This is a genomic window from Burkholderia sp. AU31652, from assembly GCF_002223155.1.
GTDB lineage: Bacteria > Pseudomonadota > Gammaproteobacteria > Burkholderiales > Burkholderiaceae > Burkholderia.
Map to the genome: position 1 here is coordinate 962525 of NZ_NKFG01000005.1, position 115343 is coordinate 1077867.

At 66.5% G+C, this 115343-nt stretch carries 100 protein-coding genes (2 of these 100 running past the window's edge); 67 read left to right on the top strand and 33 right to left on the bottom strand.

From position 1 onward, the window contains the following. Window positions 1-127 carry the 5' portion of a MocR-like pyridoxine biosynthesis transcription factor PdxR gene (pdxR, locus tag CFB40_RS21905; protein ID WP_089432366.1) on the bottom strand. 1340 nt of this gene lie to the left of the window's left edge, so the window shows 127 of its 1467 coding nt (coding positions 1-127); it begins with the start codon at window positions 125-127; the stop codon falls past the left edge of the window. A gap of 312 nt (window positions 128-439) precedes the next feature. On the opposite strand from pdxR (CFB40_RS21905), the gene CFB40_RS21910 reads away from it, so the two are divergent. Continuing rightward, window positions 440-1090, top strand: a complete 651-nt coding sequence (locus tag CFB40_RS21910; protein ID WP_089432367.1) for a pyridoxamine 5'-phosphate oxidase family protein — start codon at window positions 440-442, stop codon at window positions 1088-1090. A gap of 137 nt (window positions 1091-1227) precedes the next feature. On the opposite strand, the gene CFB40_RS21915 is transcribed toward CFB40_RS21910, so the two are convergent. From CFB40_RS21915 to CFB40_RS21950, 7 genes are all read right to left on the bottom strand, one after another. Beyond that, window positions 1228-2928: a DUF3300 domain-containing protein gene (locus CFB40_RS21915; RefSeq protein ID WP_089432368.1), complete on the bottom strand. Its 1701-nt coding sequence runs from the start codon at window positions 2926-2928 to the stop codon at window positions 1228-1230. Window positions 2929-3377: 449 nt separating this feature from the next. Beyond that, window positions 3378-5210: a S53 family peptidase gene (locus tag CFB40_RS21920; RefSeq protein ID WP_089432369.1), complete on the bottom strand. Its 1833-nt coding sequence runs from the start codon at window positions 5208-5210 to the stop codon at window positions 3378-3380. Window positions 5211-5927: 717 nt separating this feature from the next. Next, window positions 5928-6539 (bottom strand): ankyrin repeat domain-containing protein, encoded by a 612-nt coding sequence (locus tag CFB40_RS21930; protein WP_089432370.1) that lies wholly within the window; start codon window positions 6537-6539, stop codon window positions 5928-5930. A 77-nt stretch (window positions 6540-6616) separates the two neighbouring features. Next, the gene (locus CFB40_RS21935) at window positions 6617-8152 is read right to left on the bottom strand and encodes a catalase (protein ID WP_089432371.1); all 1536 of its coding nucleotides are present in this window, start codon (window positions 8150-8152) and stop codon (window positions 6617-6619) included. Window positions 8153-8459: 307 nt separating this feature from the next. Then, entirely contained in the window at window positions 8460-9947 is a 1488-nt protein-coding gene (locus CFB40_RS21940; protein WP_089432372.1) for an efflux transporter outer membrane subunit, read from the bottom strand. A 13-nt stretch (window positions 9948-9960) separates the two neighbouring features. Then, the gene (locus CFB40_RS21945; protein WP_089432373.1) at window positions 9961-11547 is read right to left on the bottom strand and encodes an MDR family MFS transporter; all 1587 of its coding nucleotides are present in this window, start codon (window positions 11545-11547) and stop codon (window positions 9961-9963) included. Beyond that, window positions 11540-12661, bottom strand: a complete 1122-nt coding sequence (locus tag CFB40_RS21950) for an HlyD family secretion protein (RefSeq protein WP_089432374.1) — start codon at window positions 12659-12661, stop codon at window positions 11540-11542. The genes CFB40_RS21945 and CFB40_RS21950 overlap by 8 nt, the downstream gene beginning before the upstream one ends. Window positions 12662-12753: 92 nt before the next feature. Here CFB40_RS21950 and CFB40_RS21955 point away from each other — a divergent pair, with 92 nt between their 5' ends. After that, window positions 12754-13587 carry a CerR family C-terminal domain-containing protein gene (locus tag CFB40_RS21955; protein ID WP_089432375.1) on the top strand — a complete coding sequence of 278 codons (834 nt, stop codon included), beginning with the start codon at window positions 12754-12756 and terminating at the stop codon, window positions 13585-13587. A 27-nt stretch (window positions 13588-13614) separates the two neighbouring features. Here CFB40_RS21955 and CFB40_RS21960 read toward each other — a convergent pair whose 3' ends face one another. Both CFB40_RS21960 and CFB40_RS21965 read right to left on the bottom strand, forming a co-directional pair. Beyond that, window positions 13615-16107 (bottom strand): mechanosensitive ion channel family protein, encoded by a 2493-nt coding sequence (locus CFB40_RS21960; RefSeq protein WP_089432376.1) that lies wholly within the window; start codon window positions 16105-16107, stop codon window positions 13615-13617. Between the two features lie 299 nt (window positions 16108-16406). Further along, window positions 16407-17366, bottom strand: a complete 960-nt coding sequence (locus CFB40_RS21965; RefSeq protein WP_089432377.1) for an LLM class oxidoreductase — start codon at window positions 17364-17366, stop codon at window positions 16407-16409. A 185-nt stretch (window positions 17367-17551) separates the two neighbouring features. Between CFB40_RS21965 and CFB40_RS21970 the strand changes: the two genes are divergently transcribed. Beyond that, window positions 17552-17950: a lysozyme inhibitor LprI family protein gene (locus tag CFB40_RS21970; RefSeq protein ID WP_089432378.1), complete on the top strand. Its 399-nt coding sequence runs from the start codon at window positions 17552-17554 to the stop codon at window positions 17948-17950. Window positions 17951-17971: 21 nt separating this feature from the next. Here CFB40_RS21970 and CFB40_RS21975 read toward each other — a convergent pair whose 3' ends face one another. Beyond that, on the bottom strand, window positions 17972-18703 hold the full coding sequence (locus CFB40_RS21975; protein WP_089432379.1) for a GNAT family N-acetyltransferase: 732 nt from the start codon (window positions 18701-18703) through the stop codon (window positions 17972-17974). 1032 nt (window positions 18704-19735) lie between these two features. On the opposite strand from CFB40_RS21975, the gene CFB40_RS21985 reads away from it, so the two are divergent. From CFB40_RS21985 to CFB40_RS22000, 4 genes are all read left to right on the top strand, one after another. Beyond that, window positions 19736-20632, top strand: a complete 897-nt coding sequence (locus tag CFB40_RS21985) for an NAD-dependent protein deacetylase (protein ID WP_089432380.1) — start codon at window positions 19736-19738, stop codon at window positions 20630-20632. Next, window positions 20629-21270: a DUF938 domain-containing protein gene (locus CFB40_RS21990; RefSeq protein ID WP_089432381.1), complete on the top strand. Its 642-nt coding sequence runs from the start codon at window positions 20629-20631 to the stop codon at window positions 21268-21270. The genes CFB40_RS21985 and CFB40_RS21990 overlap by 4 nt, the downstream gene beginning before the upstream one ends. A gap of 97 nt (window positions 21271-21367) precedes the next feature. After that, complete coding sequence (gndA, locus tag CFB40_RS21995) at window positions 21368-22780, top strand: NADP-dependent phosphogluconate dehydrogenase (protein WP_089427979.1); 1413 nt, start codon at window positions 21368-21370, stop codon at window positions 22778-22780. A gap of 200 nt (window positions 22781-22980) precedes the next feature. Beyond that, window positions 22981-23325, top strand: a complete 345-nt coding sequence (locus CFB40_RS22000) for a DUF4148 domain-containing protein (protein WP_043177725.1) — start codon at window positions 22981-22983, stop codon at window positions 23323-23325. A gap of 123 nt (window positions 23326-23448) precedes the next feature. Here CFB40_RS22000 and CFB40_RS22005 read toward each other — a convergent pair whose 3' ends face one another. After that, on the bottom strand, window positions 23449-23769 hold the full coding sequence (locus tag CFB40_RS22005) for a hypothetical protein (protein WP_089432382.1): 321 nt from the start codon (window positions 23767-23769) through the stop codon (window positions 23449-23451). Between the two features lie 424 nt (window positions 23770-24193). On the opposite strand from CFB40_RS22005, the gene CFB40_RS22010 reads away from it, so the two are divergent. Next, window positions 24194-24928 (top strand): peptidoglycan DD-metalloendopeptidase family protein, encoded by a 735-nt coding sequence (locus CFB40_RS22010; protein ID WP_089427977.1) that lies wholly within the window; start codon window positions 24194-24196, stop codon window positions 24926-24928. A 48-nt stretch (window positions 24929-24976) separates the two neighbouring features. Here CFB40_RS22010 and CFB40_RS22015 read toward each other — a convergent pair whose 3' ends face one another. After that, window positions 24977-25615 carry a Pr6Pr family membrane protein gene (locus CFB40_RS22015; protein WP_089433275.1) on the bottom strand — a complete coding sequence of 213 codons (639 nt, stop codon included), beginning with the start codon at window positions 25613-25615 and terminating at the stop codon, window positions 24977-24979. A gap of 230 nt (window positions 25616-25845) precedes the next feature. Between CFB40_RS22015 and CFB40_RS22020 the strand changes: the two genes are divergently transcribed. The 5 genes from CFB40_RS22020 to CFB40_RS22045 all read left to right on the top strand — a co-directional run bounded on the left by CFB40_RS22020 (window position 25846) and on the right by CFB40_RS22045 (window position 31485). Next, window positions 25846-26382, top strand: coding sequence for a cytochrome b (locus CFB40_RS22020; protein ID WP_046549930.1), 537 nt, complete (start codon window positions 25846-25848; stop codon window positions 26380-26382). Between the two features lie 155 nt (window positions 26383-26537). Next, window positions 26538-26906 (top strand): DUF2946 domain-containing protein, encoded by a 369-nt coding sequence (locus CFB40_RS22025; RefSeq protein ID WP_089432383.1) that lies wholly within the window; start codon window positions 26538-26540, stop codon window positions 26904-26906. An 82-nt stretch (window positions 26907-26988) separates the two neighbouring features. After that, complete coding sequence (locus tag CFB40_RS22035; protein ID WP_089432384.1) at window positions 26989-29121, top strand: TonB-dependent copper receptor; 2133 nt, start codon at window positions 26989-26991, stop codon at window positions 29119-29121. A 228-nt stretch (window positions 29122-29349) separates the two neighbouring features. Continuing rightward, a complete protein-coding gene (locus CFB40_RS22040) occupies window positions 29350-30444 on the top strand; it encodes a triacylglycerol lipase (RefSeq protein WP_089432385.1) in 1095 nt (364 codons plus the stop codon). A gap of 3 nt (window positions 30445-30447) precedes the next feature. Further along, a complete protein-coding gene (locus tag CFB40_RS22045; RefSeq protein ID WP_089427973.1) occupies window positions 30448-31485 on the top strand; it encodes a lipase secretion chaperone in 1038 nt (345 codons plus the stop codon). Between the two features lie 36 nt (window positions 31486-31521). On the opposite strand, the gene pdxR (CFB40_RS22050) is transcribed toward CFB40_RS22045, so the two are convergent. Further along, window positions 31522-33045 (bottom strand): MocR-like pyridoxine biosynthesis transcription factor PdxR, encoded by a 1524-nt coding sequence (gene pdxR, locus CFB40_RS22050; RefSeq protein WP_089427972.1) that lies wholly within the window; start codon window positions 33043-33045, stop codon window positions 31522-31524. 108 nt (window positions 33046-33153) lie between these two features. On the opposite strand from pdxR (CFB40_RS22050), the gene CFB40_RS22055 reads away from it, so the two are divergent. The 5 genes from CFB40_RS22055 (at window position 33154) to CFB40_RS22075 (ending at window position 39244) form a co-directional block, all read left to right on the top strand. After that, on the top strand, window positions 33154-34260 hold the full coding sequence (locus CFB40_RS22055) for an ABC transporter ATP-binding protein (protein ID WP_089427971.1): 1107 nt from the start codon (window positions 33154-33156) through the stop codon (window positions 34258-34260). 77 nt (window positions 34261-34337) lie between these two features. Beyond that, window positions 34338-35384: an ABC transporter substrate-binding protein gene (locus CFB40_RS22060; RefSeq protein ID WP_089427970.1), complete on the top strand. Its 1047-nt coding sequence runs from the start codon at window positions 34338-34340 to the stop codon at window positions 35382-35384. Between the two features lie 102 nt (window positions 35385-35486). Beyond that, window positions 35487-36743, top strand: coding sequence for an ABC transporter permease (locus CFB40_RS22065; protein ID WP_179255317.1), 1257 nt, complete (start codon window positions 35487-35489; stop codon window positions 36741-36743). 37 nt (window positions 36744-36780) lie between these two features. Then, window positions 36781-37617, top strand: a complete 837-nt coding sequence (locus CFB40_RS22070) for an ABC transporter permease (protein ID WP_047901362.1) — start codon at window positions 36781-36783, stop codon at window positions 37615-37617. Between the two features lie 208 nt (window positions 37618-37825). Next, complete coding sequence (locus tag CFB40_RS22075; protein ID WP_089432387.1) at window positions 37826-39244, top strand: MFS transporter; 1419 nt, start codon at window positions 37826-37828, stop codon at window positions 39242-39244. A 106-nt stretch (window positions 39245-39350) separates the two neighbouring features. On the opposite strand, the gene CFB40_RS22080 is transcribed toward CFB40_RS22075, so the two are convergent. After that, window positions 39351-41084, bottom strand: a complete 1734-nt coding sequence (locus tag CFB40_RS22080; protein ID WP_089432388.1) for a S53 family peptidase — start codon at window positions 41082-41084, stop codon at window positions 39351-39353. Between the two features lie 645 nt (window positions 41085-41729). Between CFB40_RS22080 and CFB40_RS22090 the strand changes: the two genes are divergently transcribed. Genes CFB40_RS22090 through CFB40_RS22100 form a run of 3 tightly spaced genes read left to right on the top strand, consistent with a single transcriptional unit; the run spans window position 41730 to window position 42918 of the window. Continuing rightward, window positions 41730-42053, top strand: a complete 324-nt coding sequence (locus tag CFB40_RS22090; RefSeq protein WP_089429146.1) for an ArsR/SmtB family transcription factor — start codon at window positions 41730-41732, stop codon at window positions 42051-42053. Beyond that, a complete protein-coding gene (locus CFB40_RS22095) occupies window positions 42053-42484 on the top strand; it encodes an SRPBCC family protein (protein ID WP_089427966.1) in 432 nt (143 codons plus the stop codon). Before CFB40_RS22090 ends, CFB40_RS22095 begins: the two co-directional genes overlap by 1 nt. Beyond that, complete coding sequence (locus CFB40_RS22100) at window positions 42481-42918, top strand: DUF1801 domain-containing protein (RefSeq protein ID WP_089427965.1); 438 nt, start codon at window positions 42481-42483, stop codon at window positions 42916-42918. The genes CFB40_RS22095 and CFB40_RS22100 overlap by 4 nt, the downstream gene beginning before the upstream one ends. 122 nt (window positions 42919-43040) lie before the next feature. On the opposite strand, the gene acnA is transcribed toward CFB40_RS22100, so the two are convergent. The 5 genes from acnA to CFB40_RS22125 form a co-directional block, all read right to left on the bottom strand. After that, window positions 43041-45758: an aconitate hydratase AcnA gene (gene acnA, locus CFB40_RS22105; RefSeq protein WP_089432389.1), complete on the bottom strand. Its 2718-nt coding sequence runs from the start codon at window positions 45756-45758 to the stop codon at window positions 43041-43043. Window positions 45759-45810: 52 nt separating this feature from the next. Further along, complete coding sequence (locus tag CFB40_RS22110; RefSeq protein ID WP_069251127.1) at window positions 45811-47262, bottom strand: bifunctional 2-methylcitrate dehydratase/aconitate hydratase; 1452 nt, start codon at window positions 47260-47262, stop codon at window positions 45811-45813. Between the two features lie 22 nt (window positions 47263-47284). Beyond that, the gene (locus tag CFB40_RS22115) at window positions 47285-47800 is read right to left on the bottom strand and encodes a hypothetical protein (RefSeq protein WP_089432390.1); all 516 of its coding nucleotides are present in this window, start codon (window positions 47798-47800) and stop codon (window positions 47285-47287) included. A 230-nt stretch (window positions 47801-48030) separates the two neighbouring features. Beyond that, entirely contained in the window at window positions 48031-49038 is a 1008-nt protein-coding gene (locus CFB40_RS22120) for an HpcH/HpaI aldolase/citrate lyase family protein (RefSeq protein ID WP_089432391.1), read from the bottom strand. 183 nt (window positions 49039-49221) lie between these two features. After that, window positions 49222-50208: a malate dehydrogenase gene (locus CFB40_RS22125; protein WP_069251130.1), complete on the bottom strand. Its 987-nt coding sequence runs from the start codon at window positions 50206-50208 to the stop codon at window positions 49222-49224. Between the two features lie 288 nt (window positions 50209-50496). On the opposite strand from CFB40_RS22125, the gene CFB40_RS22130 reads away from it, so the two are divergent. The 7 genes from CFB40_RS22130 to gltA all read left to right on the top strand — a co-directional run bounded on the left by CFB40_RS22130 (window position 50497) and on the right by gltA (window position 56428). After that, complete coding sequence (locus CFB40_RS22130) at window positions 50497-51321, top strand: GntR family transcriptional regulator (RefSeq protein ID WP_039358249.1); 825 nt, start codon at window positions 50497-50499, stop codon at window positions 51319-51321. 170 nt (window positions 51322-51491) lie between these two features. Then, window positions 51492-51908, top strand: a complete 417-nt coding sequence (gene sdhC / locus CFB40_RS22135) for a succinate dehydrogenase, cytochrome b556 subunit (RefSeq protein ID WP_034185792.1) — start codon at window positions 51492-51494, stop codon at window positions 51906-51908. A 4-nt stretch (window positions 51909-51912) separates the two neighbouring features. Beyond that, a complete protein-coding gene (sdhD, locus tag CFB40_RS22140; RefSeq protein ID WP_011355745.1) occupies window positions 51913-52281 on the top strand; it encodes a succinate dehydrogenase, hydrophobic membrane anchor protein in 369 nt (122 codons plus the stop codon). Between the two features lie 3 nt (window positions 52282-52284). Continuing rightward, window positions 52285-54060 carry a succinate dehydrogenase flavoprotein subunit gene (sdhA, locus tag CFB40_RS22145; protein ID WP_089427959.1) on the top strand — a complete coding sequence of 592 codons (1776 nt, stop codon included), beginning with the start codon at window positions 52285-52287 and terminating at the stop codon, window positions 54058-54060. A 21-nt stretch (window positions 54061-54081) separates the two neighbouring features. Further along, on the top strand, window positions 54082-54783 hold the full coding sequence (locus CFB40_RS22150; RefSeq protein ID WP_011355743.1) for a succinate dehydrogenase iron-sulfur subunit: 702 nt from the start codon (window positions 54082-54084) through the stop codon (window positions 54781-54783). 7 nt (window positions 54784-54790) lie between these two features. Continuing rightward, window positions 54791-55060: an FAD assembly factor SdhE gene (locus CFB40_RS22155; RefSeq protein ID WP_039358259.1), complete on the top strand. Its 270-nt coding sequence runs from the start codon at window positions 54791-54793 to the stop codon at window positions 55058-55060. A gap of 66 nt (window positions 55061-55126) precedes the next feature. After that, window positions 55127-56428 (top strand): citrate synthase, encoded by a 1302-nt coding sequence (gltA, locus tag CFB40_RS22160; protein WP_011355741.1) that lies wholly within the window; start codon window positions 55127-55129, stop codon window positions 56426-56428. A 90-nt stretch (window positions 56429-56518) separates the two neighbouring features. On the opposite strand, the gene CFB40_RS22165 is transcribed toward gltA, so the two are convergent. Next, the gene (locus tag CFB40_RS22165; RefSeq protein WP_089427958.1) at window positions 56519-57496 is read right to left on the bottom strand and encodes a helix-turn-helix domain-containing protein; all 978 of its coding nucleotides are present in this window, start codon (window positions 57494-57496) and stop codon (window positions 56519-56521) included. Between the two features lie 72 nt (window positions 57497-57568). Here CFB40_RS22165 and CFB40_RS22170 point away from each other — a divergent pair, with 72 nt between their 5' ends. The 5 genes from CFB40_RS22170 to CFB40_RS22190 all read left to right on the top strand — a co-directional run bounded on the left by CFB40_RS22170 (window position 57569) and on the right by CFB40_RS22190 (window position 62485). Then, entirely contained in the window at window positions 57569-57958 is a 390-nt protein-coding gene (locus CFB40_RS22170) for a VOC family protein (protein ID WP_089432392.1), read from the top strand. Window positions 57959-58068: 110 nt separating this feature from the next. Beyond that, complete coding sequence (locus tag CFB40_RS22175; RefSeq protein ID WP_089432393.1) at window positions 58069-59319, top strand: DUF1479 domain-containing protein; 1251 nt, start codon at window positions 58069-58071, stop codon at window positions 59317-59319. Between the two features lie 209 nt (window positions 59320-59528). Next, window positions 59529-60287: a dimethylarginine dimethylaminohydrolase family protein gene (locus CFB40_RS22180; protein ID WP_089433276.1), complete on the top strand. Its 759-nt coding sequence runs from the start codon at window positions 59529-59531 to the stop codon at window positions 60285-60287. A gap of 98 nt (window positions 60288-60385) precedes the next feature. Beyond that, on the top strand, window positions 60386-60850 hold the full coding sequence (locus tag CFB40_RS22185) for an Lrp/AsnC family transcriptional regulator (RefSeq protein ID WP_089427955.1): 465 nt from the start codon (window positions 60386-60388) through the stop codon (window positions 60848-60850). A 102-nt stretch (window positions 60851-60952) separates the two neighbouring features. Then, window positions 60953-62485 carry an amino acid permease gene (locus CFB40_RS22190; protein ID WP_089427954.1) on the top strand — a complete coding sequence of 511 codons (1533 nt, stop codon included), beginning with the start codon at window positions 60953-60955 and terminating at the stop codon, window positions 62483-62485. A gap of 100 nt (window positions 62486-62585) precedes the next feature. On the opposite strand, the gene CFB40_RS22195 is transcribed toward CFB40_RS22190, so the two are convergent. After that, window positions 62586-63500, bottom strand: a complete 915-nt coding sequence (locus CFB40_RS22195) for a LysR family transcriptional regulator (RefSeq protein WP_089432394.1) — start codon at window positions 63498-63500, stop codon at window positions 62586-62588. 215 nt (window positions 63501-63715) lie between these two features. On the opposite strand from CFB40_RS22195, the gene CFB40_RS22200 reads away from it, so the two are divergent. Continuing rightward, a complete protein-coding gene (locus tag CFB40_RS22200; RefSeq protein WP_089432395.1) occupies window positions 63716-65101 on the top strand; it encodes an MFS transporter in 1386 nt (461 codons plus the stop codon). A 15-nt stretch (window positions 65102-65116) separates the two neighbouring features. Continuing rightward, window positions 65117-65515 carry a DUF4440 domain-containing protein gene (locus CFB40_RS22205; RefSeq protein WP_089432396.1) on the top strand — a complete coding sequence of 133 codons (399 nt, stop codon included), beginning with the start codon at window positions 65117-65119 and terminating at the stop codon, window positions 65513-65515. A gap of 64 nt (window positions 65516-65579) precedes the next feature. Here the strand turns inward: CFB40_RS22205 and CFB40_RS22210 are convergent, their stop codons facing one another. Together CFB40_RS22210 and CFB40_RS22215 are read right to left on the bottom strand one after the other, a co-directional pair. Further along, complete coding sequence (locus CFB40_RS22210) at window positions 65580-66305, bottom strand: glutathione S-transferase (protein WP_089433277.1); 726 nt, start codon at window positions 66303-66305, stop codon at window positions 65580-65582. Window positions 66306-66437: 132 nt separating this feature from the next. Beyond that, window positions 66438-66761 carry a cupin domain-containing protein gene (locus tag CFB40_RS22215; RefSeq protein ID WP_089432397.1) on the bottom strand — a complete coding sequence of 108 codons (324 nt, stop codon included), beginning with the start codon at window positions 66759-66761 and terminating at the stop codon, window positions 66438-66440. Between the two features lie 390 nt (window positions 66762-67151). On the opposite strand from CFB40_RS22215, the gene CFB40_RS22220 reads away from it, so the two are divergent. From CFB40_RS22220 to asd, 7 genes are all read left to right on the top strand, one after another. Then, the gene (locus CFB40_RS22220; protein ID WP_089432398.1) at window positions 67152-67973 is read left to right on the top strand and encodes a hypothetical protein; all 822 of its coding nucleotides are present in this window, start codon (window positions 67152-67154) and stop codon (window positions 67971-67973) included. 30 nt (window positions 67974-68003) lie between these two features. Next, on the top strand, window positions 68004-68783 hold the full coding sequence (locus CFB40_RS22225; protein WP_089433278.1) for a Tat pathway signal protein: 780 nt from the start codon (window positions 68004-68006) through the stop codon (window positions 68781-68783). Between the two features lie 283 nt (window positions 68784-69066). Beyond that, complete coding sequence (gene leuC / locus CFB40_RS22230; RefSeq protein WP_089432399.1) at window positions 69067-70476, top strand: 3-isopropylmalate dehydratase large subunit; 1410 nt, start codon at window positions 69067-69069, stop codon at window positions 70474-70476. Between the two features lie 3 nt (window positions 70477-70479). Further along, window positions 70480-70626, top strand: a complete 147-nt coding sequence (locus tag CFB40_RS22235; RefSeq protein ID WP_089432400.1) for an entericidin A/B family lipoprotein — start codon at window positions 70480-70482, stop codon at window positions 70624-70626. A gap of 68 nt (window positions 70627-70694) precedes the next feature. Beyond that, the gene (gene leuD / locus CFB40_RS22240) at window positions 70695-71345 is read left to right on the top strand and encodes a 3-isopropylmalate dehydratase small subunit (protein ID WP_039358292.1); all 651 of its coding nucleotides are present in this window, start codon (window positions 70695-70697) and stop codon (window positions 71343-71345) included. Window positions 71346-71424: 79 nt separating this feature from the next. Further along, a complete protein-coding gene (gene leuB, locus CFB40_RS22245) occupies window positions 71425-72492 on the top strand; it encodes a 3-isopropylmalate dehydrogenase (protein ID WP_089432401.1) in 1068 nt (355 codons plus the stop codon). Between the two features lie 298 nt (window positions 72493-72790). Next, window positions 72791-73912: an aspartate-semialdehyde dehydrogenase gene (gene asd, locus CFB40_RS22255; protein ID WP_069251145.1), complete on the top strand. Its 1122-nt coding sequence runs from the start codon at window positions 72791-72793 to the stop codon at window positions 73910-73912. A 104-nt stretch (window positions 73913-74016) separates the two neighbouring features. On the opposite strand, the gene flgE is transcribed toward asd, so the two are convergent. Beyond that, window positions 74017-75261: a flagellar hook protein FlgE gene (gene flgE / locus CFB40_RS22260; RefSeq protein WP_089432402.1), complete on the bottom strand. Its 1245-nt coding sequence runs from the start codon at window positions 75259-75261 to the stop codon at window positions 74017-74019. Between the two features lie 38 nt (window positions 75262-75299). Between flgE and CFB40_RS38140 the strand changes: the two genes are divergently transcribed. The 13 genes from CFB40_RS38140 (at window position 75300) to CFB40_RS22320 (ending at window position 89596) form a co-directional block, all read left to right on the top strand. Beyond that, a complete protein-coding gene (locus CFB40_RS38140; RefSeq protein ID WP_143329872.1) occupies window positions 75300-75485 on the top strand; it encodes a hypothetical protein in 186 nt (61 codons plus the stop codon). A 625-nt stretch (window positions 75486-76110) separates the two neighbouring features. Next, on the top strand, window positions 76111-78321 hold the full coding sequence (locus CFB40_RS22265) for a FimV/HubP family polar landmark protein (RefSeq protein ID WP_089432403.1): 2211 nt from the start codon (window positions 76111-76113) through the stop codon (window positions 78319-78321). Further along, entirely contained in the window at window positions 78321-79133 is an 813-nt protein-coding gene (truA, locus tag CFB40_RS22270; RefSeq protein WP_039358302.1) for a tRNA pseudouridine(38-40) synthase TruA, read from the top strand. Before CFB40_RS22265 ends, truA begins: the two co-directional genes overlap by 1 nt. Then, window positions 79130-79831, top strand: coding sequence for a phosphoribosylanthranilate isomerase (locus CFB40_RS22275; RefSeq protein WP_089427942.1), 702 nt, complete (start codon window positions 79130-79132; stop codon window positions 79829-79831). The genes truA and CFB40_RS22275 overlap by 4 nt, the downstream gene beginning before the upstream one ends. Before the next feature lie 55 nt (window positions 79832-79886). Further along, window positions 79887-81080: a tryptophan synthase subunit beta gene (gene trpB / locus CFB40_RS22280; protein WP_089432404.1), complete on the top strand. Its 1194-nt coding sequence runs from the start codon at window positions 79887-79889 to the stop codon at window positions 81078-81080. A 9-nt stretch (window positions 81081-81089) separates the two neighbouring features. Further along, the gene (locus CFB40_RS22285) at window positions 81090-81941 is read left to right on the top strand and encodes a DNA-methyltransferase (RefSeq protein WP_089427940.1); all 852 of its coding nucleotides are present in this window, start codon (window positions 81090-81092) and stop codon (window positions 81939-81941) included. A gap of 95 nt (window positions 81942-82036) precedes the next feature. Next, a complete protein-coding gene (gene trpA, locus CFB40_RS22290) occupies window positions 82037-82852 on the top strand; it encodes a tryptophan synthase subunit alpha (RefSeq protein WP_089427939.1) in 816 nt (271 codons plus the stop codon). A 64-nt stretch (window positions 82853-82916) separates the two neighbouring features. Beyond that, window positions 82917-83789 carry an acetyl-CoA carboxylase, carboxyltransferase subunit beta gene (accD, locus tag CFB40_RS22295; protein ID WP_089427938.1) on the top strand — a complete coding sequence of 291 codons (873 nt, stop codon included), beginning with the start codon at window positions 82917-82919 and terminating at the stop codon, window positions 83787-83789. Window positions 83790-83889: 100 nt separating this feature from the next. Beyond that, window positions 83890-85200, top strand: a complete 1311-nt coding sequence (gene folC, locus CFB40_RS22300; protein WP_089432405.1) for a bifunctional tetrahydrofolate synthase/dihydrofolate synthase — start codon at window positions 83890-83892, stop codon at window positions 85198-85200. A 29-nt stretch (window positions 85201-85229) separates the two neighbouring features. Continuing rightward, the gene (locus tag CFB40_RS22305; RefSeq protein ID WP_089427936.1) at window positions 85230-86075 is read left to right on the top strand and encodes an SPOR domain-containing protein; all 846 of its coding nucleotides are present in this window, start codon (window positions 85230-85232) and stop codon (window positions 86073-86075) included. 6 nt (window positions 86076-86081) lie between these two features. Further along, on the top strand, window positions 86082-86576 hold the full coding sequence (locus CFB40_RS22310) for a CvpA family protein (protein WP_069251156.1): 495 nt from the start codon (window positions 86082-86084) through the stop codon (window positions 86574-86576). A gap of 51 nt (window positions 86577-86627) precedes the next feature. Then, complete coding sequence (gene purF / locus CFB40_RS22315; RefSeq protein ID WP_089427935.1) at window positions 86628-88160, top strand: amidophosphoribosyltransferase; 1533 nt, start codon at window positions 86628-86630, stop codon at window positions 88158-88160. Between the two features lie 245 nt (window positions 88161-88405). Then, entirely contained in the window at window positions 88406-89596 is a 1191-nt protein-coding gene (locus CFB40_RS22320) for an O-succinylhomoserine sulfhydrylase (protein WP_089427934.1), read from the top strand. 109 nt (window positions 89597-89705) lie between these two features. Here the strand turns inward: CFB40_RS22320 and CFB40_RS22325 are convergent, their stop codons facing one another. The 3 genes from CFB40_RS22325 to CFB40_RS22335 are packed head-to-tail and all read right to left on the bottom strand — an operon-like array spanning window position 89706 to window position 92810. After that, complete coding sequence (locus CFB40_RS22325; protein WP_089427933.1) at window positions 89706-90677, bottom strand: NAD-dependent epimerase/dehydratase family protein; 972 nt, start codon at window positions 90675-90677, stop codon at window positions 89706-89708. Further along, entirely contained in the window at window positions 90664-91710 is a 1047-nt protein-coding gene (gmd, locus tag CFB40_RS22330; RefSeq protein ID WP_089427932.1) for a GDP-mannose 4,6-dehydratase, read from the bottom strand. The genes CFB40_RS22325 and gmd overlap by 14 nt, the downstream gene beginning before the upstream one ends. A gap of 35 nt (window positions 91711-91745) precedes the next feature. Beyond that, entirely contained in the window at window positions 91746-92810 is a 1065-nt protein-coding gene (locus tag CFB40_RS22335) for an acyltransferase family protein (RefSeq protein ID WP_089427931.1), read from the bottom strand. Between the two features lie 499 nt (window positions 92811-93309). Between CFB40_RS22335 and CFB40_RS22340 the strand changes: the two genes are divergently transcribed. Genes CFB40_RS22340 through CFB40_RS22350 form a run of 3 tightly spaced genes read left to right on the top strand, consistent with a single transcriptional unit; the run spans window position 93310 to window position 99457 of the window. Beyond that, on the top strand, window positions 93310-95502 hold the full coding sequence (locus tag CFB40_RS22340; protein ID WP_174972103.1) for a hypothetical protein: 2193 nt from the start codon (window positions 93310-93312) through the stop codon (window positions 95500-95502). Between the two features lie 26 nt (window positions 95503-95528). Next, complete coding sequence (locus tag CFB40_RS22345) at window positions 95529-96995, top strand: flippase (RefSeq protein WP_089427929.1); 1467 nt, start codon at window positions 95529-95531, stop codon at window positions 96993-96995. Next, on the top strand, window positions 96992-99457 hold the full coding sequence (locus tag CFB40_RS22350; protein ID WP_179255101.1) for a glycosyltransferase family 4 protein: 2466 nt from the start codon (window positions 96992-96994) through the stop codon (window positions 99455-99457). The genes CFB40_RS22345 and CFB40_RS22350 overlap by 4 nt, the downstream gene beginning before the upstream one ends. A gap of 395 nt (window positions 99458-99852) precedes the next feature. Here CFB40_RS22350 and CFB40_RS22355 read toward each other — a convergent pair whose 3' ends face one another. After that, window positions 99853-101028 carry an acyltransferase family protein gene (locus tag CFB40_RS22355; protein ID WP_089427927.1) on the bottom strand — a complete coding sequence of 392 codons (1176 nt, stop codon included), beginning with the start codon at window positions 101026-101028 and terminating at the stop codon, window positions 99853-99855. A 217-nt stretch (window positions 101029-101245) separates the two neighbouring features. Here CFB40_RS22355 and CFB40_RS38760 point away from each other — a divergent pair, with 217 nt between their 5' ends. Beyond that, window positions 101246-101389: a hypothetical protein gene (locus CFB40_RS38760; protein WP_006479318.1), complete on the top strand. Its 144-nt coding sequence runs from the start codon at window positions 101246-101248 to the stop codon at window positions 101387-101389. Window positions 101390-101619: 230 nt separating this feature from the next. Further along, window positions 101620-102507, top strand: coding sequence for a UTP--glucose-1-phosphate uridylyltransferase GalU (gene galU, locus CFB40_RS22360; protein WP_011548079.1), 888 nt, complete (start codon window positions 101620-101622; stop codon window positions 102505-102507). Between the two features lie 394 nt (window positions 102508-102901). Here galU and CFB40_RS22365 read toward each other — a convergent pair whose 3' ends face one another. After that, window positions 102902-104020, bottom strand: coding sequence for an acyltransferase family protein (locus CFB40_RS22365; RefSeq protein ID WP_089427926.1), 1119 nt, complete (start codon window positions 104018-104020; stop codon window positions 102902-102904). Window positions 104021-104277: 257 nt separating this feature from the next. On the opposite strand from CFB40_RS22365, the gene CFB40_RS22375 reads away from it, so the two are divergent. Then, window positions 104278-104727 (top strand): HU family DNA-binding protein, encoded by a 450-nt coding sequence (locus tag CFB40_RS22375; protein ID WP_011355701.1) that lies wholly within the window; start codon window positions 104278-104280, stop codon window positions 104725-104727. 285 nt (window positions 104728-105012) lie between these two features. Beyond that, a complete protein-coding gene (locus CFB40_RS22385) occupies window positions 105013-105804 on the top strand; it encodes an AadA family aminoglycoside 3''-O-nucleotidyltransferase (protein ID WP_089432408.1) in 792 nt (263 codons plus the stop codon). Window positions 105805-105955: 151 nt separating this feature from the next. Here the strand turns inward: CFB40_RS22385 and CFB40_RS22390 are convergent, their stop codons facing one another. The 3 genes from CFB40_RS22390 to CFB40_RS39185 form a co-directional block, all read right to left on the bottom strand. After that, window positions 105956-106429: a VOC family protein gene (locus CFB40_RS22390; protein ID WP_089432409.1), complete on the bottom strand. Its 474-nt coding sequence runs from the start codon at window positions 106427-106429 to the stop codon at window positions 105956-105958. A 387-nt stretch (window positions 106430-106816) separates the two neighbouring features. Further along, the gene (locus CFB40_RS39180) at window positions 106817-107974 is read right to left on the bottom strand and encodes a porin (protein WP_089427923.1); all 1158 of its coding nucleotides are present in this window, start codon (window positions 107972-107974) and stop codon (window positions 106817-106819) included. A 402-nt stretch (window positions 107975-108376) separates the two neighbouring features. After that, window positions 108377-109312 (bottom strand): YihY/virulence factor BrkB family protein, encoded by a 936-nt coding sequence (locus CFB40_RS39185; protein ID WP_089427922.1) that lies wholly within the window; start codon window positions 109310-109312, stop codon window positions 108377-108379. Window positions 109313-109454: 142 nt separating this feature from the next. Here CFB40_RS39185 and fdnG point away from each other — a divergent pair, with 142 nt between their 5' ends. From fdnG to selA, 5 genes are all read left to right on the top strand, one after another. Further along, window positions 109455-112526, top strand: a complete 3072-nt coding sequence (fdnG, locus tag CFB40_RS22410; RefSeq protein WP_143329873.1) for a formate dehydrogenase-N subunit alpha — start codon at window positions 109455-109457, stop codon at window positions 112524-112526. A gap of 10 nt (window positions 112527-112536) precedes the next feature. Beyond that, window positions 112537-113451: a formate dehydrogenase subunit beta gene (gene fdxH / locus CFB40_RS22415; protein WP_089432411.1), complete on the top strand. Its 915-nt coding sequence runs from the start codon at window positions 112537-112539 to the stop codon at window positions 113449-113451. Then, window positions 113448-114074 carry a formate dehydrogenase subunit gamma gene (locus tag CFB40_RS22420; RefSeq protein WP_011355693.1) on the top strand — a complete coding sequence of 209 codons (627 nt, stop codon included), beginning with the start codon at window positions 113448-113450 and terminating at the stop codon, window positions 114072-114074. The genes fdxH and CFB40_RS22420 overlap by 4 nt, the downstream gene beginning before the upstream one ends. 109 nt (window positions 114075-114183) lie before the next feature. Then, complete coding sequence (gene fdhE / locus CFB40_RS22425) at window positions 114184-115119, top strand: formate dehydrogenase accessory protein FdhE (RefSeq protein WP_174971920.1); 936 nt, start codon at window positions 114184-114186, stop codon at window positions 115117-115119. A gap of 77 nt (window positions 115120-115196) precedes the next feature. Beyond that, window positions 115197-115343, top strand: partial view of an L-seryl-tRNA(Sec) selenium transferase gene (selA, locus tag CFB40_RS22430; RefSeq protein ID WP_089432413.1) — the beginning only. It continues 1293 nt past the right edge of the window; 147 of the gene's 1440 nt are visible here — the first part of the coding sequence; it begins with the start codon at window positions 115197-115199; its stop codon lies off the right edge, out of view.

The following is a 115343-nucleotide window of genomic DNA, read 5'->3' on the forward strand; positions in this document are numbered from 1 at the left end:
GCGTGCCGGGCGGGATGTGCCCGTCCAGCAGCATGTTGCGCAGGCTCCGGTAGAGGGCTTCCTGCTGGCTGTGGCGTGTCGTGCCGTCCTGTCTGGAAAGCGATGAGACGAGCAGCGCGAGATCCATGGGCTGGTTCCAGAATTTTTGGGTGAGCTGGTTCTTTTGAAGATGCGACGCGCGTCGTATCGTTCACGTTCCCGTGGCGCCGGCCGGTGCGCGGGCATGTCCAGCGATCGTCACGGATAGCCGCGCGCGTATTTTGATTGATTTGGCCAGAGACTGTCGATGGGCTGATCGACCGGTCATTCGCGCGTGCAAAGCTGTATCGTTCAATTCTATTAACTTCGTAGTGCAAAGATATTTCGAGTGAGTGCCTGCGCCTGGCCGAAACGCGGGCCGCTCGCTGCGCGCCAGGGCGTGCAAACAGGAAAACGAAACATGAAAGACCAGACCGTCATCTCCCCCACGTCCCGCACTACCATTCGCCGCCTGCCGGAACTGGCAAGCCACGGTCGCGAGACGCTTCATCGCATCGTGGACGAGGCCTACGTGTGCCACATCGCATTCGGTTCGGGCGAGGACACGCACTGCATCCCGACCGCGCACTGGAGACGGGGCGATCACCTCTATATTCACGGGTCGAACGGCAGCCGGATGATCAAGGCGCTGGCGGCGGGCATGCCGGCCTCCGTCGCGGTGACGTTGCTGGACGGTCTCGTGTTGGCCAGATCGGCTTTCAACCATTCGATGAATTATCGATCCGCGGTGATCTACGGGCGGTTCGAGATGGTGGAGGGCCGTGCGGACAAGCTGGCGGCGCTGGATGCATTGATGGACAAGATCGCGCCCGGTCGCAAGCATGACGCGCGGCCCGGCAACGACAAGGAAATCAACGCGACCAGCGTGCTGCGGATTGCGCTTGCGGAAGCAGCCGTGAAGGTCAGCGACTCAATGCCGTCCGACAAGGACGAAGATCTCGCGTTCGCTGTCTGGACGGGGATCCTGCCGCTGAAGATGACGCGCGGTGCGCCGGTCCATGCCGAGGGCAGCGTACCGGTGCCGGATTACGTCAGGAACTGGGAGGCGTAAGTTGCACGGCAGGGCCGTGCGGTTTCGCTGAGAATGGTGGCGCGCGGAAGGTTGCGCCGAGCTGCGTTCGCACGGCAACGAGATGCGGTTTCGCCAGCCGGCAGTGCGAATACCGCGCTGCCGTCACGGCGTGCATATCACTCGGTGCGATGCTCGTGCGTCTCGTGTGGCGGATGCGGCTCCGCAGGGTGCGGATGCGGTGCGGGTGCGTGCTCGGGGGCCGATTGCCGCGGCTGCGCTGCAGCGTGTTCCTGCGGTTGCGCTTCGTTGTGCGGTGGCGCCTCTTTACGCACTTGCTGCTGAGTCTCGGTGCGTTGCTGCATGGCTTCGCGCTGCCGTTGCTGCTCCGCATTGTGTTGCTGCAATGCCTCGCGCTGCTGTTGTTCTGCGGCGCTGTGTTGCTGCATTTCCTCGCGTTGCTGCTGTACTGCGTTGTGCTGTTGCATCGCTTCGCGTTGTTGCTGAGCCTCGTTGCGACGTTGCTGCTGCAATTGCTGTTGCTGGGCGGCCGCGCGATTTTCCTGCGCGGCGTGCGCCTGCTGCATGGCCTGCTGCCGCTCCTCGCGCATCACGCCGGGCGCATGTTGCGCCGGTGCTTCGGTATGCGGTTCGTTCGCACGGTTCTGTGCGAACGCGCCGGGCGACGGCCGCACGCCGGCGCGCGCGTCGTTCGCGCCGAAGTGCGGGATCGTCATCGGCACGGCGCCCGGGTGTTGCGCCATGTCCTGCCCGCGCATCGGTTCCGCGCCCGGCTGCATCGTGTTGCGTTCGATCGTCGTGTTCGTCGTATTGTTGGTGACGTTGCCGCCGTAGTTGTTCGTGATTCGCATGTTGCGGATGTTGGTGATGTTGTTGATCACGGTGGTTGACTTCGACACGTACGTGGTGTGGTTGTACACCACGGCCGGGCGCTGCCAGCCGCCGTTCCAGCCGGGGCCTTCCGGACGCGGTGCGCCCCAGTTCATGCCCCATGCATGCCAGCCCCAGTCGTGGTGCCCGAAGATCGCGGCGCCGACGGCGATGCCGACGCCGAACGTGATCACGCCGGCGGCAACGACTTCCCCCGTGCTGTATGAAGGCGGCCGGTACACGTAGCCGGGGTAGGCCGAAACCGGCTCGCCGTAGACGACCGTCGGGTTGTACGACGGGACATAGACGACCTCGGGCTGTGCCGATTCGATCTCGATGGCCTGCGCGGGAGGCGGCACGATCGCCGGCCCGGAATAGACCGCGGGCGCGTCGGTAGCCGGCGTATAACCGGTCGGTGCGGCCTGCGCGACTTGCGTCACCCGCATCTGGCCGCCCGAGCGCAGATGGCCGGACGTCTGCGCGCGCTGGCGCATCACCTGGATCGCGTTCATCACGTCGGTCGGATCGTTGTAGTACGCCTGGCCGAGCGAGGTGGTCCAGGCCGGGTTCGATGCCATCTGCGACAGCACCGCGGGGAACGCGGTCAATGCCTTGACGGACGGATCCCATGGCTGCGTATCGGCGGCGGTGGCGAGTGGCTGTCCCTTCAACGACGGATTCTGCATGACCCAGTTATTGGCGGCCGTGACCTGGTCCGGGTAGGTTGCACCCGCAAGCACCAGCGCGACGAGCTTGTCAGGGAACAGTGCGATCGGCGCGACCATCTGGTAGAGCTGGTCGGCAGTCGGCGGCGTGTAGGCGACGGGCGTCGAGGCGGGCTGCGCCGCGGCGGCCGCGCTTGCGTCGCTGGCCGGAGTGGCGGCGCTGCTGTCGCCGTTCTTGTTGCAGGCCGAGAGGCCGAGCAGCGACACGATGAGGGACGATGCGATCAGCGTTCTGACGGGGCGTTGTGCACGTGTGTTGTTCATGTTGTTCGTTCGGGGTTGTGTCGGCGTTGGCAGGCACGCGGGCCGCGCGATCGGCTTGAGCACTGTGCCGCGGCCGTCAGCGCATGCTCCGGGGGCATCGGCCGGGGCCGGCGGCAGGGTCGTGCTCGCAGGGGGCTGTCCCGCGACGAATCGATATATCCAGTTAAACGCACGACACGCGCGGAAGTTGTCTGCGCGTTGTGTAACAGTGTGTACCTTGCAGTCCGTAAGCGGGCCGGCACTACTCGGGTAATGGACATGAAAGTTGCTTGCGCAACGATTGCAAGGTTGGCGAGGGCATCATCGCGCCGGAGGCTGCGCCTCGAGATCGCGCGGAATACAAAAAACCCGCGAAGGCCTTGCGGCCCTCGCGGGTTTTTCAAGCGATCACATCCCGTTCCATATATGCGCTGTGGTGCGCATGCGGAACCGGGGCGGTCATCTTTCCATCAGCGTGCGAAATCCGACGTGCTCTGGATGAACGTGTTCAGCTTCGAGATGTTCACGCTGCCGAAGCCCGTCGTCGCGTCCCAGCCGGCCTTCGCCTTGTAGCCGTAGGTGCCGCTGCCGTTGTTACCGGACGTGACGTCGTGCAGCAGTGCCGCGTTGCTCGGGAAGTACTTGTAGATGCTCGACGCGGGGAACCCGAGCGCATTGTTGTTGGCGGACTGCAGGCGCGCCCAGATGCCCGTGAAGATCGGCGCGGCGAGGCTCGTGCCGCCTTCGTTGTTGAGGTAGCCGGAGCCCCACAGCGTGTCGGACGTCTGGCCGTTGACGACGAGAATCGCGCCGGTGCGCAGGTCTGCGTCGAAGCCGACGTCGGGCAGTGCGCGCTTGGTCGATCCCGTGAGGCTCGACGATTGCCACGACGGCGCGGCTTCGTACTTGCTGTACCCGCCGCCCGTCGACCACACGGTGCCCGGCTGCCAGCTCGGGTCGTTCCAGACGATCTCGCTGTTGTACGCGTTGGTCGACGTATTGGTGAACAGCGTCGTGCCGCCCACCGCGATCACGTACGGCGATGTTGCCGGCTCGCTCACCGTGTAGGTCGAGCGCGACGGCGTGCCGCTCGCACATTCGTACGCGCCATGGTCGCCGGCGGATACCGAGAAGGTCTGCCCCTGCGCGACTGCCTGCTTGAAGATGGTGTCGTCGGTGGCCTGCGAGCCGGTGCTGTTCGCGGACGATTCGCACACGCCGAGCGACACGTTGATCACCTTCGCGACGTTGTCGGTCACGGCCTTGTTGTACGCGGCGGTGATCGCCGTGAGCGTCATCGACGGCGCGACGTAGAACACGACCTGCTTCACGCTGCCGCCGGCCGCGCCGACGATCGACTGGCTGTCGAGGTTCCATTCGACGGTGCCGTCGGTGTCGGTGTACGCGCTGCCGGACGGGCCCGTCTTCACGATGCTGCTGCTGATCGTGCCGAGGCTGTTGTTTGCGGCGAACGTATTGAGGTCGCTCACCGTCTGCGACAGGTCGCCTTCAGAGATGATGCCGACGGTGGTCTGCGACGCGGTCGGCGTGCCGTCGCCGCCGTAGATCGACGAGAATTCGGTCGGGTTGTGCGGCACCGCCGATGCGCCGGCCGGAATCGTCAGGTTGCTGGTGTTGCCTTGCGGCTGGCTGCCCGCGCCCGTGTGCATCAGCTCGACGTTCTGCAGGCCCAGCACCGAACCCACGACGCCGCCGATCGCGTTCGGCACTTGCGCGGCGTCGGTATTCGCGTAGACGCTGCGGCCGTTGCGCGTGAAGCGCTTGAGCGTCGTGCGGAACGCGGACTTGATGGTGGCCGCGGTGCCGGACGCGGAGATCAGCAGACGGTTCGGCGCGACGACGATGTTCACGAAGCCTGCCTTGCGCAAATGCGCAACGACCGAGGCGACCTGCTGGTCGGTCGGCGCATATTGCGACGCGAACTGCGCCGGCGTGAGGAACTGCCGGTAGTGCGGCGAACCAGGCGTATGCAGGTCGTGCAGAAACTGGTCGAGTTGCGCCTCGTTGCGCAGGTTCAGCCCGAGCACGATGTCCACCGACTCGCCCGGCGCCATCTCGACGGCGGCTGCTGCAGCCGCGGCCGTGCTCGCGGCGGGCGCGCCGGCCGTACCAGCTTCGCTCTGCTGCACGAGCGGCAGGAAACCCTTGGTGTGCGTTTCCGTCCAGCCGGCCGCAGGCGCGGCATGGGCGGTCGCCATGCCGAACGATGCGGCTGCCGCGGCGGCGAATGCGAGTTTGACGAAGCGATTGTGCTTTTGATTCTTGTCTGCAACCTGATTCATTTGAATTACCCCTCCGGTTGAACATCGAACAGCACGAACAACAACGGTCGACAGCGGTGCGGGTCATGCACCGCCGATTTCTGTCGCATGCGTGCGGATGGCACGGACGCGACAGGGCCTTTCGCCCGGTCCGGAACGGTGTCTTTTCTCCGGGGGCGAAATACGGAAAATGCGGTAACGGGAAGGCTGCGCCGCGATACGACGCAACTGCGCCGGACGTGACGCGGGCGGGGTTGCTAGAGCAACAGTTTCGTTGTCCTGCTCATTTGATTCGATCCTTCGGCCCGCTGCCGGATGGCAGTTGTCCAATGAGATGCGTCGGGATGTTGCATGCGTCGGCGCGTGAACGATGCGGCCGGCGGCGAGCACTGCGGTGCGGCGAAAGCGAAAAAACGTCGAGCGGAAGCGATTGCGTAGTGAGCAATTCGTCAGATTGCTTGCATCGGACGGTATCAAGAACGAAAGCGAGGTGTCAAACTTTTTTTGATTATATGAAACTAAATTAAAGCGAATAGGCGCAATGTTTTTGAAAATATTGGCAGTGTTTTGTAATATTCGAGGCCGCCACAGAAAGTAATGCGGAATGCGAATTGCCGATCATTTCCGGTTTGATGCGTAATGGGCGCAATTCGCCGATCGTGTTCGAGGCGTGACTCGAATCGCTGGGTCGCGGTGAAGCAAGGCGAGCACGCGGGCATCAGGAAGCAGGGCATGAAGCTACTGCCGCGCACCTGCATGCCGCAGCGCGTCCACGGCTTCCGTGTTGTCGTGCGACCGCGCGAGCTGCAGCAGCGACTGACCGCGCCGATCGACATGATTCGGATTCGCGCCACGCGCGACGAGGAGCGGAATCAGGTCGAATCGATTGAACAGCGTGGCGAATCCCAGCGCGGTTTCCCCGGCGCCGTTCGTCTGGTCGATCGGGCATGGCGTGTCGATCAGGCGCCGCGCGATGTCGGGTTCGTTCTTGAAGAGGGCACCCATCAGCGCCGTGTTGCCGTGGCGGTCGCCGGCGCATGCGTTTGCGCCGGCCGACAGCAGGTAGTCGAGCGCGGCGGGCTGGCCGTCGTAGGACGCGAGTATCACGGCCGTAAAGCCATGGCTGTCGGTGGCATCGACGGGATAGCCGGCGTCGTGCAATGCGCGCAGGATGTCGACGCGGCCGACGCGGGCAGCGTCGAACCAGTCGCCGTCGTAGCGGCGCAGCGCGGCAGGGTCGGCCGGCGCATACGCCGGCTGGTCGGGAAGGTGCGCGCAACCGGCGAGCGCGGCCAGCACCAGGGCTGTTGCGGTGGAGCGGATCGCGCGCGTCAGGCGTTCGGATTGCATGAGGATGTCCTGATGGGTGGGTAAGGTCGACGTGCGCGGCGCAACCCCGCACGTCGACGGCGACCGGAGTCGCGGGATCAGTTCTCGCTCAGCTTCGCGGCGAGCGCCTGCACTTGCCCGACGTCGGCGTGCACGGCCTGCGCGAGACGCGTGCCGTAGTCGGCATCGGCCTTGTAGAAGTACGACAGCATCGCGTACTGGTTGTGCGCGTTCGTCACCTTGCCAAGATCGCCGGACAGCGCGGTGATCAGGTCGTCCCTGTCCTGCTGCGACAGGCCGCGGTAGTACTCGCCCGCCTGACGGAACCGCAGCTTCTTGTGGATCGCTTCCTGCTGCGTCGTTCCGTTGAGCGTCATGCGCACGGACTTGTATTGCGGATCCGGCGCGAGTTCATGCAGCGTCGACGGTTCGTAGTTCACCTCGCCCTTGCGGTCGCCGGCGTTCATCTTGCCGTCCTGGTTGTTGTTGACCACCGGCACGACGGGCCGGTTGATCGGCAGGTCCATGTAGTTCGCGCCGAGCCGGTACATCTGCGTGTCGGCGTACGCGAACAGCCGGTCCTGCAGCATGCGGTCTTCTGACGGCTCGATGCCGGGCACGAGTCGCGACGGCGCGAACGCCGATTCCTCGGTCGACTCGAAGTAGTTGTCGGGCACGCGGTTCAGCGTCATCGTGCCGATCTTGCGCTCGGGCACGCCCGTCCATACCTTCGTGTCGTCCAGCGCATCGAAGTCGAAACGGTTCAGGTCCTGCGGCGTGAGCACCTGCACGTACAGATCCCACTTCGGGAAGTCGCCTTGCTTCAGCGCGCCGTACAGGTCGTTCGTCATCATGTTCCAGTCGCGCCCGATCGATGCATTGATGTCTTGCGGACGCAGGCCATGCACGCCTTGCTGGCTCTTCCAGTGGAACTTCACGTAGTGCACGTCGCCGTGCGCATTGACGAACTTGAACGCGTGCACCGCGAAGCCGTCCATGTGACGATACGAATCGGGCATGCCCGCATTCGTGTACAGCATCGTCAGCATGTTTGTCGCTTCAGGTGTGTGCGCGAAGAAGTCGAATGCGAGGTTCGGATCCTGCACGCCGGTCACGGCGCTCGGCTTGTTCGCGTGAACGAAGTCGGGGAACTTGATGCCGTCGCGAATGAAGAAGACTGGCCAGTTGATGCCGACCATGTCCCAGTTGCCCTGTTGCGTATAGAACTTCACCGCGAAACCGCGCGGATCGCGCGCCTGTTCTGGCGAGCCGCGATAGCCCATCACGGTGGAGAAGCGCACGAACACGGGCGTGCGGGTGCCGGGTGTGAAGACCTTCGCTTTCGTCAGGTTCGAGATGTCGGCGGTCGGCACGAACTCGCCGAATGCGCCGGTGCCGCGTGCATGCACGACCCGTTCCGGAATGCGTTCGCGATCGAAGCGCTGCAGTTTCTCGATGAGAGCGGAGTCTTGCAGGAGCACGGGGCCGGCAGGGCCGGCCGTCTGCGAATTCTCGTTGTCGCCGACGGGGGCGCCCGTGTCTCGCGTGAGTTCGGCGGCATGGGGGGACGCGGAAAGTGCAACGCAGATCGCGGCGACTGCGTGTCTCAGCACGCGATGGGAGGATGAGGACATGACGATGGAACTCCTTGAATCCGATCGGTGGTGGGGAAGCCGACTGAATTAGAAGAGATCGTCAGACGATTGGCTAATTGATATTCGATATGTTTCCGATAGCGACGGCGTCGATGCGGCATGGGTGCGGTTCTCATCGGCGCTGGCGATGAATATTGTTGCGCGCGCAATGAGTTTTTGCGTCACGCGCCGTGAAGCGATCCACAAGCATCGAACGCGGCCGCGTTGGACTTGCGATCCACATCTAGAGCATCGGCGCCGCCGCAGTCTCGACAAACCTGGCTGTGCGGCACCGATCAACCCGGCATCAACCCGCGCCTGCCTGCCACCCGAGCCCGAGGTTCTTCTGCAACGACACGTAGTCCTTGATCAGCTCGGCCTGCCCGGCGATCACGTTCTGCTGCGCGGCCAACGCTTCGCGTTGCGTATCGAGCAGGTCGATCATCGATGCGACGCCCGCGCGATAGCGCTCGTCCATCAGCGACCGGGAATGCACGGCCGACGTCTGCACCTTGGTGAGCGCAACGACATGCTCGCGCTGGTGCCCGTAACGTTGCAATGCCGTGTTGGCGTCCTGCAAGGCCCCCAGCACCGCCTTCTGATAATTCGCTTCCGCCTCGTCTCGCGATGCCTCGGCCGCGCGCACCGCACCGCGCGTACGCCCGAAGTCGAGAATGTTCCATTGCAGATACGGCGCGCCGACCCAGGTGAAGTTCTGCTTGCGGAACAGGTGGCCCGGGTCCGTCGCGCTGAAGCCGAGATCGCCGAGCAGCGTCACCTTCGGGAAATAATCGGCGACGTGCTCGCCGATCTGCGCATTGCTCGATGCGAGCCGGCGCTCGGCCGCGCGAATGTCGGGGCGCTGTTTCAGTAGCGTGGCCGGATCGCCGATCGCGACGCTGCCGGGCAGCGTCGGCAGCGGCGCATCCGATGTCGACAGTGCGGCGTCGAGCGCACCGGGCGCGCGGCCCGTCAGGATCGCGAGCCGGTCGAGCGATTCCGTCACCTGCGCGTCGAGCGGGATCAGCGATGCACGCGTGTTTTCGACTTGCGTCGTCAGGCGTTCGATGTCGGCATCGGCGGCAACGCCACGCGCGCGACGCTGCTGCGTGAGTTCGAGCATCTTCTGCTGCAGTTCGGCAGTGCGCCGCGAGAGCGCAAGCCGCTGCTGTTGATCGCGCAGGTCGATGTACGCGTTGGCGACTTCGGCAGCGATCGACACCTGCGTGTCGGCGAGATCGGCGTCGACCGCTTCCGCTTGCGCAGATGCCGCTTCGACCGCGCGGCGCGTGCCGCCGAACAGGTCGATTTCCCAGGTTGCGTCGAAGCCTGCCGAATAGAGCTGCAGCGGGCCCGAGCCACCCAGCGACGGCGAGGTGCCGCCCGATTGACTCGAACCGTTCGACGGCAGCAGCGAACCGAGCGCGCTCACGTCCGGCTCGCGCGTGCGGATGGCGGCGACGGTGGCCGACGATTTCGGCAACTGGGCCGCACGTTGTTGCGCGAGCTGCGCGCGCGATGCGCGCAAGCGGGCTTGTGCCGCGTGCAGATCGGGGTTGTACGCGAGCGCGGCGGTGATCAGGTCGTCGAGCTGGCGATCGTTGAGCGCGTGCCACCATGCGCTCGGCGCGGGCGCCGCGGGGTCGACGCCGGTGGCCGGCGCGCGCACGAAGGTCGGCGCATCCGGTGCGGCGGGCGCGCCGCGATAGTCGGGGCCGACCGTGCAGCCGGCGAGCAGGCACGCGGCCGCGCACAGCGTGAGCGCGGGGCGGCGGGGCAGGGAGAAGGGTTTCATCGCGTAAGACGGTTCAGTGGCCGGACGACATCGGCTGCGGCCCGCGCGGCGTTCTCAGCAGCAGCGCGAGCGGCACGCAGGCAAGCAGCGCGAGGCCCAGCAGATAAAAGGTTTCGGAATAGGTCATCACGACGGCCTGGATCTGGATCTGCTGCGCCAATTGTCCGAGCGCGCGCATGTTCGAATACGCGAGGTCGCCGGTGTGCGAGAACCAGTTGGCCGCGTAGGCCGACAGCCGGTCCTGCCCGATCAGCGAGTTCGCCGTCACCGATTCGCGGAGCGCGGCCGTATGGAAGGTCGTGCGCCGGTCGATCACGGTGCCGATGATCGCGAGCCCGATCGAGCCGCCGAGATTGCGTGCCATGTTGTAGAGCCCGGCCGCATCGCCCGAGTCTTCGCGTGCGACGGCCGCCATCGAGGCCTGGTTCAGCGGCATCATCGCGAGCATCTGCGCGACGCCGCGAATCAGTTGCGACCAGACGAAGTCGTGGCCGACGCTCTGCGCGGTCAGGCTGATGTCGAGCATGCAGCTCAGGCAGAACAGCAGCAGCCCCGAGATCACGAGGATGCGGAAATCGACCTTGCCGAGCAGGCGCGGCAGGATCGGCATCACGAGGAAGGCGGGCAACCCCGACAGCAGCATGATCGCGCCTGCCTGTTCCGCGTTGTAGCCGGCGACGATCGCAAGGAACTGCGGTAGCAGGTAGGACACGCCGTACAGCCCGGCACCGACCGCGGACACGATCACGATCACGCTCGCGTAGCGCGGGTTGCGCATCAGCGACAGCCGCATGATCGGCCGCTTTGCAAAGATCTGCGACAACGCGATCAGGATCATTCCGGCAAGCGACACGAGGCTCAACGTGACGATCATCTGCGATTCGAACCAGCGCTCGCGCTGGCCTTCCTCGAGCACGACGGTGAGCGAGCTCAGCCCGATCGCAAGACCAAAGATCCCGAGCCAGTCCGCGTTCAGGAATGCATGCCATTGCGGGCGGTCCGACGGCAGCCCGAATATCAACAACGCCATCAGCAACAGGCACACCGGCAGGTTCAGGAAAAAGCACCAGCTCCAGCTGACGTTCTCCGCGAGCCAGCCGCCGAGCACGGGGCCGAACAGCGGCCCGAGCAGCACGATCAGGCCAAACAGCGTCATGCCGACCGGCAACTGCGACAGCGGCAGCCGCGTGCGGATGATGGTTTGCGCAGTCGGGATCAGCGCACCGCCGGTGAAGCCCTGGCCGATCCGGCCGGCGATCATCATCGGCAGCGAATGCGACCAGCCGCACATCATCGAGAAGGCAATGAACAGCGCGGAGTTCGTCAGCAGGAAATTGCGCAGCCCGAACACGCGCGTGAGCCACGCGGCGAGCGGGATCATCACGATCTCCGACATCAGGTAGCCGGTCGAGATCCACGTGCCTTCGGTGCCGGTCGCGCCGATTTCACCCTGAATCTGCGGCAGCGCGGAGTTCGTGATCGAGATGTCGAGGGTCGCCATCAGCGCGCCGAGCGCGCCGGCCGCGACCGCGATCCAGTCGGTCACGCTCGCACGGCCTTCGTGCGGCGGCATGGGCATCGTGGCGGACGGTTCAGCCATGATGCGTCTCGTCGCGGGTCGGGCGCGTATCGACGTCGACCGTCACCGACAGCCCCGGCAGCAGCATGCGCTGCGCGCGGGCGTCCGCGGCGAGGCGGATGCGCACCGGCACGCGCTGGACGATCTTCGTGAAGTTGCCGGTCGCATTCTCGGGCGGCAGCAGCGCGAATTGCGCGCCCGTGCCGGGGGCGAAGCTGTCGACCACGCCGGACAGCGCGTCGTCCGGCAGCGCGTCGACGTGCAATTCGACGGGCTGGCCGATGCGCATGTTGCCGATCTGCGTTTCCTTGAAGTTCGCGACGAGGTAGATCGAGTCGACGGGCACGACGGTCAGCAGGCGCGTGCCGGGCTGCACGTATTGACCGACGCGCACGGTGCGATCGCCGACGCGGCCGGCGAGGGTGCTGCGCACGATCGTGTTGTCGAGGTCGAGCTGCGCCTGTGCGGCGCTGGCCTGCGCGGCTTCGAGCTGCGCGCGCGCCTGCTGGAGCTGCGCAGTGTACGACGCGATCTGCGTGCGGGCGGCCGCGATCGACGCATTGTTCGCGGCGAGCGTCGCGGCCGCCTGATCGCGCGTGCTCTTCAGGTCGGCCACGCGTTCGCGCGTTTCCGCGCCGGTCGCGGCGAGCGGCGCATAGCGCGTGTATTCGTCGCTGGCGTGCTGCGCATTGATGCGCGACACCTTCGCCTGTGCGTCGGCCTGTTCGAGATTCGCGTGCTGCTGGCGGATGTCGGCCTCGGCGCGTGCGATGTCGGCGCGGCGCGCATCGACGGTCGCAAGCGACTGCGCGAGCGCGACCTGGTACTGGCGGACGTCGAGCCGCACGAGCGGATCGCCGGCCTTCACGGCCTGGTTGTCGCGCACGTACACATCGGTCACGTAGCCGGCGACCTTCGGCGCGGCGGTCATGCTGTCCGCCTGCAGGTACGCGTCGTTGGTGCTTTCGATGAAGCGGCCGACCGTCCACCAGCGGCCGAGCCAGACGGCGCCGCCGATCGCCGCGAGCACGGCGACGACGAGCAGGATGCGCCGTTTCGATCCGTTGCCGTTGCGCGGGGTTGTTCCGTTTTCCTGACGATCTGCTTTCTGTGGCGGGTCTTGCGGCGTCGACATGCTGGCATCCAATTTATTCCAAGTGGAAGAATTATTCCAGTTGATAAAATTGTGTCAAGTAGAATGTCGGTCGATCGAATGACGAGGAAGGCATGAACGAAGCGAAGAAGCTGCGCCGTACGTCGGCGGGCGGCTACGCCCGCGGCGACGAAACGCGCCAGCGGATCATCGAGGCGGCGATCGAACTGTTCGGCGAGCGCGGGTTCGCGGGGGCGTCGACACGCGAGATCGCCGCGATGGCCGGCGTGAACGCGCCGGCGCTCCAGTACTACTTCGAGAACAAGGAAGGCGTGTACCGCGCGTGCGTGGAGACGATCGCGGAGCACGGCTGGGAAGTGTTCGCGCCGGCGGTCGGCCATGCGTGGGCGATGCTCGATGCGGACGCGGACGTCGACGTGCTGATCGATGCGTTCGTCGGGCTGCTGCGCGCGCTGTCGGACCGGATGTTCACGGCGCCGAAGACGATGAACCAGCGGATGTTCTTTGCACGCGAGCAAGGCGGCCAGGAGCCGGCGAGCGCGAGCGAAATCCTGATGAAGCGCATGCGCAAGCCGCTGAACGACGTGAGCGCCGAGCTGATCGGCCGCATCTCGGGGCGGCCGGCCAACGATCCCGTCACGCGCCTGCGTGCACTGAGCCTGTTCGGGCAGATCACGGTGTTCCACATCGCGCAGCGTTCGGCGCTGCAGTTGCTCGAATGGGAGGCATTCGAAGGCGAGCGCGCGGAATTGCTGATCGACACGATTGCCGAGCAGACGCGGGTGCTGCTCCAGCAATGGCACGTGCAGCGTGACGTATTGGCCGCCGAATCTGAAGCCGGCTCGAAGCGGGAGCCGGGTGCGACGGCGAAACGTACGGCGAAGGCCGGGGCGTCGACGCCCGCCGCGAAAGGCCCGCGGCGCGGGAGCAAGCCCGCCGCGCGTTGAACGCGGCGCGCCGTCGGCCCCGGCCGGTCAACCCGGCTTGCGCTCCGGTGCGGCCGGCGACGGCGGCCGGGCCGTCACTTCGGCAGCATGGCTGCTGTCGCCGTGGGTGCCGTTTTCGTCATCGACCACCGGCCGCGATCCGTCCGCGTACGCAACGACGCTGCGCTGCGGATTGGCGATCCGGATGCCGCGTTCGCGGAACGTCTCCGCGATCCGCCGGTTGAATTCACGCTGTACGCTCCAGCGCGTCGAGTCCGTGCATTGCATCTGTCCGGCCAGCGCGAGCGTCGCGCCGTCGACCTGGTCGATACCCCAGTAGCTGAAGTCCGACAGGATGCCGTCGCGGTACTTCGGATCGTCGCGCAAGGCCGCACCGATCTCCTTCAGCGTCGCGATCGCGCGATCGATATCCTCGCCGTAGGCAATGCTGATCTTGACGGCCGCGTTGCCGAGTCCGCGATTCGTATTGTTGACGGTCGTCACCGAGCTGAACGGAATCGTGTACAACGACCCGTCGCCGGCGCGCAGCCGCACGGTGCGGATCGACAGGTACTCGACCGTGCCCGACACGCCGGCGAGCGTGACCCAGTCGCCCACCTGCATCGCGTTTTCCATCAGCAGGAAGATCCCGGTGATGAAATCCTGCACGAGCTTCTGCGAGCCGAACCCGAGCGCGACACCGAAGATGCTGGCGCCGGCAAGCAGCGGGCCGACGTTCACACCGAGCTGGCTGAGGCCCGTCAGCACGACGACGAGCGCGATCATCACGAACAGCAGTGTGCGCAGCATCGGCAGCAGCGTGCGCAGCCGCGCCGCGCGCATGAGATTGCCTTCGCGCGTCCAGCGCTGCAGGCGGCGCTCGATGGCGATGTTCGCGGCTTCCCACACGACGAGCGCGACGATGGCCGCGATGGCGATCGTCACCAGCGCCGACGCGAGCCGGTGGCCGATCGTGCCGGTCTCGAACGCGCGGAAGATCGGTACGCCCCAGATTTGCAGCAGCAGCACGATGGTCACGATGCCGATCGCGCCCGACACGATCTGGCGCAGCAGCGGGTAGTAGCGGTACGCGTGCGCATGGACGATCGTGCGATCTTCGTCGCGGCCCTGGAACAGCCGCGCGAGCGCGCCGAACACGACGATCGACACGATCCGCATGCCGATCATCACGGCGATCGAGCGGCCGCCGAGCGTGATCAGCACGCGGTAGCCGTTGTGGACGTCGAGCGCCCACACGAACCACAGGGCCATCACGATGAAGACCGATACGGGCGCCCATGCGTCCGCGAGCGCGTTGGCGATCATCGCGAAGGACGGGCGATCCTCGCCGGCCGCGCGGATCCGCGCGGCGACCGGCAGGCGGCACTGGAGGATCAGCGCCGAGACCATCAGGTGCCCGACGAGCGCGACGGCTTTCAGCAGCGCGACGTGACCGGCGTCGCTGAGGCCGAAGTTCGCGGCGATCTCGACCGCGGCCGTGCAGGCGCCGACCACGATCACGATCCGCGCGATCGAGCGTTGCGCGAAGTCGGCCCATGCGTCGCTGATGTGCAGCAACCGCAATTGCCGCGCATCGGGCTGGAAGAACAGCCGGCTGACGATCGTGACGAGTCGGCAGATCACGTAGATGTCGATCAGCGCTTCGAGCGCGGATTCGACCGGGGCGCCCGCATCGCCGATCACCGACATCGTCAGGCTCGCGACGCCGACGAACACGAGCAGCGGTACGGCCCGTAACGCAAGGCTGACCAGCGCGCGCGGCATCCGGTGCAGCAGCGTGGTGTGGCGGCGCGCGTGGCCGCGGCCTTGCGACGACGCGGGCGCGGCGTCGGGGACGTTGGAAGCGTCTGGCGGGGCGGCTGCGCCGGGTGGTGCGTTGTCTTCGTCGAGCGTCGCGGAGTCGGGTGTAACGGACTCGGGCGCGGACTCGGACTCGGGCGCGGTGCGGCGCGACGTGTCGGCGCGCCGAGCGGCCACTGCGGCCAGCGCACGTCGCAGCAGCCGCTTCGCGAACCATTCGACGACGAGCGCGGGCACGAGCACGGCGATGATGATCCACAGCGCGTGTGCAAGATCCGCGCGCTCGTCGGCGCGCACCAGCTTGTCATGCCACCAGCTGCCGACCGAGCCGACATCGAGCAGCGAGTGCAGCGATTCCTTCAGCGCACCGCCGATTTCGATGGTCCAGCGCGATCCCTGCCGGACGAGCATCGATGCGAGCCCGTTCGACGTCAGTGCCGCCGGGGCCGCGGCGGCCGACGCGGCGCTGGCCGCAGCCGCATCGCTCGCCGCGAACGCGGGCGCGCTCAACGCGCCGACGGCCGCGATCGCACGCAGCGTCGTTTCGACCTGCGCGCGATCGCGCGGATTTTCGAGCACATTGAGTGCCTGCTGCGCCTGTTGCGGCGTCAGCGCGGGCGCGGTGGCGGAAGCGGCCGACGCGGCGGCCGGGGCGGGAGCGGCCGCATGGGCGGCCGAGACGACGGCGGCCAGCAGCCAGCCGAGGAGGAAATGTCGCATGGAGTAGGCATGCGGGCGCGCATCGGCGCGCGGCCCGCCAGGCTGAACGATGGACGGAAGTTAACATGATTGCGATGGGAACCGAATAGTTCCGTCGACGATCATTCGAATCGGGCATACCCGGCGCGGCGCGGGCGTTTGCGGCGCGTGTGCGCAATCATGGGTCCGACGCGGACCGCGGGTCGTCGGACAGGTTGGGGCGTTTCAATGATCAACGCGTAAGACATTTGTAATGCCGGCTCGTCGACAACGATGAGCCACGCACGCGCCGGGTCGAATTAATCTGGAATCCTGCCGAATCACGCGGGCTCGTCGTGAAAAACCGGCAGGACGTGTTCCGCGATTTCCTCGATGACTTCGCGCACGGGCCGGTCCGAGCCCGGATTCAGCGTGACGTGGTGCGTGCCCGCGGCGTGCATGTCCCGCAGGATGTCGATCAATGCGCGGCGTCCGGTTGCATAGCCGAGCGGCAATGCGGTAGCCGGCGCATCGGGATCCGCGACGAGGTCGAGCCGCATCGATACGCCGAACGCGCGAAAGGCGGGCGTCGCGAGCCGGTCGACCGCCGCGCGCCACATCGAATAGCGTGCGCGCTGCGTGTCCGGATCGCGGTGGTACGTCATCCAGCCGAGCGAGTGCCGCGCGATCCAGTCGACACTTTGTCCGCCCGAGCCGACCGCCAGCATCGGCACGGCGTCGGCGCCGCGCGGCAGCAGCGTGAATTCGGGCGCATCGGGCGGCGCTTCGTCGGGCACCACGCGCGATGGCACGCCGAGCGCGGCCGCGACGACGTCCCAGTGGGCGCGGTAGCGGTCGCGCCGCGTCTCTGCGTCGACGCCGAACGCTGCATATTCGGACGGCCGGTCGCCGGAGCCGAGCCCGAGGATGAAGCGGCCGCCCGACAGCGTCGCGACCGACAGCGCGCCTTTCGCGATATGCAGCGGATGACGCAGCGGCAGCACGATCGCGCCGCTGGCGAGCGCGATCCGGCGCGTGCGTGACGCCAGTGCGCCGAGCAGGACCCACGGGTCGAGGTGGCCGACCGGATCGGGGTAGTCGGCGCTGTTCAGCGGCACGTCGCGAATCCACAGTGCGCGAAAGCCGAGCGCGTCGGCCAGCGCCGCGAGTTCGAGCTGCTCGTCGAAGTCGGCGACGATATGGCCGGTGCGAAGCAGTGGAAGCGTGAGGCCGATCGACAACCGTCCGTCCGAAAAGACGCGATGCGCGACATCGGGGCGGGCAGGGGCGGGCGTGGTCATGTCGAGTCCTTGGAGGCAGCGCGAAGCGAACGCGCGACGTTGCGTGTTCGAATGCTAGCGTGTTTGCACGACGGTTGCCCGGTATGGCATGCGCAGTGACCGGTTGACGTCGAGGCAACGCAGGTCATGCGGGCAGCGGGCCGGGCATAATCGAGGCCTTCCGTCATTGAAGACAACGAATCCGGATGAACATGCTTCGACACATGGCGATCGGTCTGGCGGCAAGCGCGATGCTGTTCGCGGTCGCGTCGGACGCGCTCGCGGACGATGCGCAGCGCGCCGCTATTTGCAAGACCGCCGAGGAAACGGGCTACACGGCCGACATCCGCAATTGCCTCGGACTGAAATACGAAGCAGCCGACAAGCGCTTGAATGCGGTCTACAAGACGAAGATGGCGAGCCTGGATGCGCAGGGGCAGGCGAGACTGCGCAACGACGAGCGCCGCTGGCTCAAGGCGCGGGACGCGGCGTGTGCCGAATCGCGGCAGCCCGATGCGGGCGGCACGCTCGGGCTCGTGGAGGTCGACAGTTGCTTTGTCAACGAAACCGAGCGTCGCATCAAGGTGATCGACGCCTTTCGTTGAGGGGTCGCGCCGGCTCCAGTGCTATGCCACTCGCAGCGTCGTGCCACGCAGCGTGAGGCCGAGGCGCGACGCCACGCGTCGTGACGCGCGGTTGTCGCTGTCGGTGCTGTAGAACAGCGTGCGCGTTTGAAGCGACGGCAGCCGCGACCACGCCGCGGTCACCGCCGCCGCGAGCCCGCGCCCGCGAAATGCAGGGGCCGTCGCGAGACCGAGTTCGGCACCGGCTTCGGACAGCCGCGCGGCAAACGCGACCGACGCGACTTCTCCATCGATGACGGCCGCGCACCACGGCGCCCACAGATCGGCGGCGCTTCGAAATCCCATCGAGTACAGGCCTTCGGGCATCCCGTGCGTGGACAGCGCATGCAGCAGATGCCGGCCCGCGTCGCTGTCGCCGTCGATCAGCGCGACGCGCGCGTCGGTGTCGAAACCGAGTGCGTGCGGCAGCGGGTAGACGAGGCCGATATTCCAGTGCGGAACAGGGGCGAGCAGCGCGAGATAGCGATCGAGGTGCGCGGGCTGCATGTGGTCCGCCAACGGCGGTTCGCCGCTGGCCAGGTGCGCGAGTTCGTCTGCAACAGCAGTGGGCACGTCGGCGCGTATGCCTGCCAGATTGCCGTCCGCGCTTCGGCCGAGCCAGAAGCGCGGCCCGGGCGAGCAGTCGGGATCGTTCTCGCGTTCGATCCGGCGATCCGGATGCAGGCGGAACAGCGTGCGGTAGTCGGTATCCAGCCAGTCGTGTGCGTCAGGCATGTGTCGGGTAGTGGGCTCCGGTCGGGTGGTGCGTGCCGCGCGAGGAAGGCCAGGACGGCGCCGCGCGCCGGGTCATGCGGCACTGTGGGGCGATTGTAAGCCGTTCGACGGTCGCGCGCCGATGCAACGTCGCGCTGCCCGCCTGGGCCGGGCGGGTGCGGCGTGACGGCTCGCCCGGCCGACGCCCGCCGATCCCGCAGGCGTTTCAGTTTCGAAACGTTCGCGCTGCTTGCCGGTGCGCGATGCGCGTCGATGGCCCCGTTTTGACCCGCGCGGCCTTGCGGCGTGAAGCATGGTGCGCTCCTTGCATATCTGTGCAGGCCGTGAGCGCGGTCGCGGACGCAGTCGGTCCGGCGATCGCTTCAGTGGGTCGGACGTATCGGAGACGGGGACAAGAGAATGAAAACAGACCGAATCGCAACGTGTCGTGTTGCAAACATGAATCGCCGACCTGCCGGGCCATTCGCTTCGCCGTTTATCGAGGCGACGTGAGCGCGCGGCTTTCCGTTCCATCCGAGCAATCGGGTTTGTTCTGAACGACGACGTGCAGGCATGACGCACGAGGCCGACTGGTGCCAGTCGGCCGTCGGGGATGAACCGTGAATGCCTGCGGATGGCCCGGCCCGGATCCCGGATCGTCAATCTGCCGCGCGCAACGCAAGTCGTCGTGCGGCGTAGGCGTGTGCGTGCCGTGCATTGCGGCGGCGCGACGGGGCCGAACCGGAACGCACCGGAAAGCCAGCAGCGCATCGATGCATTCGGCATCGCGGAACACATGGAGTCCAGGGGAAGCGTTCACCCGCCGCAGCAGGGCGGACGCCGCGAAATTGTGCTGTCAGTTGATCCACTACCCCGATGGATCAATTGTTGAAGCGCCCATCGCCGAGTGGCGGATGGGCGTCTTTTTTTGTGCGCCGATGTGCGACGCGGGCCATCGGCCCGATCGCGCGGCGTTCTGTATCATGTGCTGGCGTGTCTGGCCGCCCGTGCGGGCGCACGGCTTGCCGACCCGCCCGATCACGCGTTGCCAACATGAACGACACAGCTCAGAACGATCCCTCAACCGCCGACGTCGATCCGGCCGCACTCGATGCGCTGCACACGTTCGTCGAGCGACATCCGCGCCTGCTGGTGCTGACCGGCGCGGGCATCAGCACCGATTCCGGCATTCCCGGCTATCGCGACCGCAACGGCCAATGGATGCGCTCGCCGCCGATCCAGCTCCACGAATTCCTCGGCTCCGATGCCGCGCGGCGGCGCTATTGGGCGCGCAGCATGATCGGCTGGCCCGTCGTCGGCCGCGCGCGGCCGAACGGGTCGCACGTGGCACTGGCGCGGCTCGGCAGCGCGGGACGGATCGAGCGTCTTGTCACGCAGAACGTCGACGGCCTGCACCAGCGCGCGGGCAGCGGCGACGTGATTGAACTGCATGGCGGCATCGACGGCGTCACGTGCCTCGGCTGCGGCGCGCATCATGCGCGCGCGACGATCCAGGTCATGCTCGAGGCCGACAATCCCGAACTGCTGGGCGCGCAGGCCGAGCCGGCCGCGGATGGCGACGCGCACCTCGAATGGGCCGCGCTCGACACGTTCCGCATTCCGGCGTGCCCCGCGTGCGGCGGGCTGCTGAAGCCGGCGGTCGTGTTCTTCGGCGAAAACGTGCCGCGCGAGCGCGTGGCACTCGCGTCGCAGGCGCTCGAGGCGGCCGATGCGCTGCTGGTCGTCGGCTCGTCGCTGATGGTGTATTCCGGCTACCGCTTTTGCGTGTGGGCGCAGGCACAGAACAAGCCGGTCGCCGCGCTCAATCTCGGCCACACGCGCGCCGATCCGATGCTGACGCTGAAGGTCGAGGCGCGCTGCGCACCCGCGCTCGACGCGCTGACTGCGCGGCTGGGCCTCGCGAACCACGCACGGGAGCACGCATCGTGACCGATCCGACCGCTTCGCCCGATCCGTCCGCGCGGCTGTCGGCGCCGGCGGCCGAACGCAATCGCGGGCCGATCCTCGACGTCTTGCGCCGCGTGCTGCCGGCGAGCGGCCGCGTGCTCGAAATCGCGAGCGGCACGGGGCAGCACGCGGTCCACTTCGCGCAGGCGCTGCCGGGCCTGCACTGGCAGCCGAGCGATCCCGATGCGCAGGCGCGGCGCTCGATCGCCGCGTGGGTTGCCCATGCCGGCCTCGCCAACGTTGCCGGGCCGCTCGCGTTCGACGTGCGCGACGCGTCGTGGCCGGTCGACACGCTCGATGCCATCGTCTGCATCAACATGATTCACATCTCGCCGTGGGCCTGCACCGACGCGCTGTTCGCGGGTGCGTCGCGCCTGCTGCGGCCGGGCGGCGTGCTGTTCCTGTACGGGCCGTATCGCCGCGAGGGCCGGCATACGGCGCCGTCGAACGAAGCGTTCGACCTGCAGCTGCGCGGCCGCGACCCGTCGTGGGGCGTGCGCGATCTCGAGACCGTCGTCGCGCTCGGCCTCGATCGCGGGCTCGACTGCATCGAGGTGGTCGAGATGCCGGCGAACAACCTGAGCGTCGTGTTTCGGCGGCTGCCGTACACGGAGCAATGACAGGCAAGCGCGCATCGCCGCCGGGTTTCCACTATCCTTTCGCCTGTGCGCGCGACCCGGCTCGGGTCGCGCCCCGTTTTTTCCGGAGAATTGACTAATGGGCAAACAAGCAATCGGTGTGATCGGGCTCGCGGTGATGGGCCGCAATCTCGCACTCAATATCGAGAGCCGCGGTTACGCGGTGTCGGTGTACAACCGCAGCCGCGAGAAAACCGACGAACTGATCGCCGAATTCCCCGGCCGCAATCTGGTGCCGACCTATACGCTCGAGGAGTTCGTCGCGTCGCTCGAAACGCCGCGCCGGATCCTGATGATGGTGAAGGCCGGCGAGGCGACCGATGCGACGATCGCGTCGCTCAAGCCGCTGCTCGAGAAGGGCGACGTGCTGATCGACGGCGGCAATACGCACTTCACCGACACGATCCGCCGCAACCAGGAGCTCGCGCAATCGGGCCTGCACTTCATCGGCACGGGCGTGTCGGGGGGCGAAGAGGGCGCGCTGCGCGGCCCGTCGATCATGCCCGGCGGCCAGCGTGACGCATACGACCTCGTCGAGCCGATCCTCAAGCAGATCGCCGCCAAGGCGCCGTCGGACGGCGAGCCGTGCGTCGCGTACATGGGCCCGGACGGTGCGGGCCATTACGTAAAGATGGTCCACAACGGCATCGAATACGGCGACATGCAGTTGATCGCCGAAAGCTATGCGGTGCTGAAGGACGTCGCGGGCCTGACCAACGACGAACTCGGCGCGGTGTACACCGAGTGGAACCAGGGCGAGCTCGACAGCTACCTGATGGAGATCACGTCGAAGATCTTCAGCAAGAAGGACGAGGAAACCGGCAAGCACCTGGTCGACGTGATCCTCGATCGCGCCGCGCAGAAGGGCACCGGCAAGTGGACGAGCCAGAATGCGCTGGATCTCGGCGTGCCGCTGCCGCTGATCACCGAATCGGTGTTCGCGCGCGTGCTGTCGTCGCTGAAGACCGAGCGCGTCGCGGCCAGCAAGGTCCTGTCGGGCCCGGCCGCCGCGCCGTTCGAAGGCGATCGCGCCGCGTTCGTCGAAGCGGTGCGCCGCGCGCTGTACCTGAGCAAGGTGATCTCGTACGCGCAGGGCTTCGCGCAACTGCGCACGGCGTCGGAAGAGTACGGCTGGAACCTCGATCTCGGGACGATCGCGAAGATCTTCCGTGCAGGCTGCATCATCCGCGCGCGCTTCCTGCAGAAGATCACGGACGCGTACGCGAAGGATTCGGCGCTCGCGAACCTGCTGCTCGACCCGTACTTCAAGGACATCGCCGCGAATTACCAGGCATCGCTGCGAGACGTCGTGGTCGCCGCGGTGAAGGCCGGCGTGCCGGTACCGGCGTTCGCGTCGGCGGTCGCGTATTTCGACAGCTACCGCTCCGAGCGGCTGCCGGCGAACCTCGTGCAGGCGCAGCGAGATTTCTTCGGCGCGCACACGTTCGAGCGTACCGACAAGCCGGGCAGCTTCCACGCGAACTGGTCGTAACCGGCTGGCGAGGGCGGCATTGTTGCGAAAATCTATTCTATCGATAGGGTTTTTCGATACCGGATGCCGGGATTGTTGGTTCCTGGGAAATAGTGTTTTCGTCGTTTCATGGTTTTCCCTAGGTGTTGCCGGGACTAAACTCTGTTCCATCGCTGCAGACATGGTGTGTGCGGCGGAGCAAAAAAATCCCGGAGGTAATCATGAAATCGCTGATCGCAACGTTCGCCGCAGCTGCCGTCCTCGCCGTTCCCGCCGTCTCGTTCGCCCAACAGAACGCGCCCGTCACCCGTGCACAAGTGAAGGCCGACCTGGTCGCCGTGCAACAGGCCGGCTACAAGCTGGGCAGCGACCGTACGAACTACCCGGAAGGCATCCAGGCTGCTGAAGCCCGTCTGAACCCGCAACAGAACGTCGCCGCTGCCGACACGACCGGCTACGGCGCGCAACCGGCTGCCGCGCAGGAATCCGGCGCGCCGGCCAAGGCCAAGACCGGCTGGCAAGTCAAGCGTATCGCTGACGACGCCCCGATCTACAAGGGTCGTTAATGGTGCGGCCGCCTCGGCGGCCTGATCCGACCCTGGAAGCACAAACAGCCCGTCGTTCCGTCATGCGGAACGGCGGGCTGTTTTCATTGGCGGCGCGCCTATCGCGCCAGCCGCTAGTTCAGTTCAGTGCAGCGCGTGCCGGCGGTGCCCGATATCCCGGACCAGCACTTCGGCCGGTTCCAGCACCTGCAGCCACGTTTCGTCGTAGCCGCTCAACGTGTCGAGCGCATCGCGCAGTCGCTCGATCGCGAGGATCGGCAGCTCGACGCTGTGGCGCGGGGCGCCGGTCATATGCGCGACGCTCGCCAGCTGGACGAGCGCATCGGCCGCCTCGGCGACGTCGGTCGCGAACAGCAGGTGCCGGTTGAGCAATTCGACCAGGCCGCTGGAACCGGAGAAGTCGTCGGCGTTGAGCTGCACGGAAAGAAACGTCGCGTTGTTCATTGTCATGCTCCTCGTTGTCGTTGGATCGCGCAGTGCATCACCGAGTATAGGTGGCGAACGACGGGGAGAATGTGACGGGATCGAGACTGCCCGCAAGGGCGGCGCGGCGAGCGGAAGCGCCGCCACAGCCCGCCCGACGGCCCGCGCGGCGCGGCTTGCAGGCCACCGGCACGCCGGTGCGACGCCGCAAGATTGTTGCCGGATCAGGCACCTGACGCGGCCTTGACCGCCACAAATGGTATCTTTGCCGGTCGGGACGACGCGAAAAAGGGGCCGGTGAGCCCATTCGCACCCACGTCCCGCTGTGGAAACTGACGGCCGCGAGCGCGGTCGGATACTGGTTGATCCGGCCGTTCGGCCGGACATCGTGCGTCGCGCGCCGGGGGGCGGTGGGCGGCGCAACGACGCAAATCCGGGAGGACCCTTGAGAGAAACTATTCCCATCCACGATGCGCTGACGCGCTGGCTGCCGCAGGCGGCGCTCGTTGCCGCAGCCATCGCGCTGACGGGCTGCACGATGACGCCGTGGACCGACAGCTGGCAGCCGGCGCGCCAGCCGGCACCCACGTCGGCCGCGACGCCGGGCGTGATCGCCGGCTATTACCGCGTGAATCCGGGCGATACGCTCGCGGGCGTCGCGAACGCCTATGGGCAGCGCGTCCAGGACGTGGCCAGCTGGAACCACATGGCGCCGACCGATGCCGTGTATCCCGGCCAGGTGCTGCGCGTCGCGCCGCCGCCTGCCGCGACGTCGCTCGGGCAGCCGCCCGCGGCGGCCGCGCAGCCGGGCTCGCTCGCCTGGCCGGCCACCGGTGTCGTGGCGACGCCGTTCTCGGCCGGCAAGACGCGCGGCCTCGTGATCGCTGCGTCCGGGCCCGACCATTCGGTGCGGGCCGCGGCGGCCGGGCGCGTGGTATACGCCGGGTCCGGCGTCAAGGCCTACGGGCCGCTCGTGATCCTGAAGCATGAGAACGGGCTCATCACGGCCTACGGACACAACGGCAAGCTGCTCGTCAACGAAGGCGACGCGGTGCGCCAGGGCCAGCCGGTCGCCGAAATGGGCACCGACGCGAGCGGCCGTTCGACGTTCGAGTTCGAAGTCCGCCAGAACGGCAAGGTCGTCGACCCGATGAACTTCCTGCCGCGCAACGGCGGCTGATCGCCCGCTTCATCCCGTGTGCGCCGGGCGGCGCACACGCTCCCGCCTTCATCCTTTCCTGAGCGTCACCGCACCGGACGGTCTCGCGTGATTGCCGAGCCAGCGAATACCCATTGCGAGCGCCACCGCGCCCAGCGCGATCAGCGAACACTGGATCGCGACCGGCAGGTAGCCGTGCGGCCGCGGATCGACGAACGGATAGGGATACCAGTTCTCGAATGAGCCGCGCACGAGCGTATAGCTGAGATAGACGATCGGGAAGCCGAGCCACGCGAACGCGCTGCGCCGCGGGATCGGCAGGCGCGGCTCCACATACAGCCAGTCGCACAGCACGACGAGCGGCACGATCCGGTGCAGCACCCAGTTGTTGAACGCCGGCGTGACGTGGTGCAGCGCATCGAGCCGCGCGAGCAGGAGTTCGTAGACGATTGCGGTGATCAATACATACAGCACCGCGGCGCCGCGCATCGATTCGTAGCGGGCCGAGCCGGGGCGCGCGATGCGCCAGAGCCCGACGGCGAGCATCGCGGCCGCGTAGAGGCTGCTCAGTTGCGTGAAGTAGCTGAGGTAGTTGCCGAGATGAAAGCCCGGCAGGTGCCAGTAGTCGGCGACGCTGTGCAGCGTGGTGGATACCGCGAGCAACGCGGCGGTCAGCCGATAGGCCGCAACGAAGAACGCCTTGCTCATGATGCCCGCGCGCCGTCGCACCAAAGCTTCATCGTGCCACAGCCGTTCTGGCGCGCGATGCGGACTTTCCATATGGTGCGCTGCGCTGCGCGGCTTGCGTGGACGATTCGTCGGATATTTGCGCGCGTCGTGCAAAACCGGACGCCCGTGCGGCTACAATCGGGGCAGTTTTGCCGGGCGCCGGCCGGTGGCTGCATGCGCCCATCCCCGCATACAACACGAGACGAAGCATGAGAAACATCCTCGCGAAACAGACGCGCTACAGCTCGCCCGCGATCTTCTTCCACTGGGCCGTCTTCCTGCTGGTGGCGCTGGCCTATCTGGCCATCGAGATCCGCGGGCCGAAAGGCAGCGACAGCCGGGTGTTCTGGATGAACGTGCATCTCACCGCGGGCACGCTCGTGCTCGTGCTGTCGGTGCTGCGCGTGCTGTGGCGAGCCGTCAGCCGGGTGCCGCAGGCCATTCCGCAAGCGGCGCTGCTGCGCTGGCTGTCGAAGCTCGCGCATGTCGCGCTCTACGTGTTCATCATCGCGCAGCCGCTGCTCGGCATCATGATGATCAACCTGGGCGGCAAGCCGGTGTCGCTCGACTGGCTCGGCATCTCGTTCACGCTGTTCGGCCCCGACAAGGCGCTGCGGCCGACGATCAAGGAAGCGCACGAGCTGATCGGCAACGCGTTCTACTTCGTGATCGGCCTGCACGCGCTGGCCGCGCTTTACCATCATTTCATCCGGCGCGACGACGTGCTGCGGCGCATGGCGCCCTGAACGCCACGTTCCGCAAGCATGCAGCAGGCGGGGGCGCTTGGTTGTGTTGACAACCATGCGCCCCCGGTTCGTTTACCGCCATCCGCGCTGGCCATCGCGCTGAACATTCTGTAACATCTCGGCTGTTTTTACATTCCGCTTACTCGTTGCCGAGCATGCTGCACCGACATCGTCACCTGACCGCCTGGCTTGGCGTGCTCGCGATCTGGTTCGCGATCGCGGCGCCGCTGGTGTCGCAGTGGCGCGTCGCGCAGGCAGCCACGCCCGACGCAATCGTCTGCAGTACGGAGCATGGCGCGCACCCGTCGCCCGATGCGGGCCGCATGCACGATCATGCGCTGCATCTCGATGCGTGCGGCTACTGCGGTTTCTTCGCGCACAGCCCCGCGATCGGCGCGCCAGCCGCCGCGGCTCTCGCTTCCGTTCCCGTCGTTTCCGTTTCCGCCGTCGCGTCGCCTGCCGTCGCGGCGTGCGCCGGCCGCTATCCGCGCGCGTACCCGCGCGCCCCGCCCGAGCGCGCCTGACGCGCTGTTTCCGTTCCATTCATCGCCGATATCCGTGCGGCCCGTCGAGGCCGCGTGGAGGGCGTCACTCGGGCTTTCGATCATGACCATTTTCCAGTTGCGTGCGCCGCGGGCGTCACGCAATGCCGGTGCGCGGCGCATGCCGCGCGTGCTAAAACTCACCGTTCCCGCGCTCGCCGTCGGCGCATTGGCCGCGAGCGCCGCGGCCGCCGAAACGGCGCGCGCATCCGGCGCGCCGACCGGCGAGACGGCCGCGCCGCTGCCGGCCATCGAAGTCGTCGCATCGCCGCTGTCGACGCCGCTCGTCGTCGTCACCAATCCGAAGACTCCGCGTCAGCCGCTGCCCGCCAGCGACGGCGCGGATTACCTGAAAACGATCCCCGGTTTCACGTCGATCCGCAGCGGCGGCACCAACGGCGACCTCGTGCTGCGCGGGATGTTCGGCTCGCGGCTGAACATCCTGGCGAACGGGATGTCGACGCTCGGCGCATGTCCGGGCCGGATGGACGCGCCGACGTCGTATATCGCGCCGGAAAGCTATGACAAGGTCACCGTCGTGAAGGGGCCGCAGACGGTGCTGTACGGCCCCGGCGCATCGGCCGGCACCGTGATGTTCGAGCGCGTGACGCCGCGCTTCGACAAGCCCGGCATGCGCTTCGACGGCAGTCTGGTCGGTGGGTCGTTCGGCCGCAACGACCAGAACATCGACGTGACGGCCGGCACGCCGGACGTCTATGGCCGCGTGACCGCGAACCACGCGCATTCGCAGGACTACGAGGACGGTAACGGCAACACCGTGCCGTCGCAGTGGGACAAGTGGAACGCCGATGCGGCGCTCGGCTGGACGCCGGACGACCATACACGCGTCGAGCTGACCGCCGGCACCGGCGACGGCTATGCGCGCTACGCGGGGCGCGGGATGGACGGCGCGCATTTCCGCCGCGAGACGTTCGGCCTGTCGTTCGACAAGCAGCATCTCGGCGACGTGCTCGACCGGATCGAAGCGCGCGTGTACTACAACGAAGCCGATCACGTGATGGACAACTATTCGTTGCGGCAACCGGACCCGACCAGCAGCATGCCGATGCGGATGGCGTCGGAAGTGCGGCGGCGCACGTTCGGTGCGCGCGCGGCCGCGACGTTCCGTCTTGCCGACGACTTCAAGCTCGTGACGGGCGTCGATGCACAATCGAACCGGCTCGACTCGCGCTCGGCGATGGGGCGGCAGAACTACGGCGACAAGCCGTGGGATGCGCAGGCGACGATGTGGAACGCAGGCGTGTTCGGCGAGCTGACGTGGTATGCGAGCGACGTGTCGCGCGTGATCGGCGGCGCGCGCGTCGACTATGCGAGCGCACGCGACAAGCGCGCGACGACGAGCGGCATGATGAAGCGCATGCCGAACCCGACCTTCGACGACGATCGCACGCGCGTGCTGCCGAGCGGTTTCGTCCGCTATGAGCGCGATCTCGCGTCGCTGCCCGTCACGTGGTACGCGGGCGTCGGCCATACGGAGCGCTATCCCGACTACTGGGAGCTGTTTTCCGCGAAGCGCGGGCCGGCCGGTTCGATCAACGCATTCTCGGCGGTGCAGCCGGAGAAGACCACGCAGCTCGACATCGGCGCGCAATACAAGAGCGACCGGCTCGATGCGTGGGTGTCGGCGTATGCGGGTTATGTTCAGGACTTCATCCTGTTCAACTACGCAGCCGGCATGATGGGCCCGACCACGCAGGCAACCAATGTCAACGCGCAGATCATGGGTGGCGAAGCGGGCGTGTCGTGGAAACCGGTTTCGCCGCTGCGCGTCGAGACGTCGCTCGCGTATGCGTGGGGGCGCAACGTCGCAACCGGCGATCCGTTGCCGCAGATGCCGCCGCTCGAGGCGCGCATCGGGCTCGAATACACGCGGGGTGCGTGGTCGGCAGGGGGGCTGTGGCGCATCGTTGCGCCGCAACATCGCTATGCCCTGAACGAGGGCAACGTGGTCGGCAAGGACTTCGGCCCGAGCGCCGGATTCGGTGTGCTCTCGCTGCATACGCAATACAACGTCAGCAAGACCGTGCAGATCTCGGTCGGCGTCGACAACGTACTGAACAAGGCCTACACCGAGCACCTGAACCTCGCCGGCAACGCGGGCTTCGGCTATCCGGCGAACTCGCCGGTGATGGAGCCGGGCCGGACCGCGTGGGTGCGCGTGAGTGCGAAGCTGTAACGCATCGCGCGTGTGCGTTGCAGCATGCGCACGCATGAACGCGGCCCCGCCCGAACGGGCGGGGCGCGTCAACCGATTAGAGAACCGTGTCTAGTCAGGGCGCAAACGTTCGCGACTCGTGATTCACTCCCGCATTCGACGCACACGGTGGTCGCGATGTTGGCGACGCATAGTGCGTGTCGATCCGGCTTCATTCGCACCGGCAGCACAATAATCAGGAGAACATGCATGGCCAATACGATGCGTTCCAGGGTGGTGGCAGGGGCAGTGGCATGCGCGATGAGCATCGCGCCGTTCGCGGGGACGACTGCGGCAATGACGCTCGCGACGACGCACGCGGCGATGGCGGCGACCGCGCCCGCCGATAGCTACGCGGCGACGCGTTATCCGATCATCCTCGTGCATGGGTTGACCGGTACCGACAAGTACGCCGGCGTGCTCGATTATTGGTACGGCATCCAGGCAGACCTGCAGCAGAACGGTGCGACCGTCTACGTCGCGAACCTGTCGGGTTTCCAGAGCGATGACGGCCCGAACGGGCGCGGCGAACAGTTGCTCGCTTACGTGAAGACGGTGCTCGCGGCGACGGGCGCGACCAAGGTCAATCTCGTCGGCCACAGCCAGGGCGGCCTCTCGTCGCGCTATGTCGCGGCCGTCGCGCCCGATCTCGTCGCGTCGGTGACGACGATCGGCACGCCGCATCGCGGCTCCGAGTTCGCCGACTTCGTGCAGAACGTGCTTGCATACGATCCGACCGGACTTTCGTCATCGGTGATCGCCGCGTTCGTCAATGTGTTCGGCATCCTGACGAGCAGCACCCACAACACGAACCAGGACGCGCTCGCCGCACTGCAGACGCTGACGACCGCACGCGCTGCCACGTACAACCAGAACTACCCGAGTGCGGGCCTGGGTGCGCCGGGCAGTTGCCAGACCGGTGCGCCGACCGAAACCGTCGGCGGCAACACGCACCTGCTGTACTCGTGGGCCGGCACGGCGATCCAGCCGACGCTCTCCGTGTTGGGTGTCACGGGCGCCACGGACACGAGCACCCTTCCGGTCGTCGATCCGGCGAACGCACTCGATCTGTCGACGCTCGCGCTGCTCGGCACGGGCACGGTGATGATCAACCGCGGCTCCGGGCAGAACGACGGGGTCGTGTCGAAGTGCAGTGCGCTGTACGGCAAGGTGCTGAGCACGAGCTACAAGTGGAACCATCTCGACGAGATCAACCAGCTGCTCGGCGTGCGCGGCGCGTATGCGGAAGATCCGGTCGCGGTGATCCGCACGCATGCGAACCGTCTGAAGCTGGCGGGCGTGTAATCGATGACGGCACGTGAAGGACGCGCGCCGCTGGCGCGGCGCGCCGTGGTCTACGGTGTCGTGGGGCTGGCGGCGATTGCCGGTGTGGCGATGTGGAGCGGCGCGGGCTGGCATCGAGGGACTGGCGCCGGCGGCGAGTCGCCGGATGCGGGGGCGGCGGTGGGTAGCGTGGCAGCTTCGCCGCCGCAGGCCGCCGTGCCGGCAAGCGCGGGCCTGCCGCCGTCGCTCGCCGGCTCCAGCGCGCCCCGGTTGCCGCTCGATGCCGGCGGCCATCTCGCGAAGTCGCGTGCAGTGCGCGATTTCTTCGACTATTGCCTGACCGCGCAGAGCGACCTGAGTGCGACCGCGCTCGATGCGTTCGTCGTGCGGGAGATTGCCGCGCAACTCGACGGCACCGTGGCGCAGGCCGAGGCGCTCGACGTATGGCACCGCTATCGCGCGTATCTCGACGCACTCGCGAAGCTGCGCGATGCCGGCGCGGTCGACAAGTCCGACCTCGGCGCGCTGCAGCTCGCGCTCGACCAGCGTGCATCGATTGCATATCGCACGCTCGGTGACTGGAGCCAGCCGTTTTTCGGTGCGGAGCAGTGGCGGCAGCGCTACGACCTCGCGCGGCTGAAGATCACGCAGGATCGGACGCTGACGGATGCGCAGAAGGCCGAACGACTCGCGGCGCTCGAACAGCAGATGCCGGCCGACGAGCGCGCCGCGCAGCAGCGCATCGATAAGCAGCGCGCCGCGATCGACCAGATCGCGCAATTGCAGAAGAGCGGGGCGACGCCGGATGCGATGCGCGCGCAACTGACGCAGACGCTCGGCGCCGAAGCCGCCGCGCGCGTCGCGCAGCTGCAGCAGGACGACGCATCGTGGCAAAGCCGCTATACGGACTATGCGGCGCAGCGTGCGCAGATCGAGTCGGCGGGTCTGTCGCCGCAGGATCGCGACGCGCAGATCGCCGCGCTGCGGCAGCGCGTGTTCACGAAGCCCGGCGAAGCCGTGCGCGCGGCATCGCTCGATCGCGGGGCGGGCGGCGCGCGGTAAGGTGAGAAGCGCGGGCGGCGCGGCGCATGAGCGCCGCTATGCCGCGCGCGTGAGGTCCCGCGGCAGGTGTCGCTCGATGGTATTCGCGAGCGTGTCGAACGCGGGGCCGATGCCTTCGTGCGGGACGCACGCATAGCCGAGCAGCAGGCCGCGCCGCGCAGTGTCGAGGCTGCTGTAGTAGCTGGTGAGCGGGCGCACGATCACGCCCGCATCGAACGCGCTCTGCGTGACCGCGCGATCGTCGCAGGCGTCGGGCAGGCCGAGCACGAGATGCAGGCCTGCCTCGTCGCCCATCACGGGCAGCGCGTCGCCGAAGCGCGCGCGGATCGCGTCGATCATCAGTTGCCGGCGCTCGCCGTACAGCGTGCGCATTCGTCTGACGTGCGAAGTCAGGTGGCCGTCCATGATGAATTCGGCGAGCACGGCCTGCTGCATCAGCTGGCCCTCGCGGTACAGCTCCGACAGCCCGGTGCGGAACGTGTCGACCAAATGCTCGGGCACGACCATGTAGCCCATCCGCAGCCCCGGGAACAGCATCTTGCCGAGGCTGCCGACGTAGATCACGCGGCCGCCGTCGTCGAGCCCCTGCAGCGATGCGAGCGGGCGGCTGCCGTAGCGGAACTCGCTGTCGTAGTCGTCCTCGATGATCCAGCAGCGGTGCTGGCGCGCGTATTCGAGCAGCATCCGGCGTCGCGCGAGGCTCATCACCATCCCGAGCGGGTACTGATGCGACGGCGTGACGAGCACGAGCCGCGGCGGATGCTGCATGTCGCTGGCACGCGGGTCGAGCCCTTCCTGGTCGACCGGCACCGGCGTCAGCGTGAGGCCGGCCGCCTGCAATACGCTGCGCACGCCCCAGTAGCACGGCTCCTCGACCCATGCGCGATCGCCGATGTCGGACAGCAGCCGCACCGCGAGATCGATCGACTGGTGGATGCCCGTCGTGATGATCACCTGGTCCGGCGAGCATTTGACCGAGCGCGCGACGCGCAGGTAATCGGCGAGCGCCCGCCGCAATGGCCGGTAGCCGCCGCCCGGCGCATAGGTCAGCAACTCGGGATTCGCCTCCTTCCACAGCCGCGCCTGCAGGCGGCTCCACGTCCGGCTCGGGAATTCCGACACGTCCGGCACGCCCGGCATGAACGCACCCCACTGGCGCCGCGACACGCCCGCGTGCTCGATCAGTTGCCGGCCGCGCATCGACAGGCCGCCCTGCGCGTCCGGCAGCGGCGGTTCATCGGCGCTCGACGGCGGCGGTGCGGCGCCCGGCACGTGGATCGCGGCGGCGTCCGGCCGCGTGTCGGCCACATAGGTGCCGCTGCCGGTGGTCGTCAGCACGTAGCCTTCGGCCGTCAGCTGGTCGTACACGTGCAGCACGGTATTGCGCGCGATCGACAGGTCGGCCGCGAGCGTGCGCGAACTCGGCAGCTTCGTACCTGGCCCCAATTCCCCGGTCAGGATGGCCTGCTGCATCTGCTGCAGCAACTGCCGGTACATCGGCTCGGGCGAGCTGCGGTCGAGGCGGGCAGAGAGCCAGTCGGCGAGGATCACGGTATCCAAAGTGGTCCTACTAGTAATATTGAAATGGTTCCCTATTGTAGAACCGTGGGCGCCGTATAGTGGCTCGCATCTCAAAATCAATTGTCGCGAAGCAAGGGGACAGCCACGATGAAGTCCGATGATGTGATCGTCAGCTTTCGCGGCGTGCGGAAGACCTACGACGGCGAAACGCTGGTCGTCAAATCGCTCGACCTCGATATCCACCGCGGGGAATTCCTGACGCTGCTCGGGCCGTCGGGCTCGGGCAAGACCACCTGCCTGATGATGCTGGCCGGCTTCGAATTCCCGACCGGCGGCGAGATCCGCCTCGACGGCGAGTTGCTGAACAACGTGCCGCCGCACAAGCGCAACATCGGCATGGTGTTCCAGAACTACGCGCTGTTTCCGCACCTGACGGTCGAGCAGAACGTCGCGTATCCGCTGACCGTGCGCAAGCTGCCGGCGGCCGAGCGCGCGGAACGCGTCGCGCACGCGCTGAAGATGGTGCAGATGGAGCGCTTCGCGAAGCGCTACCCGGCGCAGTTGTCGGGCGGCCAGCAGCAGCGCATCGCGCTGGCGCGGGCGCTCGTGTTCGAGCCGAAGCTGGTGCTGATGGACGAGCCGCTCGGCGCGCTCGACAAGCAGCTGCGCGAACACATGCAGTACGAACTGAAGGCGCTGCACGAAAAACTCGGCGTGACCTTCGTGTACGTGACGCACGACCAGGGCGAGGCGCTGACGATGTCCGATCGCGTCGCCGTGTTCGACAAGGGCATCGTGCAGCAGCTCGACACCGTGGACCGCCTGTACGAATCGCCGTGCAACGAATTCGTCGCGAACTTCATCGGCGACAGCAACCGGCTGCGCGGCACCATCGCGCGCGTCGACGGCGAATTCTGCGAATTCCGGCTCGACGACGGCACGAAGCTCGTCGGCCGCCGCATCGGCGACGCGGCCGAGGGAGCGCCGGCCGTCGCGTGCATCCGCCCCGAACGCATGAGCCTCGCCGCGCACGGCGCGAACGGGCACGCGAACGGCGCGGCCGCCAACCAGTTGAGCGGCGAGGCGCGCAGCCTCATCTATTTCGGCGACCACGTGCGCATGCGCTGCGCGCTGCCCGGCCAGGACGAATGCTTCGTGAAGGTGCCGCTCGGCACCGGCGCGCTCGATGCGTTCTCGCCCGGCGCACCGGTCGCGCTCGCGTTCTCGCCCGAACACCTGCGCGTGTTCGCTTGAGCAGGGTTTCCCCGATTTTCCGTAGCACGTCGTCAACAACAACTGCCCACTTCCACCACGAGAGGAGAGGAACCACCATGAACCGAGCACGCATTACCGCACGGCGCACCGCGCTTGCATTGGCGCTCGCCGTCGTCGGCGCATCGGCATCGGCTGCCGAACTCACGGTCGTCAACTTCGGCGGCGCGAACGGCGACGCACAGAAGGCCGCGTTCAACCAGCCGTTCGAGAAGGCGACCGGCAACAAGGTCACGGCCGTCGAATACAACGGCGAGCAGGCGAAAGTGAAGGCGATGGTCGAGGCGAAGCACGTCAACTGGGACGTGGTCGAAGTCGAATCGGGCGACCTGAACCGCGGCTGCGACGAAGGCCTGTACGAGAAGCTCGACTGGTCGAAGATCGCGAAGAAATCCGACCTGATTCCGGAAGCGCCGCAGGTGTGCGGCGTCGGCTTCTTCGTTTGGTCGACGGCGCTGTCGTACAACGCGGACAAGCTGAAATCGGCGCCGACCGGCTGGGCCGATTTCTGGAACGTGAAGAAATTCCCCGGCAAGCGCGGCATGCGCAAGGGCGCGCGCTACAACCTCGAATTCGCGCTGATGGCCGACGGCGTCGCGCCGAAGGACGTGTACAAGGTGCTCGGCACGAAGGCCGGCCAGGACCGCGCGTTCAAGAAGCTCGACGAGCTGAAGCCGAACATCCAGTGGTGGGAAGCGGGCGCGCAGCCGCCGCAGTTCCTCGTCGCCGGCGACGTCGTGATGTCGACCGCGTACAACGGCCGCATCGACGCCGCGCAGAAGGAAGGCAAGAACCTGAAGGTCGTGTGGAACGGCAGCATCTACGACCTCGACTACTGGGCGATTCCGAAGGGCTCGCCGAACAAGGCGCTCGCCGAGCAGTACATCGCGTACACGCTGACGCCGAAGCCGCAGCAGGGCTACGCGCAGCACATCGCGTACGGCCCGACGAACATCGCGGCGATCAAGTCGCTCGACGCGAAGACGCTCGCGAACCTGCCGAACTCGCCGGCCAACGGCAAGAACGCGGTGCTGGAAGACATCGGCTTCTGGACCGACCACAGCGACGAGCTCGAGCAGCGTTTCGCCGCGTGGGCGACGAAGTAACCGTCGTTCAGGCATCCTGATGCAACCGGCCGCGCGACGCGTCGATCGTGTCGCGCGGCCTTCCGCCGGATCGTGCCCGGCCGGAGAGAACCGTTGAATACGATGACGATCGCGCCTTCCTCGCCGTCGAACGCCGCGCTCAAGCGCGAGCTGAAGGCCGCCGAGGCCCGCAAGCGCACGATGGCACTGCTGCTGGTCGCGCCGCTCGCGATTTTTCTGCTGCTGATTTTCGTCGTGCCGATCGGCACGCTGCTCACGCGCGCGGTGCAGAACCCCGAGATCGCCGCAGCGCTGCCGAACACGGTCAGGGCGCTGTCGGGCTGGGACCGCAAGGCGCCGCCGGCCGACGCCGCGTATGTCGCGCTCGCGGCCGACATGACGAAGGTGGCCGACAGCGAGGCGATGGGTGCGCTCGCGCGGCGGCTGAACACCGAGATTCCGGGCTATCGCTCGCTCGTCGCGAAGACGGCGCGCGCGATGCCGCTGAAGGGCGACAACGACGCGGCACTGACACCCGCGCAGACGCGTGACAAGCTGGTCGAGCTCGATGCGCGCTGGGGCGATGCCGCATACTGGCAGGCGATCGCGAAGAACGGCAGCGCGTATTCGCCGTTCTACCTGCTCGCCGCGCTCGACCACAAGCAGGACGGCTTCGGCCACATCGTGCAGGCCGACCCCGACCAGTCGATCTATCTCGCGATCTTCGGCCGCACGTTCGTGATCGGCGTCGCCGTCACGCTGTTCGCGCTGCTGCTCGGCTATCCGCTCGCGTACTGGATCTCGACGCTGTCGGAGCGGCGTGCCAACCTCGTGATGATCCTCGTGCTGATTCCGTTCTGGACGTCGGTGCTCGTGCGCGTCGCCGCATGGATCGTGCTGCTGCAGAGCGAAGGGCTCATCAATACGGCGCTGATCGGCAGCGGGCTGATCTCGCATCCGCTGACGCTGCTGTTCAACCGCATCGGCGTGTACATCTCGATGACGCACATCCTGCTGCCGTTCATGATCCTGCCGCTCTACAGCGTGATGAAGTCGATCCCGCCGACCTACCAGCGCGCGGCCGTGTCGCTCGGCAGCCATCCGTTCGCCGCGTTCTGGCGCGTGTACGTGCCGCAGACCTACCCGGGCGTCGGCGCGGGCGCGCTGCTCGTGTTCATCCTCGCGATCGGCTACTACATCACGCCGGCGCTGCTCGGCGGGCCGAACGACCAGATGGTCAGCTACTACGTCGCGTACTTCACGAACGTGACGATCAACTGGGGCATGGCGTGCGCGCTCGGCGGGCTGCTGCTCGCGGCGACGCTCGTGCTGTACGCGGTGTACGGGCGCTTCACGCGCACCAACGTGAGCCTCGGCTGAGCGCCGCGTGCAACGAAACGGGAAGGGGAATCCGACCATGAAACTCGCCAGGCCGCTGTTCGCGCCGCACATGTCGTTCGTCGAGCGCGCGTGGTACGTCGCATTGCGCGTGCTCGTCGTGCTGACGCTGCTGTACCTGATCCTGCCGGTGCTCGCGATCGTGCCGCTGTCGTTTTCGTCGAGCACGTTCCTCGTCTATCCGATCCCGGGCTTCTCGATGCGCTGGTACGAGAACCTGATCGCATCGGACGAGTGGCGGATGGCCGCGAAGAACAGCTTCATCGTCGCACCGTCGGCAACCGTCGTCGCGACCGTGCTCGGCACGCTTGCCGCGATCGGTCTCACGAAGGCCGACTTCCGCGGCAAGGGGCTGCTGATGGCCGTGCTGCTGTCGCCGATGATCGTGCCGGTCGTCGTGGTCGGTGTCGGCATGTACCTGTTCTTCGCGCCGCTCGGGCTCGCGAACACCTACACGGGGCTGATCGCTGCCCACGCGGCGCTCGGCGTGCCGTTTGTCGTGACGACGGTGGCGGCAACCCTGCAGGGCTTCAACCAGAACCTCGTGCGCGCGAGCCTGTCGCTCGGCGCGAATCCGGTGTCGACGTTCTTCCGCGTGACGCTGCCGGTGATCGCACCGGGTGTGATGTCCGGCGCGCTGTTCGCGTTCGCGACGTCGTTCGACGAAGTTGTCGTCACGCTGTTCCTCGCGGGCGCGGACCAGACGACGCTGCCGCGCCAGATGTTCACCGGTATCCGCGAGAACATCAGCCCGACGATCGCTGCGCTCGCAACGATCCTGATCATCTTCTCGACGAGCCTGCTGCTGGCGCTCGAATGGCTGCGCGGTCGCAATGCGCGGCGCGCGGTGACCTGACGCGGCGCGCCTGCGTTGCCGTGCATCCTGCGCGGCCACGCATTTGCTTTCATTTCGCTGACTGACGAGGCGGCCGCCTGCACGTTCGATACGGCTCTGCAACAATACGGGGCGCGGCGGCGCGCGTTCCGTGCGGTGCGACTGGAACGCCGCCGCGAGTCCAATCCGCGACGCGGCGCAACGCGTCGCTCGTCAGCCGAGCCTCATCTTGTCCGAATTCGCTTCCCCCGCCGGCGCGCATGAGCCGGCCGTCAACTGGCGTGCGATGTCCGCCGTGCTGCTGGCCGTCGCGCTCGCGACGCTCGACACCGCGATCGCGAACACCGCGCTGCCCGCGATCGCCGCCGACCTGCATGCATCGCCGGCCGCGTCCGTCTGGATCATCAACGCGTACCAGCTCGCGATGGTCGCGACGCTGCTGCCGTTCGCGTCGCTCGGCGACATCGTCGGCCACAAGCGCGTGTATGTCGCCGGGCTCGCGGTGTTCACGGTTGCGTCGCTCGGCTGCTCGCTCGCGTCGACGCTGCCGATGCTGACGGCCGCGCGGATCGTGCAGGGCTTCGGCGCGAGCGCGATCATGAGCGTGAACGTCGCGCTGATCCGCGGCCTGTTTCCCGCGCACCGGCTCGGGCGCGGCGTCGGCTTCAACGCGCTCGTGGTCGGCGTGTCGTTCGCGGTGGGGCCGACCATCGCGTCGCTGATCCTGTCGGTCGCCGCATGGCCGTGGCTGTTCGCGGTGAACGTGCCGCTCGGCGTGTTCGCGCTTGCCGTGGCGATTCCGTCGCTGCCGCAGACGGCGCGCGGCAAGCATGCGTTCGATCCGGTCGCGGCGTTGTTCAACGTGATCACGTTCGCGTCGCTGATCTTCGCGCTCGGCGAATTCGCGCAGCGCGGGCCGCTTTCCATCGTGTTCGCGGCGGCGGCGGTCGCGCTCACCTTCGGCTGGTTGCTGATCCGCCGTCAGGCCGGGCACCCGGCGCCGATGCTGCCGGTCGACCTGTTTCGGCGGCCGGTGTTCACGCTGTCCGCGCTGACCGCGGTGTGCGCGTTTGCCGCGCAGGGGCTCGCGTTCGTGTCGCTGCCGTTCTATTTCGAAACCGTCCTGCATCGCAACGCGGTCGAGACGGGGTTCCTGATGACGCCGTGGTCGGTCATCGTCGCGCTCGCCGCGCCCATCGCGGGGCGCTTGTCGGATCGCTATCCGCCGGGCCTGCTCGGCGCGTTCGGTCTGGCGTTGCTGAGCGCGGGCATGGTGTCGCTCGCCGCGTTGCCGGCGGCGCCCGGTGTCATCGACATCGGCTGGCGGATGATGCTGTGCGGCGCCGGCTTCGGTTTCTTTCAGTCGCCGAACCTGAAGGCGCTGATGTCGAGCGCACCGCCCGAGCGCAGCGGCGGCGCGAGCGGGATCATCGCGACCGCGCGGCTGATCGGGCAGGCGACGGGCGCGGCGCTCGTCGCGCTGTCGTTCGGGATCGCGGGACGCCACGGGCCGACGCTCGCGCTGATGCTCGGCGCGGGCTTCGCCGGGGCCGCGAGTGTCGCGAGCGGATTGCGGCTCTTTGCGCCGTCGCATCGGGCCGGTGTGCCGGCCGCCTCGGAGCGCGTGGGCGAGCAGGCGACGGAGTAGGGTGGCGCGCGGTTGCGGCGCAAGCCGATGGCCGAACGACCATCGCGGGAAAATTTCGAGCCGGCGCGCAACGAACCACCGCCACGCGCCGGCCTTCACGCTTCGCTTAGAACCCGCCCGACTTGATCAGCTGGTTGAGGTTCGCGATGTTCAGGCTGCCGAAGCCGGTCGTGTAATCCCAGCCGGTGCCTGCGTTGTAGCCATACCCCTGATAGCCGTTGTTCCCCGACACCACGTCGTAGCGCACGAGCGACGGGTTCGACGGAATGTCGGCGTAGAACTTGCCGGCCGGGAAGCCGAGGCCCGTGCCGTTCGCTGCGAGCAGGCGCGCCCAGAGGCCGGTGAAGATCGGCGCGGCGAGGCTCGTGCCGCCGATCTGCTGCAACTGGCCGTAGTTGTAGATGTACGCACCCGTGCTTTGCGCGGCGTCGAACGAGACGTCCGGCAACTGGCGGTTGCTGCCCGATTGCCACGACGGCGCGGGCAGGATCGTGCTGACGCCGCCGCCCGTCGCCCACAGCTTGCCGTTGCCGTCGAGCCCTTCGTTCCACACCGTCTCGCTCGAGAACGCCCCCGACGACGTCGTGTAGAGCGTCGTGCCGCCGATCGCGAGCACGTGCGGCGACGATGCGGGCCAAGACACCGTGTAGTTCGAGCCGTCCGGATAGCCGCGGTTGTTGCACTCGTACACACCTTCGTCGCCCGACGAAACGGAGAACGTCTGGCCTTGCGCCGCGGCGGTCGTGAAGATCTGTTCCTCGGCGTCGAGCGTGCCGTCCGCGTTCGCGTCGGTCTCGCACCAGCCGAGCGATACGTTGATCACCTTCGCGGTGTTGTCCGACACGGCGCGGTTGAACGCCTGCGTGAGGCCCGTGTTGCCGCTCGCATTGAGGTCGGCCATGTAGAACACGAGCTTGCCGACCTGGCCGCCGGCCGAGCCGACGATCGACTGGCTGTCGAGATCCCACTCGCCCTGGCCGTCCTGGTCGTCGGTGTAGCTGCCGCCCGAGCCGTTGGTCTTGATGGTCTGCGTCGACACCGTGCCGTAACCGTTGCTCGACGTGAACTGCTTCAGGTCCTGCAGCGTCTGCGACACGCCGCCGATCGTGATGATGCCGACGGTGACGCCGGCTGCGGTCGGCACGCCGGTTGCGTTGTAGAGGCCCGGGAATTCCTTCGGATAGTGGCCGGTCGCCGTGCCGGCTGCAAGCGCCAGCGGCTTCGACACGTTGCCGATGCGCAGCAGCGGCCGCGCATGTGCGACGCTCTGCAGCCCGAGCACCGAGCCGACGACGTCGCCGAGCGCGCGCGGCACCTGCGCAGTCGACGTGTTCGCGAAGCCCGAGTGACCCGCGTAGTCGAAGTGCACGAGCGACGTGTTGAATGCGGTCTTCACGGTGGCGGCCGTGCCGCTGGCGGAGACCAGCAGGCGGTTCGGCGCAACCTCGACGTTCACGAAGCCGCTCTTGTGCAGATAGTCGACGACCGACTTGACCTGCGCATCGGTCGGCGCGTAGTTGGCGAGGAACTGCTCGTGCGTGAGGTACTGGCGGTAATGCGCGCTGCCGGGCCGGTTCACGTCGCGCGCCAGTTGCTTGAGCTGCGCGGCGTTGCGCAGTTTCAGGCTGACGACGACGTTGGTCGTTTCACCGCCTGCCAGTTCGAGCGACGGCGCCGCGCTGCGCGCCATCAACTGCGGGCCGGTCAGAAAGGCCTTCGTATGCGTATCGACCCAATCCGTCGTCGCATGCGCCGCGGCGGCGGCGAACACGAACGGTGCCACGCACGCGAGGCGGCGGGGCGACGGAAGGGGAAGGGCAAACCAGGTGTTCCTTTTCATCGGGAGTCCTTTTTTAGGAGAGGCGACGTTACTGGAACCCCCGGCCCTTGTGGGGCCGCGAGCGGTGACGAGCGTAGGGCGTCGCTGTCGTTCGGGTAGCTGCCATTTTCCATAGCTGTCAGTTCTGACATCGGCGCGGGTGCACGCATGTGCTGCGTCATGCGCGTAAGCGAATTGCGGCAGCGGCGAGCGGAACCGGTTCGCGATACGGCCGCGCAGCAAGGCGCGACGCTCGCACGCACGAGTCGCTCGTCGCGACGCCGGAACGTGCGCGATCGCGGAGCGGATCGCCGCGTGAACGCATCGCGCGCGACCAGTCGGTGTCGCGTGCCGCGTCGCACTATGTGGTCAAACGCAGCGACACGGCAGGAACGGATTCGCGCGTGCACAAAAATGGGGTCGCTCGACCGCAAACGTTTCCCGAACTGTGGAACGGTGCTTCCGGCAGTCTTGCAGGCGACTTTCGGATCGCATGCGGCAATTGCGGATTAGAGGAAAGGCTCGAATTCGGGGCGTGGACACCCCGGCGCGGCGGACAGCCGGCCCGCGCAAGATCGCGCGGGCGTCGTTCGCGAAATTCCGCCTTGACGTGCGTCGATCAGCGGATATGCTTCAATTCATAACCATCGGGTTATGGATTTGGACATGCAGAACGCACACGACATGCTTTTCAGGACACTTGCCGATCCCACGCGCCGCGCGCTCTTCGAGCGGCTGTGCGCGGACGGCGAGCTGACGGTTGCCGCGCTGACGGCCCATGCGGGCGTCTCGCAGCCGGCCGTCTCGAAGCATCTGGGCGTCCTGAAGCTGGCCGGGCTCGTGAGCGACCGCCACGAAGGCCGGCAGACGCACTACAGCGCGCAGCCTCAAGCGCTGGCCCCGTTGATCGACTGGACGAGCCAGATGGCCGGCTTCTGGCAGACCCGGTTCGATGCCCTCGAAGATCTTCTGAAAAGGATGGATCAGTAATGAACCAGGCCACCACCGAAACGCGCTCCGTCGTCGTCGACCGGGAGCTGCCTCATCCGCCGGAGAAGATCTGGCGCGCGCTCACGCAACCGCACCTGATCGAGGCGTGGCTGATGAAGAGCGACTTCGAGCCCGTCGCGGGCCGTGCCTTCAGCTTCCGTGCGGACTGGGGCTCGGTCGACTGCACGGTCCTGACGATCGAGCCGCCGCATGCGTTGTCCTATACGTGGGCGGCATACGGCCTCGAAAGCGTCGTCACGTGGACGCTCACGCCGACGCCGCGCGGCACGCACCTGCGGATGGAGCAGGTCGGCTTCCGTCCCGACCAGGAGCAGGCGTACCGCGGCGCGCAGCACGGCTGGGTCCGCTTCTTCGACTCGCTCGAACAGGTGCTGGCACGCCCCGACGAAGGCACGGAGGCCCGCGCATGAGCCCAACCGACCTCACGCCGTCGGAGCGTATCGACGCGCTGATCGCCGGCATCGCCGACTGGCGCGGCAAGACCTTCGCCGACCTGCGCCAGACGATCCTCGACGCTCAAGCGGGCATCGTCGAGGAATGGAAATGGATGGGCAGCCCCGTATGGTCGTGCGACGGGATGATTGCGGTGGCGAACGCGCACAAGGGTAAGGTGAAGCTGACCTTCATGCACGGCGCGCAGTTGCCCGATCCCGACAAGCTGTTCAACGATGGCCTCGACGGCAATGCGCGGCGCGCGATCGATTTCTTCGAAGGCGACAAGCTCGACAAGCGGGCGCTGAAGAACCTGGTGCGAGCGGCGATCGACTACAACCGCACGCATCTGAAGAAGAACACCCGGCGAGTGGGCGCAGGCACGAAGGCGCGGGCCGCCAAGGCGGCATGACGCGCCGCACGACCGGTCACGCAGCGTAGCGCAGGCAAAAAAAAGCCCGACACGAGGTCGGGCATCCAAATCGGCCGCAACCGCCCGCGAGGCGGCTGCGGCACCTGCAAGGTGCAGGGCGCTTACGCTGCGAGCAGCGAGCGCAGCACGAACGGCAGGATCCCGCCGTGCTTGTAGTAGTCGACTTCGATCGGCGTATCGATGCGCAGCAGCACCGGCACGCGCTGCGATTCGCCGTTCTTGCGGTGGATCACGAGCGTGACGTCCTGCTGCGGCTTGAAGTCGTCGCCGAGGCCTTCGATGTCGTACGTTTCTTCACCGGTGATGCCGAGCGACTGGACGCTGTCCGCGCCCTTGAACTGCAGCGGCAGCACGCCCATGCCGACCAGGTTCGAGCGGTGGATGCGCTCGAAGCTGCGTGCGATCACGGCCTTCACGCCGAGCAGTTGCGTGCCCTTCGCGGCCCAGTCGCGCGACGAGCCCGTGCCGTACTCTTCGCCGGCGAACACGACCGTCGGCGTATCGGCGGCAACGTACTGCATCGCTGCATCGTAGATCGATTGCTGTTCGCCGCTCGGCTGGTGGATCGTCAGGCCACCTTCGACGCGCGTGCCGTCTGCCTTCGGCGGGATCATCAGGTTCTTGATCCGGACGTTCGCGAACGTGCCGCGCATCATCACGTCGTGGTTGCCGCGGCGCGAGCCGTAGCTGTTGAAGTCGGCCTTCTGCACGCCGTTCTCCTTCAGCCACTTGCCTGCCGGCGAGTCTTCCTTGATCGAGCCTGCCGGGCTGATGTGGTCGGTCGTGACCGAGTCACCGAAGATGCCCAGTGCGCGCGCGCCCTTGACCGTCGGGATCGATGCAGCCGGTTCCATCGAGAAGTCGTTGCCGAAGAACGGCGGCTCGGCGATGTACGTCGACTTCGGCCAGTCGTAGACCTGGCCCGATTCGCCCTCGATCTTGCTCCAGAGGTCGCCCTTCTTGGTCAGCTTCGAGTAGTTGTCCTCGAACTTCTTCGGGTCGAGCGCGAACTTGAGCAGCGCGTGGATTTCTTCGCTCGTCGGCCAGATGTCGCCGAGGTAGATGTCGCGGCCGCCCTTGCCCTTGCCGACCGGTTCGGTCATCAGGTCGCGCGTGATGTTGCCGGCGATCGCGTAGGCGACGACCAGCGGCGGCGACGCGAGGAAGTTCGCGCGGATGTTCGGGTGGATCCGCGCTTCGAAGTTACGGTTGCCCGACAGCACGGCTGCCGCGACGATGTCGTTCTTCGTGATCGCTTCGTTCAGTTCCGGCGTCAGGTCGCCCGCGTTGCCGATACAGGTCGTGCAGCCGTAGGCCGCGACTTCGAAACCGAGCTTCGACAGGTAGGGCAGCAGGCCCGTCTTCGTCAGGTACTCGGTGACGATGCGCGATCCCGGCGCGAGCGAGGTCTTGATCTTCGGATCGACCGTGAGGCCGGCCTCGACCGCCTTCTTCGCGAGCAGGCCGGCGGCCAGCAGCACGCTCGGGTTCGACGTGTTCGTGCACGACGTGATCGCGGCGATCAGGATGTCGCCGTTCTTCACGTCGACGCCGTTGCTCGTCGTGTATTGCGCGCCGAGGTCTTCCGCCTTCTTCGCGAAGCCGTTTTCCGCGACCGGCTTCGAGAACAGGTCGGTGAACGTCGACTTGACGTGGCCGATCTCGATGCGGTCTTGCGGGCGCTTCGGGCCGGCCAGCGACGGCGCGACCGTCGTCAGATCGAGCGTCACGACCTTCGTGTAGTCGATGTCGCCGGCCTTCGGAATGCCGAACAGCTTCTGCGCCTTGAAGTAGTTTTCGAACGCGGCGATTTCGGCCTTCGTGCGGCCCGTGCCTTCGAAGTACTCGATCGTCTTCTCGTCGACCGGGAAGAAGCCCATCGTCGCGCCGTATTCGGGCGCCATGTTGCCGATCGTCGCGCGGTCCGGCAGCGACAGCGACTTCGTGCCTTCGCCGAAGAACTCGACGAACTTGCCGACGACCTTCTCCTTGCGCAGCATTTCGGTGATCGTCAGCACCAGGTCGGTGGCCGTCACGCCTTCGCGCAGCTTGCCCTTCAGCTCGACGCCGACGACGTCCGGCGTCAGGAAGTACACCGGTTGGCCGAGCATGCCGGCTTCAGCCTCGATGCCGCCCACGCCCCAGCCGACCACGCCGATGCCGTTGATCATCGTCGTGTGGCTGTCCGTGCCGACGAGGGTGTCCGGGTAGTACACGGTGTCGCCGCCGTCCGCCTTCTTGTGGACGCCGCGCGCGAGGTATTCCAGGTTCACCTGGTGGACGATGCCGACGCCCGGCGGCACGACCTTGAACGTGTCGAATGCCTGCATGCCCCACTTCATGAACTGGTAGCGCTCGTTGTTGCGCTGGAATTCCAGTTTCATGTTCAGGTCGAGCGCGTCCTTCTGGCGGAAGTAGTCGATCTGCACCGAGTGATCGACGACGAGATCGACCGGGACCAGCGGCTCGATCTTCTTCGGGTTCTTGCCGGTACGCTCCGCGACGCCGCGCATGGCCGCGATGTCGGCGAGCAGCGGCACGCCCGTGAAGTCCTGCAGCACGACGCGCGACACCACGAACGGAATCTCGTCGACGCGCTTGTCGTTCGGCTTCCAGTTCGCGAGCTGCTGGATGTGCTCTTCGGTGATTTTCTTGCCGTCGTAGTTGCGCAGCACGGACTCGAGCACGATACGGATCGACACCGGCAGGCGTTCGATCTTCGTCTTCAGTTCCTTGCCGAGCTGCGGCAGCGAGTAGAACTTGCCTTTGCCGGAACCGCTGTCGAATTCCTTGAGGGTCTTGTGGAGATTGTGGGCCATGGTGATTTTCCTGGGTTTAAGGCTAGGAAACAAAGAGTCCTGTATCTGACGGCTATATCACATACAAGTCGACGTACTCATCGACCGGCATTGCTTCGAGCTTTGCCTGGTCCAGCGACACGTCGAGAATCGCTTGTTGCTGCTTGGCCGGGAAGCGGCGGGCAAGGTTGGTCCTGAACTTCTCGACCAGGAGCGGGACGCCTTCGGCCCGGCGCCGCCGGTGGCCGAGCGGGTATTCGACCGCCACCTCGGCAAGCTTCGACCCGTCCGTGAACTCGATCGTCAGTGCATTCGCGATCGAGCGCTTGTCCGGGTCGTGGTAATCCTGCGTGAACTGCGGATCCTCGACGCACACGGTCTTCGCGCGCAGCGCGTCGATGCGGGGATCGGCGGCGGCCGAATCTTCGTAGTCGGCCGCGGTCAGCCGGCCATACAGCAGCGGCACGGCGACCATGTACTGGATGCAGTGGTCACGGTCGGCCGGATTGGCGAGCGGGCCCTGCTTGTCGATGATGCGGATCGCGGCCGCGTGCGTGCGGATCGTGATCCGGCTGATGTCGTCGGTCGTGCGGCCCGCGGCGGCGAGCTGCGCGTGCAGCTGCAGCGCGGCCTCGGCGGCCGTTTGCGCGTGGAATTCGGCGGGGAACGCGATCTTGAACAGCACGTTTTCCATCACGTACGTGCCGTACGGGCGCTGGAAGCGGAACGGCTTGCCGTCGAACAGCACGTCGTAGAAGCCCCAGGTCTTGGCGGTGAGCGCCGACGGGTAGCCCATTTCACCCGTTTTCGCGATCAGCGCGAGGCGCACCGCGCGGGAGGTTGCGTCGCCGGCCGCCCAGGACTTGCGCGAGCCGGTGTTCGGCGCGTGGCGGTAGGTGCGCAGCGCGTGGCCGTCGACGAACGCGTTGGACACCGCGTTGATCAGCTCGTCGCGCGTGAGCCCGAGCAGCCGGCCGACGACGGCCGTCGACGCGACCTTCACGAGCAGCACGTGGTCGAGCCCGACCGCATTGAACGAATTCTCGAGCGCGAGGCAGCCCTGGATCTCGTGGGCCTGGATCATCGCGACCAGCACGTCGCGCATCGTGAGCGGCTTGCGGCCGGCCGCGACGGCCGTGCGGGAAAGCCAGTCGGCCGTCGCCAGGATCCCGCCGAGGTTGTCGGACGGATGACCCCATTCGGCGGCGAGCCAGGTGTCGTTGAAGTCCAGCCAGCGGATCATCGCGCCGATGCCGAAGGCGGCCTGCACGGGATCGAGCTGGAAGGACGTGCCGGGCACCTTCGCGCCGTTCGGCACGATCGTGCCGGGCACGACGGGGCCGAGCAGCTTGGTGCAGGCAGGGTAGGAGAGCGCCTCGAGTCCGCATCCGAGCGTGTCGATCAGGCAATGACGCGCCGTCTCCAGCGCGAGCGCGCTGTCGATGCCGGCATTCAGCACGTAGTCGACGATATCGACGAGTACCGTATCCGGAGCAGGGCGGACGTTGGAGACCGGGGCGGACATCGAGGGGCCGATGGGAACGCGCTTAGTTCGTTGCCGGCTTCAGCTCGTTCGACTGCGTCGGTGCCGGCGTGCCTTGCGCCATTTCCGGCGTCACGCATTCGTCCGCGAGGCGTTCGCCGCCGTTCGCGTCGGAGAACAGCATCGCCTTGCTCGGGATCACGACCAGCTTGAAGCCCGCGGCCGGATCGTAGAACGTGTCGGCGCCCGTTGTCGTGGCCTGACGCGGCAGCTTGTAGTTCTTCTTCGCCCAGTGAACCGTGACGACCTGGTCGCGCTTCATGTCACCGGCGAGGTCGAACGACAGACCTTCCTTGCAGGACCACTTGACTGCGCCGTCCGGTACCGGATCGACCTTCGCCGCGGCACGTGCCTGCGCCTTCTTGCTGCGCGGGATGATGCGCTTGGCCGGCGCCGGGCGCTTGGCCGCTGCCTTCTTCGCGGTCGTCGTGGTCGTACCCTGGGCAAACGCGCTCGGAGCCGACACCAGCATCGTGGCGGACAAGGCGCCGATGGCGGTAGCGATCAGGAGTTTCTTCATGGAGTCAGAACCTTTCGATAATCAGTTGACAAGGGCCGGCAATCTGCGCCGCCGGCCGGTTTGAAACTGCACGCGCCCCGAAAGCGCGCAGCGGCCGCTATTTTCACCTATTTGGCCGCGTGTATATCAGGTTTTCGGGCTCCGTTACGTTTTTTGTCGTTTCGCAAACCTCTATCCGGTTCGCGCCTCGTCGAATGCATGAAACTCGTGTATCGGCCGGCGGCGCGCGCTTACCGCGCGCTGCCCTCGGCGGCCGGGCCGAACAGCGGCGCGGCCTCGGCCGGCACGGGCTGGCCGGTGGCCCGTGCGCGGCGCAGCACCGACCAGTAATAGCGGTAACTCGCGCGATCGTGCAGCGTATCACCGTGGCGCGTCGGGCCCCAGTCGGCGGCCTGCGCGGCCAGCAGGATCTCGGCGGCCAGCGCGACCTCGTCGGTGCGCGGCGCGAATGCGTCGACGATCGGGCGGATCTGCGCGGGGTGGATGCTCCACATCCGCGTGAACGCGAATTCGTCGCGCGCGCGGCGCGCATCGGCGGCGACGACGCTCATGTCGCGCACCTCGGTCGTCACGTTGTGCGACGGCGTCTTGCCGTGTGCGTGGCAGGCCGCGGCGATTTCCAGCTTCGCGCGGCGCACGAGCGGGTGCTCGAACTGGCCGGGCGAGCGCATCGCGGAATCGGGAATCGCGCCGTGGTGCGCGGAGACGAAATCCATCAGCCCGAAGCTCAGCGTGCCGACCGTCGGCAGCGCGGCGAGGGCCGCCGCCTGCGCGAGCGCGCCGTGCGTCTCGACCAGCACGTCGACGGGAATCGGCTGCGCGATGCCGAGCTCGCGGCGCGTGCCTTCGATGAATGCGGTCATTTCGGCGGCATCGGCGGCGCTGGCGATCTTCGGGAGCGTGATGTAGGCGGGGGCACGCGCCGCACGCAGCACGATGCGTACGTCGTCGCGCCAGTGCGGGTGGGAAAAGTCGTGGATGCGGACGCCGACGCGGCCGAAGCGGTTCTCGTCGCTGCCGAGGATGTCGGTGACGAGTGCCGCATGCGCGGCTTCCTGGCCGACGGCGGCGCCGTCTTCGCAGTCGAGCGTGATGTCGAACACGGGGCCCAGCTCGGCCTGCAGCGCGAGCGACTTGCGCATCAGCTTTTCGCTGCCCGCGTAATGATCGCAGCAGGGCAGGATCGCGGGCGGGGACGCCCCGTCGTACAGCACTTGTGCGGGAGTGAGCGCGGCCATCTCGTCTACGTCAGGGAAGCGGGTCAACGTGGAGAAAATCGGATTCGGGTGCGTTCTGGGCCGGTGCGCGGCAAGCGCGGGGCGGCAAAACGTGCGCGGATCGGATCGGTCGGCCGGGCCGGCGGCATGCCGGCCCGGGCCGAAACCGGGCTGCCCGAGGGCCGCCCGGCGAGTGCTTGATGCTTAGTTCTTCAGCAGGTGGGCGACGCCATCGCGCTCTTCGAGCAGCTCGGCCAGCGTGCCGTCCATCTTCTCGCGCGAGAACGCGTCGATTTCCAGGCCTTCGACGCGCTTGTACTCGCCGTTTTCGCAGGTGACCGGCACGCCGTAGATGATGTCTTCGGGGATGCCGTACGAGCCGTCCGACGGGATGCCCATCGTGACCCACTTGCCGTTCGTGCCGAGGACCCAGTCACGCACGTGGTCGATCGCCGCGTTCGCTGCCGACGCTGCCGACGACAGGCCGCGCGCTTCGATGATCGCCGCGCCGCGCTTGCCGACGGTCGGGATGAACGTGTCGCGGTTCCACACGTCGTCGTTGATCAGCTTCAGCAGCGATTCGCCTTCGGCGGTCGCGAAGCGGAAGTCGGGGTACATCGTCGGCGAGTGGTTGCCCCACACGGCGAGCTTCTCGATCGATGCGACCGGCTTGCCCGACTTCGCTGCGAGCTGCGACAGCGCGCGGTTGTGGTCGAGGCGCAGCATGGCCGTGAAGTTCTTCTTCGGCAGATCCGGTGCCGACTTCATCGCGATGTAGGCGTTCGTGTTCGCCGGGTTGCCGACGACCAGCACCTTCACGTCGCGGCTCGCGACTTCGTTCAGCGCGGCGCCCTGAACCGTGAAGATCTCCGCGTTGGCCGACAGCAGGTCCTTGCGCTCCATGCCCTTCGAGCGCGGACGTGCGCCGACCAGCAGTGCGACGTCGGCATCCTTGAATGCGACCTTCGGATCGTCGGTGATCACGACGCCCGACAGCAGCGGGAACGCGCAATCGTCGAGTTCCATCACGACGCCCTTGACGGCGCCTTGGGCTTGCGGGAGGTCGAGCAGTTGCAGGATGACCGGCTGGTCCTTGCCGAGCAGGTCGCCGTTCGCGATGCGGAACAGCAGGGAGTAAGCGATTTGACCTGCGGCGCCGGTGACGGCAACGCGCTTTGCGGGCTTAGCCATTGAAAATCTCCAGGACGGGTGAAGCGTTGGACACTCGCGAAAACGCCATTCTATGCGCGTTGTGCTGAGTGTTGCATTGAAGCAGGGCGGAGGACTCGCGATGGCAGACGCGGTGAACCTGGAGACGGCCGTGGCACGTAGCCGGGGACGCGCTTTTGCACCCGCGAACCCTTGCTCGACCCGGAGTGTAGGAGCCGTCCGGCTCAAAGTCAAACGGTATCATATGTCTTATATAAGACAGATGTTTTGCGGAAATTGAGTGGACTTAAAAGTGCGGTTTGTGATGAAATGCGCGCCATGACATCGAACCAGGCGAATACCGCGAATCAGACCGGCGCAGGCGGCCCAGGGCAGCCGGGCGCGAGCGATCCCGCACCTTCGCCCGCGGCGGCTCCGTCGCCGACGTTCAGCCCGTTATACCAGCAGATTAAGTCATTGATCACGCAAAGTCTCGAAACCGGCGAGTGGAAGCCGGGCGAGATCATCCCGAGCGAGGTGGAGCTCGCGGCCCGCTACAAGGTCAGCCAGGGCACCGTCCGCAAGGCGATCGATGAGCTGGCCGCCGAAAACCTCGTGGTCCGGCGGCAGGGCAAGGGCACTTTTGTTGCAACGCACAACGAAGATCGCGCGCAGTTCCGCTTCCTGCGGCTGCTGGCCGACGACGGTGCCGAGCATCCGCACGTGAGCCGCCTGCTCGAATGCCGGCGCCTGCGCGCGCCGGCCGAGATCGCGCGGCAACTCGACCTGAAGCCGGCCGATCCGGTCGTCCAGGTGCGCCGCCTGCTGGAGTTCGAGAACGAAGTGACGGTGCTCGACGAGATCTGGCTGCCGGGCGCGATGTTCCGCGGGCTCACGTTCGAGCGGCTGAGCGAGTACAAGGGGCCGCTCTACGCGATGTTCGAGACGGAGTTCGGCACGCGGATGATCCGCGCGACGGAAAAGATCCGCGCGGTCGCGGCGGAGCCGGCGGTGGCCGACCTGCTGCACGTGCCGGCGGGTTTCCCTTTGCTGTCGGTCGAGCGTGTGTCCTATACATACGGAGACCGGCCGGTGGAAGTGCGTCGCGGCTGGTATGTCACAACCGGGTACTACTATCAGAATGACTTGAGTTGACGGTGTATCGGCTCAAGCCGAGTGCGTTCGCGTTCCCCACGTTCGCGAAGCACGTTTCGGGCCGCCTTTGTTCTTGTTCGCGCAACTATCCAGAGCAGACTTTCGCTGCAGCGCGATATAAAAAGGCGCTAAAATCGCGGATTAGTGTGACAACATAGTAGGGGTCTAGCATGACTGATGCAGTAAGAAAGCCGAGGCCGGAATACCGGAACATCGGATTCGGCGATATCACGATGAAATATCGCATGCCGCTGGCAGCGATATTGTCGATTCTCCATCGAGTCAGCGGCGCGCTGCTGTTCTTGTTCCTGCCGTTCCTGCTGTTCCTCTTCGACCAGAGCCTCACGTCCGAGCTCAGCTTCGAAGTCTTCAAGGCTTTCCTCTCCAACATCATCGTCAAGCTGATCGTCCTCGCACTGTCGTGGGCCTTCTTCCACCATTTCTGCGCCGGCATTCGCCACCTGCTGATGGACGTCAACCACGACGCCGTCACGAAGGAAGGCGGCAAGCGGACGGCAGTCGTCGTCTTTGTCGTCTCGATCGCGCTGACGATCGCCATGGCACTCAAACTGTTCGGAGCATTCTAAGAAAATGGCAGCCAATAACCGAATCGGCTCGAAGCGCCTCGTCGTCGGCGCTCATTACGGCCTGCGCGACTGGCTTGCGCAGCGCATCACCGCCACGATCATGGCGGTCTACACGGTCATTCTGCTCGTCCTGTTCTTCGGCGCGCACGATTTCTCGTACGAAGGCTGGGCATCGATCTTCGCCGCGCAATGGATGAAGCTCGCGACCTTCGTGATGCTGCTTTCCCTCTTCTACCACGCATGGGTCGGCGTGCGCGACATCTGGATGGACTACGTGAAGCCCGTCGGTGTGCGCCTGCTGCTGCAATCGCTGACCATCGTCTGGCTGCTCGCATGTGCGGGCTACGCCGCGCAGATTCTCTGGAGAGTGTAAAGAATGGCTGCAATCAAAACTAATCTCCCGCGCCGCAAGTTTGACGTAGTGATCGTCGGCGCGGGCGGCTCCGGCTTGCGCGCGGCGCTGCAACTGTCGCGCGCGGGCCTGTCGGTCGGCGTGCTGTCGAAGGTGTTCCCGACCCGTTCGCACACGGTGGCCGCGCAGGGCGGTATCGGTGCGTCGCTCGGCAACATGAGCGAAGACAACTGGCACTTCCACTTCTACGACACGATCAAGGGCTCCGACTGGCTCGGCGACCAGGACGCGATCGAATTCATGTGCCGTGAAGCGCCGAACGTCGTGTACGAACTCGAGCACTTCGGCATGCCGTTCGACCGTAACGCGGACGGCACGATCTACCAGCGCCCGTTCGGCGGCCACACCGCGAACTACGGCGAGAAGCCGGTCCAGCGCGCCTGCGCGGCCGCCGACCGTACCGGTCACGCGCTGCTGCACACGCTGTACCAGCAGAACGTCGAAGCGAAGACGCAGTTCTTCGTCGAATGGATGGCGCTCGACCTGATCCGCGACGCGGAAGGCGACGTGCTCGGCGTGACGGCTCTCGAGATGGAGACGGGTGACGTCTACATCATGGAAGGCAAGACGACGCTGTTCGCGACGGGCGGCGCAGGCCGGATCTTCGCGGCATCGACCAACGCGTTCATCAACACCGGCGACGGCCTCGGCATGGCTGCGCGTTCGGGCATCGCGCTGCAGGACATGGAGTTCTGGCAGTTCCACCCGACCGGCGTGGCCGGCGCGGGCGTGCTGATCACCGAAGGCGTGCGCGGCGAAGGCGGTATCCTGCGCAACGCGAACGGCGAGCGTTTCATGGAGCGCTACGCGCCGACGCTGAAGGATCTGGCGCCGCGTGACTTCGTGTCGCGTTCGATGGACCAGGAAATCAAGGAAGGTCGCGGCGTGGGTCCGAACAAGGATCACGTGCTGCTCGACCTGTCGCACATCGGCGCCGAGACGATCATGAAGCGTCTGCCGTCGATCCGCGAAATCGCGCTGAAGTTCGCGAACGTCGACGCGATCAAGGAACCGATCCCGGTCGTCCCGACGATCCACTACCAGATGGGCGGCATCCCGACCAACATCCACGGTCAGGTCGTCGGCACGTCGCGCGGTCACAAGGATCCGGTCAACGGCTTCTACGCAGTGGGCGAATGCTCGTGCGTGTCCGTGCACGGCGCGAACCGCCTCGGCACGAACTCGCTGCTGGACCTCGTGGTGTTCGGCCGTGCGGCCGGCAACCACATCGTCGAGCACGTGAAGAACCAGAAGGAACACAAGCCGCTGCCGGCCGATGCGGGCGAATTCTCGCTGGCACGCCTGGCGAAGCTCGACAAGTCGACCTCGGGTGAATATACGCAGGACGTCGCGAACGACATCCGCTCGACGATGCAGAAGCACGCAGGCGTGTTCCGCACGTCGGAACTGCTGAAGGAAGGCGTCGAGCAGATGGCCGGCCTGGCGGCGCGCGTGGAAAACATCCACCTGAAGGACAAGTCGAAGGTGTTCAACACCGCGCGCGTCGAAGCGCTCGAGCTGGAGAACCTGATCGAAGTTGCTCGCGCAACGATGGTGTCGGCGGAAGCGCGCAAGGAAAGCCGTGGCGCACACGCCCACAGCGACTACGAACACCGCGACGACGAGAACTGGCTGCGCCACACGCTGTGGTACAGCGAAGGCGATCGCCTCGACTACAAGCCGGTTCAAATGAAGCCGCTGACGGTCGAATCCGTGCCGCCGAAGCCGCGCACGTTCTAAGCCGAGTCAAAGGAATCCGAAATGGCAAAACGCATTTTTGAAGTCTACCGCTACGATCCGGACAAGGACGCAGCGCCGCGCATGCAGACGTACGAGCTGGAGCTCGAGCACGAGCGCATGCTGCTCGACGCACTGGTCAAGCTGAAGGCCGTGGACGAGACGCTGTCGTTCCGCCGGTCGTGCCGTGAAGGCGTGTGCGGTTCGGACGCGATGAACATCAACGGCAAGAACGGTCTCGCGTGCCTGACGAACCTGAACGACCTGCCGCAGAAGATCGTGCTGCGTCCGCTGCCGGGCCTGCCCGTCGTGCGTGACCTGATCGTCGACATGACGCACTTCTTCAACCAGTACCACTCGATCAAGCCGTACCTGATCAACGACGCGCCGCCGCCGGAGAAGGAACGCCTCCAGTCGCCGGAAGAGCGCGACGAGCTCGACGGCGTGTACGAGTGCATTCTGTGCGCGAGCTGCTCGACGTCGTGCCCGAGCTTCTGGTGGAACCCGGACAAGTTCGTCGGCCCGGCCGGCCTGCTGCAGGCTTACCGCTTCATCGCGGACAGCCGCGACACGGCCACCGGCGAGCGTCTCGACAACCTGGAAGACCCGTACCGCCTGTTCCGTTGCCACACGATCATGAACTGCGTCGACGTTTGCCCGAAGGGCCTGAACCCGACGAAGGCGATCGGCAAGATCAAGGAACTGATGGTTCGCCGCGCTGTTTAAGGTTGAGATGAGCGATTCGCATCAATCCGACCCGCACCGTCGCGCACGCCTTCGCTGGCGTGCGCGGCGGGGTCTGCTGGAAAACGACATCATTTTCGAGCGTTTCTTCAGCAGATACGAGCATGACCTCACCGATGCAGACGTAGGCGCGTTGTCGCGCCTGCTCGATCTGAGCGACAACGACCTGATGGACTTGCTCCTCGCGCGCAAGGAACCAGAAGGCGACCTAGACAGCCCGGATATTCACCGGCTGTTGGAGATGCTGCGCAACGTGTAACGCCAAGGTGTAACGCGTTGTGCCCGTTATCGAATCCCGTTTCTTTATTTCGATTGAGGATGTGCCATGACTCCGTCTGATGTTAAAGCCACGCTATCGTTCAGCGACAACTCGCCGAGCGTCGAACTGCCGATCTACAAGGGCACGATGGGCCCGGACGTGATCGACATCCGCAAGCTGTACGGCCAGACCGGCAAGTTCACGTACGACCCGGGCTTCATGTCGACGGCAGCTTGTAATTCGGCGATCACGTACATCGACGGCGACAAGGGCGAGCTGCTGTACCGCGGCTACCCGATCGACAACCTCGCGCAAAACGCCGACTTCCTCGAAAGCTGCTACCTGCTGCTGAAGGGCGAACTGCCGAACGCAGCGCAGAAGAAGGAATTCGTCGACACCGTCACGAAGCACACGATGGTGCACGAGCAGATGCACTTCTTCTTCCGTGGCTTCCGTCGCGACGCGCACCCGATGGCGATCCTGGTCGCTGCGGTCGGCGCGCTGTCGGCGTTCTACCACGACTCGCTCGACATCAACGATCCGCGTCACCGTGAAGTGTCGGCGATCCGCATGATCGCGAAGCTGCCGACGCTCGTCGCGATGGCGTACAAGTACAGCATCGGCCAGCCGTTCGTGTATCCGAAGAACTCGCTGTCGTACAGCGCGAACTTCATGCACATGATGTTCTCGAACCCGTGCGAAGAGTACAAGGTCAACGACGTGCTCGTCCGCGCACTCGACCGCATCCTGATCCTGCACGCCGACCACGAGCAGAACGCATCGACGTCGACCGTCCGCCTGGCCGGCTCGTCGGGCGCGAACCCGTTCGCCTGTATCGCTGCCGGTATCGCCTGTCTGTGGGGCCCGGCGCACGGTGGTGCGAACGAAGCCGCGCTGAACATGCTCGAGCAGATCGGTTCGCCGGACAACATCCCCGAATTCATCAAGCAGGTGAAGGACAAGAATTCGGGCGTGAAGCTGATGGGCTTCGGTCACCGCGTGTACAAGAACTACGACCCGCGTGCGAAGCTGATGCGCGAAACGTGCTACGAAGTGCTGAACGAACTGGGCCTGCACGACGACCCGCTGTTCAAGCTCGCGATGCAGCTCGAGAAGATCGCGCTGGAAGACGAATACTTCGTGTCGCGCAAGCTGTACCCGAACGTCGACTTCTACTCGGGCATCGTCCAGCGCGCGCTGGGCATCCCGACGTCGATGTTCACGTGTATCTTCGCAATGGCACGTACGGTCGGCTGGATCGCACAGTGGAACGAAATGATCGGCGATCCGGAGCAGAAGATCGGCCGTCCGCGTCAGCTGTTCATCGGCGATACGCCGCGCGAAGCGAAGCCGCTCAACGCACGTTAAGTCGTGTGCGGCGCGAACGGCCGGCAGGCCGCTCGCGTCGGGCGATCGCAACGCCACGACACCCCGACGGGTCATTCCGTCGGGGTGTTTTCATTTGTGCGGCCGCGGTTCGCCCGATCCGGCGCGGTGCTCCAGCGACGGCGGGCGCGTGTCGAGTGCGGGCGCGTCGTCATCGGGTGCGTGGCCGTGCTGCACGAAGAACTGCCGGTATGCGCCGGGCGTCATCCCGCGTGCGGCGAGGAACTGGCGGTTGAAGTTCGCGACATTCGGAATGCCGCAGCGCGCGGCCACGGTCGCGATCGGCCAGTCGGTGCCGACGAGATGACGGCACGCGTGCGCGAGCCGCAGCCGCTGCACATAGCGGCCGACACTTTCGCCGAGATGCCGGACGAACAGGCGCTGCAGCGTGCGTTCGGACATGTGCGCAGCGGCGGCGAGCGTGTCGACGCGCAGCGGTTCGTGGAAGTGCCGGTCGATCGCGTCGAGCACGCGATCGAGGCGTTCGGCTTCGGGGGCGGCCGCATCGGCGTGCGATGCCGTGCCGTCGGCGCGGTCGTACGCGTGCGCGGTGGCGAGCGGTTCGCCACCGGCGTCCGCGAGATGGGCGAGCGTGTCGAGCGCGGCCGCGAGCCGGGTGCGCGGCGACGGATCGAGCAACTGCGGCAGCCGTGCGCGCATCGCGCGGGCCGCGTCCGTGCCGAAGCGCAAGCCCGGTGCGGCACGCCGCAACAGCGAGCGCAGCGGTGCGTATTCGGGGCAACAGTCGGCCAGACGCCGCGCCCAGTCGCCGTCGAACCAGATGACGAGCGCGACTTCAGGCGCATCGCGATCGATGCGTGCATTCGACGACCACGTATGCGGCAGGTTGGGCGGCACGAGCACCAGATCGTCGTCCGCGTAGTGCGCGACGTGATCGCCGATGAAGCGCCGGCCGCGGCTGTTGAGCGTCAGCGTCAGTTCGTATTCGGGATGGCGATGCCATTCGAACGGGATGCGCGCGAGCTGACGGTGATACACGCGGATCGAACAGCCGGGGGCGAACGTCACGTGCTCGTACTGCGGTTTCATTGCGGCCTCCGGGGGAGAGCCGGCATCGCACCGTGGCATGATCGTGAGCGATCGTCACGACGGAGCGATGCCATGTTTTCACATGTTTGCGTCGGGGTGGCCGACACCGCGCGCGCCTACGATTTCTACGCGCCGCTGTTCGCGGAACTCGGGCTGCGCCTGAAATTCCGCGAGCCGGACGGCTGGTCGGGCTGGATGCCGGCCGACACCGACCGGCCGCTGTTCTTCTTCGGCCACCCGCTCGACGGCCGCGCGCCCGAGCCGGGCAATGGCCACACGATCGCATTCGTTGCGCCGACCCGCGCGCACGTCGATCGCTGCCACGCGCTCGCGCTGCGCCACGGCGGCACCTGCGAAGGGCCGCCGGCCCTGCGGCCGGACTATCACCGCGACTACTACGGCGCCTATTTCCGCGATCCGGACGGCAACAAGCTGTGCGTGGTCTGCCATCGTCCCGAGTAAAGCGCGGTTGTCCGGATTGTATCGATTGTTGGCTGGATAGTGTCGATGGCTGCCGTGCGGAGGCCGTACGCTGAGTGCTCATCAAAACGCGATTCAGCGAGGAGACAGCGATGCACCTGACGATTGACGATCTGCCAGCCGCGATCCGCACGGCAAAACGGGCGCTGCGCGCCGACCTGCCCGGTTATGCGGCCACGTTCCGCGAACTGGAGGGCGACATCGCGCGGCAGGTCGACGCGATTCGCCGCGCGCATGCGAATGGCCATGACGTGATTCCGGTGGTGCCGTTCGCGGACATCGCGCAGGGAACCGTCGATCCGCAGACGATCGCCGCGATCCGCACCCACGGCGCGGTCGCGATCCGCGGCGTGTTCGACGCGCAGCAGGCGCGCGACTGGAACGACGAGATCGGCGCGTACCTGGACGCGAACCGCTTCACCGACCGGCTGCACGCACGTGCCGAGGACCGTTATTTCGGCAACCTCGCGTCGGGCAAGCCGCAGATCTACGGCGTCTACTGGTCGAAGCCGCAGGTGGCTGCCCGCCAGTCGCCGGCGCTGACTCAAGCGCGCGTGTTCCTGAACCGGCTGTGGCGGCACACGGACGGCGGCCGCACGCACTTCGATCCCGACCAGGTGCCGGCCTATGCGGACCGGATTCGTCGCCGCCCGCCCGGCTCGACGTCGCTCGGGCTGTCGCCGCATGTCGATGGCGGTTCGGTCGAACGCTGGCTCGGCGCGAATTTCCGCCGGGTCTACCGTCACGTGCTGGCCGGCCGCTGGCGCGATTACGACCCGTTCGACGCGGCGTTCCGTCCCGACGTCGAGGAGATTCCGTCGCCGGCCGTGTGCTCGATGTTCCGCACCTTCCAGGGCTGGACCGCGCTGACGCCGCAGGGGCCTGGCGACGGCACGCTGCAGTTGATCCCGGTGGCGAACGCGATGGCCTACGTCGTGCTGCGTGCGCTGCAGGACGACGTGGCCGACGACGACCTGTGCGGCGCGCGTCCGGGCCGCGCGCTGTCGATCCGGCCCGAATGGCACGCGCTGCTGCTCGACGCACTGGTGCCGATCCCGCACATGGAGCCGGGCGACGCGGTGTTCTGGCACGGCGACGTCGTGCACGCGGTCGAGGATGCGCATCGCGGCAATGGCGACAGCAACGTGATGTACATCGCCGCCGCGCCCGGTTGCGCGAAGAACGACGCGTACCTGCAGCGCCAGCGGGCTGCGTTCCTGCGCGGCGAAAGCCCGCCCGATTTTCCGGCCGATCATTTCGAGGTCGAATTCGACGAGCGGGGCGGGGAGGGCGATCTCACGGCGCTCGGCCGTTCGCAGATGGGGTTCGGGGCGGGCGAGTAGCCAGCGTGCCGCCCGTGAAAGCGACGGCTCGCCGGGCGGCGAACGGCGGGCTGCCGAATCCGCTGCGCGCCGCGCGCAATTCGACGCAATCGGCTGTCGGCGCAGCCGAAATCGACGCGAATTGCGCAATTTGGCTTCCGATAATGGTCCGGACACAACGCAGCCGCCCCGTGTGACGCACGGGTGCGGCGCTGACCATGGAGGAGTCGATGCAATTCACGCAAGCGATCGTTCGCCGCCCCGCGCCGTCCTGTGGCGCGGGCCTGACCACCGCCGAACTCGGCGCGCCCGATTACGACAAGACGCTCACCCAGTTCCACGCGTATTGCGACGCGCTGCGCACGCTCGGCGTCGCGCTGACCGAACTGCCGCCGCTGGAGGCATTCCCCGATTCGCACTTCGTCGAGGACACCGCGGTCGTGACGCCCGAATTCGCGGTAATCACGCGCCCCGGTGCGCCGGCGCGGCGCGGCGAGACGGTGCACATCGAAGCGGCGCTGGCCGCGCATCGCGACCTGCTGCCGATGCAGGCGGGCCGGCTCGACGGCGGTGACGTGATGCAGGTCGGCAAGCGTTTCTACATCGGCCTGACGGGCCGTACCGACGCCGACGGCATCGCCGCATTCGACGCGCTCGTGTCGCGCTACGGCTATTCCGTCGTCGCGGTGCCGGTGGGCGCCGGCCTGCATCTCAAGTCGGTCGTCAACGCGCTCGGCGACGACACGCTGCTCGTCACCGAAGCGCTGGCCGCGCATCCGGCCTTCGCTGACTATCGCCGGATCACGATCTCGGCCGCCGACGAATACGCGGGCAACACGCTGCGCGTGAACGGCACGCTGATCACGCCGGCCGGCTACCCGCGCGTGCACGATGCGATCGCGTCGCTCGGGCTGCCGCTGCACGTGATCGATACGAGCGAGTTCCGCAAGATGGACGGCGGCCTGACCTGCCTGTCGCTGCGGTTCTAGCCGATTGGCGCGCGGCCGCTTCGGCCGGATAATGTGGCCCCCGCGCGGAACCGGAGACGTTCCGCGCACCAGCCACGACCCGACCGGAGCGAACGCGGATGACCGACAAGAAGATGCAGCTCGACAAGATCGATCTCCGGATCCTCGACATCCTGCGCACCGACGGGCGGATTTCCTACCGGAAGCTGTCCGAGCTCGTGAACCTCACGCCGCGGCCGTGCCAGGCGCGCGTGGAGCGGCTCGAGGCGCTTGGGGTGATCGAAGGGTACCGCGCGGTGATCAAGGCGCCGCGCGCGACCAAGCCGATCGTCGTGATCGCGCAGATCACGCTGGCCGACCACGGGCGTTCGCAGGCGCCGTTCGAGGACGAAATGCGGGCGAATCCGGCGGTGCTCGATTGCTGGCTCGTCAGCGGCACGTTCGATTTTCTCGTGCGGCTCGCGTGCGAGGATCTCGACGAGTACCGGCGGATCGCGAACCTGTGGCTGGAAAGCCCGCGGTTCCGGATCGAGAAGATCGTGACGACGGCCGAACTGCAGGCGATCAAGCGCAGCGTCGTGTGATGCGGCCGGCCGGGAAGGGCCGGCTCCGACGCGAATGACCCGGCCTGACGATTTGCATTCCGAATCAAATCGTCAGGCCTGAATCCAATCAGGGTGAACACTATGGATGCTTTGCAAGCGGCAGCGGAGACGCCCGCACCGTCCGGAACGACGCTGAAGCGCCGTCTGCAGGGCCGCCACATCGCGATGATCGCGATTGGCGGCTCGATCGGCACGGGGTTGTTCGTCGCGTCGGGGGCGTCGGTCGCCCAGGCGGGGCCGGGCGGGGCGATCGCCGCGTATATCGCGATCGGGCTGATGGTGTACTTCGTCGTCACGGGCCTCGGCGAGATGGCCGCGCTGATGCCGGTATCGGGCTCGTTCGCGATCTACGGCGAGAAGTACGTCGACGAAGGCTTCGGCGTCGCGCTCGGCTGGACCTACTGGTACAGCTGGGCCGTGACGATCGCGATCGAGCTGGTCGCCGCGCAGATCGTGATGCGCTACTGGTTTCCAACCGTACCCGGCATCTGGTGGGGCGCCGGATTCCTCGTGCTGATCTTCCTGCTGAATACGCTGTCGGTGCGCGGTTTCGGCGAATCGGAATACTGGTTCTCGCTGATCAAGGTGGTCACCGTGGTCGCGTTCATCGCGGCCGGGTTGCTGATCGCGGCCGGCCTGATCGGGAACGGGCATCCGGTCGGCTTGCGCAACTTCACGACGGGCGACGCGCCGTTCGTCGGTGGTGTGCACGCGATGATGAGCGTCGCGCTGATCGCGGGCTTCTCGTTTCTCGGCACCGAGCTGGTCGGGATCACGGCCGGCGAATCGGAAAACCCGCGCAAGACGATCCCGCGTGCGGTGAAGCAGATCTTTTGGCGGATCATGCTGTTCTACGTGTTCGCGATTTTCGTGATCGGGCTGCTGGTGCCGTACACGGACCCGAACCTGCTGAAGAGCGACGTGACCGACATCGGCGTGAGCCCGTTCACGCTGGTGTTCAGCCATGCGGGCTTCCGGCTCGCGGCCGGCGCGATGAATCTCGTGATCCTGACGGCCGTGCTGTCGGCCGGCAACTCCGGGACTTACGCGGCGACGCGGATGCTGTACAACCTCGCGGCGGAAGGGCGCGCGCCGGCGATGTTCGCGACGCTGTCGCCGGGCGGCGTGCCGCGCAACGCGCTGTACGCGACGATGGCCGTCGGCGGGCTGTGCTTCCTCACGTCGCTGACCAACAACCAGAGCATCTATCTGTGGCTGCTGAATACGGTCGGCATCACCGGCTTCATCGCGTGGCTCGGCATCGCGGTCTGCCATTACCGGTTCCGCAAGGGGTTCCTGAAGCAGGGCTACCGGCTCGATCAGCTGCCGTACCGCGCGAAATGGTTCCCGTTCGGGCCGCTGTTCGCGATCGCGATCTGCATCGTGATCTCGCTCGGGCAGGATTACCAGGCGTTCTTCGCGGCCCGCATCGACTGGATGGAAGTGCTGTCGATCTACGTGTGGATTCCGCTGTTCGTCGCGATCTGGTGGGCGTATCGCCGTGCGCGCAAGAGCCGGCTCGTGCGCTACGAGGAGATGGACATCGGGCCGTGGCTGACGCGTTCGGTCGAAGCCGTCGATGCAGCGGCCACGCAGCACGGGCAGTCGCACTGACTGCCTGGTCCTGAAAGCGCGGTAACGGGCGCCGGATGTGCTTTACGGCCGGCTCCGATACGGCGCCCTGCGCGCGGCGGGTGACGCGCGCAAGCCGCGCTCAGTGAACGTGCTGCAACTGCGCTTTCATGAAATCCACCCACGCGCGCACTTTCTGCGGCACGTGCCGCGTCGCGACGTACAGCGCGTAGACGTTCTGCTGCGGAAACCGGAACGCGGGCAGTGCATCGACCAGTGCGCCGCTTTCGAGATCGTCGCGCACGAGCCATTCCGGCAGCAGCGCGACGCCGCTGCCCTGGCGCGCCAGTTCGCTCAACACCGATGCGTTGTCGACGACGACGTGAGGCTTCGTCGCCGGTCGAAACGCATGTTCGTTGCCCGCGCGATCGGTGAGCGTCCATTCGGCGATTCGCTCGAGCCGGCTGTGGCCGAGCTGCGGCAGGCGGGCCAGATCGCCGGGTGACGCCGGCGGCGGGAGCCCGGCCTTCGCGGGCAGGTCGGGCGCCATCACGGCGAGCACGTCGCAGGTGGCGAGGCAGACACCGCGATAGGGCAGGTCGAGAAAGTGCTCGTGGCGCCCGAGCCGGATCGCGACGTCGAAGCGGTCGCGCACGAGATCGGCCTGCGACGTGTGCGTTTCGAGCCGCACCCGCAACGCGGGATGCCGCGCGGTGAACGCATGCAGCATCGGTGCGAGGACGCGCGCCGCATACTCGACCGTCGACGTCACGCGCAGGATGCCCTGCATGCCGCCATGCTCGCCGCGCACCTCGTCGATCGCGCCTTCGGCTTCTTCGAGCACGCGCAGGCAGCGCTGGTAGAAGCGCTCGCCGGCGTCGGTCAGCTCGACGCGCCGGGTCGTCCGCGTGAGCAGCGTGACGCCGAGCTCGGCTTCGAGCTGCTTCACGTTGAAGCTGACGGCTGCCCGCGCCTGGTTCAGCGCGGTGGCGGCGGCCGTGAACGAACCGGCCTCGACCACGGCACGGAAGACGGCAAAACGATCGAGGCTCACCATGGTCGGGGCGGGGGTCCTGTCTATGCATTGGATTGCTCGAAGGGTACCCGAATGTGCGGCACCCGTGCGGCGTGCGGCGCGTTGCAACGGACGCGCGACACTGTCGCGGTCCGAGCCGATTGTCAAAAAATTTCGACGGGACCCGTCGAATCCGGCCGCTTACCGATGCGCGTGCCGGCTTCTACACTGCGGCGCTTCATGATGTTTCCGCCGCCATGCCAGACCGCTCCAGAATTGCCATCGTCTACCTGCTCGGCTTCGCGATCGATCTCGCGAACATGTTCATGCTGAACGCCGCGTATCCGGCGCTGCAGCGCGAACTGCACGCATCGGTCGCGCAGCTTGCGTGGGTCGGCAACACGTACGTGCTCGGCCTGACCGTCGTGATTCCGTTCGGCGCGTGGCTCGCGCGCCGCTGCGGCGAGCGGCGCGTGTTCGCCGCATCGTTGCTGCTGTTCGGGCTCGGCAGTGCGGGCGTCGGCGCGTCGCCTTCGATCGGGGCGCTGCTCGCATGGCGGCTGGTCCAGGGGCTCGGCGGCGGGCTGCTGATCCCGGTCGGGCAGACGATGGCCTATCGCGCGTATCCGCCGCAGGCGCGGGCGCGGCTCACGTCGATCGTGATGATGGTCGCGCTGCTGGTGCCCGCGTTGTCGCCTGCGATCGGCGGGGCCATCGTCGATCGCGGGTCGTGGCGCGCGATCTTCTTCGCGATGTTGCCGATCGCGGCCGCGACCTGCGCGCTCGCGTTCGCGTGGCTGCCGCGCGACGGTGCGCGTGACCGGCCGCCGCGGCTCGACTGGCCGGGGCTCGGGCTGAGTGCGGCGGCGCTCGTCGCGTTGCTGCTCGGGCTGACCGCCGCGGGGCAGCCCGGCGGCGCGGCATTCCCGCTGGCGATGCTGGTGGTGGCCGTCGCGGCAGGCGCCGGCTATGCGGTGCATGCGCGTCGGGCCGTGGCACCGGTGGTCGACCTGCGCCTGCTTGCGCAGCCGCTGCTGAGGGCCGGCGTGGTGGTCTATCTGTGCGTGCCGGGCATCTTTACCGGGGTCAACCTCGTCGCGTCGCTCTATCTGCAGAATGCGCTCGGATTGAGCGCCGCGCATGCCGGCGCGCTGATGCTGCCGTGGGCGATCGCGGCGTTCTTCGCGATCGCGACCACGCGCCGCTGTTTTCCGCGCCACGGCGCGAAGCCGCTGTTCACGTGCGGCATCGCGATCGATTGCGTCGGCGTCGCGTTGCTCGCGACGCCGTGGGCCAGCGTCGAAGCCGTGCGCATCGCGGCGTTCGCGGCGATGGGGTTCGGGGCGAGCCTATGCACGAGCACGTCGCAGAGCGCGGCGTTCGTCGAGGTGCCGGCCGACCGGATGGGCGACGCGAGCGCGCTGTGGAACATCAACCGGCAGTTGAGTTTTTGTGTCGGCGTGGCCGCGCTCGGCAGCGCGCTCAATGCGTTGCTGGCGCTCGATGCGGGCGGCCCGTCGCTTGCACCGTACCGCTGGTGCTTCGGGCTGGCGGTCGTGTTGACGTTGCTGCCGCTCGGCCTGATCGCGCGGCTTCCCGCGCACCATGCGCCGGTCGCGCAACCCGTTTCATCCCATTCCTGAGAACCTGAGAGCGTTATGAATCTGCCGAATCCGTATTTCAAGGAAGTCGTCGACACCATCGTCGACATCGAGTGCTGGTTGTCCGGCCGTGCCGGCCCCGAGCGGCTCGCGATACTGATGGCGCGCTTCTCGCCGGGTTTTTCGATGATCACGATGTCGGGTACGGTGCTCGATTACGCGGGCGTCGATGCGCTGTTTTCACACGGGCACGGCGCGCGGCCGGGGCTGGTGATCGACATCGACGAGTTGCGCGGGCTCGCCGTATGGTCCGATGGCGCGACGATCGGTTATCGCGAGACGCAGACCGACGCGCAAGGCCGGCGCACGGTGCGGCGCTCGACGGCCGTGTTCCGGCGCGAGGCGGATGGGCTGATCGTGTGGCGTCATCTGCACGAGACGCCGGTCGCCGCGTGAGCAGGGGGTAGGGGTAGGGGGCATCCGCCAGTTTGCAAGAAGCGGTGCGGATGCCGTGCCGGCGTTACTTGTCCAGCTCCGGATAGTGCCGGAAGATGCCCATGTCGTTGAACGGGATGCGGCGTTCCGACTCGAGATAGAGCGCGACAGGCGGATGCAGTGCAACGCGGTCGTGCAGTGCGACCAGCGCCGCGATCTTCCGCTCCTCACGCTTCATCGCTTTCGGAAACGCGTAGCGCAGGCCCTCGATCAACTGGAACAACGACAGGTCCGCATAGCTGAGTGCGTTGCCGGCGAGGTAGCCGCTCTTGTGCGGATTCTGTTCGAGTACACGCTCGAAGTAGCCGAGGAATTTCGGCAGCCGGTTTTCGAGGAAATCGGCTGCACGCTCGGCGGCTTCCGCCTGCTGATCCTCGTAGTAGAGGCCGCTTGCGATCGGATGGTGCGTGTCGTGGATCTCGGTGACGAAATCGGCGACGGTCAACTGAAGCTGGTGCACCCACAGCCGACCGGCTTCGTCGGCGGGCGCGAGCCCCAGCCGCGCGCCGAGAAACAGCAGGATGTTCGCGGTCTGCCCGATGACGACGTCGCCGGCCTTCAGGAACGGCGGCGCGAACGGCACGCATTCCGCCTTCGAGTTGTCCATCATCCGCATCATTGCCGGCACGCCCATGCCGCGCCCCGATTCACGCGCGACGTCGACATAATCGGCTTCGGCCGCTTCGAGCGCGAGCCGCACGTACTCGCCCCGGCCCTGGATCTCGGGCCAGTAATACAGTTCGTATCGCATGCTGTCTTCCCGTTCGTTGAACCGGCTGCCGCTGGCATCGTGACGACCGGGCGGCCACGCGTCGCGTGCCACCCGCTGCGAATAGACAGTCTAGGCGATCGCAGGAAAAGTGCCGCGTGCGTCGTGCGTGCGTTACGCGCCGCGCTCGCCGCCTTCGGGGCCGTAGAAGAACACCCACGTCGAGAAGTCGTCGGAGAAGCCGATGAAGCGGTGTTCGGCGTGTGCCGGGACGAATAGCACGTCACCGGCCGCGACTTCGCATTCGCGCCCGTCGACGACGAAGTGCGACGTGCCCGTGGCGATTGCGTAGGCCTCGTCGCGCGTATGCGGCTTCTGCTTGTCCTCGATGCGCGGCCGGTACAGCTCGACGTCGAGCGTGCCGTGGCGAAACAGCGTCGTGAACAGCGTGCCTTCATCGTCGAGGCGGGCGAGCGATTCGTTCAGGCCGAGCTTCATGGCGGGGGCTCCGGGTCTGGATCATGGGGATCGGGCCATACGGGTCGTGCCATCGTAGCGCGAAATGCCGGGGCGTCATACGGCGCGCGGGACGCGCGATCGCCATCCGTGGAACGAGTCACGCGGGCACTCGCCATACATGAAACACCGGTGTCCATCCGTGAAACGACGATGCGATTGCGCGGATTCCATCGCGAGCTTCACCGCAATTTAATAAACGACGACTACGATCCGGCCTCGTCAATCGACAGCGACGCAGTGATTCGATCCGCGCTGCGGCACTGCCGTCCGTCGCCCACCTGCGCGACTCGCCCGATTGCCCTTTCCCGTGACCGTGAACGCGACACCGAGGTAACCCGTCGACGCCATTCACATCATTTCGTATTTCTTATGAAACTGAATCCGCTGGCTGCTTCACGCAGAAAATTCCTGGCCGCCGCGCCGGCCGTCGCGGCGGCGCCGCTGCTGAGCGCGTGCGGTGGCGACGACGTCACGTCGGCACCCGTTACCGACGCGGCGCTGGCCGCGCAAATGTCCGCGAAGCTGAATGCGCAGCTCGGCGATGCCGCGACGGTCGGCGCGATCCAGCCGGCGCTGACCGACGTCGGCTTTACCTGGGACTTGCCGTCGATGCCGGCGGCCCAGGCCGGCGCGATCGTCGCATACAGCTTCGGCAATCGCCCGAACGCGGCAAGCGGCAATACGTCGAGCACGGGCGGCAACCAGTCCGCGCTGCCCGATCCGGGGCCCGTCAATGAAGCGCTCGCGGACGCCGTCTACCGCATTCGGCAACTGAAACCGGTCAAGGTCTACGCGCAGTGGGAGATTGCGCGCTTTCTCGTGTCGAAATACGGGATGGGCACCGACGTGCTGTCGTCGATCGAGCCCGTGATCGCGAGCGACGGCACGATCGTGTACCTCAGCACGGCCGGCGTGGCCGCCGAGGCCGTGTCGCGCGCGGGCGGCGCGGCCGCGATGGGCAGCGTCGCGGTGGTCGGTCATCGGGATCACGCGAAGCGCTGCATCCAGACCTCGCAACAGGCGGGCATGAAGGCGGCCGCGGTTGCCGAGGTGTCGTTGCCGACGCTTTACGACCCGCAGTCGGGCCAGCCGTGGACGCGTAACCGCAGCCTGTACCTCGTGCACGACATGTATGCGCAGATGCTCGGCCGCGCGATCGGCGCGACGATGCAGGCGTTCCCGAAGGGCTGACGCACTTTCTCTTTCCCGATTCCGATGACCATGCAGACCCGCCGCCATTTTCTCGCTTCCGTTTCCGCTTCCGCTTCCGCTTCCGCGCTGGCCGCGACCGGTGCCGCCAGTGCGCCGGCCTTCGCGAGCGACGCGCCTGTTTCAGACGCCGAACTGCAACGCCAGATGCTCGGCAAGCTGACGAATGAACTGACCGACCGCGCCGCCGCCACCGACGAGACCGGCTACCTGTTCGAACCGTTTTTCTCGTGGCTGCCGCCGACCGTCCAGACCACGGCCATCAACACGATTGCCGCCTTCAGCTTCGGCAGTCGCGCCGCGGCGGCGACCGGTGCCGCGCCGGTGCCGGGCCCGGTGAACGAGGCGATTGCCGACGCCGTGTTCCTGCTGCACCAGAAGGTTGCCGTGCGGATCTTCGCGCAGCAGGAAGTCGCGAGCGTGCTCGCGTCGAAATACGGGCTGACGGCCGGCGTGACGTCGATCGCGACCCCGGCCCTGGCCGCCGGCAGCCCGATACCGACGCCGGACGGCGTCGCTGCCGCGATCGTCAAGCAGGCCGGCTCGGCTGCGGCACTCGGCAACGTCGGTGTCGTCACCCATGCGGATCAGGCGTCGCTTGCCGTGCGCGTGTCGAATGCCACGGGGATGCAGGCCGCGGTGCCGGCGGGCCTGGCGCTGCCGTCGCTTTACGACGCGTCCGCGCAGATGCCGGCATTGCGGCGCCGCGATCTCTACCTGCTGAGCAACGTCGGCGTGCAACTGGGCATGCTGCGGCTCGACCTGATCAACCGCGAATACCCGAACGGCTGAGGCTGCCGGACGTTCGCGGAAACTCCCGTTCATCAACCTCTTCCATTCCGGAATCGTCACGTCCTTTCGCGTGTCGCCGTGACATGCGCAGCGCGGTGGCGGCCGTGGCCACCGCGCCGTGGTGTCCGCGTTGCCGGGTAATGCTTATCCGGGTATCGTGTGTACCACCCAACTCACTGTTTTTATTCACTTTTTCCGTTATCGTGGTACTCCATGGGCCGATTTTGCGTGGCATAATCGATCACATCCGCAAGGCTTGTAGTCACAACGACCCCGCATACCCATGGCACAGACTCTCTACGACAAACTGTGGAACACCCACGTGGTCCACACCGAGGAAGACGGCACGACCCTGCTCTACATCGACCGTCAGCTGCTGCATGAAGTCACGAGCCCGCAGGCGTTCGAAGGGCTGAAGATGGCGCAGCGTCCGGTGTGGCGCATCAGCGCGAACCTGGCCGTGTCGGACCACAACGTGCCGACCACCGATCGCAGCCACGGCATCGCCGATCCCGTCTCGAAGCTCCAGGTCGACACGCTCGACGCGAACTGCGATGCGTTCGGCATCACGCAGTTCAAGATGAACGACGTGCGCCAGGGCATCGTCCACATCATCGGGCCGGAACAGGGCGCGACGCTGCCGGGCATGACGATCGTGTGCGGCGATTCGCATACGTCGACGCACGGCGCGTTCGGTGCGCTCGCGCACGGCATCGGCACGTCGGAAGTCGAGCACGTGCTCGCCACGCAAACCCTGCTGCAGAAGAAGAGCAAGAACATGCTCGTGAAGGTCGAGGGCACGCTGCCGCGCGGTTGTACCGCGAAGGACATCGTGCTCGCGATCATCGGCAAGATCGGCACGGCCGGCGGCACGGGCTACGCGATCGAATTCGGCGGCTCGACGATCCGCGCGCTGACGATGGAAGGCCGCATGACCGTCTGCAACATGGCGATCGAGGCCGGTGCGCGCGCCGGCATGGTTGCCGTCGACGACACGACGATCGACTACCTGTTGGGCCGCCCGTTCGTGCCGACCGGCGCGGAATGGAACCAGGCCGTCGAATACTGGCGCCAGTTCAAGTCGGACGACGGCGCGCAGTTCGATCGCGTGGTCGAGCTGAACGCCGCCGAAATCGTCCCGCAGGTCACGTGGGGCACGTCGCCGGAAATGGTCACGTCGATCGACGGCCGCGTGCCCGATCCCGAGCGCGAGAAGGATCCGGTCAAGCGCGATGCGATGGAGCGTGCGCTGGCGTACATGGCGCTCGAGCCGAACACGCCGATCGAATCGATCAAGGTCGACAAGATCTTCATCGGCTCGTGCACGAACGCGCGAATCGAAGACATCCGCGCAGCCGCGTATGTCGTGAAGAAGCTGAACCGTCGCGTCGCGTCGAACGTGCGGCTCGCGATGGTCGTGCCGGGCTCGGGCCTCGTGAAGGCACAGGCCGAGCGCGAAGGGCTCGACAAGGTGTTCACGGACGCCGGCTTCGAATGGCGCGAGCCGGGCTGCTCGATGTGCCTCGCGATGAATGCCGACCGGCTCGAGCCGGGCGAGCGCTGCGCGTCGACGTCGAACCGCAACTTCGAAGGCCGGCAGGGCGCGGGCGGTCGCACGCACCTCGTGAGCCCCGCGATGGCGGCGGCCGCGGCCATCGAAGGCCATTTCGTCGACATTCGCCAGCTGGGGTGACGCGTGACGGCATCGAAAATCATTGCGCGGCTGGTTGCCGTGCTGGCGCTCGCAGGGTTGGGCTTCAGCCTCGCGGGCTGCAATACCGTCCAGGGCTTCGGGCAGGACGTCAACGCTGCCGGCAGCGCGCTGAAGCGCGCCGCGGAGTGACGTCCCCCACCGAGAATTTGTCGATGTGCGCCGGCTGAACGCCGGCCCTTCAACCGGATAGACGGATCATGGAAAAATTCACTGTGCATACCGGCGTCGTGGCGCCGCTCGATCGCGAAAACGTCGACACCGACGCGATCATCCCGAAGCAGTTCCTGAAGTCGATCAAGCGCACCGGCTTCGGTCCGAACGCGTTCGACGAATGGCGTTATCTCGATCACGGCGAGCCGGGCCAGGACAACTCGAAGCGCCCGCTGAATCCCGACTTCGTGCTGAACCAGCCGCGCTACCAGGGCGCATCCGTGCTGCTCGCGCGCAAGAACTTCGGCTGCGGCAGCTCGCGCGAGCATGCGCCGTGGGCGCTGCAACAGTACGGCTTCCGCGCGATCATCGCGCCGAGCTTCGCCGATATTTTCTTCAACAACTGCTACAAGAACGGCCTGCTGCCGATCGTGCTGACCGAGCAGCAGGTCGATCACCTGTTCAACGAGACGGTCGCGTTCAACGGTTTCGAAGTCACGGTCGACCTCGACGCGCAAGTCGTGCGCACGGGCGACGGCCGCGAGTATCCGTTCGAGATCGCGGCGTTCCGCAAGTACTGCCTGCTGAACGGCTTCGACGACATCGGCCTCACGCTGCGCCACGCGGACAAGATCCGCCAGTTCGAGGCCGAGCGTCTCGTGAAGCAGCCGTGGCTCAACACCAAGCTGGTCGGCTGAGATCGCCTTTCGGGCGGGCGCGCCGGCGGCGCGTTCGCCGGCCTGCCTCCATAAAAACCTACCCAGTCAGGAATTTCGCATGAAGATTGCAGTGCTGCCCGGCGACGGCATCGGTCCGGAAATCGTCAATGAAGCGGTGAAGGTGCTGAACGCACTCGACGAGAAGTTCGAACTCGAACAGGCGCCGGTCGGCGGCGCGGGCTACGAGGCAAGCGGCCATCCGCTGCCCGACGCGACGCTGACGCTCGCGAAGGAAGCCGACGCGATCCTGTTCGGCGCCGTGGGCGACTGGAAGTACGACTCGCTCGAGCGCGCGCTGCGCCCCGAGCAGGCGATCCTCGGGCTGCGCAAGCACCTCGAGCTGTTCGCGAACTTCCGCCCGGCGATCTGCTATCCGCAGCTCGTCGATGCCTCGCCGCTGAAGCCCGAGCTGGTCGCGGGCCTCGACATCCTGATCGTGCGCGAACTGAACGGCGACATCTACTTCGGCCAGCCGCGCGGCGTGCGCGCCGCACCGGACGGCCTGTTCGCGGGCGAGCGCGAAGGCTTCGACACGATGCGCTATTCGGAACCGGAGGTGCGCCGCATTGCGCACGTCGCGTTCCAGGCGGCCCGCAAGCGCGCGAAGAAGCTGCTGTCGGTCGACAAGGCGAACGTGCTCGAGACGTCGCAGTTCTGGCGCGACATCATGATCGACGTGTCGAAGGAATACGCGGACGTCGAGCTGTCGCACATGTACGTCGACAACGCGGCGATGCAGCTCGCGAAGGCGCCGAAGCAGTTCGACGTGATCGTCACCGGCAACATGTTCGGCGACATCCTGTCGGATGAAGCGTCGATGCTGACGGGCTCGATCGGCATGCTGCCGTCGGCGTCGCTCGACAAGAACAACAAGGGCCTGTACGAGCCGTCGCACGGTTCGGCGCCGGACATCGCGGGCAAGGGCATCGCGAATCCGCTCGCGACGATCCTGTCGGCCGCGATGATGCTGCGCTACTCGTTGAATCGCGCGGAGCAGGCCGATCGCATCGAGCGTGCGGTGAAAACGGTGCTCGAACAGGGCTACCGCACGGGCGATATCGCGACGCCGGGTTGCCAGCAGGTCGGCACGACGGCGATGGGCGACGCGGTGGTCGCGGCGCTGTAACGCGATCATGTAGAAAGGGCGCGAACAGGCCGCGAAATCGGCCGGTTCGCATGCGGTTGGCCGTTGTGCGGGCCACCGGCTTTGTGTAGACTCGAACGATGGCGCATCTTTCCCTGATCTCCCCGGTCTTGAAACTCCACGGCAACACAGCCCGTGCGGGTGCGCGCGCCATCGTCATCACGAAAACCATTACCACGAAAACGATCATTAAACGCTGATCGTCCGTCGTGCCCGCCTATTTCCCCGCGCGGTCACACCGGGGACGGAATGGCGGGGAAGCTCCATCAAAGGGTTAGTCATGAACGTAGGTCTCGTAGGTTGGCGCGGCATGGTCGGCAGCGTCCTGATGCAGCGCATGCAGGAAGAGGGCGATTTCGACCTGATCGAACCGGTGTTTTTCAGCACCAGCAACACGGGCGGCAAAGCGCCGTCGTTCGCGAAAAACGAGACTACGCTCAAGGACGCGACCAACGTCGACGAGCTGAAGAAGTGCGACGTGATCATCACGTGCCAGGGCGGCGACTACACGAACGACGTGTTCCCGAAGCTGCGCGCGGCCGGCTGGAACGGCTACTGGATCGATGCGGCATCGTCGCTGCGGATGAAGGACGACGCGGTCATCATCCTCGATCCGGTCAACCTCGACGTGATCAAGGACGCGCTGGTCAAGGGCCAGAAGAATTTCATCGGCGGCAACTGCACGGTCAGCCTGATGCTGATGGCGCTCGGCGGCCTGTTCCGCGAGAACCTCGTCGACTGGATGACGGCGATGACCTACCAGGCCGCATCGGGCGCGGGCGCGCAGAACATGCGCGAGCTGCTGGCGCAGATGGGCACGCTGAACGGCGCGGTTCAGGCGCAGCTCGCCGATCCGGCTTCCGCGATCCTCGACATCGACCGCCGCGTGCTGGCCGCGATGAACAGCGACGCGATGCCGACGAGCAACTTCGGCGTGCCGCTCGCCGGCTCGCTGATCCCGTGGATCGACAAGGATCTCGGTAACGGGATGTCAAAGGAAGAGTGGAAGGGCGGCGCGGAAACCAACAAGATCCTCGGCAAGCCGGCGATGGGCGAGCCGGGTTCGATCCCGGTCGACGGCCTGTGCGTGCGAATCGGCGCAATGCGCTGCCACTCGCAGGCACTGACGATCAAGCTGAACAAGGACGTGCCGCTCGACGAGATCAACGGCATCCTCGCATCGGCGAACGACTGGGTGAAGGTCGTGCCGAACGAGCGTGAAGCGTCGATGCGCGACCTGTCGCCGGCGAACGTCACGGGCACGCTGACGGTGCCGGTCGGCCGCCTGCGCAAGCTCGCGATGGGCGGTGAATACCTGTCGGCGTTCACGGTCGGCGACCAGCTGCTGTGGGGCGCGGCCGAGCCGCTGCGCCGCATGCTGCGCATCCTGCTCGACAAGTAAGTGGCGTGTCCGGCCCGCGAGATGCGGGCCGCGGTGCACAAGATTGCGCGCCGTGTCGGCCTTGACGATATCAAGGCGGGCGCGGCGCGTTTTTCATGTGCGGGTCAGCGCATGTTCAGGAGCGTCTGGTCGACGGCCTGCTGGGTCTTGATCGTCTGCGCGTTGGCCTGGTAATCGCGCTGCGCCTTGATCAGGTTCACGAGCTCGGTCGTCAGGTTGACGTTCGAGTTTTCCAGCGCGCTCCCCTGCAGCGTGCCGTGGTTCGTGCTGCCCGGCGCGGAGATCTGCGGCACGCCCGACGCGGTGGTTTCCACATACTGGTTGCCGCCGATGTTCTCGAGCCCGTTCGGGTTGTTGAAGTTCGCGAGCGCGATCAGGCCGAGCACCGCGCTCTGGCCGTTCGAGTAATTGCCGGTGAGCTTGCCGTCGGTGCCGATCGAGAACGTCGTCAGCGTGCCGCTCGCGAAGCCATCCTGTGCGAGGTTGTTCACGCCGCTTTTCCCGCCGAACTGCGTCGTGCCGGTCAGGTCGAGCGTCAGGTTTTGCGGATTGGCGCCGCCCGACGCGTTGGGGATCGAGAACGCGAACTGGCCGAGGCTCGGCGTCGGCTGGCCGGTTGCGGCCGACGTCGTCGAGCTGATCCGGCCCGATGCGTCGAACGTGACGGTGCCGAGATTCGTCGGCGTCTGGCCCTGCACGCCCGCGTAGGCCTGCCAGGTACCTGCCGCGTTCTTCGCGAAATACATCGACACCTGTTGCGAGCCACCGAGCGTGTCGTACACCTGGATCGACGAATTGTAGTTGTACGTGGTGTTGTCGCCCGCGTTGAACGGCGTCTTGGCCGGCACCTTGTCCTGCGAGTTCAGGTTGAACTGGCCGGTGACCTTCGTCGTCGCCTGCGGCGCGATGTTGGTGGTCGGCGCTTGCAGCGGCACGGTCGCCGCGGTGTTGATCGCGCCGCCCTGCCCTGCCGCATAGCCCATCAGGTTGCGGTTCTGCGCGTCGACGATGGCGCCGCTCTTGTCGCGGTGGAATACGCCGTCACGCGAGTACGTCGTCACGCCGTTGTTCGACATCTGGAAGAAGCCGTTGCCGTTGATCGCGATGTCGAGCGACGACTTCGTCGTGTTGATCGTCCCCTGGCCGAATTGTTGCTGCACCGACGTGAGCCGCGTGCCGATGCCGATCTGCGTGTTGGTCGACGTCGCGACCGAGTTCGCGTACATGTCGGCGAAGTTCGCGCGACCCTGCTTGTAGCCAACCGTGTTCGCGTTCGCGATGTTGTTGCCGATCACGTCGAGATGGTTCGCCGCGCCGGCCAACCCGCTCAAGCCCTGTTGATAGCCCATGTTCGATCCCCGTAACGAGCTGGTGAGTAAATGCAGTCGTGCGACTGCGCGATGCCCCCCTGGCACCTCACGGCGTCAGCCAGGCCGACCGCGTTCCCGCTGTTCCGGCGGGTGCGGGCGCGATGGTCGAACTGCGCCGATTCTTGTTTGAGGACGATCGTAGCGACGGCAATTATTTGATCTGTGTAATTTTGTGTAATGAAATTGAATTGATGTCGAAATGATTGATTTCGTATGAGAAATGAAGCTTCGACGAGGCTGGAAAGCCTTGTGGGATGGGGGGGTGGCGGCAGGGATGTTCAATTCGATGATCAGAGAGGGGAATTGGCCTCTTATCAATCAATTGAAATTCATTTGAATGGGGTGGTGGCCGACTGGATTTATTTTGATTGGCGCTTGTTAATCCCTTAACGGCAAGCAGCGCGAATTATTGAGCAAACGTACCTGATTCTCTGGTCGTGATTCCGTGTTGTCCCTTGGGTTGTGCGGATCGCATCGTTGAGTGAGCAAAGGCATGTGATATGCGTTCGGCGGGCGATGCGGCCGGATGGCTTTGCCTCTGAGCGAGGCGCACTTCTGGTCGATCGTGGGCGCGGGTCGCAGCGTGCGCAACCGGACATCCACGCGGCGCGATCGCGGGATGTCCCGACGCGCGCACGCAATCGGTTGCGCCCGTCGGCGATGAATTCGGCCCGAACCTGATCACGTGAAGTAAACTACGCGGTTACGACGCACAGACCCGCCGAAAGCGTCGCGTTCCACGCGACGCTTTTGCATTTCTGCGGCAACCTTATTGACGCTTTCAACCGCGAATCCGAGCCGCGCCCGCGCGCGGCGATAGAGCCAACGATGTCCCGAATTTCCTTGTTTCCGCGTCAGTCCCGTCTGTCGCGCGCCGTGCGTGGCGCGCTGGCGATCCTGGCGCTCGGCGCAACCGCATCGGCCTGGGCGGCCGGCACCGGCGAACTGCCGGCATCCGCTGCCGACGGCGCAGCGCCGCTTACCGTGACGGTCCAGCCGGGCCAGTCGCTGAACGACATCGCGAAGGCGGCTACGCAGTCGCGCGATCCCGGGGTGCTCGCGCGCGCCGGCCGCGCGCTATTCGACGCCAATCCGCAGGCGTTCATGAAGCGCGACGCGAGCCGCCTGAAAGTCGGCGCGACGCTGACCGTGCCGGCGCTCGATGCGACAGGCGCGGCAGTCGTGCCGGCCGCTGCATCCGCTGCATCCGGTGCGTCCGGTGCGTCCGGTGCGGCGGCAGCGTCCGCACCCGCCGCCGCATCGGGCGGCACGGCAGTCGCGCAGCATGGTGCGTCCGCACCGCATCCGGGGTCGACCGTGCAATCCGCGCCGGTGGCGCCGGCCGTGCATGCGGCGCCTGTCAGCGGTGCGAGCGTCGCGACGGCCGCCGGTGCGTCGGCATCCGTCGGTGCTTCGGCATCGGTCGGTACTTCGGCTGCCCACGGCGCATCGGCTGTCGAAAGCATGCAGCCGGCGGCACCCGTGACCGGTGCAAGCGGTCCGCATGTGTGGAGCGGCACGATCCAGTCAGTGCCGTCGTCCGCGAGCGGGGCCGTGACCCCGCCTGTGTCGGGCAGCCAGGTTCCGGGCATGAACGAACCGGCTGGCGCGGCACCGGTCACGGGCGCGTCGCAGCCGCGGCCGTCGAGCCTGCAGCAACTGCTGGCGCTGAAGAACCGCGTGCTGATGGAATTGCAGAAGCACGGTATCGGCAAGCCGGCCACGACGAACGAGCTCAAGCCGGCACCGGCACCTGTCGCGCCGCGTCCGGCCGCGAGCGATGCGGGCGCGTCCGCGGCTGCGGCTGCGGCTGCGTCGACGACCGGCGAAGCGGCATCCGGCGTTGCTGCCAGCGCAGTGCAGCCGGCATCGGTATCGGTGCCCGCGCAGCCGGCCGCGCCGGTGGTGACACCTGCGCGCAGTAACGAGCAGATGGACTGGCGTCCGGCCGCGGTGGCCGGTGCGGCCGTGATCGTCCTCGCGGCAGGTTTCGCGTGGCGCAAGCGCAGGAAGAGCCGACGCACGGACGATGCGGGGACGGACACGTTGGCTGCCGCCACGGCAGCGGGCGGAGTCACGGTGGCGGCTGCCGCTGCGCAAGCCGAAGCCGCGCCGTCCGTCGAACCGGAACTGCCGATCCGGCCCGAGATGCCGGTCGCGCGTGATGCCGCTTCCGACCTGAACCTTGCCGCGGCGACTGCCGCAGCGGCGGAGCCGGTCGAGACACCGGATACGGATCTGTCGCCGTCGTCGGATGTGGCGAAGCCGCATGTCGAGCAGCCTGAATTGCCGACCGCACACGCGGCAGTGCCGCCCGCGAGCGAGACGGCTCCGGTTTCGCACGATGCCGAGCCGATCGAAAAGGACGCGGCCGAAACGCCGGTCGAAACGTCGTCAGAGACGCCGATCGAGACGTCGGTGGAGACACGGGTAGCGACGCAGGTGGAAACGCCGACCGCACCCGCGGCCACAGATGCGCAGCACGCGGCGCTGATGCAGAACGCGATCAGCGCGCTCAGCAGCCTCGACATGCCGCTGCCGCCGCGCACGCCGGACGAGCCGTCGCTGGCGGCGGATGAGCCGGCTGCGCAAGCAGGGCAGTCCGACACCGATAAAATCGCAACTAACGGTCAAGCCGCACAGCGTCTCCCGATTGGCTCGACCGATCCGGCCCCGGAACATCCGGCCGATCAGGACGACGAGTTCGATTGGGATCCGGACGCAGCGACGCCGGCAACCCAGGCGGGCAGCCCGTTCGCGACGTCGTCGCTGCCGCCGCTCGGCGGCGCGCAGTTCGGCGCGCTGAAGCTTGATTTCGATCTCGACCTGCCGTCCGCGCCGGGCGCTGCGTTGCCGGCGCTGACGCCGGACGAACTCGCCCGCATCGCGCGCAACAAGCTCGACCTCGCGTCCGAATATGTCGAGCTGGGCGACCTGTCCGGCGCGCGGACGCTGCTGCAGGAAGTGGTCGACGCGAATGACGCCGCGACGCGCGACGATGCGCGCGCGCTGCTCGCGAAACTGGCGGACGAGGCGTGATGCGGATCGCGCTCGGCATCCAGTACGACGGCGCGGCGTTCTGCGGCTGGCAGGCGCAGCCGCACGGCAAGACCGTGCAGGATCGGCTCGAGCACGCACTGGCCGAGTTCGCGCGCGTGCCGCTGCATACGACGGTGGCCGGGCGCACCGACACGGGCGTGCACGGGCTCGGGCAGGTCGTGCACTTCGATACCGACCTCGATCGGGAGGTTTTCTCGTGGGTGCGCGGCACCAACGCGTTCCTGCCGCCGACCGTGGCGGTGCAATGGGCGAAGCCGATGCCGGACACGTTCCACGCGCGTTTCTCGGCGTTCGAGCGCACCTATTACTACACGCTGTACGTGCATCCCGTGCGCTCGCCGATGCTGGCGGGGCGCGCGGGCTGGATCCATACGCCGCTCGACGACGACGCGATGCGCGCAGCCGCCGCGCATCTGATCGGCGAGCATGACTTCTCGTCGTTCCGGTCGTCGGAATGCCAGTCGAAGACGCCGGTCAAACACCTGTATCAGATCGACGTGCGGCGCGTGGGCCATTTCATCCATTTCCGGTTCCGCGCCAACGCGTTCCTGCACCACATGGTGCGCAACCTGATGGGCTGCCTCGTCGCGGTCGGTCGCGGCCGCTATCCGGCCGACTGGCTCGCCGACGTGCTCGCCGGGCGCGATCGCAAGCTTGCGGCGCCCACGTTCATGGCCGACGGGCTGTATCTCGCCCACGTCGGCTACCCGGCGGAATTCGCCGTCCCGCCCGCGCAGCTCGGCAGTGTGCCGTGGAGCAGCGTCTGGGCCGATCTGGACCCGCAATCATGACGGATCACGCCGTGTCTTCCTCGATTCCCGCCGCGGCCGGCCTGCCGCCGCGCACGCGCATCAAGCTGTGCGGGCTGTCGAAGCCCGACGACGTGCTGCACGCGGCCGCGCTCGGCGCCGATGCGATCGGCCTCGTGTTCTATCCGAAGAGCCCGCGCGCGGTGTCGATCGCGCAGGCGGCGGAGCTGGCACGCCTCGCGCCGCCGTTCGTGTCGGTGGTCGGGCTGTTCGTGAACGCGACCGAGGCCGAGATCGAGGCCGTCGTGCGCGACGTGCCGCTCACGCTGCTGCAGTTCCATGGCGACGAGACGCCCGATCAGTGCGACGCACTTGGCCGCGCGGCACGCCTGCCGTGGCTGCGCGCGGTGCGCGTGGGCCCCTCGACGCAATCGGCCGATTTGGTAGAATCGGGGCTTCATTATTCGAAAGCGCGCGGCCTCCTGTTCGACACCCTGGTGCCGGATTACGGTGGTAGCGGCAAGGTCTTCGATTGGTCTCTTATTCCCGCAGAGCTCGCGCATCGGGCCGTTTTGAGTGGTGGCTTGAGCGCGCAAAACGTCGGTGATGCGATTCGCCAGTTGCGCCCGTTTGCTGTCGATGTCTCGAGTGGCATCGAAGTGGAGGGCGCGAAGGGCGTGAAGGATCACGCCCGGATGGCGGCGTTCGTACGCGCGGTGCGCGAAGCGGACGCCGGGTGATGCAAGCCGGTGCGGCCTCGAAAGCGGGGCGCGCCGACCGATCGAGAGAGACACCATGTACAACCTTCCTGATGATCGCGGCCATTTCGGCCCGTATGGCGGCACGTTCGTCGCCGAGACGCTGATTCACGCGCTGGACGAACTGCGCGCGGCGTATGAAAAATTCCAGAACGATCCCGATTTCGTCGCCGAATTCGAGCGCGAGCTGAAGCATTTCGTCGGCCGCCCGTCGCCGATCTATCACGCGCAGCGCTGGAGCGAGACGCTCGGCGGCGCGCAGATCTACCTGAAGCGCGAAGACCTGAACCACACCGGCGCGCACAAGATCAACAACGTGATCGGCCAGGCGCTGCTCGCGAAGCGCATGGGCAAGAAGCGCGTGATCGCCGAGACGGGCGCCGGCCAGCACGGCGTCGCGACCGCGACGATCTGCGCGCGCTTCGGGATGGAGTGCGTCGTCTACATGGGTTCGGAAGACGTGCGCCGCCAGGCCGCGAACGTCTACCGGATGAAGCTGCTCGGCGCGACGGTCGTGCCGGTCGAATCGGGTTCGCGCACGCTGAAGGACGCGCTGAACGAAGCGATGCGCGACTGGGTCACGAACATCGAGAACACGTTCTACATCATCGGCACGGTCGCGGGCCCGCACCCGTACCCGATGATGGTGCGCGACTTCCAGCGCGTGATCGGCGACGAGTGCAAGGTGCAGATGCCCGAACTCGCCGGCCGGCAGCCTGACGCCGTGATCGCCTGCGTGGGCGGCGGTTCGAACGCAATGGGCATCTTCTATCCGTACATCGACGACACCTCGGTGCAGCTGATCGGCGTCGAAGCAGCCGGCGACGGCCTCGACACGGGCCATCACGCGGCGTCGCTGATCGCCGGCAGCCCGGGCGTGCTGCACGGCAACCGGACCTACCTGCTGCAGGACGACAACGGCCAGATCATCGAGACGCATTCGGTGTCGGCGGGCCTCGACTATCCGGGCGTCGGCCCCGAGCACGCGTGGCTGAAGGACAGCGGCCGGGCGCAGTACGTCGGCATCACCGACGAGGAAGCGCTGACGGCGTTCCACGACTGCTGCCGGATCGAGGGGATCATTCCCGCGCTCGAGTCGAGCCACGCGATCGCGTATGGCGTGAAGCTCGCGCCGACGTTGCCGAAGGACAAGATCCTGCTCGTCAACCTGTCGGGCCGCGGCGACAAGGACATGCACACGGTCGCCGAGCGATCGGGCATCGAGCTCTGACCCCGACCGATGCGTGACCTGATCGAAGAACCGGGCGGCGGTGCCGCGAGCGAGGCGGGGGCGGTTCCGCCCGCCGCTGCCGTGCCGCGCGCGCTGCCGTCCGGTATCGAACTGCATAACCGCGATTTCCTGACCCATGCCGCGCACCTGCCGGACGCGTCGATCGACCTGATCGTCGCCGATCCGCCGTACGGGCTCGGCAAGGACTACGGCAACGACTCGGACAAGCGTTCGGGCGACGACTTTCTCGCGTGGACGCGCGAGTGGCTCGAGCTCGCGATTCCGAAGCTGAAGCCGAGCGGGTCGATGTACATCTTCTGCACGTGGCAGTACGCGCCGGAAATCTTCAGCTTCCTGAAGACGCAACTCACGATGGTCAACGAGATCATCTGGGACCGGCGCGTGCCGAGCATGGGCGGCACGACGCGCCGTTTCACGTCGGTGCACGACAACATCGGCTTTTTCGCGGTTTCCAAGGCGTATTACTTCGATCTCGATCCGGTCCGCATCCCGTACGACGCCGATACGAAGAAGGCCCGCTCGCGCAAGCTGTTCGAAGGCAGCAAGTGGCTGGAGATGGGCTACAACCCGAAGGACGTCTGGTCGGTCTCGCGCCTGCATCGGCAGCACGCGGAGCGCGTCGATCATCCGACCCAGAAGCCGCTGGAAATCATCGAGCGGATGGTGCTCGCAAGCTGCCCGCCGGGCGGCCGCGTGCTCGATCCGTTCATGGGCAGCGGCACGACCGCGGTGGCCTGCGCACGGCAGGGGCGCGACTTCGTCGGCTACGAGATCAACGAAAGCTATTGTGCGATCGCGCACGAGCGCGTGAACGCGCTTGCCGCGCCGGCGTGCGCGTGAATCGCGCCGCCGCATCGCCGAACGCAACGCATACTTTGTATGGGACCGGAGTAAGCGCTAAAGCGCAAACTCCGGATCGACACAGGAAAATTGCCATGTCCCGTATTCAGCAGACCTTCGCCGCGCTCGCCGAACAAGGCCGTAAGGGCCTGATCCCGTTCATCACGGCCGGCGACCCCGATCCGGCCAAAACCGTCGAATTCATGCACGCGCTCGCCGAAGGCGGCGCGGACGTGATCGAACTCGGCGTGCCGTTCTCGGACCCGATGGCCGACGGCCCCGTGATCCAGCGCTCGTCGGAACGCGCGCTCGCGCGCGGCGTCACGCTGACGAGCGTGCTCGCCGACGTGAAGCGCTTTCGCGAAACCGACCCCAAAACCCCCGTCGTGCTGATGGGCTATGCGAACCCGATCGAGCGGATGGGCGTCGACACGTTCGCGGCCGAAGCACAGGCGGCCGGGGTCGACGGCGTGCTCGTCGTCGACTATCCGCCGGAAGAGGCGGGCGTATTCGCCGAGAAAATGCGCGCCGCGCAGATCGATCCGATCTTCCTGCTCGCGCCCACGTCGACCGACGAACGCATCGCCGACGTCGGCAAGATCGCGAGCGGCTACGTGTATTACGTGTCGCTCAAGGGCGTGACCGGTGCAGGAAATCTGGATGTTTCGAGCATTGCGGGTAAAATCCCGGCCATCAAGTCGCGCGTGCCGGTTCCGGTCGGCGTCGGCTTCGGTATCCGCGACGCCGAAACGGCGCGCGCGGTGGCCGAGGTGTCGGACGCCGTCGTGATCGGCAGCCGCCTCGTGCAGCTGCTCGAAAGCGCTGCGCCGGAGGGTGCCGCCGCCGCGCTGAAGACGTTCATTGCCGAGCTGCGTGCCGCCCTGGACGGCGCGGGCAAGACGGCGCGATAAACACAACACAGGAAGCGGGAGCGGGCCGGTTGGCCCGCCCCGCCACGGAACAGGAAACCATACGATGAGCTGGCTCGACAAACTGTTGCCGCCGAAGATCAAGCAGACCGACCCGAAAAGCCGCAAGGGCATTCCGGAAGGCCTGTGGGTCAAATGCCCGTCCTGCGAGGCCGTGCTGTACCGCAACGACGTGGACGCGAACCTGCACGTGTGCCCGAAGTGCGATCACCACATGCGCATCGGTGCGCGTGAGCGCCTCGACGGGCTGCTCGATCCGGAAGGCCGTTACGAGATCGGCCAGGAAATCGTGCCGGTCGACACGCTGAAGTTCAAGGACAGCCGCAAGTACCCCGATCGTCTGAAGGAAGCGATGGACGATACGGGCGAAACCGACGCGATGGTCGTGATGGGCGGTGCGATCCACACGCTGCCGGTGGTCGCGGCCTGCTTCGAGTTCTCGTTCATGGGCGGCTCGATGGGCTCGGTGGTCGGCGAGCGCTTCGTACGCGGCGCGCAGAACGCGCTGGAACAGCAAGTGCCGTTCATCTGCTTCACCGCTTCGGGCGGTGCGCGGATGCAGGAAAGCCTGCTGTCGCTGATGCAGATGGCGAAAACCACCGCGATGCTGACCAAGCTGTCGGAAGCCAAGCTGCCGTTCATTTCGGTGCTGACCGACCCGACGATGGGCGGCGTGTCGGCGAGCTTCGCCTTCCTCGGCGACGTCGTGATCGCCGAACCGAAGGCGCTGATCGGCTTCGCCGGCCCGCGCGTGATCGAGCAGACGGTTCGCGAGAAGCTGCCGGAAGGCTTCCAGCGCGCCGAATTCCTGCTGAAGACGGGCGCGATCGACATGATCGTCGACCGTCGCAAGATGCGCGACGAGATCGCCCAGCTGCTCGCGCTGCTGCAGCGGCAACCGGCCGACGCGCTGGCCTGACCGGCGCGAGGTTGTGAACACTGCGCGTCGCCTGGCTTCAGCGTCAGGCGACGCGCTTCGTTTTTTGGCGTAGTGGCGGCCCCGATCCAGATTTGAACCGATGAGCACTTTTCCCACTCTCGACGCGTGGCTTTCGCATCTCGAACGCGCGCACCCGGTCGGCATCGACATGGGCCTGACCCGCATCGGGCAGGTCAAGGCGGCGCTGCAGCTCGAATTCGCGTGCCCCGTCATCACCGTCGGCGGCACGAACGGCAAGGGCTCGACCTGCGCGTTCCTCGAGACGATCCTCGTGCGCGCCGGCTACAAGGTCGGCTGCCACACGTCGCCGCACCTGCTCGAATTCAACGAGCGTGCGCGCGTGAACGGGCAGAACGTCACCGATGACGAACTGCTGCCGCACTTCGAGGCCGTCGAAGCCGCGCGCACGTCGCTGTCCGAGCCGGTGTCGCTCACGTACTTCGAATTCACGACGCTCGCGATCCTGCACCTGTTCGCCTCGCGCGGGCTCGACGCGGTGATCCTCGAAGTCGGCCTCGGCGGCCGGCTCGATGCGGTCAACATCATCGATACCGATTGCGCGATCGTCACGAGCATCGACATCGACCACACCGAATACCTCGGCGACACGCGCGAGAAGATCGCGTTCGAGAAGGCCGGGATCTTCCGCGCCGGCAAGCCGGCGATCTGCGGCGATCCGGCCGCGCCGCAAACGCTGATCGACCACGCCGAAGCGATCGGCGCCGACCTGTGGCTGGTCGGCCGCGATTTCCGCTACGAGGCGCAGGCAGGCGCGGAGCGCCAGCAGTGGAGCTACCTCGGCCGCGAGAAGCGCTATCCGGCGCTTGCGTACCCGGCGCTGCGCGGGGCGAATCAGCTGATCAATGCGTCGGCCGCGCTCGCCGCGCTCGAAGCGCTGCGTCCGGTGCTGCCGGTGTCCGCGCAGGACATCCGGCTCGGCCTTGCGAACGTCGAGCTGCCGGGGCGCTTCCAGGTGCTGCCCGGCAAGCCGGCGATCGTGCTCGACGTCGCGCACAACCCGCATGCGTCGGCCGTGCTCGAGCAGAACCTCGGCAACATGGGCTTCTTCCCGTACACGTACGCGGTGTTCGGCGCGATGCACGACAAGGACATCGACGGCGTGCTGCAGCACCTGAAGGGCGAGATCGACCACTGGTGCGTGACCGACCTGCCGCTGCCGCGCGCGGCCTCCGCGGAGCAGCTCGAAGCCGCGCTGCGCAAGGCCGGCGTGGAGGAGGGGCCCGATTCGAGCGTCACGCGTTACACGTCGCCTGCCGAAGCGTTTCGCGATGCACTAAAAAGAGCATCCGAGAATGATAGAATCGTGGTTTTCGGCAGTTTCCATACGGTTGCCGGCGTGCTGGCCTACCGTAAATCGCAGCAACACTGACTGACGGGCAGTTTCGGACTCAGCCATTCATGGGAATTTTCTCGTTCGGCAAGAAAGACGACGACGCGCCCCCGCGGCGCGGCGGTCGCACCGGGACCTCCCGGAACGTGCGCACGGAGCGCACCACTGAACGCGTCGAGCGACGCTCGCGCCGCACCGAGCGTCCGGAATCGGACGCGCTGCTCCTCGATCCGACCCTTCCAGAAAAGCAACGCGCGCGCCGTCGCCTCGTCGGCGCGATCGCGCTCGTCGTCGCCGCCGTGATCGTGTTGCCGATGGTGCTCGACTCGCACCCGAAGCCGGTCACGGACGACATCGCCATCGACATTCCGAACCGGCCCGCGCACCAGGCGGTCGCACCGCGCGACGATGACGCGTCCGACGTGCAGGCAGGCGTCGCGCACGACGAACCGCCGGCATCCGATGTCGCCGTTGCGGCTGCACCGGCGCCCGCGCCGAAGGATGCCGACAAGCCGGCCGCGAAACCCGATACCACGACCACGGCGAGCGTGACGCCGCCGAAGCCCGCGCCGAAACCGGCCGCCCCCGTGGCGAAGCCGGCCGCGCCGAAGCCTGCGCCCGCGCCCGCGGCCGTCGCGCATGCCGACGCCGCCAGCCCGGACAGCAGCGACGCTTCGTCGCCGTCGTCGCCGGCCGGTGCGCGTTTCGCGGTGCAACTCGGTTCGTTCAAGGACGACGCGACGGCCCGGTCGTGGGCCACCAAATTGAAATCGGCGGGTGTGCCCGCATATGTCGAGCATCGCAAGCAGGCAGACGGCAGCACGGCTACACTGTTGCGTGCGGGCCCGTTCGCGGATCGTGCGGCGGCTTCCGCCGCGATCGCGAAGGTGCGCGAAGCCGGTCTGACGCAGTAACGCACGATGCTGACGGCTTTCGACTACGCTGTATTGGCGGTGATCGCGTTGTCTGCGCTGCGTGGCGCGTGGCGCGGTTTCGTGTCCGAGATTTTCGGGCTGATCGGCTGGATCGCGGCGATCGTGATCGCGGGCCGCTACGTCGGACTGGTCGTGCCGTATATCCCGGCGAACTGGCCGGGTGGTGCGCTGACGCAGTGGGTGATCGCCTTCGCGTTGGTCGTGATCGGCGTGGTGCTGGTCGCCGGCGTGGCGAACGCGCTGCTGTCGCGGATCGCGCAGGCGAGTGGCCTGGGCGGCGTCGACCGCTCGCTGGGCATGATGTTCGGGCTCGTCCGCGGCTGCGTGCTGGTGGTGCTGCTGGTCGCGGCGGCGGGGCTGACCGAACTGCCCAAACAGGAATTCTGGCGCAATGCGCTATTGCGTCCTTTCGCCGAACAGGGCGTGCACGAGCTGAAGCAGCTCCTGCCCGACGGCATGGCCCAGTACGTACGCGTGTGACGACGCGGCCGGGCAGGACGGAACCGATTTTGTCATTCTGAAGGACATGCCATGTGCGGCATCGTAGGCGTTATCTCCCAATCCCCGGTCAACCAGCTGATCTATGACAGCCTGCTGCTGCTGCAGCATCGCGGTCAGGACGCGGCGGGCATCGCGACGGCGGACGGCAGCAATTTCCACATGTACAAGGCGAACGGCATGGTGCGCGACGTGTTCCGCACGCGCAACATGCGCAGCCTGCCCGGCACCTACGGCATCGGCCAGGTGCGCTACCCGACCGCCGGCTCGGCGTCGAGCGAAGCCGAGGCGCAACCGTTCTACGTGAACGCGCCGTTCGGGATCATCCTCGCGCACAACGGCAACCTGACGAACTGGCAGCAACTGAAGGACGAGATGTTCCGGATCGACCGCCGGCACATCAACACCAATTCCGACAGCGAAGTGCTGCTCAACGTGTTCGCACACGAGCTGCAACTGTCGACCACGGGCCTCGAGCTCGATCCGGCCTCGGTGTTCAAGGCCGTGTCGGGCGTGCATCGCCGCCTGCAGGGTTCGTACGCGATCGTGTCGCTGATCGCCGGCTACGGCCTGCTCGCGTTCCGCGATCCGTTCGGCATCCGCCCGCTGTGCATCGGCAAGCTCGAGACCGAAAACGGCACCGAATGGATGGTCGCATCGGAGTCGGTGGCCGTCGAAGGCATCGGTTTCGAATTCGTCCGCGACGTGCAGCCGGGCGAAGCGATCTTCATCGATCCGGCCGGCAACTTCCACAGCCAGCAGTGCGCGGAGCAGCCGACGCTGAATCCGTGCATGTTCGAATACGTGTACCTCGCGCGCCCGGATTCGTGTCTCGATGGCGTGCCGGTCTACAACGTGCGCCTGCGCATGGGCGACTATCTCGCCGAGAAGATCAAGCGCGAGCTGCCGAACGTGCCGATCGACGTCGTGATGCCGATTCCCGATTCGTCGCGCCCGGCTGCGATGCAGGTCGCCGCGAAGCTCGGCGTCGAGTATCGCGAAGGCTTCTTCAAGAACCGTTACGTCGGCCGTACCTTCATCATGCCGGGCCAGGCCGTGCGCAAGAAGTCGGTGCGCCAGAAGCTCAATGCGATGAGCATCGAGTTCAAGGACAAGAACGTGCTGATCGTCGACGATTCGATCGTGCGCGGCACGACCTCGCATGAAATCGTGCAGATGGCGCGCGATGCGGGCGCGAAGTCGGTGATCTTCGCGTCGGCCGCGCCGCCCGTGAAGTTCCCGAACGTGTACGGCATCGACATGCCGACGCGCGGCGAACTGGTCGCGCATGGCCGCACCGACGAAGAAGTCGCGAAGATCATCGGCGCCGACCACCTGATCTATCAGGACGTCGACGATCTGCGCCGCGCGGTGCGCGACATCAACCCGAAGCTCGAACGCTTCGAGGCGTCGTGCTTCGACGGCAACTACATCACCGGCGACGTGACGCCCGAGTATCTCGATGCGATCGAGCGCGCGCGCCTCACGCCGGCATCGCAGGCCGATCGCGACACGGCCGGCGACACCGAACGCTCGCAGATGAACCTGCAGTTGTCGGTCGAGTGACACCGGCGCACGCTTTTGACGAAGCGTGATAGGATGTCGCCATGCGTCGATTTGATATCAGCTTGCGGACGCGGGGCGACTTCCCAAAACAGCTAAAGCGAAGGCCGGTGGCAACCGGCCCGAGTCGATCGCTGTCGTACCGCACCGAAGCCCGCTGATGCCGACGCATAGCGGGCTTTTTGTTTTGGCCTGGTTTTGACTGGGTTCGCGCCACCCGCGCGACCATCGAATACGGAAAACGGAACATGGACGACTCCCTCAACTTCGACACGCTTGCCGTGCGCGCGGGCACGCTGCGCAGCGACTTCAACGAGCACTCGGAAGCGCTGTTCCTCACGTCGAGCTTCTGCTTCCAGAGCGCGGCCGACGCGGCCGAGCGCTTCGCGAATTCGGAAGACTACTTCACCTATTCGCGCTTCACGAACCCGACCGTCACGATGTTCCAGGAGCGTCTCGCGGCGCTCGAGGGCGGCGAGGCGTGCATCGCGACGGCGTCGGGGATGGCCGCGATCATGTCGGTCGTGATGGCCGCGCTGCAGGCCGGCGACCACCTCGTCAGCTCGCGCAGCCTGTTCGGCTCGACGCTCGGGATGTTCTCGCAGATCTTCAGCAAGTTCGGGATCACGACGACCTTCGTCGACCCGACCGACCTGAACGCATGGCAGGAAGCGGTGCGCCCGGAAACGAAGATGTTCTTCCTCGAGACGCCGTCGAACCCGCTGACCGAACTGGCCGACATCGAGGCGATCGGCAAGATCGCGAAGGCGTCGAACGCGCTGTTCGTCGTCGACAACTGTTTCTGCAGCCCGGTGCTGCAGCAGCCGCTGAAGCTCGGCGCGGATGTCGTGATGCACTCGGCGACGAAATTCCTCGACGGGCAGGGCCGCGTGCTCGGCGGCGCGCTGGTCGGCTCGAAGGAATTCATCATGGGCAAGGTGTTCCCGTTCGTGCGCAGCGCGGGCCCGACGCTGTCGGCGTTCAACGCGTGGGTGCTGCTGAAGGGGATGGAGACGCTGTCGCTGCGCGTCGAGAAGCAATCGGCGAATGCGCTGGAAATCGCACGCTGGCTCGATTCGCATCCGGCGGTTGCGCGCGTGTTTCACCCGGGCCTCGAATCGCACCCGCAGCACGAACTCGCGAAGCGTCAGCAGAAGGCGGGCGGCGCGATCCTGTCGTTCGAGCTGAAGGGGGACACGCCCGAGCAGCAGCGCGCGAATGCGTGGCGCGTGATCGACAACACGAAGCTGATCTCGATCACCGGCAACCTCGGCGATACGCGCACGACGATCACCCATCCGGCGACGACCACGCACGGCCGCATCACGCCGGAAGCGCGTGCGGCAGCAGGGATCAGCGAAGGGTTGATCCGCTTGTCGGTCGGCCTCGAAGACGCAGGCGACCTGCGCAAGGATCTCGCGCGCGGGCTGGAAGGCTGAACGCGGCACGTCACGCATGTCGTGACGTGATTTGACGTGACGCATGGACGAAGGGCCGGTCGCTTGCGTGACCGGCCCTTCGTTTTGGTGTCGATGCAAATCGCCCGGCTTACCCGGCGGGATGCCCGTCCGCATGCGCGTCGTTGCGCATCGCCTCCACCATCCATCGCAGCGTTTCGTCGAGCGGCGTGACGGGCAGCTCGCCCACCGCGCGCCGCAGCTTGTCGCGCGACCCGCTCAGGCGCTTCACCTCGTTGTGCCGCACGAAACGCGGATCGATCGTCACGTCGATCACGTAACCGGCGATGCGCGACAGCATCGCCAGCACTTCCTTCAGCGAATACGCGCGCTCGGAGCAGACGTTGAACGTCTCGCCGGCCGGTGCGGCCTCGACCAGCTTCAGGTACGCGGCCGTCACGTCGCGCACGTCGGAGAAATCGCGGCTCACGTCGAGATTGCCGAGCGAGATGCGCGGTGCGTTGCGCGCGTAGTGCGCGACGAGCTTCGGCAGCAGGTAGGCATCGCTCTGGCCGACGCCCGTGTAGTTGAACGGCCGCGCGATCACGATCGGCAGCCGGTCGGCCCACAGCTTCGCCGCGTATTCCATCGCGAGCTTGCTGACCGCGTAGTCGTTCGCCGGGGCCGGGGCGACGGTTTCGTCGAGCACGCCGGCCGTCGAGTTGCCGTAGATATTCGCGCTGCTGGCGAGCAGCACGGCCGACGGGCGTCGGTCGAGGCCCGCGAGCGCGGCCAGCAGGTTGCGCGTGCCGACGATGTTGACCGCGTAAGTCTGCGACGGCTCGTCCTGCGCGACGTGCGCGCGCGCGGCGAGATGCACGACCGCATCGGGCCGCGCGTCGGCGGCCGCCGCGCGCATCGCATCCGCATCGAGCAGGTCGACGGGCAGCAGCGTGCAGTGCGCGAAAGCCGGATCGTCGGGCCGTGCCGTGCCGGGCGCGACCGTGCCCCAGACCTCATAGCCGGCCGCCTGCAGGCGTTCGGCCATGTAGCGGCCGGTGAAGCCCGTCAGGCCGGTGACGAATGCACGGCGCGACGGGCGTCCGGCTTCAGAACGTGTCATGGTGTTGATTCCGCGTCAAATCCGCTTCGACCATCATCTGGCAAAGTTGTTCGAGCGTCGTCTTCGGTTCCCAGCCGAGTTTGGCTTTGGCCTTGTCCGCGCAGCCGATCAGCAGGTCGACCTCGGCAGGGCGGTAGAACTTCGGATTCACTTCCACGAGCACGTTGCCGGTCGCCGCGTCGAGGCCGCGTTCCTGCTCGCCCTTGCCGGTCCATTCGATCTGGTAGCCGGCCGCCGCGAACGCCATCCGCACGAAATCGCGTACGGTCTCGGTGCGGTTGGTTGCCAGCACATAGGTATCGGGTTCGTCGGCCTGCAGCATGCGCCACATGCCTTCGACGTACTCGAGCGCGAAGCCCCAGTCGCGCTTCGCGTCGAGGTTGCCGAGCTCGAGGCGGGTCGCCTTGCCGAGCTTGATCTTCGCGATGGTGTCGGTGATCTTGCGCGTGACGAACTCGCGGCCGCGCAGCGGCGACTCGTGGTTGAACAGGATGCCGCTGCTGCCGAACAGGCCGTACGACTCGCGGTAGTTCACCGTCATCCAGTGCGCGTACAGCTTCGCGACGCCGTACGGGCTGCGCGGATAGAACGAGGTCGCTTCCGTCTGCGGAATCGACTGCACCTTGCCGAACATCTCGGAGGTCGACGCCTGGTAGAAGCGCGTCTTCGGGCTCACGACGCGGATCGCCTCGAGCAGGTTCAGCGGACCCAGGCCCGTCACTTCGGCGGTCGTCGCCGGCTGGTCGAACGACACGCCGACGAAGCTCTGCGCGGCGAGGTTGTACAGCTCGTCGGGCTGCGTGCGTTCGAGCAGGCGCAGGCTCGAGCCGGCGTCGGTCAGGTCGTGCTCGACGAGCGTGAGGTTCGGGTGCGTGTCGACGCCGAGCTCGGCGATGCGCCAGAAATTCACCGAGCTGGTGCGGCGGTAGGTACCGGTGACTTCATAGCCCTTGTCGAGCAGCAGCTTGGTCAGGTAGGCGCCGTCTTGCCCCGAGATCCCGGTGATGATGGCCTTCTTGCGAGTTTGGCTCATGACGTTGTCCTGGTAGAAACGATGGATGATGAAATTCAGGCGGTCGTGCCGGCGGCGGCCGGCAGCGCGCGGCGTGCGGGGCCGCGCGTCAGGCGCCGTTCGAAGCCGTACCAGCTCACGGTCGCGTACGCGAGCGTGATCGCGAGTGCCAGCGCGGCCGTGACGAAGCGGTTAAGGTGCAGCGGCCACAGCGCATACAGCACGCTGAGGTGGATCAGGTACACGGTGTAGCTGACGGTGCCGACGTAGACGAGCATCGGGTTCGTCAGCACGCGCTGCACGAGGCCGCGGCCGCGCAGCGCGATCACGACGATCGACGTGCACAGCAGCAGCGAGATGCTGTAGAGCGCGGCATTCGACAGCGGCGTGTTCGCGGCGCGAAAGCGCGGGAACGACAGGTGCAGCCAGCCGAGGATCGCGAGCGACACGAGCGCGCCGACGATCGCGAGCGGATAGAACGGCTCGAGCGCGCGCCGGTCGCGGCGCAGCACGATCGCGAGCAGCGCGCCCGCGGCGAGCAGGTCCATGCGGAACGGCGTCAGGTAGTAGATCGGCCAGAACGAGTCGAACCACGGCGTCGCGATCGCGCGCAGCACGGGGGCCGCGACGATCAGCGCGGCGGCGACCCACAGCAGCGCGCGCTCCGAGCACCACAGCACCACGAACGGCCAGAAGATATAGAACTGCTCCTCGACCGCGAGCGACCACAGCACGTTCAGGCTGTCATGGCCGATGCTGCCGAGCGACAGCCCGATGTTGGTCGAGAAGAACGCGAACCACGGCCAGTGCGGCAGCCAGCCTGCGCCGAACAGGATCGTCGACACCACCAGCAGCAGCACGTACGGCGGCAGGATGCGACGCACGCGGCGTGCGTAGAAGTGGCTGAAGTACGACTGCCCGCGCGCCTTGCGATCGAGCAGGATGCCGGTGATCAGCAGCCCGCTCAGCACGAAGAACAGGTCGACGCCCATCCAGAGCGGCGCCTTCAGCGCGTGCTGCAGGAACACGGCGCCCACCGCGATCGCGCGCAGCCCGTCGAGCTGCACGATGCGGCCGTGTTGCGGCGGGGTGAGGTCTGAGGGTCGCGAGATGCCCGTCATCGCGCCGCTCCTTCGCGACGCGCGACGTGAGCCGGGGCGTGTCGCACATCCGATGCGTAAACGTGAACGTAATGCATGCCATTAAATGAAATATCGAATCGAAATCGATTCTAGGGAAAAGAAATCGGCAAAAAAACGCGCGTCATTTATCTGACGGCAAATATCCAAATGCCGATTATTCCTGTCGCGGGATGAAAGGTCGGCGCCCGGGCGGCCCCGTCAGGCGGTGGAAGGCGGCATTTTCTACGGGGCGGAAACCGAAGGGCGGTCGTTATTGCCGCTTTCGGGCGCCTTTTCGGCTCTGTTCCGGTTCGATATTTCACGCGGAAACATCCCCAAATATTTCCAAATTTCTTGTGATTATTTTTGCTTGTAACCTGCATCGCGACGTTTGAAACCCATTTAGCGACAGGGTGCGCCGGCGGCAGTCCTTGCGGCGGCCCGGCCGCTGTTGCATCAAGTATGGAGAAGCGCATTGCGACGTCTGATTCTGGTAGGCATGACGGTATGCGTGACGCTGCTGACGAGCGCCGCACCGGCCGAAACGGTGTTGCCCGCGACGACGTCGTGGATCGGCAATACGTTCGGCTATGGCGACGGCAGCTGGACGCAGATCGACATCCGCGCGATCGCGGTGACGCCTGAAGGCAAGGTGTATACGAATGCGCCGTGGGACGAGAGCGGGGCCGAGGCGAGCGTCTACCAGGACGGGAAGATGCTCGGCTTCGCCGGCGGCACGCACGGCTGGGGCAACCTCGGCGGCAGCGCGATCGCGGTGAACAGCAAGTACGCGTATGTCGCGATCGGTGTCGGCAACGAGCGCGGCCACCTGCAGTCGCCCGGCATCTGGCCGGACAAGGGCAAGCAGTGGTTCGGCATCTCGCGTCGCACGATCGGCGACCTGAAGCAGCCCGCGCCGTTCCGCGCGGCGCCGCAGGTCGCGCCGGGCGGCCGCGCGGACACCGGCCGCGCGCGGATGGCCGCGAGCTTCATGATGATGAACGAGGTCGCGGCGCCCGCGCGCTCGGAAGTGGGCGAGCAGAAGGCGGAAGTCGGCGGCCTCGCAGCCGACGACAAGACGCTGTTCGCGACGAATCCGTCGCGCGACGCGGTGAACGTGTACGACGCGGAGACCATGCAGCAGAAGGGCACGTGGAGCGCGCACGAGCCGGGCCGCCTCGCACTCGCGGGCGACGGCACGCTGTGGCTGCTCACCGATACGCTCAACGGGCCCGCGCACCTCGTGCACGTGCGCGCGGACGGCCGCAAGCTCGACGACGCGCCCGCGCTGCCGGAAGGCACCGACGCGGTGGACGTGGCCGTCGACGCGAAAGGGCGCGTGCTGGTGGCGGACAACGGGCCGCGCCAGCAGATCCTGATCTTCTCGAAAGGCGGCAAGGGTTATGCGCCGTCGGGCACGCTCGGCGAGCGCGGCGGCATCTTCGCGGGCCCGGTGCCGGGCCGGCCGGGGCCGCAGCGCTTCAACGGGCTGACGGGCGTCGGGGTCGACCGCGCGGGCAACATCTACGTGTCGATGAACGGCATCGGGCCGCGCCACGACACGATCGGCGCGGGGCTCGGCGCGGTGCTCGAAAGCTACACGCCGGACGGCAAGCAGCGCTGGCAGGTGCAGGGGCTGCTGTTCGTCGACGGCGCGTGGCTCGACCCGGCGCGGCCGAACAGCGTGTACACGGGCAACAAGCGCTTCGAACTCGACCTGTCGAAGCCGCCGGGCCAGGACTGGAAATACGTCGGTTTCCTGTCGAACCGCTTCAAGTATCCGGACGATCCCGTGTTCCACACGGACCAGTATCCCGGCATGCCGTTCGCACGGCGCCTCGACGGCCGCACGTTCCTGTACCTGACCGACATGTACGCCGATCACCTGAAGATCTACCGCTTCGACGCGAAGCGCGACGGCGAGGTCGCGATTCCGTCGGGCCTGATCGCGGGGCGTGCGCGACCGGTCGACAAGGTGCCGAACAAGCCGCCGGGCGGCGACTGGCTGTGGCGCGACGCGAACGGCAACGGCCGGATCGATGCCGACGAGGCCGAAATCAACACGACGGGCAAGGCGAAGGCGGGCGGCTGGGGCTGGTGGGTCGACACGAAGGGCGACATCTGGCGCACCAGCGACGTGCGCGGCATCCACCGCTTCCAATACGGCGGCGTCGACAAGGCCGGCAACCCGATCTACTCGTACGACAAGGTCACGACCTATCCGATGCCGCAGCCGTTCACGCAGTTGCGCCGCGCGATCTACGAGCCGCAGACCGACACGCTGTACGTGACCGGCTACACGGCCGACGCGCCGCCGCAGCCGGGCATCAACAAGGAAGTGGGGCGCGTGCTGATCCGCTTCGACAAGTGGTCGACGGGCTCGCCGGTCGTGCGTTACCAGGTCGCGCTGCCGTGGCAGCTCGACGCGAAGCCGATCTTCGACCTGATCGGGCTCACGGCCGAGGGCCGCTACCTGTTCGGGGTGGAGCCGGTCGGCAAGATCCACGTGTACGACAAGGAAACCGGCAAGGAAGTGGGCGTGATGAGCCCGGGCGCCGAGGTCGGCAAGGCGTCCGGCTGGGTCGACGTGCCGTTCGGCATCAGCGCGTTCCGGCGCGAGAACGGCGAGTACCTCGTGTTCGTCGAGGAAGACGCACGCGGCAAGGTGCTGATGTATCGCTGGAAACCGTGACGGGCGACGTCACACAAGGCAGAAGCATGGACAAAGGCATACTCAAGAACGTTTCGATCAACTTCATCGGGCTGATCCTGCCGACCTTCGTGTCGCTGGTGACGGTGCCCGCCTATATCCACGCGCTCGGCGTCGAACGCTACGGCGTCGTCAGCCTCGTGTGGACGCTGATCGGCTATTTCGGGATCCTCGATCTCGGGATGAGCATGGCCGCGCAGAACCACATCTCGAAGGCGCTCGCGAGCGGCAACGCCGACGAAAGCGCGCGCGTGTTCTGGAGCGCGTTCTGGCTGAACCTCGGCACCGGCATCGTCGGCGGGCTGCTGATCTATTTCGGTGCGTTCGTCTACACCGCGTACTTCACGAAGGTGTCGGCGGCGATGCAGCACGAGGTGTATCTCGCGCTGCCGTGGCTCGCGCTCGCGATTCCGCTGGCGAACGTGTCGTGGGTGTTCGCCGGCGCGATCAACGGCGCCGAACGCTTCGGCGTGTTCAACACGAACCAGACGATCGGCACGTTCCTGTTCCAGCTGCTGCCGCTCGGCGCCGCGTGGTGGATCGCGCCGAACCTGCAGACGGTGCTCGCCGCGGCGGTCGTCGCGCGGCTGATCGCGGCGGTGATGCTCGGCCAGGCCAGCATCAAGGTGCTCGGGATCCGGCGCATCGATCCGCCGCAGTGGGGCACCGCGAAAGGGCTGTTCAACTTCGGCGGCTGGATGCTGATCGCGAGTACGACGAGCATGATCGCCGACACGCTCGACCGCGTGATGCTCGGCGCCGGCATGGGCGCGAAGTTCGTCACCTACTACACGGTGCCGCAGAACCTCGTCACGCGCCTGAACATGCTGCCGAACGCGCTCGTGCGCACGCTGTTCCCGCGCCTGTCGGCGGTGGGCCGCGACCATGCGGACACGCTCGCGCGCCAGTCGCTCGAATTCCTGAACGGCGTGTTCACGCCGGTCGGCATCGTCGCGATCTTCGCGCTCGCGCCGTTCCTCACGCTGTGGGTGGGCGCGGATCTCGCCGCGCATTCGGCGCCGGTCGGCCGCGTGCTGGTGATCAGCGTGTGGCTCGTCGGCCAGGCGAGCGTCACGCGGATCCTGATCCAGTCGCAGGTCAACCCGGCCCGCGCGGCGTTCGCCGGGCTCGTCGAGATGCCGTTCTTCGTCGGCGGCCTGTGGTTCGGCATTCATCACTTCGGGCTGATCGGCGCGGCGGTGGTCGTCGCGGCGCGCGCACTCGTCGACTACGGCGTGCTGCTGTACCTGTCGGCGATCCGGATGCGCGCGATCGTGCTCGACATGCTCGCGCACCTGGCCTTCCTGCTCGCAAGCCTGTTCCTGGCGCAGGCGTGGCCGGGGCTCGTCGAGTCGATCGGCATGTGCGCGGTCGTGCTGCTGTTGAATGTTGCGTGGTCGCTCACGATGACACCGGGGTTGCGTGCGCTAGTGCGCGACTTGTTCGTCCGTCTCAATGCGAGGAGAACAGTATGAATCGCGATCTGGCGGAACACGCCGTATTGAATCTCGCCACCGCCGATGCGGCCGTGGCCGAAGCGGGCGACGCCGCCGCGCTGCGCCGGGCGCTGCCGGCCGAACGGGCCAGCGCGCGCCATCCGACGCGCGCGCTGCGCGTGGCGATCGTCCACGACTGGCTCGTCACCTATGCCGGAGCCGAACGCGTGCTCGAGCAGATCGTCGCGTGCTTTCCCGACGCGGACCTGTTCAGTCTCGTCGACTTCCTCGACGATCGCGCGTTCGTGCGCGGCAAGCCGGTGACGACGTCGTTCATCCAGAAGCTGCCGTTCGCGCGCACCAAGTACCGCAGCTACCTGCCGCTGATGCCGCTCGCGATCGAGCAGCTCGACGTGTCCGAGTACGACCTGGTGATCTCGAGCAGCCACGCGGTCGCGAAGGGCGTGCTGACGGGGCCCGACCAGGTGCATATCAGCTACGTGCATTCGCCGATCCGCTATGCGTGGGATCTGCAGCACCAGTATCTGGAACAGTCGAACCTCACGCACGGGCCGAAGTCGCTGCTCGCGCGGATGATCCTGCATTACATCCGCAACTGGGACACGCGCACCGCGAACGCGGTGGACGGTTTCGTCGCGAACTCCGCGTTCATCGCCCGGCGCATCAAGAAGGTCTACCACCGCGACGCGGCGGTGATCTTCCCGCCGGTCGACGTCGACGCGTTTTCGCTGAACGCGGAGAAGGAGGATTTCTACCTGACCGCGTCGCGGATGGTGCCGTACAAGAAGATCGACCTGATCGTCGAAGCCTTTTCGCGCACGCCCGAGCGCAAGCTCGTCGTGATCGGCGACGGCCCCGAGATGCAGAAGATCCGCGCGAAGGCGGGCCCGAACGTCGAGATCATGGGCTACCAGCCGTTCGCGGTGCTGCACGACCGGATGCGGCGCGCGAAGGCGTTCGTGTTCGCGGCCGAGGAGGATTTCGGGATCTCGGTGGTCGAGGCGCAGGCGTGCGGCACGCCGGTGATCGCGTACGGCAAGGGCGGCGCGCTCGAAACCGTGCTCGACCCGCAATCGGACCTGAACCCGACCGGGCTCTTTTTCGACGAACAGACGCCGCACGCGATCGTCGCGGCCGTCGACGATTTCGAGCGTGCGCCGCAGCGCTTCACGCCGACCGCCTGCCGCACGAACGCGGAGCGGTTTTCCGCCGATACGTTCCGGCGGCGCTTCCTCGACTACGTGGAGGCGGCGCTGCCCGGCTCGACCGCGCAGCGCGGTACGGCGATCGCGCCGATGCCGGCCGCGCGCGGCCCGGCGACGCTCGTGCTCGACCAGAGCGGCGTGCTCGGCGGCGCCGAGCTGTCGCTGCTCGAGATCATGAAGCACATGCGCGCGAACGCCGATGTCCTGCTGTTCGACGACGGCCCGTTCCGCGCGGCGCTCGACGAGATCGGCGCGCGCGTCGACGTGGTCGACCAGGGCGCGCTCGCGGGCGTGCGCAAGCAGGGCGGCGTATCGGCCGGCGCGTTGAAGCAGCTCGTGCGGCTGGTGCGCGACGTCGCGCGCCGCGCACGCCGCGCCGAGGTGATCTACGCGAACACGCAGCGCGCGATGGTGGTCGCCGCGCTGGCCGGGCGGCTCGCGCGCAAGCCGGTGGTGTGGCACCTGCGCGACATCGTCAGCACCGACCATTTCGGCAGCAAGCAGTTGATGGCCATCAAGTACTGCGCGCGGCTCGGCGTCACGCGCGTGATCGCGAACTCCGATGCGTCCGCGCAGGCGTTCCGGACGTTGACGGGCTTCACGCCGCAGCACGTCGACGTCGTGTTCAACGGCATTTCGGCCGAGCCGTTCGACGCGCTGGAAGGCGTCAGCCAGGCCGCGCTGCGCACGCGCCTCGGGTTGCCCGAAAACGCGTGGCTCGTCGGTTCGTTCAGCCGCCTCGCGCACTGGAAAGGGCAGCACGTGCTGCTGGAAGCCTCCGCGCGGCATCCCGACATGCACGTGGTGCTGGTCGGCGCGCCGCTGTTCGGCGAGGACGAATACGCGGCGCAGCTGCACGAATACGTCGCGCGGCACGGGATGGACGAGCGCGTGCATTTCCTCGGGTTCCAGCGCGACGTGGCCGCCTGCATGACGGCGGTCGACGTCGTCGCGCACACGTCGATCACGCCCGAGCCGTTCGGGCGCGTGATTGTCGAGGGGATGCTCGCGCGCCGGCCGGTCGTCGCGGCCCGTGCGGGCGGCGTCGTCGAGATCATCGAGGACGGCGACAACGGGCTGCTCTGCGCGCCGGGCGACGCGGCCGCGCTGGCCGACGCGCTGGCTACGCTGAAGCGCGACGGCGCGCTGCGCGAGCGGCTCGTCGCGAGCGGGCGAGCGACGGCGGTGCGCCGGTTCGGCACCGAAACCTACGTGGAGCGGGTCGAGAAGATCCTCGCGGATACGGCGAAGGCCGCGAAGGCGAAGAAGCGGTAAGCGGCGCGAGCCGGCGGGAAACGGGCCCTCATGCGGCGGTGTGCTGCGTGGGGGCTTTGTGTTTCAGCGTAGGGGGCCTTTGTCGGGCGGGTGGTGGGCAGGTTGTTGTGCGCCGCGTGGGGCGTGCTTGGCCGGTCGTTGATTGGGACGGCGTGGTTGGCGACGCGAGAAGGCGGCGCCAGAAGGTGACGCCAGAACGTGACGCCAGAAGGCCGCGCCCAGGCAGTCCCGATGGTGAAAGGCGGTCGAGGGCGGCTCATGCGGGCCGTAGCGCGGCCCGACGCCCGAAGGCTACCCACCCCCCGCCAACCCGGTATGCCGGCGCGCTCAGGCCATGAAAAAGCCCCCGCGCAGCGCACCGCCGCGCGAGGGCTCGGGAAAGCGTTCCGGCCGGATCAAACAGCCCGTTCGGGCGCCGGCGTCACGACCCGAGCGGGGCGAGCCGGCTTGAAGCTGGCCGACCACGTCATCGCGGGCCGTTCGAACATCCGGTAGAACACATACGCGACCGGGATCGCGGCGGCCATGAACGCGAACGACGGCCAGATCGACAGCTGCAGCTCGGAATGGAACAGCACCGAGCCGAGGCAGACGAACAGCGGCAGGTGGATCAGGTACAGCGAGTAGCTGAAGTCGCCGAACCAGCTCAGCACGCGCAGCGGCGGCGTCGGGCGCGGCGGACGGGCAAGCGCGCGGTACAGGAAGCACGCGAAGCCGGCCGACCACAGCTGGAACGCGCCGTACTGGCCGAAATGGAACGCGCCGCAGCCGGCGGCCAGCAGCACGGCGGCCGCGCCGTACCACGCGCGCGACGGCACGGCGGCCGCGCCGCGGGCCGGCTGCGCGCGCACGTCGGCGATCCACGCGCCGATCGTCCAGGACAGCCAGTACGACGTGAAGAACTGCAGGTCGTGCCGTTCAAGCAGCCACGCCGACGCGACGTTGACGAGCGCGACCGCGGCCACGACCGCCGGCATGCCGATGCGCCGGCGGATCGCGAACAGCAGCGGGTAGATCGCGTAGAACTGCACTTCGAGCGACAGCGTCCACAGCGCGCCGTTCGACCCGTATGTGTAGCCGGCAACGCCCTGCAGCGAGAACAGGTTCACGAGGAACGCGACGAGGCCGACGTCGCGGATCTTGTGGCTGACGGGCTCGATCTGCAGGCTGACCGAGTCGAGGGCGAGCGTAAACAGCAGCGCGGCGAGCAGCACCGGGTAGATGCGCGCGAACCGGCGCACCCAGAAGTTCGGCGCGTCGAGCCGGTACGCGGGATCGGCCGCGAGCTTGAGCGCCGCGTTGCGATGGATGCAGTAGCCGCTGATCACGAAGAAGATCGGCACGCCGGCGGAGCCCCACGCGAACGGGAAGGTCAGGTAGCCGGCGATCGCGCTCGGGGTGAGCGCATGGCCGTAAGCGTGATGGAAGCTTTGCATGCCGACCCAGACGACCTGGCGGCAGTGGAAATAGGCGACGAGCAGCGCCGCGAAGCCGCGCATCGCGTCGATCACGTGTTCCTTGTGATCGGCGACGGGCGGCGCGGTCAGAGACGATCCGCTGAAAGCTTGCATGCGATTCGATTCCTTGCGACGGATGGACGGGAAGTTTCATCCAATCGTAATGCGCAAGAATTCGATCAATGAATAAAAAAATCTCGCCGGGAAATATCGCAATTCCACATCATGGTTTTATCGCGATCAGAAAGCGGTTCCGCGAGGCGGGTCAATTATTTACCGATTTTTTTCTGATAGTTTGAAGCTCCAGTTGATTGATGCAAGGAGCGGCAAGATGGACATGCATTGGATCGCGAGCGCTGCAGTACTGCTGGTCATGGCCGTGCTGTCGGCGTACCGTGAGGCGCTGAAGAACGAACCGATTCGCCCGGGTCTCGAACGGGGCGGCGTGCCCTATATCGAGGAATTTGAATCGTAAGAATTTGTATCTGGAAAATCGGTAATTTGTTTCTGCCTCGGCACTCGGTTCGGCAATATCGACCGGGTTGAAAGGATTATATTTTTTCCGGAATCATTGGGCAATCAGTCCATATCGAAAATGAGCGGAGTCGAATTGGCAGTACCGTCGATTCTCGATATGCCGTTCGGAACACAATCGCGCCGGGTCGCTGGTCGACGCGGCGCAGTCAACGCAATCAGGATGCGAACATGTTGAAAGTCACCAAGGCCGTGTTCCCCGTCGCCGGTCTCGGCACGCGGTTCCTCCCGGCAACGAAGGCGAGCCCGAAGGAAATGTTGCCCGTCGTCGACAAGCCGCTGATCCAGTACGCGGTCGAGGAAGCGATCAACGCAGGTATCACCGAGATGATCTTCGTCACCGGCCGCAGCAAGCGCGCGATCGAGGATCACTTCGACAAGTCCTACGAGATCGAGGCCGAGCTCGAGGCGCGCGGCAAGGAAAAGCTGCTCGAACTGGTGCGCGGCATCAAGCCGAGCCACGTGAACTGCTTCTACGTGCGCCAGCCGGAAGCGCTCGGCCTCGGCCACGCGGTGCTGTGCGCGGAGAAGCTGGTGCACGGCGAGCCGTTCGCGGTGATCCTCGCGGACGACCTGCTGCACGGCGAACAGCCGGTGCTCAAGCAGCTCGTCGACGTGTTCGACCACTATCACAGCTCGGTGATCGGGGTCGAGACGATCCCGCGCGAGGACAGCCGTTCGTACGGTGTCGTCGAGGGCCGCGAATGGGAAGAGGACATCATCAAGCTGTCGGGCATCATCGAGAAGCCGGCGCCGGAAGATGCGCCGTCGAATCTCGGCGTGGTCGGCCGCTACGTGTTCATGCCGACGATCTTCGATCACCTGCGCAAGCTCAAGCCGGGCGCCGGCGGCGAGCTGCAGCTGACCGACGCGGTTCAGTCGCTGCTCGCGAACGAGCAGGTGCTCGCGTATCGCTACTACGGCACGCGCTTCGACTGCGGCAGCAAGATCGGCTATCTCAAGGCCACCGTCGAACTCGCGCTCCAGCATCCGGAAGTGAGCCGCGAATTCGAGGCCTACCTGCGTACCTGCTTGCCCGCGCTGGCTGCTGTCGCCTAAGCAGCCGCGCGCTCCGTTGTTTCAGGTGGTGGTTGTTCCGTTGGCCCCGGCCGCTCGCGCGCCGGGGCTTTTTTGCGTGTGCGGGTGCACCAGTGCACGATCGCCGTGCGTGCGGTCGGGGTGCGTGTCGTGGCGGACCGGCTTCAGGATCGGGGTGGCGTGCGGAGCGGGGCGCGCCGACGAGAGCGGACGTCACGGCTGAAACCGGTGCCGCGACGGGCGCCCGGATCACAGGATCGGCGGTTCGATTGCGCGATGCGCATCGACGTTCGTGACCGCATCGTTTTTGCCGGCGCCGGTCGATGACGCGACGGCTCGAGTGTTGAGCGTCAGCGCCGGGGTGTGGCGTGAAGCACCGCTTCCCCGCTCAACCGTTGCCGCGAACGTGCCGTGTTCAACGCGCCGACGTGCTCGGCCGTGCGACGAAATACCGGGCCAGCATCGCGGCGACCGGCTTCTTGAAATCGAGCAGCCGCTTTTCCAGATAGCGCCAGGACAGGTGCGCGAGCAGCACGGCGAGCGCGAACTGCAGCATCTCGGGTAGCGTGTCGCGGACGATTTCAGGGATGGCCACGTGCCCGACGTGCGCCGGCAGCACGCCGAAACGCGCCGGAATCAGGTTGTGGAACAGGTAGAAGCCGTAGCTGATCGTGCCGAGATAGGCGAGCGGCGCCCAGTCGAGCAGCGCCACGACCGGATGCTCGGGTTCGCTGACGATCCACAGCAGCAGCGCGCCGAGCGATGCGGACAGGCCGAGATCCGCGAGCCCCGCGATCGCGTCGGGCAGGGGCGTGCAGGCAGGCAGCACGAGGAAGAACACGACGCCGGCCGCGCCGAGCCAGCCGGGCGGAACGCGGCGCACGGCGGCCGCTCCGCGATCGGCGAGCGCCATCGCGCCGACGCCGCCGAGCGCGATCAGCGCGAAATTCCACGGGGAAAACGCATAGATCAGCACCGGCGACGCGTCGCACAGGTAGAGCGCGAGATGCGCGAGCGCGCACAGTGCGATGGCTCCGATGCCGAGCGCGACGTGTCGCGCGGCGGGCACCGCGAGCAGCGCGAGCGGTGCGATCAGATAGAACTGCTGTTCAACCGCGAGGCTCCAGAAGTGCGACGTGGAGCCTGGCCAGCCGTCCTTGACGGCGCCGATCCAGTAATTCGACAGGAACGCCGCGTGCCACGCGAGCCCGAGATTGACGCCGCGCTGGTAGAACAGCGCGTGCGCGATCGCGAGCGCGGCGAGCAGCAGGTAATAGACGGGAAAGATTCGCAGCGCGCGTTTCGCGAGGAACAGCGCGAGCGCGTGGCGACGCGTCATGGTGTCGCGCTCGACCGCCTGGCGGTTGCGATGCAGCTCGCCGACGATCAGGAATCCGCTGATGAGGAAAAACGTCCACACGCCAAGCTTGCCGACGTCGACGGCAAGGACGTGGCCCTTGTGGGACAGGAAAACGAGGATGACGGCGAGGGCTCGCAGGCCGTCGAGTCCTTTGACGTATCTGGCTTCGCGCATGGAGGCATCCGGGCATTGAGCGAGCCCAGTATAGGTGCGCAAATATCGAACGTAATTCGCATTCGGGTGCCTACGTGAAGGCGTTTTTTGATGCTGGAGCGTCGATGAAATCGGTCGCATGCAAAAAAACCTGCGGGAAACCCCGCGAAAACGCATAAAAGTACTGCACGAAGCGTCAAGGCGCTTGTAGAATCCGGCGTTGAAGCGCGCGCGTTGCACGCTTCGTGTATCCAACGACCACACCTGGTAGGAGAAACATGGCGACTTCCGCAAAAAAGGTGGCCAAGAAGGCTGCCGCACCGGCCACCAAGAAAGTGGCTGCCAAAAAGGCTGCGCCCGCGAAGAAAGTAGTGGCCAAGAAGGTCGTCGCGAAGGCGGCACCGGCCGCTCCGACGCCGCTGAAGGACAAGTTCACGAAGGCATCGCTCGCAACGCACATCGCTGAGCGCGCAGCTGTCGAAGTGAAGGCTGTCAAGGCAGTGCTCGTCGCACTCGAGAACGTCGTGCTGGGCTCGGTCCACAAGAAGGGCGCGGGCGAGTTCACGCTGCCGGGTCTGCTGAAGATCACGGCGCAAGTCGTGCCGGCGAAGAAGAAGCGCTTCGGCAAGGATCCGTTCACGGGCGAAGAGCGTTGGTTCCCGGCGAAGCCGGCCAGCGTGCGCGTGAAGGCACGTGCGCTGAAGAAGCTGAAGGACGCGGCAGCGTAATGCTGCGCAGTGGCTGCCGAATGCATATCGGCAGCCGCTGCGATGTCCGACGATCCCCGCACGCGAAAGCGTGCGGGGATTTTTATTGCGCTGCGCAAATCGCGCGGCAGCGAAGCAGCGAAGCAGCGAAATGGCGGAAGGCCGGTTCGACGCGTGACGCACGACGGAAGATGCGCCGCGCACGCGCGATGACGAACGGCAATCCTCCGCGCGCTTGCAGCAGATCCGCCGCTGCCCGTCGCGTGCGCTGTGCCGGTTGCGTGCGCATCGCGAGGCACGTGCATCGTGACTGAATGCATTCCCGACGAAATCGCCGCCCAGGTCGGCGCCGCGTGCGACACGATCGAGCGGCATCTCGGCGCGACGCTCACGGCAATCCACCTGTTCGGATCGGCGCTCGACGGCGGACTGAAGCCGCGCAGTGACGTCGACCTGCTGGTGACAGTGTCGACCCGGCCGGACGAATCGACACGGCACGCACTGATGCTCGACTTGCTGGCCGTGTCGGTGCCGCCTGGTCGCGCCGGCGGCATGCGCGCACTGGAAGTGACTGTCGTCGCGCACGATGCGGTCGTGCCGTGGCGTCATCCGGCGCGTCGCGAACTTCAGTTCGGCGAGTGGCTGCGTCACGACCTCGAGGCCGGCATCGTCGAACCGGCGCGTGTCGATCACGATCTGGCGATCCTGTTGACGAAGGTGCGGCAGCACAGTGTCGTGCTGGTTGGCCTGCCGGCGGCGGCGCTTTTCGAGCAAGTGCCCGCACGGGATTTTGTCGCCGCGCTGCTGGCGACGGTCGCGCAATGGAATGCCGAATCAGACTGGCGCGGCGACGCGTGCAACGTGGTGCTCGCGCTCGCGCGCATCTGGTACGGCGCCGCGACCGGCAGGATCGCGCCGAAGGACGTCGCGGCGACATGGGTTCTGGAACGCTTGCCGCAAGCCTACCGGCCGGTTGTCGCGGCGGCGCGTGCCGCCTATCTCGGCGGCGAGGAGGACGCGGCGATCCTGTCGGGCGAACCCCTTGCCGCATTCATCGGCTACGCGCGGCGAACGGTCGAGTCGATGCTGTCGACGTAGCGGCGGATGCCGCGCGCGTGGCCGGCTTGGGGGCGACGCCGATGAAGATCATCGGCAATGGCGCGGCAGTCGCACGCGCATGCGGTCGAGCCGGATGCCTGTCGGCGACCCGGCGCGTCATCGCGCATGCGCCGTGCGACATGCTGCTTCATCAGCCCGCCGTGCCGGCGTAGGCGGCCTTCAATGCGGCGTCGTCGAGCTTGATCATCTGCATCATCGCGGCGGCCACGCGCGTGGCCTTGACCGTGTCCCGGTCGGACACCATCGGGATCAGCGTTTCCGGAACGATTTGCCACGACACGCCGTAGCGGTCTCTCAGCCAGCCGCAGGCGTCGGCCGTGCCGCCGTTGTCGAGCAGGGCATGCCAGTAGCGGTCGAGTTCCGCCTGGTCGGCGCAGCTGACCAGCAGCGAGATCGCGTGGTTGAACGTGTCGGTGCGCGGGTGGCTCATCGCGAAGAACGGTTGCCCGCACAGCTCGAACTCGACCATCCGCGTGCCGTCGGTGCCGGGCACCGTCGTGACGCGCACGACGCGCGAATCCGGAAAGATGCCCGCATAGAAGGCGGCGGCTTCTTCCGCTTCCGCCGCGTACCAGAGGAAAGGCGTGATCTTCTGAATCGTCATGGCGTATCTCCTGTATGAATGGGGCGATGCGCGAACCGCGTGCCGCCGTCGAGACGACGGATGACGATTGCCGAAATCGACACGCTTCGGCACATTGCGATCGCACCGGACGAGCGGTGCCGGCAGTGCGGATGGTAGTCGCTCGGCGGACGGATGGCGACCGGCGCGGCGCTTCGCAAACGGTGTTCCCGGCGCTTGGCAGCCGCCAGGCGCCGCTGCTGGCCGGCGGGCGTGGGTCGGGGCCCGGGTTCCCGTTCCCGGCCCGTGCGGGCGCTGCCGGCACGCGGGAGACGGACGAAAAAAAGCCAGCCGCGGCCGAAACCGGGGCTGGCTTTCCAGGTCGGCGGCAAGGCGTCGGAGACGCCATGCACGCCGGAAACGTACTTCTTAGAACTTGTGACGCAGGCCGAGTGCGACGATTTCCTGCGAGCTCTTGCCGGCGATGCCGTACGAGCCGACCGACGCTTGCGCATCGCTGCCGTCGGCGTTCTTGCCGCTTGCGTGCTGATATGCGCCAACCAGGTAGACGTCGGTACGCTTCGACAGCGAGTAGTCGGCGCCGAGCGAAACCTGATGGTACTTGGCGTCGGTCTGGCCGCTACCCTTCGTGTAGATGTAGCCGAGGCCGAGCAGCAGCGGTGCCGATGCCTGGTACGTGACGAATGCGCGACCCGTGTTGTACTTCTGGTTCGTGCCGAATGCCGAGTTCGCGTCCGCCTTGTACTGCGCGTTGCTGTAGCCGAGGCCGAACGTCACCGGGCCGAATGCATACTGGCCAGCCACTTGAGCGATACCGATCGACGACGACGACGTGTAGGCGTTGTTGATGAACGCGCCCGAACCGTCGAAGATCGCGTCCGACGTGCCGGCCCAGCCGGTGCGCACGCCTGCGGTGCTCAGCGGAGCCGAGTTGTTGGCGTGGAAGTAACCGGCAGCCAGGCCGAGGGGGCCGTTGTTGTAGGCTGCAGCTGCGGCCCACGTCTGACCCTTGCCCGTTGCGCCGGCGACACCGCCGAGTGCGTACATGCCTTCGAACTGGAGGCCGCCCCAGACCGGCGACGTGTACTTGATCGCGTTGCTGACGCGCAGGCTGTTGTCGTTGTTGTCGACGTCGCCCGGCGTGGCGAACACGCTGCCGAAGTAGTTGTCAGCCGTGACTGCCTGGACCAGGTCGACCAGCGGGTCGTACTGGCGGCCCAGCGTCAGCGTACCGTACTGGTCGCTTTGCAGGCCGACGAAAGCCTGGCGACCGAACATGCGGCCGCCCTGGCCCAGTGCACCCGATGCCGAGTTGAAGCCGTTTTCCAACTGGAAGATCGCCTTCAGGCCGCCACCGAGGTCTTCCGAACCCTTCAGGCCGAAGCGGCTACCTTGCAGGTTGCCGCTACCCATCGACCACGAATTGTTACCTTGACCGTCGTTACCGTGAACATAGGTGATCGACGTATCGATCACGCCGTACAGCGTCACGCTCGATTGAGCGTGAGCAGCGCCAGCGGCGCCCAGCAGGGCGAGCGAGAGGGTCGAGAGAGCGAGTTTCTTCATCGTTGAGTATCTCCACGCAAGTGATTCATCGTTTTTTGTTGCGGATTGGAGAATAGCTCAGTGCCATCGACGCAAGAAAGCTTAAAAAATAAAGTGTCTCGAAAAGGTAACAGCGAGAAAAAGTCCATATATATCAAGTACATCAACGACTGTTTCTGTTTTTGAAAAAGTTGACAATTGCTGCGATGCGATTGTTTCACTAGTTGATGCGCATCGCGGCAGGAAGCCTGTTTCAGCCCGTCCGCGCACCGAAACGGAAGCGTGCAAACGTTTGCGGTTGCGGCAACGAATGCGCACGCATGCAAAGAACGTGTCAACGCCGCGCGAATGCGCGCGGGCAGCGTGGTTGCAAAGGGCAGACGCGTGTGCGGGGGCGTGCCGCGATGTTGCGCAAGCGGCGCCTCAGTCGTCGTGCGCGCGATCGCCGGGGCGATCGGTTTGCGCGGAAGCGCTCGGCGCGGCGGTACTTGGGAGCCGATGCGCGTTGCCGCGGGCGGCCGCGAATTCCGCGCCGAGCAGCAGCACGATCGCGGAGAAGTACAGCCACATCAGCAGGACCGCGAACGATCCGGCTGCGCCGAATGCACTTGCGGTGCCCGCACGCGCAAGGTACAGCGCGAACAGCTTCTTGCCGCCGGAGAACAGGATCGCGGACACGATGCCGCCGATCGCGGCGTCACGCCAGGCGACGCGCGCATCGGGCAGGAACTTCATCAGCGACGCGAACGCGCCCGCGAGCACCGCGATGCCGACGAAGAACTGCACGAGGTTCGTGACGATCACGTACGGCGAATTGCCCAGCAGCCAGGTGCCGACGAACGTGATCGCGGTGTCGAGCACGAGCGACACGATCAGCAGGAACGCGACGCCGAGCACGAGCCCGAACGAGATCAGCCGCACGCGCACGAGCCCGAGCATGCTCGACCAGCGGTTCTCGGTGGCCGGCCAGATCACGCTGAGCGCGGCGCTGAGCGACGCGAAGGTGGCCGACGCGCCGATCGCGAGCGCGGCGAACGAGATCAGGGTGGCCAGGCCGCCGCGCTCGCCCGCGCGGTGCGCGTTCTGCACGATCGTCTGGATGCTGGCCGCCGCGTCGTCGCCGATCAGCTGGTGCGCCTGTTCGAACACCTGGCCGCGCGCGGCATCGTCGCCGTAGAACCAGCCGGCCACGGCAATCACCATCACGAGCATCGGCGCGAGCGAGAACGCGGAGAAAAAGGCGATGCCCGCGGCCATCGCGGAGCAGCGGTCGGACGAGAAGCGCTTGAACGCGGTGAGGGCCCAGTTGGCCTGTTCTTGCGCGAGACGGGTGGCTTCGGAGGTGATCTGTCGTTTCATGACGGTTCGGTGGCGCGGGGAACGCGGATCATCGTTGGTAATCAGACAATTCAGTATTGATCCGAAGATTCGAACATAGTTGCGCGAACTGTCTATAATTCCTTTCAGTTTCCTCACCCCCACAATAACGCCGAGACCAGCCATGCTACAAATGTCCCGGCGCCAGTTCCTGAAGGTGACGGCTACGTCGCTTGCCGGATCGAGTCTAGCCCTGATGGGCTTCTCTCCGTCCGAAGCGCTTGCCGAAGTCCGACAGTACAAGCTGGCGCGCACCGTCGAAACGCGCAACACCTGTCCTTACTGTTCAGTGGGTTGCGGCATCCTGATGTACAGCCTCGGAGACGGCGCGAAAAACGCCCGGCCGAGCATCATCCACATCGAAGGCGATCCCGACCATCCCGTCAATCGCGGCACGCTGTGCCCGAAGGGCGCGAGCCTGATCGACTTCATCCATAGCCCGAACCGCCTGACGCATCCCGAGTATCGTGCGCCCGGCTCGGACAAGTGGGAACCGATTTCGTGGAATGACGCGCTCGACCGCATCGCGAAGCTGATGAAGGCCGACCGCGACGCGAACTTCGTCGAGACGGCGGAAGACGGTGCGAAGGTCAACCGATGGCTGACCACCGGCATGCTGGCCGCGTCGGCGGGCAGCAACGAGGTCGGCTACCTGACGCACAAGACCATCCGCAGTCTCGGGATGCTCGCATTCGACAATCAGGCGCGTGTCTGACATGGCCCGACGGTGGCAGGTCTTGCCCCGACGTTTGGCCGTGGAGCGATGACGAACCATTGGGTCGACATCAAGAACGCGGACGTGATTCTCGTGATGGGCGGCAATGCAGCCGAGGCCCATCCGTGCGGTTTCAAGTGGGTAACGGAGGCGAAGGCGCACCGCAAGGCGCGGCTGATCGTCGTCGACCCGCGCTTTACGCGTACGGCCTCGGTGGCCGACTACTACGCGCCGATCCGCACCGGCACCGACATCGTCTTCCTGGGCGGCGTCATCAACTATCTGCTGACGAACGACAAGATCCAGCATGAGTACGTGAAGAACTACACGGACTTCTCGTTCATCGTGCGCGAGGATTTCGCGTTCAACGACGGCATCTATTCCGGCTACGACGCGGAGAAGCACGCGTACCCGGACAAATCGAGCTGGGACTACGAACGCGGCGACGACGGCTTCGTGAAGGTCGACCCGACGCTGCAGCATCCGCGCTGTGTTTACAACCTGCTGAAGCAGCACTACGCGCGCTATACGCCGGACATGGTCCAGCAGACGTGCGGCACGCCGAAGGAGAAATTCCTGAAGGTGTGCGAGATGCTCGCGACCACCGCCGTTCCCGGCCGCGCCGGCACGGTGCTGTACGCGCTCGGCTGGACGCACCACTCGATCGGCGCGCAGATCATCCGCACCGGTGCGATGGTGCAGCTGCTGCTCGGCAACATCGGCATCGCCGGCGGCGGGATGAACGCGCTGCGCGGCCACTCGAACATCCAGGGGTTGACCGACCTCGGGCTGATGTCGAACCTGCTGCCGGGCTACATGACGCTGCCGATGCAGGCCGAGCAGGATTTCGACGGCTACATCAAGAAGCGCGTGCAGCTGCCGCTGCGGCCGAACCAGTTGAGCTACTGGAAGAACTACAAGGCCTTCCACGTGAGCTTCATGAAGTCGTGGTGGGGCGATGCGGCGACCGCCGAGAACAACTGGGGCTACGACTACCTGCCGAAGCTGGACAAGCAGTACGACCTGCTGCAGGTGATCGAGCTGATGAATGCCGGCAAGATGAACGGCTACATCTGCCAGGGCTTCAACCCGCTTGCGGCGTCGCCGTCGAAGGTGAAGACGGCGGCCGGGCTCGCGAAGCTGAAGTGGCTCGTGATCATGGATCCGCTCGCCACCGAAACCTCCGAGTTCTGGAAGCATCACGGCGACTACAACGACGTCGATTCGTCGAAGATCCAGACCGAGGTGTTCCGTCTGCCGACCACGTGCTTCGCGGAGGAAAACGGTTCGCTCGTGAGTTCGAGCCGCGTGCTGCAATGGCACTGGAAGGGCGCGGAGCCGCCGGGCGAGGCGCGCAGCGACCTCGAGATCATGTCGGGGCTGTTCCTGCGCATGCGCAAGATGTACCAGACGGACGGCGGCAAGTATCCGGATCCGATCGTCAACCTGACCTGGCCGTACGCGAACCCGGAAAGCCCGACGCCCGAAGAGCTCGCGATGGAGTTCAACGGCAAGGCGCTCGCCGATCTGCCCGATCCGAAGGATCCGACCAAGACGCTCGTGAAGAAGGGCGAGCAGCTGGCCGCGTTCGCGCAGTTGAAGGACGACGGCACGACCGCGAGCGGCTGCTGGATCTTCTGCGGTGCCTGGACGCAGGCCGGCAACCAGATGGGGCGGCGCGACAACTCTGACCCGACCGGCATCGGCCAGACGCTGAACTGGGCGTGGGCCTGGCCGGCGAACCGGCGGATCCTGTACAACCGCGCGTCGTGTGACGTTGCCGGCAAGCCGTTCGACCCGACCCGCAAGCTGATCGGCTGGAACGGCAGCGCGTGGAAGGGGGCCGACATTCCCGACTTCAAGGCGGACGAATCGCCCGAAAACGGGATGGGGCCGTTCATCATGAACCCGGAAGGTGTCGCACGCTTCTTCGCCCGGGCGGGGATGAACGAAGGTCCGTTCCCCGAGCACTACGAGCCGTTCGAGACGCCGCTCGACGCGAACCCGCTGCACCCGAACAACCCGCAGGCGCTGAACAACCCGGCTGCCCGCGTGTTCCCGGACGACCGCGCGTCGTTCGGCAAGGTGGCGGAGTTTCCGCACGTGGCGACGACGTACCGGCTCACCGAGCACTTCCACTACTGGACCAAGCATGCACGGCTGAACTCGATCATCCAGCCCGAGCAATTCGTCGAGATCGGCGAAGACCTCGCGAAGGAAGTCGGCGTTGCGCATGGCGAGCGCGTGAAGGTGTCGTCCAAGCGCGGCTACATCATCGCGGTCGCCCTCGTCACGAAGCGGATCAAGCCGCTGACGGTCGACGGCAAGAAGGTCCAGACGGTCGGCGTCCCGTTGCACTGGGGCTTCAAGGGTCTGACGAAGCCCGGCTATCTCGCCAATACCCTGACTCCGTCCGTGGGTGACGGCAACTCCTATACACCGGAATTCAAGTCGTTCCTGGTGAAGGTCGAAAAGGCGTAAGGGGAAAGAGATGGCATTGCAACCGCTGGATATCAAGCGCGTCTCGGCCACCACGACGCCACCGCCCACGGTGCGCGAACCGGTGACCGGGAGTGTCGCGAAGCTGATCGACGTATCGAAGTGCATCGGCTGCAAGGCATGCCAGACGGCATGCATGGAGTGGAACGACCTGCGTGACGAGGTCGGCACCAACGTCGGCGTGTACGACAACCCGGCCGACCTGACCGAGCATTCGTGGACGGTGATGCGGTTCTCCGAATACGAGAACCCGGCCGGTGACCTCGAGTGGCTGATCCGCAAGGACGGCTGCATGCACTGCGAGGATCCGGGCTGCCTGAAGGCGTGTCCGTCGCCGGGCGCGATCGTGCAGTACAACAACGGGATCGTCGATTTCCACGAGGAGAACTGCATCGGTTGCGGCTATTGCGTGACCGGCTGCCCGTTCAACGTCCCGCGGATCTCGAAGAAGGATCATCGCGCATACAAGTGCACGCTCTGTTCCGACCGCGTCGCGGTCGGCCAGGAACCGGCCTGCGTGAAGACCTGCCCGACGGGCGCGATCGTGTTCGGCACCAAGGAGGACATGAAGCAGCACGCGGCCGAGCGGATCGAGGACCTGAAGGAGCGCGGCTTCGAGCATGCGGGGCTGTACGACCCGCAGGGCGTCGGCGGCACGCACGTGATGTACGTGCTGCACCACGCGGACAAGCCGTCGCTGTACCACGGGCTGCCCGACAACCCGTCGATCAGCCCGATGGTGAAGCTGTGGAAGGGGATCGCGAAACCGCTCGCGGTGGCCGGCATCGCGCTGACCGCGCTTGCCGGGTTCTTCCACTATGTCCGGGTCGGTCCGAACGAGGTGAGCGACGAAGAGGAACAGGCCGCGCGCGACGAGGCGCGACGCATCAAGGAGGACGCGAAATGAACCACGACGACCCCAACCTGATCGTCCGCTACTCGGCGAACGAGCGCACGAACCACTGGATCACCGCGATCACGTTCGTGCTGCTCGCGCTGTCCGGGCTCGCGCTGTTTCATCCGTCGATGTTCTGGCTGACCGCGCTGTTCGGCGGCGGCCAGTGGACGCGGATCCTGCATCCGTTCGTCGGCCTCGTGATGTTCGTGTCGTTCGCGATCCTGGTGGTGCGCTTCTGGCACCACAACGCGCTCGACGCGGACGATCGCCAGTGGCTCAAGCAGATCGGCGACGTGCTGACCAACCAGGAAGACAAGCTGCCGCCGGTCGGGCGCTATAACGCCGGGCAGAAGCTGCTATTCTTTACGTTGGTCGCGTGCCTGCTGCTGCTCCTGCTGTCGGGAGTCGTGATCTGGCGGCGCTACTTCTCGTTCTACTTCCCGATCGGGGTGATCCGCGCGGCCGCTGTCGTGCATGCCGTGGCGGCCTTCGTGCTGATCGCGAGCATCATCGTGCACATTTACGCGGCGTTGTGGGTGAAGGGCTCGATCGGCGCGATGGTGCGCGGCACCGTCACGCTGGGCTGGGCTCGCAAGCATCACCCGAAGTGGTTCCGTGAAAGCGTGAAATAACGCACCGGAGCGGGGCGGCTCGCCGAATCGCGGCGGGCTGCTCCGCTCCTTCGCCGGAACCGCCCGAAAGCGCCGATGCGTCGGCGCTTGTTTTTTGGAAGATATTTTTGTGACACAACGCATCCTCGAACCGACCGAGATCTCGACCCTCGATCATTCGGCCATCCCGCGCTTTCGCCTGCCGGAGCGCGCCACCGCGTTCTCGGCGCGCGCCGCGCGGCTGCGCAAGCTGGCCGACCTGAACCCGATCAGCGGCTACCTGCGGCTGATGGCCACCGTCGCCGATGCGCAGCACGCGACGCTGCAAACGCTCGAACTGCCGCTGCCGTCGAAGGAAGCGATCGCGCGTGCGCAGGAGCATTCGATGCCGCTCGTGCCGGCGCTCGACGGCGAGCGCGATCCGCGCTGGCGCGCCGTGCTGTACGAACTGCTCGACCGCGTCGAAGGCGCCGGGCTCGTCAACCCGCAGCTCGCGAAGCTGCTCGACCGGCTGCGCCTGATGGCGCCCGCCGAACTCGACGCGCAAGCCGACGCGATCCTCGCGCTGCGTTTCGCCGAAGTCGACCCGGCCATCGCGCCGTTCCTGATGGCCGCGCTGCAGGTGGTCTGGACGGACCTCGCCAGCCGCGTTCCGCCGGCCGACGTCCCGTATCTCGACCAGCCGGGGCTGTGCCCCGTGTGCGGCACGCATCCGGTCGCGAGCGTCGTGCGGGTCGGCGGCCAGTACCAGGGCTACCGTTTCCTGCAATGCGGGCTGTGCACGACCGAGTGGCACATGGTGCGCACGAAGTGCTCGCACTGCGATTCGACGAAAGGCATCGCCTATCACGGGATCGAAGGCGGCAGCGAAGCGGTCAAGGCCGAATCGTGCGACGAGTGCAAGACCTATCGCAAGATCGGCTATCAGGACAAGGACTACGAGTTCGAGCCGCTGGCGGACGATCTCGCGAGTCTCACGCTCGACCTGCTGATGAACGAAGCCGGCTACCAGCGCAGTTCACCGAACCCGCTGCTGTGGCCGGATGTCTCGCGGGACGCGAATTGACGGCACGGGCCGGGGGGGACGGTGCGCGAGCACCGGCGCCGGCCCGCTGCGAAGCATGAGACTGGAGCCACAACGACGTGACCGAACCCGGTGTGAATGAACTGAATGCGGTACTGGCGCGCGTGCCGTCCGTGGAGCGCGTGCTGTCGTCGGCGCCGCTGCAACCGCTCATCGCGGACTACGGCCGCACGCGCGTGCTGAACGCCGTGCGTGCCGAGCTCGAA

Bases quoted from the DNA above. Each gene is read 5' to 3' on its own strand.
- CFB40_RS21910 (WP_089432367.1), top strand. From the start codon at position 440: ATGAAAGACCAGACCGTCATCTCCCCCACGTCCCGCACTACCATTCGC.
- CFB40_RS21915 (WP_089432368.1), bottom strand. From the start codon at position 2,928: ATGAACAACACACGTGCACAACGCCCCGTCAGAACGCTGATCGCATCG.
- CFB40_RS21920 (WP_089432369.1), bottom strand. From the start codon at position 5,210: ATGAATCAGGTTGCAGACAAGAATCAAAAGCACAATCGCTTCGTCAAA.
- CFB40_RS21930 (WP_089432370.1), bottom strand. From the start codon at position 6,539: ATGCAATCCGAACGCCTGACGCGCGCGATCCGCTCCACCGCAACAGCC.
- CFB40_RS21935 (WP_089432371.1), bottom strand. From the start codon at position 8,152: ATGTCCTCATCCTCCCATCGCGTGCTGAGACACGCAGTCGCCGCGATC.
- CFB40_RS21940 (WP_089432372.1), bottom strand. From the start codon at position 9,947: ATGAAACCCTTCTCCCTGCCCCGCCGCCCCGCGCTCACGCTGTGCGCG.
- CFB40_RS21945 (WP_089432373.1), bottom strand. From the start codon at position 11,547: ATGGCTGAACCGTCCGCCACGATGCCCATGCCGCCGCACGAAGGCCGT.
- CFB40_RS21950 (WP_089432374.1), bottom strand. From the start codon at position 12,661: ATGTCGACGCCGCAAGACCCGCCACAGAAAGCAGATCGTCAGGAAAAC.
- CFB40_RS21955 (WP_089432375.1), top strand. From the start codon at position 12,754: ATGAACGAAGCGAAGAAGCTGCGCCGTACGTCGGCGGGCGGCTACGCC.
- CFB40_RS21960 (WP_089432376.1), bottom strand. From the start codon at position 16,107: ATGCGACATTTCCTCCTCGGCTGGCTGCTGGCCGCCGTCGTCTCGGCC.
- CFB40_RS21965 (WP_089432377.1), bottom strand. From the start codon at position 17,366: ATGACCACGCCCGCCCCTGCCCGCCCCGATGTCGCGCATCGCGTCTTT.
- CFB40_RS21970 (WP_089432378.1), top strand. From the start codon at position 17,552: ATGAACATGCTTCGACACATGGCGATCGGTCTGGCGGCAAGCGCGATG.
- CFB40_RS21975 (WP_089432379.1), bottom strand. From the start codon at position 18,703: ATGCCTGACGCACACGACTGGCTGGATACCGACTACCGCACGCTGTTC.
- CFB40_RS21985 (WP_089432380.1), top strand. From the start codon at position 19,736: ATGAACGACACAGCTCAGAACGATCCCTCAACCGCCGACGTCGATCCG.
- gndA (WP_089427979.1), top strand. From the start codon at position 21,368: ATGGGCAAACAAGCAATCGGTGTGATCGGGCTCGCGGTGATGGGCCGC.
- CFB40_RS22000 (WP_043177725.1), top strand. From the start codon at position 22,981: ATGAAATCGCTGATCGCAACGTTCGCCGCAGCTGCCGTCCTCGCCGTT.
- CFB40_RS22005 (WP_089432382.1), bottom strand. From the start codon at position 23,769: ATGAACAACGCGACGTTTCTTTCCGTGCAGCTCAACGCCGACGACTTC.
- CFB40_RS22015 (WP_089433275.1), bottom strand. From the start codon at position 25,615: ATGAGCAAGGCGTTCTTCGTTGCGGCCTATCGGCTGACCGCCGCGTTG.
- CFB40_RS22020 (WP_046549930.1), top strand. From the start codon at position 25,846: ATGAGAAACATCCTCGCGAAACAGACGCGCTACAGCTCGCCCGCGATC.
- CFB40_RS22025 (WP_089432383.1), top strand. From the start codon at position 26,538: ATGCTGCACCGACATCGTCACCTGACCGCCTGGCTTGGCGTGCTCGCG.
- CFB40_RS22035 (WP_089432384.1), top strand. From the start codon at position 26,989: ATGACCATTTTCCAGTTGCGTGCGCCGCGGGCGTCACGCAATGCCGGT.
- CFB40_RS22040 (WP_089432385.1), top strand. From the start codon at position 29,350: ATGGCCAATACGATGCGTTCCAGGGTGGTGGCAGGGGCAGTGGCATGC.
- CFB40_RS22045 (WP_089427973.1), top strand. From the start codon at position 30,448: ATGACGGCACGTGAAGGACGCGCGCCGCTGGCGCGGCGCGCCGTGGTC.
- CFB40_RS22055 (WP_089427971.1), top strand. From the start codon at position 33,154: ATGAAGTCCGATGATGTGATCGTCAGCTTTCGCGGCGTGCGGAAGACC.
- CFB40_RS22060 (WP_089427970.1), top strand. From the start codon at position 34,338: ATGAACCGAGCACGCATTACCGCACGGCGCACCGCGCTTGCATTGGCG.
- CFB40_RS22065 (WP_179255317.1), top strand. From the start codon at position 35,487: ATGACGATCGCGCCTTCCTCGCCGTCGAACGCCGCGCTCAAGCGCGAG.
- CFB40_RS22070 (WP_047901362.1), top strand. From the start codon at position 36,781: ATGAAACTCGCCAGGCCGCTGTTCGCGCCGCACATGTCGTTCGTCGAG.
- CFB40_RS22080 (WP_089432388.1), bottom strand. From the start codon at position 41,084: ATGAAAAGGAACACCTGGTTTGCCCTTCCCCTTCCGTCGCCCCGCCGC.
- CFB40_RS22090 (WP_089429146.1), top strand. From the start codon at position 41,730: ATGCAGAACGCACACGACATGCTTTTCAGGACACTTGCCGATCCCACG.
- CFB40_RS22095 (WP_089427966.1), top strand. From the start codon at position 42,053: ATGAACCAGGCCACCACCGAAACGCGCTCCGTCGTCGTCGACCGGGAG.
- CFB40_RS22100 (WP_089427965.1), top strand. From the start codon at position 42,481: ATGAGCCCAACCGACCTCACGCCGTCGGAGCGTATCGACGCGCTGATC.
- acnA (WP_089432389.1), bottom strand. From the start codon at position 45,758: ATGGCCCACAATCTCCACAAGACCCTCAAGGAATTCGACAGCGGTTCC.
- CFB40_RS22110 (WP_069251127.1), bottom strand. From the start codon at position 47,262: ATGTCCGCCCCGGTCTCCAACGTCCGCCCTGCTCCGGATACGGTACTC.
- CFB40_RS22115 (WP_089432390.1), bottom strand. From the start codon at position 47,800: ATGAAGAAACTCCTGATCGCTACCGCCATCGGCGCCTTGTCCGCCACG.
- CFB40_RS22120 (WP_089432391.1), bottom strand. From the start codon at position 49,038: ATGGCCGCGCTCACTCCCGCACAAGTGCTGTACGACGGGGCGTCCCCG.
- CFB40_RS22125 (WP_069251130.1), bottom strand. From the start codon at position 50,208: ATGGCTAAGCCCGCAAAGCGCGTTGCCGTCACCGGCGCCGCAGGTCAA.
- CFB40_RS22130 (WP_039358249.1), top strand. From the start codon at position 50,497: ATGCGCGCCATGACATCGAACCAGGCGAATACCGCGAATCAGACCGGC.
- sdhC (WP_034185792.1), top strand. From the start codon at position 51,492: ATGACTGATGCAGTAAGAAAGCCGAGGCCGGAATACCGGAACATCGGA.
- sdhD (WP_011355745.1), top strand. From the start codon at position 51,913: ATGGCAGCCAATAACCGAATCGGCTCGAAGCGCCTCGTCGTCGGCGCT.
- sdhA (WP_089427959.1), top strand. From the start codon at position 52,285: ATGGCTGCAATCAAAACTAATCTCCCGCGCCGCAAGTTTGACGTAGTG.
- CFB40_RS22150 (WP_011355743.1), top strand. From the start codon at position 54,082: ATGGCAAAACGCATTTTTGAAGTCTACCGCTACGATCCGGACAAGGAC.
- CFB40_RS22155 (WP_039358259.1), top strand. From the start codon at position 54,791: ATGAGCGATTCGCATCAATCCGACCCGCACCGTCGCGCACGCCTTCGC.
- gltA (WP_011355741.1), top strand. From the start codon at position 55,127: ATGACTCCGTCTGATGTTAAAGCCACGCTATCGTTCAGCGACAACTCG.
- CFB40_RS22165 (WP_089427958.1), bottom strand. From the start codon at position 57,496: ATGAAACCGCAGTACGAGCACGTGACGTTCGCCCCCGGCTGTTCGATC.
- CFB40_RS22170 (WP_089432392.1), top strand. From the start codon at position 57,569: ATGTTTTCACATGTTTGCGTCGGGGTGGCCGACACCGCGCGCGCCTAC.
- CFB40_RS22175 (WP_089432393.1), top strand. From the start codon at position 58,069: ATGCACCTGACGATTGACGATCTGCCAGCCGCGATCCGCACGGCAAAA.
- CFB40_RS22180 (WP_089433276.1), top strand. From the start codon at position 59,529: ATGCAATTCACGCAAGCGATCGTTCGCCGCCCCGCGCCGTCCTGTGGC.
- CFB40_RS22185 (WP_089427955.1), top strand. From the start codon at position 60,386: ATGACCGACAAGAAGATGCAGCTCGACAAGATCGATCTCCGGATCCTC.
- CFB40_RS22190 (WP_089427954.1), top strand. From the start codon at position 60,953: ATGGATGCTTTGCAAGCGGCAGCGGAGACGCCCGCACCGTCCGGAACG.
- CFB40_RS22195 (WP_089432394.1), bottom strand. From the start codon at position 63,500: ATGGTGAGCCTCGATCGTTTTGCCGTCTTCCGTGCCGTGGTCGAGGCC.
- CFB40_RS22200 (WP_089432395.1), top strand. From the start codon at position 63,716: ATGCCAGACCGCTCCAGAATTGCCATCGTCTACCTGCTCGGCTTCGCG.
- CFB40_RS22205 (WP_089432396.1), top strand. From the start codon at position 65,117: ATGAATCTGCCGAATCCGTATTTCAAGGAAGTCGTCGACACCATCGTC.
- CFB40_RS22210 (WP_089433277.1), bottom strand. From the start codon at position 66,305: ATGCGATACGAACTGTATTACTGGCCCGAGATCCAGGGCCGGGGCGAG.
- CFB40_RS22215 (WP_089432397.1), bottom strand. From the start codon at position 66,761: ATGAAGCTCGGCCTGAACGAATCGCTCGCCCGCCTCGACGATGAAGGC.
- CFB40_RS22220 (WP_089432398.1), top strand. From the start codon at position 67,152: ATGAAACTGAATCCGCTGGCTGCTTCACGCAGAAAATTCCTGGCCGCC.
- CFB40_RS22225 (WP_089433278.1), top strand. From the start codon at position 68,004: ATGCAGACCCGCCGCCATTTTCTCGCTTCCGTTTCCGCTTCCGCTTCC.
- leuC (WP_089432399.1), top strand. From the start codon at position 69,067: ATGGCACAGACTCTCTACGACAAACTGTGGAACACCCACGTGGTCCAC.
- leuD (WP_039358292.1), top strand. From the start codon at position 70,695: ATGGAAAAATTCACTGTGCATACCGGCGTCGTGGCGCCGCTCGATCGC.
- leuB (WP_089432401.1), top strand. From the start codon at position 71,425: ATGAAGATTGCAGTGCTGCCCGGCGACGGCATCGGTCCGGAAATCGTC.
- asd (WP_069251145.1), top strand. From the start codon at position 72,791: ATGAACGTAGGTCTCGTAGGTTGGCGCGGCATGGTCGGCAGCGTCCTG.
- flgE (WP_089432402.1), bottom strand. From the start codon at position 75,261: ATGGGCTATCAACAGGGCTTGAGCGGGTTGGCCGGCGCGGCGAACCAT.
- CFB40_RS22265 (WP_089432403.1), top strand. From the start codon at position 76,111: ATGTCCCGAATTTCCTTGTTTCCGCGTCAGTCCCGTCTGTCGCGCGCC.
- truA (WP_039358302.1), top strand. From the start codon at position 78,321: ATGCGGATCGCGCTCGGCATCCAGTACGACGGCGCGGCGTTCTGCGGC.
- CFB40_RS22275 (WP_089427942.1), top strand. From the start codon at position 79,130: ATGACGGATCACGCCGTGTCTTCCTCGATTCCCGCCGCGGCCGGCCTG.
- trpB (WP_089432404.1), top strand. From the start codon at position 79,887: ATGTACAACCTTCCTGATGATCGCGGCCATTTCGGCCCGTATGGCGGC.
- CFB40_RS22285 (WP_089427940.1), top strand. From the start codon at position 81,090: ATGCGTGACCTGATCGAAGAACCGGGCGGCGGTGCCGCGAGCGAGGCG.
- trpA (WP_089427939.1), top strand. From the start codon at position 82,037: ATGTCCCGTATTCAGCAGACCTTCGCCGCGCTCGCCGAACAAGGCCGT.
- accD (WP_089427938.1), top strand. From the start codon at position 82,917: ATGAGCTGGCTCGACAAACTGTTGCCGCCGAAGATCAAGCAGACCGAC.
- folC (WP_089432405.1), top strand. From the start codon at position 83,890: ATGAGCACTTTTCCCACTCTCGACGCGTGGCTTTCGCATCTCGAACGC.
- CFB40_RS22305 (WP_089427936.1), top strand. From the start codon at position 85,230: ATGGGAATTTTCTCGTTCGGCAAGAAAGACGACGACGCGCCCCCGCGG.
- CFB40_RS22310 (WP_069251156.1), top strand. From the start codon at position 86,082: ATGCTGACGGCTTTCGACTACGCTGTATTGGCGGTGATCGCGTTGTCT.
- purF (WP_089427935.1), top strand. From the start codon at position 86,628: ATGTGCGGCATCGTAGGCGTTATCTCCCAATCCCCGGTCAACCAGCTG.
- CFB40_RS22320 (WP_089427934.1), top strand. From the start codon at position 88,406: ATGGACGACTCCCTCAACTTCGACACGCTTGCCGTGCGCGCGGGCACG.
- CFB40_RS22325 (WP_089427933.1), bottom strand. From the start codon at position 90,677: ATGACACGTTCTGAAGCCGGACGCCCGTCGCGCCGTGCATTCGTCACC.
- gmd (WP_089427932.1), bottom strand. From the start codon at position 91,710: ATGAGCCAAACTCGCAAGAAGGCCATCATCACCGGGATCTCGGGGCAA.
- CFB40_RS22335 (WP_089427931.1), bottom strand. From the start codon at position 92,810: ATGACGGGCATCTCGCGACCCTCAGACCTCACCCCGCCGCAACACGGC.
- CFB40_RS22340 (WP_174972103.1), top strand. From the start codon at position 93,310: ATGACGGTATGCGTGACGCTGCTGACGAGCGCCGCACCGGCCGAAACG.
- CFB40_RS22345 (WP_089427929.1), top strand. From the start codon at position 95,529: ATGGACAAAGGCATACTCAAGAACGTTTCGATCAACTTCATCGGGCTG.
- CFB40_RS22350 (WP_179255101.1), top strand. From the start codon at position 96,992: ATGAATCGCGATCTGGCGGAACACGCCGTATTGAATCTCGCCACCGCC.
- CFB40_RS22355 (WP_089427927.1), bottom strand. From the start codon at position 101,028: ATGCAAGCTTTCAGCGGATCGTCTCTGACCGCGCCGCCCGTCGCCGAT.
- CFB40_RS38760 (WP_006479318.1), top strand. From the start codon at position 101,246: ATGGACATGCATTGGATCGCGAGCGCTGCAGTACTGCTGGTCATGGCC.
- galU (WP_011548079.1), top strand. From the start codon at position 101,620: ATGTTGAAAGTCACCAAGGCCGTGTTCCCCGTCGCCGGTCTCGGCACG.
- CFB40_RS22365 (WP_089427926.1), bottom strand. From the start codon at position 104,020: ATGCGCGAAGCCAGATACGTCAAAGGACTCGACGGCCTGCGAGCCCTC.
- CFB40_RS22375 (WP_011355701.1), top strand. From the start codon at position 104,278: ATGGCGACTTCCGCAAAAAAGGTGGCCAAGAAGGCTGCCGCACCGGCC.
- CFB40_RS22390 (WP_089432409.1), bottom strand. From the start codon at position 106,429: ATGACGATTCAGAAGATCACGCCTTTCCTCTGGTACGCGGCGGAAGCG.
- CFB40_RS39180 (WP_089427923.1), bottom strand. From the start codon at position 107,974: ATGAAGAAACTCGCTCTCTCGACCCTCTCGCTCGCCCTGCTGGGCGCC.
- CFB40_RS39185 (WP_089427922.1), bottom strand. From the start codon at position 109,312: ATGAAACGACAGATCACCTCCGAAGCCACCCGTCTCGCGCAAGAACAG.
- fdxH (WP_089432411.1), top strand. From the start codon at position 112,537: ATGGCATTGCAACCGCTGGATATCAAGCGCGTCTCGGCCACCACGACG.
- CFB40_RS22420 (WP_011355693.1), top strand. From the start codon at position 113,448: ATGAACCACGACGACCCCAACCTGATCGTCCGCTACTCGGCGAACGAG.